This is a genomic window from Nonomuraea sp. MTCD27 (assembly GCF_041950495.1).
Taxonomy (GTDB): domain Bacteria; phylum Actinomycetota; class Actinomycetes; order Streptosporangiales; family Streptosporangiaceae; genus Nonomuraea.
In genome coordinates this window covers 55552-170113 of sequence record NZ_JBGNUW010000020.1, presented here as the reverse complement: position 1 = coordinate 170113, position 114562 = coordinate 55552, and the positions used below count along the sequence as shown (strand labels likewise).

General features: G+C 71.3%; 101 protein-coding genes (1 of these 101 cut by a window edge). 40 read left to right on the top strand and 61 right to left on the bottom strand.

Annotated elements, in window-relative coordinates; translation table 11 throughout:
• Positions 1-25 precede the first annotated feature (25 nt).
• The 3 genes from ACBJ59_RS45735 (at position 26) to ACBJ59_RS45725 (ending at position 4015) form a co-directional block, all read left to right on the top strand.
• Entirely contained in the window at positions 26-1585 is a 1560-nt protein-coding gene (locus ACBJ59_RS45735; RefSeq protein ID WP_375116353.1) for an LCP family protein, read from the top strand.
• A gap of 175 nt (positions 1586-1760) precedes the next feature.
• On the top strand, positions 1761-2996 hold the full coding sequence (locus tag ACBJ59_RS45730) for an acyltransferase family protein (RefSeq protein WP_375116352.1): 1236 nt from the start codon (positions 1761-1763) through the stop codon (positions 2994-2996).
• Positions 2997-3052: 56 nt separating this feature from the next.
• Positions 3053-4015 carry a glycosyltransferase gene (locus tag ACBJ59_RS45725; protein WP_375116351.1) on the top strand — a complete coding sequence of 321 codons (963 nt, stop codon included), beginning with the start codon at positions 3053-3055 and terminating at the stop codon, positions 4013-4015.
• On the opposite strand, the gene ACBJ59_RS45720 is transcribed toward ACBJ59_RS45725, so the two are convergent.
• Together ACBJ59_RS45720 and ACBJ59_RS45715 are read right to left on the bottom strand one after the other, a co-directional pair.
• Entirely contained in the window at positions 4012-4899 is an 888-nt protein-coding gene (locus ACBJ59_RS45720) for a hypothetical protein (RefSeq protein WP_375116350.1), read from the bottom strand. The two genes, ACBJ59_RS45725 and ACBJ59_RS45720, sit on opposite strands and share 4 nt — an antisense overlap.
• A gap of 13 nt (positions 4900-4912) precedes the next feature.
• Positions 4913-5359: an RNA polymerase sigma factor gene (locus ACBJ59_RS45715; protein ID WP_375116406.1), complete on the bottom strand. Its 447-nt coding sequence runs from the start codon at positions 5357-5359 to the stop codon at positions 4913-4915.
• Between the two features lie 105 nt (positions 5360-5464).
• On the opposite strand from ACBJ59_RS45715, the gene ACBJ59_RS45710 reads away from it, so the two are divergent.
• The gene (locus tag ACBJ59_RS45710; protein ID WP_375116349.1) at positions 5465-6178 is read left to right on the top strand and encodes an acetoacetate decarboxylase family protein; all 714 of its coding nucleotides are present in this window, start codon (positions 5465-5467) and stop codon (positions 6176-6178) included.
• 42 nt (positions 6179-6220) lie between these two features.
• Here the strand turns inward: ACBJ59_RS45710 and ACBJ59_RS45705 are convergent, their stop codons facing one another.
• From ACBJ59_RS45705 to ACBJ59_RS45680, 6 genes are all read right to left on the bottom strand, one after another.
• Positions 6221-7105, bottom strand: a complete 885-nt coding sequence (locus ACBJ59_RS45705; RefSeq protein WP_364127730.1) for a glycosyltransferase — start codon at positions 7103-7105, stop codon at positions 6221-6223.
• A 183-nt stretch (positions 7106-7288) separates the two neighbouring features.
• Positions 7289-8056 carry a CDP-alcohol phosphatidyltransferase family protein gene (locus tag ACBJ59_RS45700; RefSeq protein ID WP_375116348.1) on the bottom strand — a complete coding sequence of 256 codons (768 nt, stop codon included), beginning with the start codon at positions 8054-8056 and terminating at the stop codon, positions 7289-7291.
• A complete protein-coding gene (locus tag ACBJ59_RS45695; protein ID WP_364127913.1) occupies positions 8034-9074 on the bottom strand; it encodes an iron-containing alcohol dehydrogenase family protein in 1041 nt (346 codons plus the stop codon). Before ACBJ59_RS45695 ends, ACBJ59_RS45700 begins: the two co-directional genes overlap by 23 nt.
• A gap of 28 nt (positions 9075-9102) precedes the next feature.
• Positions 9103-9837, bottom strand: coding sequence for a sugar phosphate nucleotidyltransferase (locus ACBJ59_RS45690; RefSeq protein ID WP_375116347.1), 735 nt, complete (start codon positions 9835-9837; stop codon positions 9103-9105).
• A gap of 77 nt (positions 9838-9914) precedes the next feature.
• Positions 9915-10523, bottom strand: a complete 609-nt coding sequence (locus tag ACBJ59_RS45685; RefSeq protein ID WP_375116346.1) for a DUF5941 domain-containing protein — start codon at positions 10521-10523, stop codon at positions 9915-9917.
• A gap of 11 nt (positions 10524-10534) precedes the next feature.
• A complete protein-coding gene (locus ACBJ59_RS45680) occupies positions 10535-11953 on the bottom strand; it encodes a CDP-alcohol phosphatidyltransferase family protein (protein ID WP_375116345.1) in 1419 nt (472 codons plus the stop codon).
• A 224-nt stretch (positions 11954-12177) separates the two neighbouring features.
• On the opposite strand from ACBJ59_RS45680, the gene ACBJ59_RS45675 reads away from it, so the two are divergent.
• Entirely contained in the window at positions 12178-13452 is a 1275-nt protein-coding gene (locus ACBJ59_RS45675) for an SDR family oxidoreductase (protein ID WP_375116344.1), read from the top strand.
• 26 nt (positions 13453-13478) lie between these two features.
• A complete protein-coding gene (locus tag ACBJ59_RS45670; protein ID WP_375116343.1) occupies positions 13479-15215 on the top strand; it encodes a CDP-glycerol glycerophosphotransferase family protein in 1737 nt (578 codons plus the stop codon).
• Here the strand turns inward: ACBJ59_RS45670 and ACBJ59_RS45665 are convergent.
• Positions 15212-16228 (bottom strand): glycosyltransferase family 2 protein, encoded by a 1017-nt coding sequence (locus ACBJ59_RS45665; RefSeq protein ID WP_364127751.1) that lies wholly within the window; start codon positions 16226-16228, stop codon positions 15212-15214. The two genes, ACBJ59_RS45670 and ACBJ59_RS45665, sit on opposite strands and share 4 nt — an antisense overlap.
• Positions 16229-16309: 81 nt before the next feature.
• Here ACBJ59_RS45665 and ACBJ59_RS45660 point away from each other — a divergent pair, with 81 nt between their 5' ends.
• The 5 genes from ACBJ59_RS45660 (at position 16310) to ACBJ59_RS45640 (ending at position 20868) form a co-directional block, all read left to right on the top strand.
• Positions 16310-17746, top strand: coding sequence for an LCP family protein (locus ACBJ59_RS45660; RefSeq protein ID WP_375116342.1), 1437 nt, complete (start codon positions 16310-16312; stop codon positions 17744-17746).
• 34 nt (positions 17747-17780) lie between these two features.
• A complete protein-coding gene (locus ACBJ59_RS45655; RefSeq protein WP_375116341.1) occupies positions 17781-18131 on the top strand; it encodes an STAS domain-containing protein in 351 nt (116 codons plus the stop codon).
• A gap of 223 nt (positions 18132-18354) precedes the next feature.
• Positions 18355-19200, top strand: coding sequence for a GNAT family N-acetyltransferase (locus tag ACBJ59_RS45650; RefSeq protein ID WP_375116340.1), 846 nt, complete (start codon positions 18355-18357; stop codon positions 19198-19200).
• A complete protein-coding gene (locus tag ACBJ59_RS45645) occupies positions 19197-20036 on the top strand; it encodes an LLM class flavin-dependent oxidoreductase (RefSeq protein ID WP_375116339.1) in 840 nt (279 codons plus the stop codon). Before ACBJ59_RS45650 ends, ACBJ59_RS45645 begins: the two co-directional genes overlap by 4 nt.
• A gap of 103 nt (positions 20037-20139) precedes the next feature.
• Positions 20140-20868 (top strand): DUF4097 family beta strand repeat-containing protein, encoded by a 729-nt coding sequence (locus ACBJ59_RS45640; protein ID WP_375116338.1) that lies wholly within the window; start codon positions 20140-20142, stop codon positions 20866-20868.
• 57 nt (positions 20869-20925) lie between these two features.
• Here the strand turns inward: ACBJ59_RS45640 and ACBJ59_RS45635 are convergent, their stop codons facing one another.
• The 6 genes from ACBJ59_RS45635 to ACBJ59_RS45610 form a co-directional block, all read right to left on the bottom strand.
• Positions 20926-21714, bottom strand: a complete 789-nt coding sequence (locus ACBJ59_RS45635; protein ID WP_375116337.1) for a hypothetical protein — start codon at positions 21712-21714, stop codon at positions 20926-20928.
• Between the two features lie 120 nt (positions 21715-21834).
• Positions 21835-22962: a hypothetical protein gene (locus ACBJ59_RS45630; RefSeq protein ID WP_375116336.1), complete on the bottom strand. Its 1128-nt coding sequence runs from the start codon at positions 22960-22962 to the stop codon at positions 21835-21837.
• A gap of 104 nt (positions 22963-23066) precedes the next feature.
• On the bottom strand, positions 23067-26378 hold the full coding sequence (locus tag ACBJ59_RS45625) for a hypothetical protein (RefSeq protein ID WP_375116335.1): 3312 nt from the start codon (positions 26376-26378) through the stop codon (positions 23067-23069).
• Positions 26379-26422: 44 nt separating this feature from the next.
• On the bottom strand, positions 26423-27955 hold the full coding sequence (locus ACBJ59_RS45620) for a hypothetical protein (protein ID WP_375116334.1): 1533 nt from the start codon (positions 27953-27955) through the stop codon (positions 26423-26425).
• A 94-nt stretch (positions 27956-28049) separates the two neighbouring features.
• Positions 28050-28457, bottom strand: a complete 408-nt coding sequence (locus ACBJ59_RS45615; RefSeq protein ID WP_375116333.1) for a VOC family protein — start codon at positions 28455-28457, stop codon at positions 28050-28052.
• A gap of 37 nt (positions 28458-28494) precedes the next feature.
• The gene (locus ACBJ59_RS45610; RefSeq protein WP_375116332.1) at positions 28495-29448 is read right to left on the bottom strand and encodes an NADP-dependent oxidoreductase; all 954 of its coding nucleotides are present in this window, start codon (positions 29446-29448) and stop codon (positions 28495-28497) included.
• Between the two features lie 49 nt (positions 29449-29497).
• On the opposite strand from ACBJ59_RS45610, the gene ACBJ59_RS45605 reads away from it, so the two are divergent.
• Positions 29498-30127: a TetR/AcrR family transcriptional regulator gene (locus ACBJ59_RS45605; protein WP_375116331.1), complete on the top strand. Its 630-nt coding sequence runs from the start codon at positions 29498-29500 to the stop codon at positions 30125-30127.
• Between the two features lie 235 nt (positions 30128-30362).
• On the opposite strand, the gene ACBJ59_RS45600 is transcribed toward ACBJ59_RS45605, so the two are convergent.
• Positions 30363-31328 carry a LysR family transcriptional regulator gene (locus tag ACBJ59_RS45600; RefSeq protein WP_375116330.1) on the bottom strand — a complete coding sequence of 322 codons (966 nt, stop codon included), beginning with the start codon at positions 31326-31328 and terminating at the stop codon, positions 30363-30365.
• Positions 31329-31420: 92 nt separating this feature from the next.
• Between ACBJ59_RS45600 and ACBJ59_RS45595 the strand changes: the two genes are divergently transcribed.
• The 3 genes from ACBJ59_RS45595 (at position 31421) to ACBJ59_RS45585 (ending at position 36418) form a co-directional block, all read left to right on the top strand.
• On the top strand, positions 31421-32701 hold the full coding sequence (locus tag ACBJ59_RS45595; protein ID WP_375116329.1) for an MFS transporter: 1281 nt from the start codon (positions 31421-31423) through the stop codon (positions 32699-32701).
• Entirely contained in the window at positions 32698-33510 is an 813-nt protein-coding gene (locus ACBJ59_RS45590; protein WP_375116328.1) for an alpha/beta fold hydrolase, read from the top strand. The genes ACBJ59_RS45595 and ACBJ59_RS45590 overlap by 4 nt, the downstream gene beginning before the upstream one ends.
• A 298-nt stretch (positions 33511-33808) precedes the next feature.
• Positions 33809-36418 carry an FxsB family cyclophane-forming radical SAM/SPASM peptide maturase gene (locus ACBJ59_RS45585; protein ID WP_375116327.1) on the top strand — a complete coding sequence of 870 codons (2610 nt, stop codon included), beginning with the start codon at positions 33809-33811 and terminating at the stop codon, positions 36416-36418.
• A gap of 19 nt (positions 36419-36437) precedes the next feature.
• Here the strand turns inward: ACBJ59_RS45585 and fxsT are convergent, their stop codons facing one another.
• On the bottom strand, positions 36438-38984 hold the full coding sequence (gene fxsT, locus ACBJ59_RS45580) for an FxSxx-COOH system tetratricopeptide repeat protein (protein WP_375116326.1): 2547 nt from the start codon (positions 38982-38984) through the stop codon (positions 36438-36440).
• A 280-nt stretch (positions 38985-39264) separates the two neighbouring features.
• Between fxsT and ACBJ59_RS45575 the strand changes: the two genes are divergently transcribed.
• Positions 39265-39453, top strand: a complete 189-nt coding sequence (locus tag ACBJ59_RS45575; RefSeq protein WP_375116325.1) for an FXSXX-COOH protein — start codon at positions 39265-39267, stop codon at positions 39451-39453.
• A gap of 52 nt (positions 39454-39505) precedes the next feature.
• Here ACBJ59_RS45575 and ACBJ59_RS45570 read toward each other — a convergent pair whose 3' ends face one another.
• Positions 39506-41455: a tetratricopeptide repeat protein gene (locus ACBJ59_RS45570; RefSeq protein WP_375116324.1), complete on the bottom strand. Its 1950-nt coding sequence runs from the start codon at positions 41453-41455 to the stop codon at positions 39506-39508.
• A 305-nt stretch (positions 41456-41760) separates the two neighbouring features.
• Here ACBJ59_RS45570 and ACBJ59_RS45565 point away from each other — a divergent pair, with 305 nt between their 5' ends.
• A complete protein-coding gene (locus ACBJ59_RS45565) occupies positions 41761-43860 on the top strand; it encodes a P-loop NTPase fold protein (protein WP_375116323.1) in 2100 nt (699 codons plus the stop codon).
• A 204-nt stretch (positions 43861-44064) separates the two neighbouring features.
• Entirely contained in the window at positions 44065-45711 is a 1647-nt protein-coding gene (locus tag ACBJ59_RS45560) for an FG-GAP-like repeat-containing protein (RefSeq protein ID WP_375116322.1), read from the top strand.
• A 99-nt stretch (positions 45712-45810) separates the two neighbouring features.
• Here ACBJ59_RS45560 and ACBJ59_RS45555 read toward each other — a convergent pair whose 3' ends face one another.
• Entirely contained in the window at positions 45811-46974 is a 1164-nt protein-coding gene (locus ACBJ59_RS45555) for an acyl-CoA dehydrogenase family protein (RefSeq protein WP_375116321.1), read from the bottom strand.
• A gap of 125 nt (positions 46975-47099) precedes the next feature.
• On the opposite strand from ACBJ59_RS45555, the gene ACBJ59_RS45550 reads away from it, so the two are divergent.
• Together ACBJ59_RS45550 and ACBJ59_RS45545 are read left to right on the top strand one after the other, a co-directional pair.
• Positions 47100-48413 (top strand): UDP-glucose/GDP-mannose dehydrogenase family protein, encoded by a 1314-nt coding sequence (locus ACBJ59_RS45550; protein ID WP_364127809.1) that lies wholly within the window; start codon positions 47100-47102, stop codon positions 48411-48413.
• Positions 48414-48481: 68 nt separating this feature from the next.
• Positions 48482-49024, top strand: a complete 543-nt coding sequence (locus tag ACBJ59_RS45545) for a hypothetical protein (RefSeq protein WP_375116320.1) — start codon at positions 48482-48484, stop codon at positions 49022-49024.
• On the opposite strand, the gene ACBJ59_RS45540 is transcribed toward ACBJ59_RS45545, so the two are convergent.
• Genes ACBJ59_RS45540 through ACBJ59_RS45530 form a run of 3 tightly spaced genes read right to left on the bottom strand, consistent with a single transcriptional unit; the run spans position 49021 to position 51643 of the window.
• Positions 49021-49905 (bottom strand): GNAT family N-acetyltransferase, encoded by an 885-nt coding sequence (locus ACBJ59_RS45540; RefSeq protein WP_375116319.1) that lies wholly within the window; start codon positions 49903-49905, stop codon positions 49021-49023. The two genes, ACBJ59_RS45545 and ACBJ59_RS45540, sit on opposite strands and share 4 nt — an antisense overlap.
• A 42-nt stretch (positions 49906-49947) precedes the next feature.
• Positions 49948-50442, bottom strand: a complete 495-nt coding sequence (gene purE / locus ACBJ59_RS45535; RefSeq protein ID WP_375116318.1) for a 5-(carboxyamino)imidazole ribonucleotide mutase — start codon at positions 50440-50442, stop codon at positions 49948-49950.
• Positions 50443-50494: 52 nt separating this feature from the next.
• Positions 50495-51643 carry a 5-(carboxyamino)imidazole ribonucleotide synthase gene (locus ACBJ59_RS45530; RefSeq protein ID WP_375116317.1) on the bottom strand — a complete coding sequence of 383 codons (1149 nt, stop codon included), beginning with the start codon at positions 51641-51643 and terminating at the stop codon, positions 50495-50497.
• Between the two features lie 295 nt (positions 51644-51938).
• Between ACBJ59_RS45530 and ACBJ59_RS45525 the strand changes: the two genes are divergently transcribed.
• Positions 51939-52421 (top strand): GtrA family protein, encoded by a 483-nt coding sequence (locus tag ACBJ59_RS45525; protein WP_375116316.1) that lies wholly within the window; start codon positions 51939-51941, stop codon positions 52419-52421.
• Here the strand turns inward: ACBJ59_RS45525 and ACBJ59_RS45520 are convergent.
• Positions 52405-53682 carry an ATP-binding protein gene (locus ACBJ59_RS45520; RefSeq protein ID WP_364127824.1) on the bottom strand — a complete coding sequence of 426 codons (1278 nt, stop codon included), beginning with the start codon at positions 53680-53682 and terminating at the stop codon, positions 52405-52407. The two genes, ACBJ59_RS45525 and ACBJ59_RS45520, sit on opposite strands and share 17 nt — an antisense overlap.
• A gap of 3 nt (positions 53683-53685) precedes the next feature.
• Positions 53686-54354, bottom strand: coding sequence for a response regulator transcription factor (locus ACBJ59_RS45515; RefSeq protein WP_043620820.1), 669 nt, complete (start codon positions 54352-54354; stop codon positions 53686-53688).
• Positions 54355-54667: 313 nt separating this feature from the next.
• Between ACBJ59_RS45515 and ACBJ59_RS45510 the strand changes: the two genes are divergently transcribed.
• The gene (locus ACBJ59_RS45510; RefSeq protein WP_375116315.1) at positions 54668-55300 is read left to right on the top strand and encodes a GNAT family N-acetyltransferase; all 633 of its coding nucleotides are present in this window, start codon (positions 54668-54670) and stop codon (positions 55298-55300) included.
• Here ACBJ59_RS45510 and ACBJ59_RS45505 read toward each other — a convergent pair.
• The 8 genes from ACBJ59_RS45505 to ACBJ59_RS45470 form a co-directional block, all read right to left on the bottom strand.
• The gene (locus tag ACBJ59_RS45505) at positions 55278-55520 is read right to left on the bottom strand and encodes a hypothetical protein (RefSeq protein WP_375116314.1); all 243 of its coding nucleotides are present in this window, start codon (positions 55518-55520) and stop codon (positions 55278-55280) included. The two genes, ACBJ59_RS45510 and ACBJ59_RS45505, sit on opposite strands and share 23 nt — an antisense overlap.
• 33 nt (positions 55521-55553) lie before the next feature.
• The gene (gene bfr, locus ACBJ59_RS45500; RefSeq protein ID WP_375116313.1) at positions 55554-56039 is read right to left on the bottom strand and encodes a bacterioferritin; all 486 of its coding nucleotides are present in this window, start codon (positions 56037-56039) and stop codon (positions 55554-55556) included.
• A 26-nt stretch (positions 56040-56065) separates the two neighbouring features.
• Positions 56066-56242 (bottom strand): bacterioferritin-associated ferredoxin, encoded by a 177-nt coding sequence (locus ACBJ59_RS45495; protein WP_127939836.1) that lies wholly within the window; start codon positions 56240-56242, stop codon positions 56066-56068.
• A gap of 116 nt (positions 56243-56358) precedes the next feature.
• Positions 56359-56979, bottom strand: coding sequence for an MBL fold metallo-hydrolase (locus tag ACBJ59_RS45490; protein WP_375116312.1), 621 nt, complete (start codon positions 56977-56979; stop codon positions 56359-56361).
• The gene (locus tag ACBJ59_RS45485; RefSeq protein ID WP_375116311.1) at positions 56976-58064 is read right to left on the bottom strand and encodes an S-(hydroxymethyl)mycothiol dehydrogenase; all 1089 of its coding nucleotides are present in this window, start codon (positions 58062-58064) and stop codon (positions 56976-56978) included. The genes ACBJ59_RS45490 and ACBJ59_RS45485 overlap by 4 nt, the downstream gene beginning before the upstream one ends.
• Before the next feature lie 15 nt (positions 58065-58079).
• Entirely contained in the window at positions 58080-59045 is a 966-nt protein-coding gene (locus ACBJ59_RS45480; protein WP_375116310.1) for an adenylate/guanylate cyclase domain-containing protein, read from the bottom strand.
• 15 nt (positions 59046-59060) lie between these two features.
• Complete coding sequence (locus ACBJ59_RS45475) at positions 59061-59573, bottom strand: PH domain-containing protein (RefSeq protein WP_375116309.1); 513 nt, start codon at positions 59571-59573, stop codon at positions 59061-59063.
• A gap of 57 nt (positions 59574-59630) precedes the next feature.
• A complete protein-coding gene (locus ACBJ59_RS45470) occupies positions 59631-60452 on the bottom strand; it encodes a biotin--[acetyl-CoA-carboxylase] ligase (RefSeq protein ID WP_375116308.1) in 822 nt (273 codons plus the stop codon).
• A gap of 84 nt (positions 60453-60536) precedes the next feature.
• Here ACBJ59_RS45470 and fdhD point away from each other — a divergent pair, with 84 nt between their 5' ends.
• Both fdhD and ACBJ59_RS45460 read left to right on the top strand, forming a co-directional pair.
• Positions 60537-61376: a formate dehydrogenase accessory sulfurtransferase FdhD gene (gene fdhD, locus ACBJ59_RS45465; RefSeq protein WP_375116307.1), complete on the top strand. Its 840-nt coding sequence runs from the start codon at positions 60537-60539 to the stop codon at positions 61374-61376.
• 80 nt (positions 61377-61456) lie between these two features.
• A complete protein-coding gene (locus ACBJ59_RS45460) occupies positions 61457-62530 on the top strand; it encodes an epoxide hydrolase family protein (protein ID WP_375116306.1) in 1074 nt (357 codons plus the stop codon).
• Positions 62531-62583: 53 nt separating this feature from the next.
• On the opposite strand, the gene ACBJ59_RS45455 is transcribed toward ACBJ59_RS45460, so the two are convergent.
• The 3 genes from ACBJ59_RS45455 to ACBJ59_RS45445 form a co-directional block, all read right to left on the bottom strand.
• Positions 62584-65205, bottom strand: a complete 2622-nt coding sequence (locus tag ACBJ59_RS45455; protein WP_375116305.1) for a phosphoenolpyruvate carboxylase — start codon at positions 65203-65205, stop codon at positions 62584-62586.
• A 68-nt stretch (positions 65206-65273) separates the two neighbouring features.
• Positions 65274-66833, bottom strand: a complete 1560-nt coding sequence (locus tag ACBJ59_RS45450; RefSeq protein WP_375116304.1) for a hypothetical protein — start codon at positions 66831-66833, stop codon at positions 65274-65276.
• A complete protein-coding gene (locus ACBJ59_RS45445; RefSeq protein ID WP_375116303.1) occupies positions 66830-67696 on the bottom strand; it encodes an ABC transporter ATP-binding protein in 867 nt (288 codons plus the stop codon). Before ACBJ59_RS45445 ends, ACBJ59_RS45450 begins: the two co-directional genes overlap by 4 nt.
• A gap of 36 nt (positions 67697-67732) precedes the next feature.
• Here ACBJ59_RS45445 and ACBJ59_RS45440 point away from each other — a divergent pair, with 36 nt between their 5' ends.
• From ACBJ59_RS45440 to ACBJ59_RS45420, 5 genes are all read left to right on the top strand, one after another.
• Entirely contained in the window at positions 67733-69322 is a 1590-nt protein-coding gene (locus ACBJ59_RS45440; RefSeq protein WP_375116302.1) for an acyl-CoA carboxylase subunit beta, read from the top strand.
• On the top strand, positions 69319-69528 hold the full coding sequence (locus ACBJ59_RS45435; protein WP_375116301.1) for an acyl-CoA carboxylase subunit epsilon: 210 nt from the start codon (positions 69319-69321) through the stop codon (positions 69526-69528). Before ACBJ59_RS45440 ends, ACBJ59_RS45435 begins: the two co-directional genes overlap by 4 nt.
• Positions 69529-69635: 107 nt before the next feature.
• Complete coding sequence (locus ACBJ59_RS45430) at positions 69636-70577, top strand: NYN domain-containing protein (protein WP_125632505.1); 942 nt, start codon at positions 69636-69638, stop codon at positions 70575-70577.
• Positions 70578-70674: 97 nt separating this feature from the next.
• Positions 70675-72084, top strand: coding sequence for an AlkA N-terminal domain-containing protein (locus ACBJ59_RS45425; RefSeq protein ID WP_375116300.1), 1410 nt, complete (start codon positions 70675-70677; stop codon positions 72082-72084).
• On the top strand, positions 72081-72593 hold the full coding sequence (locus ACBJ59_RS45420; RefSeq protein ID WP_375116299.1) for a methylated-DNA--[protein]-cysteine S-methyltransferase: 513 nt from the start codon (positions 72081-72083) through the stop codon (positions 72591-72593). The genes ACBJ59_RS45425 and ACBJ59_RS45420 overlap by 4 nt, the downstream gene beginning before the upstream one ends.
• 637 nt (positions 72594-73230) lie before the next feature.
• Here ACBJ59_RS45420 and ACBJ59_RS45415 read toward each other — a convergent pair.
• From ACBJ59_RS45415 to ACBJ59_RS45360, 12 genes are all read right to left on the bottom strand, one after another.
• Positions 73231-74160: a hypothetical protein gene (locus ACBJ59_RS45415; RefSeq protein WP_375116298.1), complete on the bottom strand. Its 930-nt coding sequence runs from the start codon at positions 74158-74160 to the stop codon at positions 73231-73233.
• Positions 74160-74828, bottom strand: coding sequence for a hypothetical protein (locus ACBJ59_RS45410; protein WP_375116297.1), 669 nt, complete (start codon positions 74826-74828; stop codon positions 74160-74162). The genes ACBJ59_RS45415 and ACBJ59_RS45410 overlap by 1 nt, the downstream gene beginning before the upstream one ends.
• On the bottom strand, positions 74825-77563 hold the full coding sequence (locus ACBJ59_RS45405; protein WP_375116296.1) for a BTAD domain-containing putative transcriptional regulator: 2739 nt from the start codon (positions 77561-77563) through the stop codon (positions 74825-74827). The genes ACBJ59_RS45410 and ACBJ59_RS45405 overlap by 4 nt, the downstream gene beginning before the upstream one ends.
• A gap of 97 nt (positions 77564-77660) precedes the next feature.
• The gene (locus ACBJ59_RS45400) at positions 77661-78077 is read right to left on the bottom strand and encodes a flp pilus-assembly TadE/G-like family protein (RefSeq protein WP_375116295.1); all 417 of its coding nucleotides are present in this window, start codon (positions 78075-78077) and stop codon (positions 77661-77663) included.
• Positions 78074-78460, bottom strand: a complete 387-nt coding sequence (locus ACBJ59_RS45395; protein WP_375116294.1) for a TadE/TadG family type IV pilus assembly protein — start codon at positions 78458-78460, stop codon at positions 78074-78076. The genes ACBJ59_RS45400 and ACBJ59_RS45395 overlap by 4 nt, the downstream gene beginning before the upstream one ends.
• A complete protein-coding gene (locus tag ACBJ59_RS45390) occupies positions 78457-78888 on the bottom strand; it encodes a TadE/TadG family type IV pilus assembly protein (protein WP_375116293.1) in 432 nt (143 codons plus the stop codon). Before ACBJ59_RS45390 ends, ACBJ59_RS45395 begins: the two co-directional genes overlap by 4 nt.
• Positions 78885-79136: a hypothetical protein gene (locus ACBJ59_RS45385; RefSeq protein WP_375116292.1), complete on the bottom strand. Its 252-nt coding sequence runs from the start codon at positions 79134-79136 to the stop codon at positions 78885-78887. Before ACBJ59_RS45385 ends, ACBJ59_RS45390 begins: the two co-directional genes overlap by 4 nt.
• The gene (locus ACBJ59_RS45380; protein WP_375116291.1) at positions 79136-80056 is read right to left on the bottom strand and encodes a type II secretion system F family protein; all 921 of its coding nucleotides are present in this window, start codon (positions 80054-80056) and stop codon (positions 79136-79138) included. The genes ACBJ59_RS45385 and ACBJ59_RS45380 overlap by 1 nt, the downstream gene beginning before the upstream one ends.
• Before the next feature lie 32 nt (positions 80057-80088).
• Positions 80089-80940 carry a type II secretion system F family protein gene (locus ACBJ59_RS45375; RefSeq protein ID WP_375116290.1) on the bottom strand — a complete coding sequence of 284 codons (852 nt, stop codon included), beginning with the start codon at positions 80938-80940 and terminating at the stop codon, positions 80089-80091.
• 2 nt (positions 80941-80942) lie between these two features.
• The gene (locus ACBJ59_RS45370; protein WP_375116289.1) at positions 80943-82238 is read right to left on the bottom strand and encodes a CpaF family protein; all 1296 of its coding nucleotides are present in this window, start codon (positions 82236-82238) and stop codon (positions 80943-80945) included.
• Entirely contained in the window at positions 82235-82951 is a 717-nt protein-coding gene (locus ACBJ59_RS45365) for a hypothetical protein (protein WP_364127899.1), read from the bottom strand. Before ACBJ59_RS45365 ends, ACBJ59_RS45370 begins: the two co-directional genes overlap by 4 nt.
• 1 nt (position 82952) lies before the next feature.
• Complete coding sequence (locus ACBJ59_RS45360) at positions 82953-83621, bottom strand: hypothetical protein (protein ID WP_375116288.1); 669 nt, start codon at positions 83619-83621, stop codon at positions 82953-82955.
• Positions 83622-83949: 328 nt separating this feature from the next.
• Here ACBJ59_RS45360 and ACBJ59_RS45355 point away from each other — a divergent pair, with 328 nt between their 5' ends.
• Positions 83950-88695, top strand: a complete 4746-nt coding sequence (locus tag ACBJ59_RS45355) for an FtsK/SpoIIIE domain-containing protein (RefSeq protein WP_375116287.1) — start codon at positions 83950-83952, stop codon at positions 88693-88695.
• Positions 88696-88802: 107 nt separating this feature from the next.
• Here ACBJ59_RS45355 and ACBJ59_RS45350 read toward each other — a convergent pair whose 3' ends face one another.
• Both ACBJ59_RS45350 and ACBJ59_RS45345 read right to left on the bottom strand, forming a co-directional pair.
• Positions 88803-90131 carry a WXG100 family type VII secretion target gene (locus tag ACBJ59_RS45350; protein WP_375116286.1) on the bottom strand — a complete coding sequence of 443 codons (1329 nt, stop codon included), beginning with the start codon at positions 90129-90131 and terminating at the stop codon, positions 88803-88805.
• Positions 90132-90136: 5 nt separating this feature from the next.
• Positions 90137-90523, bottom strand: coding sequence for a hypothetical protein (locus ACBJ59_RS45345; RefSeq protein WP_375116285.1), 387 nt, complete (start codon positions 90521-90523; stop codon positions 90137-90139).
• A gap of 93 nt (positions 90524-90616) precedes the next feature.
• On the opposite strand from ACBJ59_RS45345, the gene eccB reads away from it, so the two are divergent.
• The gene (eccB, locus tag ACBJ59_RS45340) at positions 90617-92044 is read left to right on the top strand and encodes a type VII secretion protein EccB (protein WP_375116284.1); all 1428 of its coding nucleotides are present in this window, start codon (positions 90617-90619) and stop codon (positions 92042-92044) included.
• Positions 92045-92050: 6 nt separating this feature from the next.
• Here eccB and ACBJ59_RS45335 read toward each other — a convergent pair whose 3' ends face one another.
• The 8 genes from ACBJ59_RS45335 to eccD all read right to left on the bottom strand — a co-directional run bounded on the left by ACBJ59_RS45335 (position 92051) and on the right by eccD (position 98377).
• Positions 92051-92797, bottom strand: a complete 747-nt coding sequence (locus tag ACBJ59_RS45335) for a WXG100 family type VII secretion target (RefSeq protein ID WP_375116283.1) — start codon at positions 92795-92797, stop codon at positions 92051-92053.
• Positions 92794-93849, bottom strand: a complete 1056-nt coding sequence (locus ACBJ59_RS45330) for a hypothetical protein (protein WP_375116282.1) — start codon at positions 93847-93849, stop codon at positions 92794-92796. The genes ACBJ59_RS45335 and ACBJ59_RS45330 overlap by 4 nt, the downstream gene beginning before the upstream one ends.
• Positions 93846-95177: a hypothetical protein gene (locus tag ACBJ59_RS45325; RefSeq protein WP_375116281.1), complete on the bottom strand. Its 1332-nt coding sequence runs from the start codon at positions 95175-95177 to the stop codon at positions 93846-93848. Before ACBJ59_RS45325 ends, ACBJ59_RS45330 begins: the two co-directional genes overlap by 4 nt.
• Entirely contained in the window at positions 95177-95566 is a 390-nt protein-coding gene (locus tag ACBJ59_RS45320) for a hypothetical protein (protein ID WP_375116280.1), read from the bottom strand. Before ACBJ59_RS45320 ends, ACBJ59_RS45325 begins: the two co-directional genes overlap by 1 nt.
• Positions 95567-95638: 72 nt before the next feature.
• Entirely contained in the window at positions 95639-95944 is a 306-nt protein-coding gene (locus ACBJ59_RS45315) for a WXG100 family type VII secretion target (protein ID WP_375116279.1), read from the bottom strand.
• A gap of 17 nt (positions 95945-95961) precedes the next feature.
• Positions 95962-96279: a WXG100 family type VII secretion target gene (locus tag ACBJ59_RS45310; RefSeq protein ID WP_375116278.1), complete on the bottom strand. Its 318-nt coding sequence runs from the start codon at positions 96277-96279 to the stop codon at positions 95962-95964.
• Positions 96280-96541: 262 nt separating this feature from the next.
• The gene (locus tag ACBJ59_RS45305) at positions 96542-96985 is read right to left on the bottom strand and encodes a YbaB/EbfC family nucleoid-associated protein (RefSeq protein ID WP_375116277.1); all 444 of its coding nucleotides are present in this window, start codon (positions 96983-96985) and stop codon (positions 96542-96544) included.
• Between the two features lie 21 nt (positions 96986-97006).
• A complete protein-coding gene (gene eccD / locus ACBJ59_RS45300) occupies positions 97007-98377 on the bottom strand; it encodes a type VII secretion integral membrane protein EccD (RefSeq protein ID WP_375116276.1) in 1371 nt (456 codons plus the stop codon).
• A 213-nt stretch (positions 98378-98590) separates the two neighbouring features.
• On the opposite strand from eccD, the gene eccCa reads away from it, so the two are divergent.
• From eccCa to ACBJ59_RS45265, 7 genes are all read left to right on the top strand, one after another.
• Positions 98591-102571: a type VII secretion protein EccCa gene (gene eccCa / locus ACBJ59_RS45295; protein WP_375116275.1), complete on the top strand. Its 3981-nt coding sequence runs from the start codon at positions 98591-98593 to the stop codon at positions 102569-102571.
• A 61-nt stretch (positions 102572-102632) separates the two neighbouring features.
• Positions 102633-102941 (top strand): hypothetical protein, encoded by a 309-nt coding sequence (locus ACBJ59_RS45290; RefSeq protein ID WP_375116274.1) that lies wholly within the window; start codon positions 102633-102635, stop codon positions 102939-102941.
• The gene (locus ACBJ59_RS45285; RefSeq protein WP_375116273.1) at positions 102938-104077 is read left to right on the top strand and encodes a WXG100 family type VII secretion target; all 1140 of its coding nucleotides are present in this window, start codon (positions 102938-102940) and stop codon (positions 104075-104077) included. Before ACBJ59_RS45290 ends, ACBJ59_RS45285 begins: the two co-directional genes overlap by 4 nt.
• A gap of 266 nt (positions 104078-104343) precedes the next feature.
• Positions 104344-104835 carry a hypothetical protein gene (locus tag ACBJ59_RS45280; protein WP_375116272.1) on the top strand — a complete coding sequence of 164 codons (492 nt, stop codon included), beginning with the start codon at positions 104344-104346 and terminating at the stop codon, positions 104833-104835.
• Positions 104836-104844: 9 nt separating this feature from the next.
• Positions 104845-105699, top strand: a complete 855-nt coding sequence (locus ACBJ59_RS45275; protein WP_375116271.1) for a hypothetical protein — start codon at positions 104845-104847, stop codon at positions 105697-105699.
• Positions 105696-106085, top strand: a complete 390-nt coding sequence (locus ACBJ59_RS45270) for a YbaB/EbfC family nucleoid-associated protein (protein ID WP_375116270.1) — start codon at positions 105696-105698, stop codon at positions 106083-106085. The genes ACBJ59_RS45275 and ACBJ59_RS45270 overlap by 4 nt, the downstream gene beginning before the upstream one ends.
• Positions 106086-106097: 12 nt before the next feature.
• Positions 106098-106385, top strand: coding sequence for a YbaB/EbfC family nucleoid-associated protein (locus tag ACBJ59_RS45265; RefSeq protein WP_375116405.1), 288 nt, complete (start codon positions 106098-106100; stop codon positions 106383-106385).
• Positions 106386-106456: 71 nt separating this feature from the next.
• Here the strand turns inward: ACBJ59_RS45265 and ACBJ59_RS45260 are convergent, their stop codons facing one another.
• From ACBJ59_RS45260 to ACBJ59_RS45245, 4 genes are all read right to left on the bottom strand, one after another.
• Positions 106457-108817, bottom strand: a complete 2361-nt coding sequence (locus tag ACBJ59_RS45260) for a serine/threonine protein kinase (protein ID WP_375116269.1) — start codon at positions 108815-108817, stop codon at positions 106457-106459.
• A gap of 108 nt (positions 108818-108925) precedes the next feature.
• On the bottom strand, positions 108926-110068 hold the full coding sequence (locus tag ACBJ59_RS45255; RefSeq protein ID WP_375116268.1) for a S8 family serine peptidase: 1143 nt from the start codon (positions 110066-110068) through the stop codon (positions 108926-108928).
• A gap of 22 nt (positions 110069-110090) precedes the next feature.
• Positions 110091-112319: a protein kinase gene (locus tag ACBJ59_RS45250; RefSeq protein ID WP_375116267.1), complete on the bottom strand. Its 2229-nt coding sequence runs from the start codon at positions 112317-112319 to the stop codon at positions 110091-110093.
• A 228-nt stretch (positions 112320-112547) separates the two neighbouring features.
• Positions 112548-112820 (bottom strand): WXG100 family type VII secretion target, encoded by a 273-nt coding sequence (locus tag ACBJ59_RS45245; RefSeq protein WP_364112490.1) that lies wholly within the window; start codon positions 112818-112820, stop codon positions 112548-112550.
• A 127-nt stretch (positions 112821-112947) separates the two neighbouring features.
• Between ACBJ59_RS45245 and ACBJ59_RS45240 the strand changes: the two genes are divergently transcribed.
• Complete coding sequence (locus ACBJ59_RS45240) at positions 112948-113667, top strand: SDR family NAD(P)-dependent oxidoreductase (protein ID WP_375116266.1); 720 nt, start codon at positions 112948-112950, stop codon at positions 113665-113667.
• Between the two features lie 37 nt (positions 113668-113704).
• Positions 113705-114562, top strand: partial view of a biotin carboxylase N-terminal domain-containing protein gene (locus tag ACBJ59_RS45235; protein ID WP_375116265.1) — the 5' end (the start) only. Its footprint extends 891 nt past the window's final position; 858 of the gene's 1749 nt are visible here — the first part of the coding sequence; its start codon is at positions 113705-113707; its stop codon lies off the right edge, out of view.

Sequence of the window (114562 nt, the reverse complement as noted above, 5' to 3'; positions counted from 1 at the left end):
GGCCCCCACGCAGCCGGGCAGCAGGATGGCGCGCAGAGCGGCCGCCGCGGCCGCGCCGCCACCGCCGCCCGACGACCGGCCCCCGCGCGGTCACCGCTCGGGCGGCCAGGGCGGCGGCCAGGCCAAGATGCGCGTGCTGGCCTGGGTCAGCATCGGCGTCACCACGGTGATGGTGGCGGGCGCGCTGACCGGTTACACGATCTACCGCGACACCTTCGGCAACATCAACGAGAAGAGTGTCAAGGAAGACATCATCAACCCGCGTCCCCCGGACACGGGCGCGCTCAACGTGCTGCTCGTCGGCTCCGACACGCGTGCCGGCCAGGGCAACGCCAGATACGGCCAGCAGCTCGCCCGGCAGGCCGACGCGGGCGGCAAGCGCACCGACACCATCATCCTCATGCACATCTCCCCCAACCGGGACAAGGCCCGCCTGATCAGCTTCCCGCGGGACTCCATGGTGCAGATCCCCAGGTGCAAGAACGAGGCCACCAAGCAGGAGATGGCCCCGCGCCGGGACATGATCAACTCGGCGTACAACTCCGGCGGCATCGCCTGCACGATCTCCACGATCGAGACCCTCACCGGCATCCGCGTCAACCACTTCGTCGAGGTGGACTTCAGCGGCTTCAAGAACATCGTGGACGCGCTCGGCGGCATCGAGATCTGCCTGAAGTCGGGCGTCAACGACAAGGCCTCCAAGCTGGTGCTGCCGCCCGGCAAGAGCCTGCTCAACGGCGAGAAGGCGCTGGGCTACGTACGCCTGCGCAAATACGGCGACGGCAGCGACATCCAGCGCATCAAGCGCCAGCAGATCTTCCTGAGCAAGGTCGTCTCCAAGGCCACCAGCAGCGAGCTGCTCACCGACGTGGGCCGGCTCAGAGACTTCATCGCGGCCGCGGCCAGCTCGGTCACCATGGACCCCGAGCTGGCCAACGACACCGAGCAGCTCATCCAGATCGCCACGAGCGCCAAGGAGATGACCGCCAACGGCGTCAAGTTCACCACGGTGCCGTGGGGCCCCGATCCGGCCGACCCCAACCGGGTGGTCTGGAAGGAGCCCGACGCCACCGAGTTGTTCACCTCGATCAAGACCGACACCGAGGTCACGACGCCGGAGCCGAGCGCCAGCGCCAAGCCCAAGGTCACCATCAAGCCGGAGCAGGTACGGGTCCAGGTGCTCAACGGCACCAAGACCATCGGCAAGGCCCGCGAGGTGGCCGACGAGCTGGCCAAGCAGGGCTTCAACATCGTGGGGCTGGGCAACTACGAGGCGCCCGGCGGCGCGAGCCTGGCGAAGAGCGAGATCCACTACGCCAAGACGATCGAGGCGGCCGCGGACCACGCCATCACGCTGGGGGGTTCGGTCCTGCCCAAGCCGCAGGCGGCGTCGGGCAAGGTGCCGGCGACGAACGCGCAGCCGTACACGACGACCGCCACCACGGCGGGAGCCGCGCCGAAGGGCACGCCGATCATCCAGCTCGTGGTCGGCGAGGACTTCGACTCGGTCAAGGTCACCAAGCTGCCCGACAGCGTCAACAACAGCACGATCACCGCGTCCGAGCAGAAGAACGTCTGCACCTAGAGGCTCCAAGTTCCCTGTGTAACCGGGCATTCTGGGCCTCTCCGAGAGACAGGACCGCGAGGGCGGGATAGTCTGTTGCGGGTCGGCGACGCGGCGCGACACGAAGCCGAAAGGTTTCGGATCGTGCTGTCGTCCGTGTTCCCGGGCCCCGAGCGAAGCTGAGCGACTTCCCCCTGTGTCTGACACCAGATCCTCCCGACCGGCCACGACCCCGCGAAGCCCGGACGAGGACGGGCCCGCCAACACGGGAGCCCGATGGCCGCTGCCGGAGGAGACCTTCTGGAGTGAGGCCACCGATCCGCACGGGGCGGCCCCCGGCGAGGAGGCCCGGCCCCAGACGGCGGTGGCCCAGGCCCCGGCGTCCGGAGAGCGGCGCGAGGAGCGGCCCGAGCCGCAGCGGCAGCCGGAGCAGCCCCGGCGCAGGCGCGACCCGTACCTCGACAACGTCAAGTTCGTCCTGATCGCGCTCGTGGTGGTCGGCCACTCGCTGGTGCCCACGCTGTCGGCCGACTCCTCCAGGGCCCTCTACATCTTCGTCTACACCTTCCACATGCCGCTGTTCGTGCTGATCAGCGGCTACCTGTCCAGGAATTTCTGGAACTCCAACGCCAAGACCAACAAGCTGGTCGACACGTTCCTGGTGCCCTACGTCATCGTCGAGGTCGGCTACGCCGCGCTCCGCTTCGGGCTGGGCCAGAAGTGGAGCCTGACGATCATCGATCCGGCGTGGCTCAACTGGTACCTCCTGGCGCTGCTGTTCTGGCGGTTGTCCACACCGGTGTGGAAGCGGATGAAATATCCGGTCCCGGTGGCCATCGCGATCTACCTGTTCGCCGGGTTCTCCCAGATCGAGGGCGACTTCAGCATGGACCGCTTCTTCGGTCTCATGCCGTTCTTCGTGATCGGCCTGGTGATGCAGCCCGAGCACTTCGAGATGCTCAACCGGCGCTGGATCAAGATCGTCTCAGTGATCACGGTCCTCGGCGCGGCGGCCGTGGCCATCTACATCGCGCCCAGGGCGCCGCTGGGCCCGTTCTACTACAAGAACAGCTTCCAGGACCTCGACATGTCCTGGTGGATGGGGCTGGGGGTGCGCGCCGGGCTGCTGGTGTGCGCGCTGGCGATGTGCTTCGCCGTGCTGGCCCTGATCCCCAGAGGCGAGACGTGGTATTCGGATCTGGGCACCCGCACGCTCTACTGCTACCTGCTGCACGGCATCCCGGTCCTGATCGCCAAGGACCAGGGCTGGCTGGAGCTCCCGTGGCTGCACGGGCCGCTCGGCGTGCTGGCGATCAGTTCGAGCTGCTTCGCGCTGGCCATCGTGCTGTGCCTGCCCGAAACCCGGACGGTCTTCAAGTGGGTGCTCGAGCCTCGCCTGGTCTGGCTCTATCGCCGGCCCTCCCGAAGTTAAGCAGCCGTTCCACCCGCATTAACGCCTTTGACCTGGTAAGCGCGGAGCATCGACACATGCGCGCATGTGTCGCCACCACCGTCCATCATCCCGAGGACGCCCGGATCATGCACAGGCAGATCCGGGCGCTGCTCGACGCGGGCCACGAGGTGACCTACGTCGCGCCGTTCACCTACTTCAACGTGACCCCCGCCATGGGGCTCGCCGCCGTGGACGTGGCCCGCAACGCCACCTACGGCAGGGCCCGCGCGGCGCTCAGACGCGGTCTGCGGGGCGCCGACCTGTTGATCGTGCACGACCATCGATTGCTGCGCGCGCTGCCCTACCGGCGCCCTCCGGTCGTCTGGGACGTACGCGAAGAGGTCACCCCCAGGCAGCTCGCCCGGGCCGAGCGGCGTCACCAGCTGGTCACGCCCGCCGTGGTCCCGGAAGCGACCCTGGTGTCGTCCAGCCCGCCTCCTCCCGGCGACACCAGGGTCGTGCACATCGGCCGCCTGTCCGCCGAGCGCGGCGTGACGGAGCTGATCGGGCTGGCCGAGCGCCTGGTCCCGCACGGCATCAGGCTGGACCTGATCGGCGCCGCGGCCCGCGACGTGCGCCCGCTGCTGCGGGACGCGCAGCGGGTGGGCCTGCTCGACTGGTTCGGCTACGTGCCCAACCGGCACGCCCTGCGCATGGCCGAGGGCGCGCTGGCCGGCCTGTCGCTGGCCGATGACACGGTGCGGACGGTGCCCACGAAGATCATGGACTACATGGGCCGCGGGCTGCCGGTGATCACGACTCCCCAGGGCGGCTCGCTGGTCGAGGGGGCGGGGTGCGGGCTCGTGGTGCCCCTCGACGTGGACGCGGTGCTGAACGCCGTACTGGACCTGAAGGAGGACCCGGTGCGGCGGCTGAAGCTGGGCGGGCTCGGGCACGCGGAGGCGCGTCTGCGCCACCACTGGCCGGACCACGCCGCGGCCTTCGTGCGCCGCGCCGAGTCGTGGGCGGGCCTGGCCACGCACGCGCTGGCCGTCTAGGGGCGATCGAGGTCGAGGGTGGCGTCGGCCAACCGGATCGTGCGCACGCGCGGGTCCTCGATGAGCTCGCGCAGTTCCTCGACCGAGGCGAGCTGATCCACGTAGGCGTAGGCGAGGCCGTCGCCGGCCGCCTTGCGCAGCCGGGCCAGGGTCAGATCGAAGCGGCGCAAATTCGCGTCGTCGTGCTCGCGCAGCAGGCCGGCCCAGGAGCGGAAGTTGTCCAGGCCGACCCCGCACCCCTGCTTCCCCTCGGCGGACTCACCGCGATCCCAGGTGATCTCACCCCAGGTGATGGGCAGCGAGCCCGTCCTGCGCTCGTAGACGACCCGGTCGGCGCACGACTTGTTCCGGTCGAGGAACGCCTTCAGCTCGTTCTCCTTGAGCGGCGCCGCGAACTCCACCACCGCCAGCGCGTTGAGCCCGTCCGGCAGCCTGGCCAGCACCTTGCGGACCTCCTCCTTGGCGGCCAGGTCGCCGCCGACGTCGTACAGGGCGAAGGAGAGCCTGGTGTTGGCGGTGCTGCCCAGCGGCAGGTGGCCCACGCGGCCGAAGAAGTCCTGGCTGATCGTGTACGTGTCGCCCCCGGCGGGCCAGAATCCACCCACGGCCCGCAGCGGGGACGCGGTCACCTCGAACGACATCGACACCGGCGTGGTCTCGCAGCAGGCGCCCACGGTCACCTCGTACGCCGGGTTGTAGAGCTTGAAGGCGGTGCCGAGCACGTCCGTCATGCGCCGCTCCCGGTCGCCGCGCTCCTGGACGAGGGTCGAGCCGACCGTGGCCACCAGCGCGAGCGCCAGCAGGACCGCCAGGACGTTGGTGGTCGTCCTGAGCAGGCCCCGGCGGACCGCCCGCCTGGTCAGCTTGGGATCAAAGTCCGGCATTTCCGGAAAGTCATCAGGCATGGGGAGCTCCGTAGATGTCGGCGAAGGCGTTCCTGGCCCGCCAGAGGGCGGTCTTGATCGAGGCGTGCTTCCTGCCGGTCATCGCGGCCACCTCCACCAGCGAGAAACCCTCGAAGTAGACCAGCCTGAGCAGCCTGCGGTGCTGCTCGGGGAGCCGGTCGAGGGCATCGCGCACGTCGAGTGCGGCCACGTGGAGCGGCGGCACGCCCAGCTCGCCGGCGTCGGGCAGGGGCAGCTCGCGGCGCGTCCGGCGGACGTGGTCGACGAGGACGTTGCGCGCGATCGTGAGCAGCCACGCGGCCGGGTTCTCGCCACGCCAGCCGAGCAGGGCCCTGGTCGCCTTGACGAACGTCTCCTGGGCCAGGTCCTCCGCGAGATGGGGGTCACGGGTCCTGCGCAGGAGGAACCCGCACACGAGCGGCCAGTGCTCGCGATACAGCTCCTCGATGATGACGCCCCCCGAGTTCTTCCGAAAGTCACATCACACCTAGACGCAACCGGGGCGGGAATGGTCACACGGCTTGCCGGTTGATGTACTTGTCCCATGGCATCGCATCAGATCCAGGGCCGGAGGGTGGGCATGCCCGTGCGGGTGCGGGACGCCGAGGTGTGCAGCGCCCTCTACCCCGTGCGCGCCGACGCCGCGCGGGCGGTGATCGCCTACTCCGGTCTCGACGTGGCCGAAATCCTGCCCGGCAAGGCCGTCTGCGTGCTGCTGTTCGTGGACTACCGCGACGGCGACCTCGACACCTACCACGAGTTCGGCATGGCCTTCCTGGTGCGCCCTCCGGGCTCGTCCGGCTCCACGCGGGCGGCGGACCTCCGGCAGGCCGGGGTGTTCGTGCACTGGCTGCCGGTCGACCAGCGGTTCACGCTGGAGGCGGGGCGGACGTTGTGGGGGTTCCCCAAGGAACTGGCCGACATCGAGCTGCGGCTGGCGTCACCGTACAAGAGGTGTGTCCTGCGCAAGGACGGCCGGCTCGTGCTCGACATGCTGATCAAGCCGGGCGTGCCGGTGCCGGGCGCCACCGCGGTGGCGCCCCTCGACGCCTACACGCACCGCGACGGGGTCACCCGGCGGGTCCCCTGGTCCGTACGCGCGCGCGGCGCCAGGATCCGCCCCAGCGGCGCGCTGATCCGCCTGGGCAACCACCCCATCGCCAAGGAGCTGAGCGAGCTGGGGCTGCCCAAGCGGGCCATGTTCAGCACGACGATCGCGCACGCGGCGATGACCTTCGGCGAGGCGGCCCGGCTCTGACCCAGGGGCGGCGGTCTCAGACGATCGGCGGGCGCGGCGGTCTCAGACGATCGGCGGGCGGCCGAGCTTGACCATCCGCCAGGCCGTGCGCCACGCCATGGGGCGACGCTCGCCCGCCGGGCTGCGCAGGCCCTCGAGGAAGCCGGAGAACCACGCCTTGAGCGCGCCCGACGAGCCGCGCTCGCGCAGCAGGGTGAGCACGACCCAGTTGGTGAGGTAGAGGGCCGCCAGCGGCCACGGCAGGTTGCGCCGGGCCAGCCAGACCCGGTTGCGGGCGTTGAGCCGGTAGAACTCGGCGTGGCGGGTCGGCGGCACCTGCGGGTGGTACATCACCGTCTCGGCGTCGTATTCGATCCGGTAGCCCTCGCCCAGCAGCCGCCAGGCCAGGTCGGTCTCCTCGTGGGCGTAGAAGAACTTCTCCGGAAGCCCGCCCACCTGGAGGAACGCCGAGCGCCTGATCGCCGAGGCGCCGCCCAGGAACGTGGTGACCGGGGAGGAGCGCTGCGGGTCGCCGGCGCGCAGGCGGGGCACGTGGCGCCGCTGACCGATGCCCCCGTCGGGGTCCATGACCCGGAAGGAGATCACCGCGAGGTCGGGCTCGGTGGCGAAGCGGTCGCGTACGTGCGCGACGACCTTCTGGCTGGCATACCAGCCGTCGTCGTCGAGAAAGAGCACGACGTCTCCCGAGCACTCCTCGACGCCGCGATTGCGGCCGGCGGGGATGCCCGTGTTCTGGTCGAGCCGGATCGCTTTCACGACCGCGGCCGACCCTTCGGGTGGCGTCGCCGACACCTCGGGCACGTCGGCGCCGTTGCCTACGATCACCACCTCGACGTCGCCGTCGACCTGGTTGAGCGCTGACTCGACCGCCCGGTTCAGCTCCGCGACCCGGTTGCCCATGGTGAGGATGACGCACGAGATCTTCAACGAATCATCGTCCTGACGCGTTGAGAACACGGGCGGAGCATTCTTTCATGATCACCGAGTCTGCTGGTCTGCATGGTCTGGATGGTGAAGCTAAGCGTATCGGAACCGACAGTGAACCCCCACCGAACGGCGGACGTCCGATCAATACGACGGACGACGCCCACCTTCGGTTCCGACCTGAGGTCAAGCAAGTCGCCTCGATGCCATGATGCTGATCAGGTGCAGCACGGTCTGCACGGCGGCGGCGAGCAAACAGGCCACGACGAGCACCCTGGTGGCCGTCATGTTCCCGGCCACCGCGTCGATCACCGCGGTGCCCAGCGCGAGCAGCGAGAGCTCGATCGGCTGCACGATCCGGTGGAACTTCGTCGCCGCCAGCACCCGCCGGCCCAGGCCCAGCAGCCCGGACCTGAACTGCACGGCCGACGCCTCGGTCGCGGCCCCCAGCCCGCCCTTCGCCCGGGCCACCTCGACCAGGTCGCTCTCCGCCTTGATGAGGATGGCGCCGAGCGCGGCGGCGAACCCGAACACGGTGTACCAGTCGGGCAGCACCTCCGAGGCGCGCCAGCCCAGCCCGGCCAGCACGGCGGCCTCGGCGAAGTAGGCGCCCACCCGGTCGAGGTAGACGCCGGCCAGCGACGTCTTGCCGGTCCAGCGGGCCAGCTCGCCGTCGGAGCAGTCGAGCAGCAGGTAGACCTGGATGAGCAGAGCGGCCAGCACCGCCGCCCAGAGCCCCGGCAGGGCCAGCACGAACCCGGCCGCGACGCCCACCACCGTCATCACCCAGGTGAGCTGGTTGGGCGTGACGGGCGTCTTGGTCATCAACCAGGTGACGTAGATGGACAGGCGGCGCATGTAGAGCACGCCCGCCCAGTGCTCGCCGTTCCTGCGCTCCAGGTGGCCCGGCGGCTGGGCCACCTGCCGCAGCTCAGCTACCGAAGGCGCGGACATAGTCCCCCACCCGATCGCGGATCTCGGAATCCTGCATGCGCAGGTGCTCCAGGATCGTGTAACGGCCGGGACGGGTGGCCGGGGCCAGCGCGACGACCTCGGCGAACTGCTCGGGGCTCAGCCCGATGTCGGCGGGGACGACGGGCAGCTCGTGCCTGCGCAGGCAGTTGACGACCTGTTTGACGCGGGCGTCGTCCTCCCTGAGGAAGAAGCAGAAGGCGGCGCCGATGCCGGCGAGCTCGCCGTGGTTGGAGGTGCCGGGGAAGAGCTGATCCACGGCATGAAGGATCTCATGGTCTCCACCGCTGGCGGGCCGGGACGAGCCGGCGACGACCATCGACATGCCGGACAGGATCAGCGACTCGGCCAGCACGGTCAGGAACGCGTCGGACTCGATGGAGTCGGTGCGCCCGATGAGCGCCTCGGCGGCGGTGCGGGACATCGAGCAGGCCAGCCCGTCGATGGGCTCGCCGCGCTCGACGTTGCCGAGCTGCCAGTCCTCGATGGCCGACAGGTTGCTGACCACGTCGCCCACGCCCGCCCGGACCAGCGACTCCGGCGCGTTGTGCACGAAGTCGAGGTCGACCAGGATGGCCAGCGGCATCGGCACCCCGAACGAGCCCTTGCCGCCCTCGTAGACCAGGGAGGCCGTGGGCGAGCAGATGCCGTCGTGGGAGAGGTTGGTGGCCACCGCGACCATCGGGATGCCGGCCAGCGAGGCGGCGTATTTGGTCACGTCGATCGTCTTGCCGCCGCCGACGCCCACGACCACCTCATAGGCCGCCTTGCGCAGGTCGGCGCCGAGGGAGACGGCCGCGTCGACCGTCCCGTCGGCCACCCTGAACACCTCGGCCTCGCCCAGCGTGGGCGCGATGAGGCTCTCGATGTGGTCGCCCTGGCCGGGGCCGACGGCCACCGCGACCCTGCCGGAGGTCGCCACGCGGCTGTCGGCCAGCAGGGCGCCGAGCTGGGCCACCGCGCCACGCCTGACGTCCATGGTCAGCGGCGCCGGCAACATCCTCGCTAGAAGCGGCATCCGCGCCCCCTCAGTAGTGAACGGCTATGGCGCGGGCCTTGGCCAGGTCGTCGTGGTTGTCCACCTCGACCCAGTCGACCTCTCCGATGGGCGCGGCGTGGATCAGCTCGCCGCGGTCGACCATCTCCTGGTAACCGTCCTCGTAGTAGAGCTGCGGGTCGCGTTCGAACGTCGTCCGCAGCGCGTCGGCCAGCCCCTCGGCCGCGCCCGGCCGGATGAGGGTGGCCCCGATGTACTCGCCGTACGCCTCCGCCGGGTCCATGAGCTTGGTGATGCGGCGCAGCGACCCCTCGGGCGAGAGCGTGACCTTCATCTCCTCGTCGGCCAGCTGCTTCACGTTGTCGACGGCCAGCAGGATGTCGCTCGTCTCCGGGGCGGCCAGCAACGTCTTCTCGACCGAGACCGGGTGCACGGTGTCGCCGTTGACCAGCAGCACGCCCTGGGAGAAGTAGTCGCGGGCGCACCACAGGGAGTAGGCGTTGTTCCACTCCTCGGCCTTGTCGTTGTGCACGAGGGTGAGCTTGACGCCGTGACGCCTCTCGAGGTCGTCCTTGCGATCGTGTACGGCCTGCGCCGCGTAACCGACGACGACCACGACCTCCCGCAGGTCCACCTCGGCGAGGTTACGCAGCGAGATGTCCATGATCGTGGTTTCGCCGTCGACCGGCACGAGCGCCTTGGGCAGCGTGTCGGTATACGGCCGCAGGCGTCGTCCGGCCCCAGCGGCCAGAACCATTCCCAGCAACGTGCACTCCTCAGTCGAGCATGACTCCGTTGGCCCAAAGAGTATTCGTCTTTGGACCCCGTGCGGGTAATCCGGCGTTAGTCTTGCGTTCCCATATCGGTCGCTTCCACCCCGGATCGGGGCGCGGCCAGCCAGCAGGTCAGACTCTCCCAGCCGAACAGCCCCCACAGGTAGGCGGCGAGCACGACGTAGCCGCCGGTCAGCCATCCCGACAGGGCGGCCAGCGAGACCACCATCATCCGGCCGTCCCAGCCGAGCCCCGCCGTGGCGAGCCACGGCGGCGGGTAGACGCGCTGGCGCAACCGGTAGACCAGATCGTAATGGTGGAAGCCTAGCGCGCCGAGGAGCAAGAAGATCAACACGGGGTGCACCTGATGGGCGAACCCCACCGCCGCGATGAAGGTGTACTCGATGAGCCGCAGGATCGGCGGCACGAGCCAGTCGAACCGGCCGTCGTGCGGATGGGTGCTGCCCGGCCCGGCCAGCAGCAGCGTCACGGCGGGCGCGAACACGGCCAGGCCGTCGGACCCGGCCACCCCGATCATCAGCAGCACGCCCGTCACGAACGTGCCGGCGATCACCGGGGGCAGCGGCGGGAGCTGCCCGGCCACGAGCAGGCCCATGGCCCGCGAGAGCGGCCCGTCGTCGCGGTAGGCCACGACCGTGCTGTTGGGGACGGGTGTCATGTGGACCGAAATCACCTTGCCGACCTCGCGATCCGTCCGGCGAGCTGGTAGAGGGCCGCCACGCCGCCCCAGCAGAGCAGGGCGAGGAACGTGACCCGGGCGTTCCAGCCGGCGGCGGTGACCGCGATCAGGGCCGTGCGCTCGCCGATGGGCAGCACGACGATCTTCTTCAGCCAGCGCGCGATCGTGTCGCGTTCGAGCCGCTGGGCGAACCGGAGCACGCCGCCGTGGTCGCGGCGGGCGTCCCTGGACTCCAGCAGGGAGCGCGCGGGCCGGCCCCACATGGCCCCGACGCGGGCGGCGTCGGCCTGGGCCCCCGCGTACGTGTAGTCGATGGCGTGCCTGACGACCTGGAGGATCATCGCGGCCACGGCGAGGTACCAGATGTCGGTGCCGCCGAAGCCGAAGGCCAGGCCGATGTAGACGGCGTATTCCTTGAGCCGGTCGGACATGCCGTCGGCCCAGGCGCCCAGCGGCGAGAACGCGCGCGTGTAGCGGGCCAGCTGCCCGTCGAGGCAGTCGAGCGCGAACGACAGGTAGAGCAGCACGGCCCCGGCCAGCCGCCCGCCCTGGGTGCCGGCCGAGAACCAGACCGCCGCCAGCAGCGCCAGCCCGGCCGAGACGCCGGTGACGGTGTTGGGCGCGATCTTGAGCCGCACGGCGGGCTTGATCAGGTGGCGGGTCCAGGTGGAGACGAAGAAGGTGGTGAAGAAGCCGTCGTCCGCCTTGACCGAGGTGTCGAGCCGGACCCTGGCCTCGTCGACCTCGGCCAGCCGGGTGACGGCGGCGTCGGCGGCGTTCTGGCCGGTCACCCGGTCGGCGTGCAGCGGCCCGATCGCGGCCGCCCGCACGGTCACGCCCGACCTGACGAGCCCGACCAGCAGCAGGTCCACCGCCTCGACCGGCGTGACGGGGCCGAGCTTGCCCGTGTCGGCCAGCTCGGCCAGCTCCTCCGCGATGTCGGCCAGCGAGGCCAGGTCGGCCTCCCCCGTCTGCAGCACGCCCCTGAACGTGGCGTTCGCCTCGGGGACGAGGTGGAAGGAGCTGCCCGCCGCGACTATCCGGCCGCCCTCGACGCGTACGGGCGGACGCATGGGCGTGGCGGCGGCGTCGTGGGCGATCAGCGCGGCGGTGTCGCGCGCGGGATGCTCCAGCAGCAGCGCGAGCGCCTCCGTGTGGGCCACCAGGTCGGCGGGCAGCACGGCCACGGCGCCCGTCGTCGTACGCGCGATCTTGGCGACGCCGCGCAGGTCGGCCCCGAGGCCGCCGCCGGCGTTCAGCACCAGCACCTCACGGACGGGCAGCGAGGTGATCTGGTCGTGGAGCCGGTCGAGCAGCGTGCCGTCGCCGCTGTGGAGCCGGCAGGCCGGTGTGGTGGCGAGCAGCACGACCGACGTGGTCGTGCTTTCGCGGGTCAGTGAGTCGGGCAAAGCGCCGGTCTCCTCCCGGTCGGGGTGGAGCACGTGGACTTGGGGGGTACGTAGACACAGCGTAGCGACAGGTCAACGCGATATCACGGAGCAGCACCGTTACGCTGCCGGCAAGTCTGCCCGGTGTGCCCGGACCGCCCCGATCGCCGGACTCCGCGCAGGGGCCGGGCTCCGTGAGCCCGGGAGCATCCGGTTGAGCAGGGGCTTTCCATTACGCTGCCGGTATGGACGCACGGCTGCGGTCGGTTGGGGTGCTCCTCGCGGGTGGCGTGGGGCAGCGGGTCGGGCTTGGCACGCCCAAGCAGCTCATCGAGGTGGCGGGGCGGACGATCATCGAGCATTCGCTGGCCGTGTTCGAGGGCGCGCCGGAGATCGACGAGATCGTGGTGCTGATGACGCCCGGATACGCCGACCGGGTGCGCGAGATCGTGGCCAGGGGCGGATATCGCAAGGTCAGCCAGGTCGTGGACGGCGGCGCGAGCCGTACGGAGAGCACGTGGCGGGCGCTGGGCGCGCTCGGGACCGAGGAGTGCAACGTGCTGTTGCACGACGCCGTACGCCCCCTCCTGGAGCCCCGGATCATCACGGAGTGTGTCAGGGCCCTGGAGATCCACGAGGCCGTCAACGTGGCGATCCCGAGCTCCGACACGGTCCTGGTGGCGGCCCCGGAAGCGGGCGGCGAGGTGATCGGCGAGGTGCTGGACCGGTCGCGGCTGCGGCGCAGCCAGACCCCGCAGTGCTTCCGGCTCTCGGTGATCCGCCAGGCGTACGAGCGGGCCATGGCCGACCCCGGCTTCGCCGGACTCCCGGCCACCGACGACTGCGGGGTGGTGCTGCGCTACCTGCCCGAGGTGCCGATCCACCTGGTCCAGGGCAGCGAGCACAACATCAAGGTCACCCATCCGGGCGACCTGCACATCGCGGAGCTGCTCCTCCGGCTCCCCGTCCCCGTGCCGCCCGGCGACGCGAGCACGCTGGCCGGGCAGGTCGTCGTGGTGCTCGGCGACTCGGAGATCGCCGGGGTCGCGGCCGGTCACGGCGCCAGGGTGCACGTCCTGACCAGGGCCGACGGCGTGCGGGTGGAGGACTTCGACTCGGTGGCCAAGGCGCTGGACGACGTGGGCGGGGCCGACCACGTGGTGGTCGCGGCGGGCGCGGGCCACACGGCCGGCCTGGCGGAGGCGAGCGGCGAGACGGTCGCCGACGTGGTCGGCGCCGGCCACCTCGGCGCGCTCAACGTGGCCCGCGCCGCCCGCCCGCACCTGCGCGGGAGCCTGCTGCTGCAGGTCCCGCCCGGCTCGGGCGCCCTGCACGCCTCCGGCGCGGCGGCGGTGGCCGCGCTGGCCCGGGCGCTGGCCGTCGAATGGGCCGCCGACGGCATCCGGGTCAACTGCATCAATACCGGCGCGTCTCCGCTCCGGGTCGCGCAGACCTCGCTGGACATCCTCATCTCCGACCTATCAGGGCAAGTCATAGACGTGCGCGTTGACGGCGCTTGACCTGGGGGTTGTTACCGTGCGATCGCATGAGGAGACTCATCGTGATCGCGGCACTGCTCGGCTGCTACCCGTTGCTGCTGGTGGCGGCGCTCTGGCCGGCGCCGTTGCTGTTCGGGGTGGCCGCCGTGGCCTCGTACGCCATCGAGTGCGTGGCCCCGCACGCCGCCCGGCCGCTCCCCGAGCTGCTCGGCAAGGTACATCTGGGCACCACGCTGCGCTTCGCGGCCCGGGAGACCATGGCGCTGCTGCTGGTGGCGCGCACGGCGGGGGCCGACTCGCCGTGGTTCGTGGCGCTGGCGGCCGGGGTGCTCGCGATCCACGCGGTGCGGGCCCTGCACACCGGGCTGGCCATGCGGCTGCGGCAGATGCTCAGCATGATGCCGGTGACGACCCGCAACCTCGACGTCTCCGCGCTGCGCATCCCCAAGATGCCGCCCCCGCCGCTGCGTGACGCCCGCAGCCTGCCCTTCCTCTTCGTGGACGTGCTGCCGGTGCTCGGCGCGGTCCTCGGCCCCGTCGCGGCCACGCTCGGCGCGGGACTGGCGCTCGTGGCGGGCCTGGCGGGGGCGCTCGCGCTCATCCCGTACGTACGGCGCGCCGCCCCGCTCACCGACACGGCCAGGGTCCTGGAGGTCGTGGGCGAGCAGGTCGAGAGGTACAAGCCCGAGGTCATCCTGTACTTCTCCGGCGCCACCGCGGCCGCCTACCAGGCCAGGATGTGGCTGCCCACGCTGGAGCGCATCAACCGCCGCGCGATCGTCGTCCTGCGCGAGCGCGGCATGGCCAGGCACCTGGAGTCCACCAGGCTGCCGATGTTGTGCATCCCGTCGTCGGCCGACCTGATGAGCTTCCGCGCGCTGGCCAACGCCCGGCTCTGCCTGTACGTCTCCAACGTCGGCAGGAACGTCCACATGCTGCGCATCCCGACCCTGCGCAGCGCGTTCCTCAACCACGGCGACAGCGACAAGGAGGCGTCGTTCAACCCGTTCTCCCGGGTCTACGACGAGGTGTGGGTGGCCGGGCCGGCGGGGCGCGACCGGTACCGCCGGGCCAAGGTGGGGGTGCGGGACGAGAACATCCACGAGGTCGGGCGGCCGCAGCTGGAGGGCATCTCGACGGAGGGGCCGGGGCTGCCGTACCGGACCGTGCTGTACGCCCCCACCTGGGAGGGCTGGAACGACGACCTGTTCCACACCTCGCTGATCACCATGGGCCCGCGCCTCGTGCGGGCGCTGCTGGACCACCGGCCGCCGCTGCGGGTGATCTACAAGCCGCACCCGCTCACCGGCCACCGTGCCAAGAGCGCCCTCCGGGCGCACCGGAAGATCGTGGCCATGATCGAGGCGGCGGAGCTGGCCAAGTCGAAGGCCCGCCACCCGTCGCGCGCGGAGGGGACGGAGCCGCGGATCAGGCACCTGATCGTGACCGGGCCGGAGCCGCACCTCTACGACTGCTTCAACGAGTGCGACCTGCTGATCAGCGACATCTCCAGCGTGGTGGCCGACTTCCTGGCCAGCGAGAAGCCGTACGCGGTGACGAACGTCTCGGGCCTGCCCGAGCGGGCCTTCTACGAGCGTTACCCGAGCACCGAGGCGGGGGTGTTGCTCGGCGAGGACTTGTCGGGCCTCGCCGAGTTCTTGGACGGGGAGGACACCCTGGCCAGGGCCAGGGTCAAGCTGCGGAGCTATCTGTTCGGGCCGGAGTATCCGGACGCGCTGACCCGCTTCGACGCCGCCGTCGAGCGGGTCTTCTCGGGCTCCTAACCGGGTGGCCTGGCCAGCTTCTTCGGGCTGGTGAGGAAGCCCCAGCCCCAGGAGCAGTGCATCGTCGCGTACACGAGCGGCAGCCGCAGCTTCGCGCTCATGGGCAGCCCGCCGCCGGTCAGCGCCGAGCCCGCCACGATGGCCAGCGCGTAGCCGCCGGGCACGATCAGGCCGAGCGGGAAGAACGGCGAGACGACCAGCCCGAGCAGCATCGCCAGCACGGCGGCGGGCGGCGCGAGGTAGCGCAGGTTGATCGTGCCCTCGTGGGTGCGCGAGACCACGCGGCGCCAGCGGCCGTAGTGGAAGTACTGCTTGGCCAGCGCCTTCACGTTGGGCCGGGGCCGGTAGGAGACCCGCATGCGCGGCTGGAACCACACCAGGCCGCCGCTCTGGCGGATGCGGTGGTTCATCTCCCAGTCCTGGGCCCGCTGGAAGTGCTCGTCGTAGCCGCCGACCCGGTCGAGCGCCGAGCGGCGGAAGACGCCGAGGTAGACGGTGTCGGCGGGACCGGCGGTGCCGCCCACGTGGAAGGCGGCGGCGCCCACACCGATCTTGGACGTCATGGCGCAGGCGACCGCCTGCTCGAAGGGCGTGATCCCTTCGGCCGCCATGATGCCGCCCACGTTGTCGGCACCGGTCTCCGCCAGCGTCTCGACCGCGACGCGCAGGTAGTCGGAGGGCAGCATGGCGTGCCCGTCCACCCTGGCGATGATGCCGTTGCGCGAGGCGGCGATGGCAGCGTTGAGGGCGTTGGGGGTGCGGCCTGTCGGGTTGGGCACGACCGTCACCCGGCGGTCGGCCGCCGCGATGGCGTCGGCGACCTCCTGGGTGCGGTCCTGGGACGGACCCACGGCGAGAACGACCTCGATCTCACCGGGGTAGCTCTGGGCGAGGACCTGGTCGACGGCCTCGCGGAGGTGCCGCTCCTCGTTGAGGACCGGCATGACGACGGAGATGGGGGGCCAGCCGCGCGTCTCCGCGGGCGCGTGCGGCGAGTCGGGGAACTGCTTCATGGCGGGGCTCACGCTACTGTACGACCAGGGGAGGAGGGCAATCGAAAGCTTGATCCTCCGGGGTGACAAAAGGGGGACGGGATGCGCGACCCGGCCGAGGAGGACGGCGGTGTGCTCGTGGGCGGCGACGCCTACGGTGGCGTCAAGCTCGCACCCGCCCGCACCCGCAAGCCGCGCAGGAGCGCCAGGGCCCGCCGCCGCAACGTGCTGGTGGCCGGCTTCCTGTCCACCGGGGTGCTGGTCACGACGGGCGTGGTGTGGGCGACCCCGCGCCAGATCGGCACCGTCGACGCCGGCGTGACCGCCTCGTCCAAGGGCGCCGAGAACATCCTGCTGGTCGGCGTCGACAAGCGCGACGACCTCACCCGCCAGCAGCAGAACCGGCTCAAGCTGGGCCGCGAGTCCGGCCAGCGCACCGACACGATGATGGTCATCCACCTGTCGGAGGACCACAAGAAGGTCACCGTGGTGAGCCTGCCGCGCGACACCTGGACGACGATCCCGGGCAAGGGCGACCACAAGATCAACTCCGCGTATCAGTTCGGCGGGCCCAAGCTCGCCAAGCAGACCGTGGAGGCGGCCACCGGGCTGCAGATCAACCGCTACATCGAGGTCAACATCCTGGGCTTCATCGACGTCGTCGACTCCCTCGGCGGGGTCACCGTCTGCACGCCCGTGCCGATCAACGACACCAAGATCGCGCTCAACCTGCCCGCCGGCACCCACCAGCTCGACGGCGTGCGCGCGCTCGGCTACGCCCGCACGCGCGCCACCGGCCGCGCCGACCTCGACCGCATCGACCGGCAGCAGCAGGTCATCTCGGCCCTGCTCAACCGGGCGCTCAGCGCCGACACGCTGGCCAACCCGGGCAAGCTGGCCTCGTTCGTCAACTCGACGCTCAGCACGGTCAAGGTCGACCCCGACGACGGGCTGATCGGGCTGGCCACGCAGTTGCGGGACGTCTCGCTCGGCGACGTGAAGTTCGCCGAGGTGCCGCTGTCCGACGTGGACTTCAAGACGCCCACCGGCGAGTCGGCGGTCCTGTGGGACAAGCAGGCGGCGCGCGACCTGTTCGCGAAGATCAACGCGGACCAGGACCCGGCCAAGCCCACCCCGACCGCCTCCGCCACGCCGTCGAACAAGCCGTCCCCGATCGCGCCCGGCCAGATCTCGCTCAAGGTGAAGAACGGCACCCTGATCACCGGCCTGGCCGCGCGGGCCAAGACGGCGCTGGTCGAATCAGGGTTCAAGGTGCCCGGCGAGCCGGGGAACACCAGCAAGAAGGACTACAGGAAGACCATCATCCGCTACGGCGAGGGCCTGGAGGCTTCGGCGAAGGTCGTCGCCACCGCCATTCCCGGGGCGGAGCTTCGAAAGGTGGACATCAAGGGCATCGAGGTGATCCTCGGCAGCGACCAGCCGAAAATCGGGAAACAATCGGCGACAACCACCCCATCCGCCAAGCCCAGCGTTACACCAACGACCAAAACGGCAATGCAGAACATATGTAAGAAATAGGTATAACTATCTGGGTATCGGGCAGGTGAGGCCCATGGTGGTCAGGTGTTGGCGGGAGGACCCCTGTACAGTGCTGCACGTCGTGGGCGATCTCGACGTTGCCGGCGCTCCGAGACTGCGGGCGGAGTTGGAACAGGCTCTGGCCGCCGCCGACCCGCTCAACGTGGTGGTGGACCTGACCGAGGTGCCGTTCTGCGATTCCGTCGGGCTCGGGGTGCTCGTGGCCACGCTGAACCACGTCCAGCACATGAACGGCCGCATGATCCTGGTGCTCGCGCCCGGCATGATCCGCCATCTGCTGACGATCACGAACCTCGACCGGCATTTCGAGACGAGCGGTTCCCTGAACGAGGCGCGCGCGGCCCTCGGCGACGCCGCCGCCTGAGTCGGGAAGGGCCCGCCCGAATCCCGGCTGAATGCCGTCCGAGTACGGCCTGAGTGCCGTCCGAGTGCCGTCGTGGTGGCTGCCGGAATGCCGCTTGAGTACCGTCTGAATGCCGTCTGAATCGAGCGGCGCAAAAGGCCGGAGGTGTGCGAGAACATGGTCGTGTCATCGCGGGCACACCTCCCCACGACCCTCTGAAAGTCGCGGGAGAGCCCCCTCACGTGTGGAGGCTTTCACGTTGTTCGAGCAGTTCCCCGAGCCCGCGCGCTCTCAGCTCAGGTCCGCCTTCGACGAGGGCAGGAGCCGGCCTGAGTGGTGTTTCGCGGAAGGGCCGGCCCGGCTCGCGTACTGGGCGCCCTTCGCCGGCTCGGAGCCGGTGATCGTCTGGCAGTTCGACCCGGGCCCCGACCCCGTCGCCGCCGCCGGACTGCTGCGCCGCAGCCTGGACGAGATGGGGCTGACCAAGATAATCCACGACATCTCGCTCCCGCCCGGGCTCGCCCCTGTCGTCGACCGCGCCGTCGAGCACGAGGCCCTCATCGGGGCCGGGTTCACGATGGAGGTGGAGCGGCTGCTGCTCGAATGGGTGGCCGGCAGCGACATCCCCGACGATCCGGGCAGGCTGACCTACCGGCCCGCGCGCCGCATGGACCCCTCCGAGGTGATCGACATCCTCGTACGCATCTCCGAGGGCTCCCTCGACCACGACACCCGGGTCGAGGTGGCGACGACGGGCGCCGAGAAGGAGGCCCGGTGGATGTACGACGACCTGATGAACCGCAAGGCCAAGCCCGACTGGTTCGTCATCGGCCATCTCGATGACTCCCCCGTGGGCCTGGTGGCCCCCGACGACCACTCCATCGCCTACATCGGCGTCATGCCCGAGCACCGCGGCCGCGGCTACGTCAACGACCTCCTGGCCCGGGGCACCCGCACGCTCGCCGAGGCCGGCGTGCAGCGCATCGTGGCCGCCACCGACCTCGCCAACGTCCCGACCGCCGACGCGTTCCGGCGTGCTGGATACTCGGAGACCGGCCGGCTGTTCCGCTATTACTGGAGGGCATCGTGAGACTGGGAGTCATGTTCGACCGGGGGCTGCCGCCCGAGCAGCTCGTCCCGTTCGCGAAGGCGCTCGACGAGACGACCGTCGGGGACCTGTGGGTCGTGGAGGATCTGGGCTGGACCGGTGGCATCTCGGCGGCGGCCCTGGCGCTGGCCGCCACCTCGCGGCTGCGCGTCGGCATCGGCATCACGCCGGCGCCCCTGCGCAACCCGATGTTGCTGGCGATGGAGCTGGCGAACCTGGAGCGCGTGCATCCCGGGCGGCTGGCGGCCGGGATCGGGCACGGCGTGCAGGAGTGGATGCGCCAGGTGGGCGCCGCCGTGCCGTCGCCGCTCGCCCTCCTGGAGGAGACGATCACGTCCGTACGCGCCCTGCTGCGCGGCGAGACGGTCACCCTGCACGGCCGGGCGGTCCACCTGGACGGCGTGTCGCTGGTGCACCCGCCGGCGGTGGCGCCGCCGGTGCTGGCCGGGGTGAAGAGCCCGCGCTCGCTGGCGCTGTCGGGCCGCGTGGCCCAGGGCACGATCGTGCCCGAGGGCGTCGGGCCCGCCGACCTGCCCGGGATCATCGAGCGGATCGGCGGGGGCGAGGACCACGAGCTGGTGGTCTTCACCTACCTGCACACCGGGCCGGACACCGGCGAGGTCACCCGGTCGATGGTGGAGGGGCAGGCGGGCTTCCTGGGGGTCGCGCCGGAGGACGTGGTCATGGCGACCGGGACTCCGGAGGAGGCGGCGGCGCAGGTCAAGAGCCTTTGGGCGGCGGGGGCCGACACCGTGGCGGTGCGGCCGCTCGGCACCGACCCGCTCCGGCACGTGGAGGCGCTGCTCTCGGCCCTGTGACCCGGGGCGCCGGGGAATCCCGGGAGGATCCGGCCGAACGGCCGATGGCGGGTCGGCCGGATGACCGATGGCCGCCGGGCCGCGCTCGGCCACGATCGTGGGCATGAGGCAATTCGCGGCATCAGCGGCATGCGCGGCGCTCCTGGCAGTGGCGACCGGCGGTTGCGGCGTGGACCTGACGGCCGAAGAGGTCCACGCCGCCCAGTCGTTCCCCTTCACCGGGACAGCCCTGACGATCAGCTCCTCGCTCGGCGGCGTACGCGTCGTGCCCGGCACCGGCGGCACCGTACAGGTGGAACGCTGGCTGAAGGGCAAGGCCGTCACCGACGATCCGGCCTGGTCGCTGCGCGACGGCACCCTGAGGCTCAGCGCGGACTGCAACATGGTCCTCGGTGACTGCGGTGCCCGCTACCACGTCAAGGTCCCGCCAGGAGTGCGGCTGTCGGTCGACGCGGCGGACGGCGTCATCCTGAACGGCCTCACCCAGGACGTGGACGTCTCCAGCCGGGACCGCATCCAGGTGACGGGCGCGTCGGGCCGGCTGCGGCTGCGCAGCGAAGGCCCGATCACGGGCGAGGGCCTGAAGTCCGCCTACGTCAGGTGCCGCACCTCGGACGGCGCGATCGACGTGTCGTTCGCCGGCCGGCCCGCCACCCTCGACCTGCAGTCCCGCGACGGGAGGGTGACAGCGCGGGTGCCCTCCGGCACGTACGCGGTGACGGCGAGCAGCAAGGAGGGCAGCGAGCGCACCGAGGTCCGGCACGACGCCGGAAGCGCCGGCACGATCACCGCCCGCAGCACGTCGGGCGACGTGCGGATCCTGCGGAGATGACGGAGATGACGGAGGGTGCGGGGCCGGTCAGCGGCCCGCCGCACCCACCCGCCCGCCCTACTGCCAGATCGCGGTGTACTTACCGTTCTCCGCGTTGACCTGCACCGGCCGGAGCCCCTTGGCCTTGAGGTCGTCGAACCTCTTCTGGTAGCCGGAGGAGCTCATGTCCACGTAGTGGGCCCAGGACTTGAGCCCGTCCTTGCGCCACACCGCCGTGTACGTGCCGTCGGGTGCCACGGCCACCCTGACCGGCCGGTAGCCCTTGTCCTTGCGGGCGTAGAACTCCGCCTCGTGCTGCTGCCTGCTCTTGCCGTAGGTGTAGTACCAGGCGCCGCCGGTGTTGGCGCTCCACACGCCGACGTACCGGATGTCGCCCGGGGTGCCGTACGCGTCCACGGAGGTCAGCGCGAGCCCCTTGGCGGTGGCCTCCTTGTTGACGGCGGCGAAGCGGTCGGGCGTGAGGCCCGACCTGGCGAGGAAGGCGCCGCTCCTCTTCTCGAAGACGGCGGTGAACACCGGCGAGTCGGCCGGGCCGGTGGCGGAGACCGAGATCGGCTGGGCCCCTTCCTTCACCCCGGCGTCGAACCGCTTCTGGAAGCCGCCGGCCGACATGCCCTGCCAGATGCCCCACTCGGTGGACGAGCCGTCCTTGACCCACACGGCCGCGTACCGCTCGCCGTCGGAAACGTTTACCGTGATCGGCCGGAAACCCTGGTCCTTCAGCCGGCGCACCCGCTCGACGCTCTGCTCGGCGCTCACCCCGTGGTAGGCGACCCAAGCCGGCGCCGCCTGCGCACCGGCCGCCGGCGCCACCCCCGCCACCGGGGCGGCTACCCCGGCTAGCACGGACGTGATGATCGCGATCTTCCTTGAGGTCCGCATGACCCTCCGATGCAGGCTTCTTTACTCGTTCCAGGTAAGGGACGACCCTAACAGCCATTACTGGCCAGCCGCTGGCGGCCGGATTCAGCCGACGCGCTCGAAGGGGGTCGGCGACTGGCCGGTCCAGCGGTAGAGCTGCGCGTGCCCGGTGTGCTTGGAGACGCCGTCCTCGGTGACCTTGCCGGCCTTGGCCACGTAGTAGCGGCCCCCGCCCAGCGAGATCAGGCCGTACTCGCCCGTGAACTGCCACCCCCGCACGCCCGTGGCGTCGTCCTGGAGACCGCCCGGCGCCAGCGTGAGGAGCTTGCCGCGCTCGGCCTGGGGCTGGCCGGCGATCTCGCCCGTCCTGGGCGGCGCGCCGCCGTCCACCATGAAGAAGGTGTAGTTGGGGAACTGCGGCTTGGCGCCCTTGTACACGGCCATCATCCAGTTGCCGGTGTGCTCGTCGTACTCGAGGTTCTGCACGCCGTACGTGGTGTTGCCGGTGTAGGCGAAGTACTTGCCGTCCACCCGCTCGGGGCCGCTCTTGTGCGGGGCGCTCTCGGTGAGCGGCTGCTCGTACTTCTTCCACTGCTGGATGTCGTACTGGAGGAGGACCTGGTGGTCGTTGTCCTGGCGGCCCACGTTCGAGTAGACGCCGTAGGCCACCGTGAGCCTCTGCCTGCCGTGCTTGCTGCCGAACTCGGGGCCGAAGGAGACGCCGTCGATGCCGCTGCAGCCGTAGCGGTGGTCGGGGGTGTCGGCGACGTTGCCGTCGAACTTGCCGTCCCCGTTCATGTCCGCGGCGTAGTCGGCCACGACCTCCTTGAGGTAGACCGTCCTCATCACGTCGGCAGGGTTCATGTCCGGGGCGGTGATGCGGTCCACGTCGAAGATCGCGATGTAGAACGACTCCTGCTCCTTGTACTCCAGCGACCCGTACACGCGGCCGTCCTGGGGGTTGAGGTCCAGGTCGCCGAGGTGACCCGTGAAACCGGCCACCGAGCCGACGAGCCTGCCCCGCAGGTCGGTCTTGACGAGGAGGTTGGTGAAGGAGAAGTACATGAACCCCTTGCGCCGGTCGATGGCCATGCCCTGGACGTGGCCGGCCGTCCAGGCGCCGCCGTAGATCTCCGCCGGGAGCCCTCCTGGACGGTCGGCGGCCGTGGCCGGGGCGGTCAGGAGGGCGAGGGTGGAGGTGGCGGCCAGGGTGAGCGTCAGGACCTTGCGCATGTAACCGTCCTTCGATAGTCAGTGATCACACCGAAACGAGACGGTATCCCGGCTTTGCGGAGATGTCTGACAATTTCCTGAACTGTCGGTTAAGCGGCGCCGAACTACTCCTCCGCCGTCCTGACCCGCAGGGCCTGGTGTGCGGCCTCGGGGAAGCCGCTCGCGCGGACGCCCCGCAGCAGCTCCCGCCACGGCGCCGCCCACCCCGACCGGGGCCCGCAGGTCGCCGCCAGTGCCGTGGCGAGCAGCGCTCCCACCTGCCCCTCGGCGGCCAGCCACGCGGCGTGCGGCAGCACCAGCTCGGCCGGTACGTGCTCGGCCGACTCCCCGAGCGCCTCGCCGGTCTCGACGGCCGCCAGCACTCCCGGGACCGTCCGCACCAGCCGCTCCAGCACGTCGCGGGGAGCGTCGTCCCAGTCGACGGTCGCGGCCAGGAGCTCGGCCACCAGGTCCGGCGGGAGCTCGCCCGCCACCTCCCGCACGACCGCCCCCATCGGCTCACGCTCCACCCGGCGCCACAGGCGCAGGTACGCCACGACGGCCGCGAGCCGCTGGTAGGCCGGGCGGTCGCGGTCGGGACCGGCGTCGGGCTCGCCGGGCGCGGCGGCGAGCGTGCGCACGGCCTCCCGCAGCTCCCCCAGCCCGACCCCGGAACACGCCCCGCTCACCAGCCCGCTCGTCGCCTGCCGCCAGTCCGCGGTCTCGCCGAGGTCGCAGACGATCTCGGCCAGCCGCTCCACGGCGCCCGGCGCGTAGGCGATCCAGCGGGGCAGCGTCTGGACCGCGGGCAGCCGGGTACGCAGGTCGGGCGAGCGGGAGGCGGTGACGACCAGCTCCCCGTACGCTTCCCGCCACCGCTCCGGCACCGCCAGGGGCTGCGTGCCGAGCACGGGACCCACCAGCTCCGCCGCCTCCGTCCCCCGGTCGGCCGCCACCGCGGCGCGGAGCACCTCCCAGGCCCCCGGTTCGGCGAGCAGGCCCAGCACCGCCGACACGATCGCCACCCGGACGTCCTTGTGCTCCCCGTCGGCGTCCCAGAGCTCCCGCAGCACCCGCATCGCGTCGGGCGCGCGGTGCCGGGCGAGCAGCCGGACCGCCTCCTTGCGGGCGGTGACCTTGCCGCCGGCCAGCACCGGTGCCAGGGCCGCCGCCAGCTCGGCGGGCCGCACGAAACGCGCCGCCCGCGTCGCCGCGTACACCGCCACGTGCGCGTCGCCCCCGCCCGCGTGCGCGAGCAGGTCGGCCAGCACCTCCTGCGGGCGCGCCGTCCACGGCAGCGCGGTCAGCGCCGCCCGCCGCAGCGGAGCCTCCCCCGAGTCCAGGTACGGCCGCAGCCGCGCGGCCTCGATCGCGGGCACCTCGCCCAACCGCCGCACGGCCTGCTCACGCTCGTGCATGGGCACCCGGCCGTCGTTCGCCACCCGCTCCATCAGCCGCCGGTACGCCTCGCGCTGCCGCGCCGTCCACCGCTGGACGGCCTGGCGCGGGGCGGACCGCACCTGCCGCACACCGCTGCCGGCGAACCGCCCCACCGGGTTCCGCCGCCCCAGCACGGCCTCCAGCAGGTCGGTACGCTGCCACACCAGCACGTCGAACACCGGCCCGAGCACCACCACGGACGGATCCGCGGCCAGCAGCGCCGCCACCCGCTCGCCCCTGGTGCGCGGCGGCTCCAGCCACAGGCCGATCGCCCGGGCCGCGACCGTCTGGCTGGTGGCGTGCACCGCGCGTTCGAGCGCCCGCTGCAACTCCGGCAGGTCATGCCCGCGCCGGCCGAGCGCCGCGGCGAGCAGGAAGGCCAGCTCGTGCCGGTCGCGGTCGGCCCCCGCCGCCAGGAACGGAGCCAGCCTGCGCACCAGCACGGCCTCCTGGCCGCGCCTGAGCACCCGCGTCAGCTCTCCGAGCGAGACCGTTCCCACGTGACCGGCCAGCCGCTCGGAGACGCGCAGGGCGTAGTCCAGCAGGGCCGCGTCGTCCTGCCGCGCGCCCTGCTCGAACACCTGGGCGGCCAGGCGGGCCAGGGCCAGCCGCGTCGGGTGGGAGCAGTCGCGGGCGGCGAGCGCGTCCTCGACCAGCCGGTCCAGGAACGGCACGTGGGCGGCCAGGAAGAGCTGGGACGGGAGCCGCCCCAGCGCCTGGGCGGCGGCGAGGCGGACCGGGTCCTGCTCGTTGCGCAGCCGGCCCAGCGCGTCGGCCAGGCGGGTGACGATCTCGGGGTCGCGGCCGCGCCCGGCGCAGGCGACCAGGTGGACGTAGCCGTTGGCCCGGTCGAACCCCTCGGATCGGCGGGTCGCCGCCCGCAGGACGGGCTCCGCCTCGTCGTACGGGAGGAAGGCGGCGAGCTCCAGGCTGCGGTACGGATCCTCGGCGATGACCCGCAGCCCCAGCATGCGGCGGGCCTCCGCGACCCGGCGGCGCAGCGGCAGGACGTTCAGCAGGTCCTCGGAGAGCAGCGCCTGGGAGAGGTCGACGCCTTCCATCGTCGCGGTGAACACGGTGTCCCGGCGGCTGGGCGGCACCGACCGCAGGAGGTCGATCAGCGCGTCCTCGTCGTCGCGCACCGCCCGGCCCAGCTCGGCCAGCCGGGCGTCCGGGAGCGCGGCCAGCCGGTCGCGTACCGGCCGCCGCCTGAGCAGCCCGGCGAGCTCCGGCCGCCGCCCCGGGGCCAGGTAGAGGGCCAGCGTACGCACCGGATCCGCGTCCAGCAGCCGCCCGGCGCACCGCCAGCTCCGGCCGGCCCAGTGGTGCTCCAGCAGCTCGATCACCCGCTCGGGCGCGTGCTCGGCGGCGGCCTCGATCCCCGGGCCGAGCGCGAACCACCACGCCCGCCGCAGCTGGCGCGGCAGCTCGGGCAGCACCGACGCGGCGTGGTCGAGCACGGTGAGCGGATGCCGCTTGGCCAGGGCGCCCCAGTTCGGCACCGCGTGCGCGAGGCCGGCCAGCCGGGCCGCGACCACCTCCGCCGGGCACATCACCAGCAGGCCGGCGGCCTCGCGGTCGCCCCATCGCCCGCGTACCTCGTCGATCAGCAGCTCGGCCAGGTCGCTGCGGCCGTTGCGCCTGATGGCCTGGTAGACGGCCACGCGGTGGGTGGCGGGGGCGGTGCGGGCGATCTCCAGGACGGCGTCGTCGGGGGCGCCGAGCCTGACGGCGTGGCTGATCGCGTACCGGGATATGTCCATGTCCGGGTCGGTCATCGCACGAGTGACGTGCGCGACCTCCCGCGCCATCGCGGCCAGCCGCACGCCGAGGAAGCGCTCGTACTGGCCGTGCCCGGCCAGCCCGTCCAGGAGCGCGCGCAGGGCTTCCGGCCGGCCGGAAAGATCCCGCGCGTACTCGGCCAGGCGGCGGCACCGCTGCCCGTGGGACAGCGGCTCCACCTCGTTGAGCAGTTCATCTGCGGAAATGTCAGGCATGGCCGCCTCGCCTCCGTTCGTCATCGTGCGTCATCGTGCGTCGCTCATCGTCGGGTGCCGGCGAGGAAGGCGCGCATGTCGCCGCGCAGCTCCTCGTCCGGCTCCACCTCGTACGCCGCGCGCACCCACGCGACGGCCTCCCCCGGCACGTCCGGCCACGCCGCCAGCACCCGCACCGCGCTCCGCCGGAGCCTGACCACCCTGTTGCGCAGCGCCACCCGGAGCAGGGACAGCCCCGTGCCCGGACTCGACCCCAGCTTCTCGACCACCGGCTCCAGCGCGCGCTCGTGACCGTCCCCGAAGATCCGGTCCCCGGGCCCGTTGGCCAGGCTGTCCATCGGCAGCAGCTCCTCGGCCAGCTCGACCAGCACGGTCGGCTCGGCCAGGCGGGTCACCTCGTACCAGGCGAAACTGTCGCGGGGGTCGACCCGCAGCCGGGCCATGACCTGCGGGAGCACCGGCAGTCCGAGCCTGGTCGCGCAGTGCAGCGCGGAGCCGAAGTCCTCCGCCGCCGGGTCCGCCACACCGGCCAGCGCCAGCTCGGACCAGCGCCGCTGCCCGACGACCTCCTCGTAACGCCGGCGCAGCGCGGCCAGGTCGCCGTCGCGCCAGCCGTACCCGTCCGAGGGCGGCCGGCGCAGGCCCTCCAGGATGGTCAGCAGGCCGCCTAGACGGCGCAGCGTGGCGGTGCGGGTCTCGGCGAGGCCGGCGTAGCGGTCCAGGGCGGGCACGGCGTCGTCGTAGGCGCTGATCCCGGAGACGGGGCCGCCCTCGCCCGTGACGAGCGCGGCCAGGATGCCGCCCGCGCCGTCCACCAGCGCCTCGTCCGGCTCGGGGTCGAGGAGCGCGGAGTAGAGGTCGCCGGTGGTGGCGGCGAGCGGGGCCAGGTAGGCGTTCATGATGTCGTTGCGGAAGCCCTCCCGCAGCAGCCAGGCCCTGACCTCCGGGTCGTCGCAGCCTTCGAGCCGCTCGACGGCGTGGATTCGGCCCCAGCCCGTCACGCGCCTGGCCAGCTCGTACACGGCTCGCTGCCGGTCCGGCTGGGTGCGCAGGAGGGCGACGGCGGCGTACAGGGTGAACTCCTCCAGCGTTCCGAGCAGGAGCAGCAGCTCCCGGTCCGGCTCGCCGCCGCAGGCGCCGACGAGCACGATGCCGATCTTGGTGGCCTCGCGGTGGGTGCCGTGCTCGGCCAGCCACCGGCCTGCCTCGTAGGCCCTGCTCACGGGCACCTTCCGGCTTGCCAGCTCGCGTATGAGGTCGTCGCAGATCGCCAGCGCCGAGCCCTGCGACAGCCGCTCGTGCAACGCGGCGAACGGCGCACCGGACTGCAGCAGGCCGGCGACCTCGGTGACGGCGCCCGCCGGCTCCGACTGGGCGGAGAGGTGGTGGGTCCTGATGCCGTCCATGACGGTGGTGGAGATGTACGGCCTGCCGTCGTCCGGGCGAGGGGGCTCGTCCGGCAACTCCTGGGCATGCTGCGGCCAGGGGCCGGGGCCGTACAGGGAGGACATGGAGATCGCGTGTGCCAGGAAGGTGAGCCGGTCGTCGTCGCTCAGCTTCCTCGTGCCGGGGTTCACCGGCTGGGGCGGTGGCCGCCCTTCCCATAGATCATGGGCGCCATGATGCCGCAGTCGTCCGGGTTCGCGCCAGCGGTTTCCGGGGCGGCCAAGGTCATCGCGCCGCGACCAGTTCCACCTCGAACCCGTCCGCGTCCTCCAGGTAGGCGGCATAGTGCCGCTCCCCGCCCGCGTAGGGGTGCCGTTCGGGGAACATCAACGTCCACCCGTACGCCGCCGCGCGCTCGGCGAGGGCGTCGACCCGCTCCCGGCTCTCCACGTGAAAGGCCAGGTGGTTCAGCCCCGGCCGGAGGCGATCGTGCCGGTCGGCGCTGAGCGCGGGCGACTGCTCGAACACCAGGTACGTTGCCCCCAACCGCCAGCTACGGCCCCCCTCCCAGTCCTGGTGAAGCGTGTAACCGAGCGCTTCGAGCAACCACTGCCACCCGACCAGGGCCTGCCGCAGGTCGGGGACCCAGATCTCGACATGGTGCAACGAACCGGAGGCGGGCTCATCCGTCATGGTCGGACTCTACGGCTGGCCGCTGACGTGCGGTCGCTCAGCCCACCAGGACGATCTTCCCGCGGGCGTGGCGGGTTTGGCTCAGCTCGTGCGCGGCCGCGGCCTCGGCGAGCGGGAACGCCGCCGCGACCGGCACCCGCAGCCGCCCCTCGCCAGCCAGCCTGACCGCGATCTCCAGGCTGTGGAAGGCCAGCGGATCGGCGTGGGCCCCCACGGCCGCGCCCGTCTCGTCGGCCGGCGCGCCGTGCGACATGTGCACGCCGTGGGCCGCCGCGGTGAAGTCGGGCGCGATCGTCACCACGCGCGCCGGGTCCCCGGCGATGGCCACCAGATCGGCCACCGCCCCTCCGGCGCAGTCGAACACGGCGTCCACCCCGCCCGGCGCGAGTGCTCGGACCCGTTCGACGAGCCCCGGCCCGTACGTCGTCGGCTCGGCGCCGAGGGAGCGCAGGAAGTCGTGGTTGTGCGCGCTCGCCGTACCGATGACGGTGGCACCGCGGGCGACGGCCATCTGGACGGCGACGGCGCCCACCCCACCGGCCGCCCCCTGGACGAGCACGGTGTGCCCGGGGCCGACCTCGAGCCGGTCGAGGACCCGGGTGGCCGTCTCGACGCTGCCCGCGGCGCCGCCCGCCTCCTCCCAGCTCCACACCTCCGGCTTGGGCGCCCAGGCGGCCAGGACCGCGAAGTCGGCGTTGGCGCCGCGCGCGGCCATGGTGGTCATGCCGAACACCTCGTCGCCGATGCCCACGCCCGTGACGCCGTCGCCGACCTCGTCCACCACACCCGCGGCGTCGAACCCGGTCCGGTACGGGAACGTCGTGGGCACCACGTCGCGCAGCGCCCCGGACCGGATCGCCACCTCCCCGGGCGAGAGCCCGGAGGCCCGTACGGAGATGCGGATCTCACCCGGTCCGGCGTGCGGCTCCGCCACCTCGGCGACGTGCACGACGCCGGGCGGGCCGTACTCGGTGATCTGAACTGCTCTCATGCGGCCGACCGTAACGGGACACCCCGTCCGTTTGGCTAAAGTGAGAGCGGTGACGGCCGAAGTGATAACGGGTCTCCGCTCGGACGCCCGCGACAACCGCGCACGCATCCTCGCGGTCGCTCGCGCGGCCTTCGCCGCCGAGGGCCTCGACGTGCCGATCCGGGAGATCGCCCGGCGCGCCGACGTCGGCGTCGCGACCGTCTACAGGCACTTCCAGACCAAGGAGTCCCTGCTGACCGAGGCCTTCTCCGAGCAGCTGGCCTTCTGCTCGGAGGTCGTGGCGAAGGGCCTGGCGGCGGACGACCCGTGGCGCGGGTTCTGCCTGGTGATCGAGAAGCTCATGGAGATGCACGCCCTCGACCGGGGCTTCGCCCGCGCGTTCACCTCCCGCCTCCCCAAGGCGGTCGACTTCACCGCCGAACGCGACCGCGCGCTGCGCCTGCTGCTCGAACTGGTGCGGCGCGCGAAGGAGGCGGGCTCCTTGCGGCAGGATTTCGTGCTGGAGGACATCAGCCTGGCGCTGATGGCGAACGAAGGCATCCGCGCCGAGTCACCCCGGATGAGGGTGGCGGCGTCGCGCCGCTTCGCGGCCCTGATGATCCAGTCGTTCCGGGCCGACCCCGTCCCGGCGCCGCTCCCGCCGCCCGTCCGGCTGCCTCTTCAGTTGGACCAGGTGTAACCGTTGGTGGAAACCTGGCCTCCGGTGGGCGGCTCGTCCACGGCGTGAGCCGGGCTCGCGAGCGCGACACCCGCGGCGACGACTGCCGCGGTGATGAGTATTTTCGCGGCCCAGTTCCTTGACACCACGGTTTACCTCCGATTTTGAAATCCCAGATACGGAAGTGATCGTACATATGCCATTGAACCCCGACAAGGGCGCAATTTAGGCATATCCAATTAAGCGAATTACGGCTTTAGTGAATGCCGGTGGACGGCGGGTGGGGCAGACTCGCTTCGGGCTCGGGGAGCCAGGCGTCGCGGGGGGCGGCGAGCCAGTCGTGGGCGGCGGACAGCTCGTCCACGGCCGCGTGCAGGGCGCGCAGGCCCGGGTGGTCGCCGTCGGCGCGCCAGACCATCATCCAGGGGAAAACCGCGACCGGGTCCACGAGCGGCCGCAGGACCGCGCCGGCGATGGCGGGTTGCGTGGTCATGGCGAGAATGGGCGCGTCGCGGTCGCGGATGTGCTGCGCGAGCTCGTCACCGCCGCGCACGTGCGGGTGGGCCATGGCGGGGTCGACACCGAAAGGGGCCAGCAACTGCAGCACCGCGTGCTCCCACCCGGGCGTCGCATGGTCGCCGGCACGGATGCACGGGCTCGTGCCGCGCAGCGACTCCAGGGGCACGGCCCGCAGCCGGGCGAGCGGGTGACGCTCGGGCACCAGCACGGCGATGCGCTCATGGCGTACGGCCCGCTGCCGTACGCCGTCGAGGACGCCCGGGCTGCGGCCGAAGGTGACGTCCAGCCGCCCGTCCAGGAGCAGGGGCGACGCCGCCTCGGTGCCGCTGTGGAAGCGGGCGAAGAACTCCACTCCCGGTGCGCGCTCGCGGGCCGCGGCCAGCACCAGCGCAGGGGTGAGGCCGGAGCCGACGACGTCGACGGTCAGCGACCGGGGCTCACCGCGTAACTCCAGCATGGTCGCGTCGTACAGCCCGAGGATCTCCCGCGCCCGCGCCAGCAGCAGCTGTCCCTCCGGCGTGAGCGTGACCCTGCGGGTCGTGCGCTCCAGCAACCGGCGACCCACCCGGTCCTCCAGCCTCCGGACGTCGCGGCTGAGCGCCTGCTGCGCCACGAACAGGCGCTGGGCGGCCCGGCTGAAGTGCAACTCCTCGGCGACGGCGACGTAGTGGCGCAGCAGGCGGATCTCCACGTCGTCAGGCATCCCTCCTTCCTACCCGATTAACGCATCTGGCGAGTGAATCGCCTTCGAACAGGTGTTGGATCCGGAAAGGTCGCCACCGCCACGATCGAGGCATGGCCGGACGAGGAACGATCACGCTGTGCTACGGGCTGACGGGCGTCATGAACGCGCTGTGGGGCGCCACGCTCCCGGCCACCGACGCGCGCCTGGAGCTCGGGCCCGGCCGGCTCGGCGGGCTGCTGATGGCACTGGCCGCCGGCGCCCTCGTGGCCATGCCGGTGGCCGGACGGCTGGCCGACCGGTGGACCGGACGGCGCCTGCTGCGGGCCTGCGCCCCGGCGGCGGCGCTCGCGCTGACCGGCCCGGCCCTGGCGACCCGCGTCGAGACGCTGATGATCTCGGCTGTCGTGCTCGGGATGCTGTTCGGGCTGCTTAACGTGGCCCTGAGCGTGCAGGCGGTGGCCGTCGAGCGTACGCTCGGCCGCCCGATCATGGCCACGGTGCACGGCACGTGGACGCTCGGCGCGGTCGCGGGCGGCGCGATCATCACCACGGCCCTGCGCGCCGGCGCCGACGTGCGGGCGCTGATGGCCGCGGGCGCGATCACCCTGGCCACCGCCCTGGCCACCGCCCTGGCCACCGCCCTGGCCACCGTCAAGGGCCCTCCGGACGCACCCGCCCGCCCTGCCGGGGGCGCTCGGGACGCACCCGCCCGCTCCGACCGGGGGGCTCCGGACGCACGCGCCCGCTCCGACCGGGCCGCGCGGCGGGCGGCTCCGCTCCGACCGGGACTCTTGGCCCTGCTGGGCGTGATCGGCGCGGCCGCCTTCGTCACCGAGGGCGCCGCCACCGACTGGGCCGGCGTGCACGCGACCCGTGTCCTGGGCGCGGACCCCGCCACCGGGTCGCTCGTGTACACCGTCTTCTTCGTCGCGATGACGCTTGTCCGCTTCGTCGGCGACGCCCTGCGCACGCGGCTCGGCGTCGTCCGCACGACCCGGCTGGCCGGCGCGACCGCCACGGCCGGCTACGGCCTGGTCCTGCTCGCGGGCGTCCTGCCCGCGAGCGCGCGAGTGGGCTGCGCCATGGCCGGCTGGGCACTGGCCGGCGCCGGCATGGCCGTGGTCTGGCCGATCGTGGCCAGCCTCCTCGGCACCGCCGACGGTGCCGCCCGCCGGCTGTCCGCGGTCACCACCATCAGCTACGGCGGGGGCCTGATCGGCCCCGCCCTCATCGGGTACGTCGCGACGACGGCGACGCTGCCCCTCGCCCTGGTGATCCCGGCGGCCCTGGCGCTGCTCGTGGCCACCGCCGCACCACCGTTGCTGCACACGGTCGTCAGGACCGTGGCCGCAGCCGACCACCCCATCGCAGCATCCAGGAGGACCCCATGAACAAGACCGTCTCCACGCTCGCCGTCCCGGGCGCCCGCCTGCACTTCGAGGTACGCGGCCAGGGCCCGCTCGTCGCGCTCGTCGGCGCCCCGATGGACGCCGATTCCTTCGCCGCGCTGGCCGACCTGCTCGCCACCGACCACACGGTGCTCACCACCGACCCCCGCGGCGTCGGGCGCAGCCCGCTCGACGATCCCGCCCAGGACTCCACGCCGGAGCTGCGCGCCGACGACCTGTCCCGCCTGCTGACCCACGTGGACGCCGGACCCGCCACGGTGTTCGGCTCCAGCGGCGGCGCCGTCACCGCCCTCGCCCACGCCCAGAGCCATCCCGAGCAACTGCGCGCCGTCATCGCCCACGAACCCCCGCTGCTCGATCTCCTGGAGGACCGCGACCAGCAGCACGCCAAGACCGACGACCTCATCGCCACCTACCTCGGCGGCGACGCCATCGGCGCCTGGGCGAAGTTCATGGCCCAGGCCGGCATCGCGCTGCCCGAGGGGGCGCTGGAGATGATGTTCGGCGGTGAACGCGACCCGCGGCACGTCGCCGACGAGCGCCACTGGTTCGCCCACGAGCTGCAGGGCACCACCCGCTGGCGGCCCGACCTGGACCGGCTGCGCTCGGCGCCCGGCCTCGTGATCGGCATCGGCGAGGAGTCGGCCGGGCAGCTGTGCGACCGCACCTCCCGAGCGCTGGGGCTCGCCCTCGGCCTCGACCCCGTCCCGTTCCCCGGCGACCACACCGGCTTCGCCGACGACCCTGACAGGTTCGCCCCCGGCCTGCGCGCCCTCCTGACCCGGACCTGACCCGGCCGGGCATCTCGCATCCCGGACCCGGAGGGCGGCGGCATCGCGGACCTCCCTCGACGCACTCAGATCCGGAGTCGCGAAGGATAGTCGGCATCCGCGGGTTATCCGATCGAAACACGATCGCCACCTCGCGGCTGCGTCAATGCGCCTTCGTACACCGGCGAATCGGCGATAAGATCGCGGCGGGTCGCAAGGGTGACATTGGTCGAACATGAATGCCCTCTATTCATTCAGAAGTAGCCGATGAACGGATTTTCGTGCCGTGGTGCTCGAATCTCCTTAGGGGTTGGTGGGCGTGAGTGCGGATTTCGGAGAGGCCACGCCGCGCCTCGAATGGCCCATGGATCTGGACATCAACGCCCTGCTGGAGGGCGGCTGGCGGCCCACACCCTTCCAGCAGTTCGTCCTCAAGATTCACAGCAGATGCAATCTCGCCTGCACCTACTGCTACATGTACGAGATGGCCGACCAGGGCTGGCGCCGCCAGCCCCGGCGGATGTCGCAGTCGACGATCGACTCCGTCGCGGCACGCATCGCCGAGCACGCGCGGCTGAACCGCCTGTCCGAAGTGGACGTGATCCTCCACGGCGGCGAGCCCCTGCTCGCCGGCGCCGACCACATCCGCTACGCGGTGAACGCCGTACGCACCGCGGTCGACCCCGGCGTGACGGTGAACGTCCAGGTGCAGACCAACGGGGTGCTCCTCGACCCCGTCTTCCTCGACCTGTTCGACGAACTCGGCGTCCTCGTCGCGGTCAGCCTCGACGGCGACCGCGAGGCCAACGACCGCCACCGCCGCGGACCGGCGGGGCAGGGCAGCTACGACCGGGTCCACGCCGGGCTGACCAACCTCACCTCCCCCGCCTTCCGGCACCTGTTCAACGGGCTGCTGTGCACGATCGACCTGCGGAATGACCCCGTCGGCACGTACGAGGCGCTCCTGGCGTACGGTCCGCCGACGATGGACTTCCTGCTGCCGCACGGCACCTGGGAGACCCCTCCGCCGGGCCTCCGGCCGGACGGTACGGACGCCCCGTACGGCGACTGGCTCATCGCCGTCTTCGACCGCTGGTACCACGCGCCGGAGCGCGAGACCCGGCTCCGCCTGTTCGACGAGATCATTCGTCTCGTGCTCGGACGCCCCTCGCGCAGCGAGGCCGTCGGGCTATCCGCGGTCGCCGTCGTCGTCGTCGAGACCGACGGCGGCATCGAACAGGTGGACAGCCTCAAATCGGCCTACGACGGAGCCACCCGTACGCCGCTGCACGTCGGCGCCCACGCTTTCGACGAGGCCCTCATGCTGCCCTCGATCGCCGCCCGGCAGATCGGCGAGCGCGCGCTGTCACCGGAATGCCAGGCGTGCGAAATACGGCGTGTCTGCGGCGCGGGGCTCTATCCCCATCGCTATCGCCCGGGCACCGGATTCGCCAATCCCAGCGTTTACTGCCGCGACCTCTTCCGGCTCATCAAACATGTCCAGCACGCGGTTAACGACGACATCGCCGCCGTGCGCGACCGCAGCCGGCGTCGTCGCGCTTCCGCACAGACCACCGATCCGCAGAGAGGCAACCTCACGCCCATGCCGTTGACACCGCATTCCCTGCCGAAAGAGGTGTTCCTCGAACTCGCCGCGGGCGGCGGCGGCCGCGACGCCGTCGAGCGCCTGTGGACGGCGCAGGACAGCAAACGCCTGCTGCTCCTGCGCGGCGTCCGCGACCTCGCCGAGGAAGATGCCCCGCGGGTCCGGCACGCCTACGAGCTGCTCGCCGACATCCAGGAGGCCGCACCCGAGGTGACCAGGGCGGTGCTCCGCTATCCGACCGTCGGCTCCTGGGGGCTGCGCACGCTCCACGCGCTCAGCGGCGGGACACCGCCGGCTCCTTGGGAGACTCCGAGCGCCATGGCGTCGCTGGCGGCGGTCGCGGCGATCCGGTCCGGGCGCAGCGAGACGATCGAGGTGCCCGTGATGGACGGCGCGGTCGTGCTCCCGTCGCTGGGCCGGGCGATCGTCCCCGGCGCAGGCCGGTTCGCCGTCGTGCGTACCGGGGACGGCGAGGCGGAGATCAGCGCCGGCGGGGTCACCGTACGCGTCGGGGCGGATCCCTCATGGGAAGGCCTGCGGCGCATCCGGGCCTCGCATCGCGGCGTGGCGGTCGAGTTCGTCGTCGACGACCTCGACCCGAACCGGATGCCGGGCGCGCGGCGGACCGAGGGCCGGCTGGGCGAGGCGGAGCTGCACGGGTGGGAGTCGACGCTCCAGCCGGCCTGGGAGATCCTCATCGACCGGCACCGCCAGGTCGCCGAGGAGACCACTGCCGTGGTCACGGTGCTGACGCCGCTGATCGGGCCGGAGAACGGCACCTCCAGCGCCACCTCCAAACTGGCCTTCGGCAACATCGGGCTCTCCACGCCGCCCGATCCGCACTCGTTCGCGGTGACCCTGGCGCACGAGTCCCAGCACGCGAAGCTGAGCGGCCTGCTGGATCTCATCCCCCTGACGCAGCCGGACGACGGCAGCCGCTACTACGCGCCGTGGCGTGACGACCCGCGCCCGCTGGGCGGCCTGCTCCAGGGCGCGTACGCGCACATGGGCATCGCGGCGTTCTGGAGGGTGGAACGCCAGGAGCCGCATCCGGCGGACCTGCTGCTCCGCGCGCACACGGAGTTCGCCCAGTGGCGCGACGGCACCGAGGCGGCGATCCGGGCGCTGCGGACAAGTGGCCGGCTCACCGCCGAAGGCGATCTGTTCACCGCCGAGATGGCCGGCACGATGGCCGAGATGTGTGCCGAGGACGTACCGGCCGAGGCCACCCGCCGCGCCCGCGTCTCGATCGGCCGGCACCTGGCCGGCTGGCGCCAACGCAACGGCGAACCACCGGCCGGCCAGTTGCCCTCACTCGCCTGAGGCCCGGAGACCTCGGTCGTCAGATCGGCGGCGGGTCGAAGTCGAGGTCCAGGTGCCGTTCCTCCATGAAGGCGATGGCGTCGGGATGCTCCAGGTTGAGCCTCTGCGCGTACCGGTCGCGGGTGGCCTCGCGGAGAGTGGCCGCCTCCTCGACGGCCTCGGGCGTGCCGAGGCGCTTGAGGTCGGCCGAAAGGTTGGCGGCGCAGGCGAGGCTCATCGGATGGTTCTGGCTGACGAGCTCCGTCAGCCGGCCATAGGTGTCGCGGCCGCGCTCCACGGCCAGGTCGTACAACCCCAGCGCCGCCAGGTCGCTCGCCAGGTTGGTCGCCACGGTCAGGTAGTAGTGGTGGTTGCGCCCGAGACGCCGCTCGAGCTTCTCCAGCGTCTCCTCGTTCAGCGCGCGGGCCTTCTCCGGGTCCTGGCAGGTGCGGTGCAGCAGCGCCAGGTTGCCCGTGCAGGCCAGACAGTACGGATGGTCGGCGCCGTAGACGTGCGGATAGCGCTTCACGGTGTCGGCCGCCAGTTCCAGTCCTTCCTGCTCCTGACCGTTGTTGCGCTGCACGTTGGCCAGGGACATGGCCGCGGCCAGCGTGTCGGGGTGGTCGAGGCCGTACCTTCGGACATAGCGGCCGTGCACGTCGGTGCACATCTCCAGTGCCCTGTCGAGCTCGCCGAGCCTCCGCCAGGCGATGGAGAGGTCCTTGGCGGTCCAGAGGTAGGTGGGGTGATCGCCGCCCAGATACTCCAGACCGTAGGCGAGAGCCTCCTCGCCCAGGTCGCTGGCCTCAGCGTAGTCACCGGACAGGCGGACCGCACGTGCGAGCGCGTTCCAGTGAACCAGCACGGTCGCCGCGCCCGCCTGCGCGTCCTGCAGCCCGATGTAGGCGATCTCGTGCAGTTCCCGAGCCCGATGGAAACGACTGGTGAGACTGTAGTCCAGGGCCAGGTTGTTCTTCGCGCGCAGGGTTCGCTGATCCTCGGGGCCGAAGGCCGCCTCGTGCCGGCGTACCGAGTCCTCGTCATGGCTCAGGGCCGCGGCGAAGTCGCCTCGCGCCCGCAGGTCGGCGCCGATGCCGCTGACCAGGAGCAGCAGCTCGTCGTCGGGCGTGCCCACCCGGCGCATCTTGCCGAGGGTCCGCTGGTTGAGCTCGTAGACCTCGTTGTACTTGCCCAGCTGGCGCAGGATGTTGCCCTGCTCGCGATAGGCCTTGAGCACGTGGGGATCGTCGGGGCCGGAGTCCTTCTCCCACTGGTCGATGAAGAGGTTGACGAACTCCTGCGCGAACCCGTCGCCGGACATGTACAGATAACGCGCCAGGTTCAGCGCGAAGTCGCGCACTTTCAGGTCTCGGCTTTCCTGGACCCGGGCGGGCACGACATGCCCCAGGATGCCGCCGTAACGGCCCCAGTTAACTGACTCTTCGGGATTGCCCAGTTGCAGGCCGGTCAGCAGACGGTGGACGTCCGCGAGATGCCCGGCCTTCTCCTCGGGGTCGAGCTCGTCGCGTACGAGCGCCTGGATCAGCCGGTGCACCTGGATGGTCCGGCTGCTCGGGTCGATGCGCGCCAGGGCGAAGCGGCCCAGCTCGCCCACCGACCGGCTCAGCTTGATCGGATTGGCGAGCAGCTCGTTCAGCTGAGGGCTCAGGCCGGTGACGCGCTGGCTGAACACATCGCGCGGGATCGGCTCCGGGCCGAAGAAGGCACAGCAGCGCAGCAGGTCGATGGCCTCCGGGCGCCGCTCGCTCAGCCGGCTGACCGAGAGGTTCCAGGCCGCCGTCATCGAGATCGGGTATTCGGTCGGCTTGCCCTCGTCGAGGAGCTGGCTGGCGTGCTCGTTCAGCAGCTCGATGTACTCGTCGACGGGCATGCCCGTCTCGGCCTGGAGCGCACCGGCCTGCTCCAGCGCCAGGGGAAGGTCTCCCAGCTGGTCGGCGAGCCGGTCGGCGTCCTCGGGAGCGATCGCCCTGCGGACCCGCTTGCTGAGGAACGCGATGCTCTCCGCCCGGGTGAAGACGTCGACCGGGACGGCCTCGACGACGTCCTCCCACCGGTGGTTGCGTGAAGTGATCAGGACATGGCCCGGCCCGTCGGGGATCACGTCCCGGATCTCCTCCGGCTCGTCCGCGTTGTCGAAGATGAGCAGCCAGCGGTTGTACGGCTTGCCGCGCCGCAGCGCGTCCAGCGCGGCGTTGGCCGCGTCCTCGACGCCGATCGCCGCCGCCGACGGGAGGTCCAGATAAGGAGCCAGCGACGCCAGCGACGAGCGGATGAGCACCCGCTGGTCGGCGGAGATCCACCAGACGAGGTCGTACTCGTTGCCGTATCTGTAGGCGTACTCGACCGCCATCTGCGTCTTCCCGACACCGCCCAGACCGTGCAGGGCATGCGGAAGAACCCGCGGGAGGACCACCGTGACCTGACCGCTGGTCCCGGCGGTCATCCCCGAGCGCAGTTTCTCGAGGAGCACTTCTCTACCGGTGAAGTTCTTGTTCCTGGGCGGAATCTTGCCCCAAACCTCGGGCGCCGCTGACCGTCTTACTTCGCTCGGCTGTGTACCGGTCACAGGGCCACCTCCGAATCGTAGACTCCAGTCTCAACGTTGAACAACGCTTCGATACGGTCAATGGCACGCCGGAAACCGGCCATGTCACACCCAAGCGCCAACGCAAGAATAAAGAACTCGAGCAAGGCACCTCAGAGTAAACGGATTGATCGGCCAATCATGTATCGTGTCGATAACCTTTCCAAGTATCTTCGCGGCGCCGTCCCCGTACCAGAGGTGTCACCCAGCTTGTATGCTGTCCCGGACACTGGACCGTGATGCATCAGGCTGGGAGTTGGTCATGGAGCAACAGGAGAACGAACTGGCAGGTCAGCTGCCTAACTGTTCCGATCTGTCCCTCCGCGACCTCGACGAACTCGACGGCTCGGCCTTCGCCTACGCGATGAGGAGCCTGATGGCGCCCGATCGGCGCGACACCGAAGCCATCGCCGGGTTCAGTAACTCCGTTGGCCATTTCGACCGCGATTAAGACACAACGCCACAATCGGGCAGAAGTCAGCCCCTTTAGCGTTTCCCGTACGTTACTGCCTTCGCACGATTTTCTCGGCCTGCGTTCGATGATGGCGTGACAGGCGTGGATTCGTCGCCCGGAGGGCCTCGGTGGCGAGTTCCGCGGCAAGGTCCCGATATCCATGCCTGCGCATCGACCGGGCGAGGTACAGCAGGACCAGGCCATGTGTCCGCCCCTCCTCGCGAAGCTCCTCCACCTCCCTCCGCGAGACGGGGGCATTGCGGCTCGCCGCCAGGATGTACGCCGCGCGGGCCGACAGCGGGGCCGCGATGGCGACACTGCCCAGGTCGTCCAGGGCTTCCTGCCACTTGTCCCAGTCCGCGTAGATCTCTCCGCGAATGCGGCGGGCCTCGGCATGCTCTGGATCCCGCTCCAGCACGGCGTTCAACTCCTTGACCGCCGTCTGGTACCGGCTCGTGTGCCAGAGAGCCTGCCCGAGCTCCAGCAAGGTGATCGTCTCACCCGCCGTGATGAGCCGAGCGGCCCGCGCGCTGCCGAGCGCGTTCTCCGTATCCCCCTGGAGGAGGTGGACGCGCGCTATCGCGGCGAACAGGTACGCGACGGCGGGGGACCTGGAGTCCGTCATCGCCTCGATCGCCAGCGCCTGGTCGTAGGCGTGCCGTGCGGCGTCGTGGTCCGCCCGCGCGAAGGCGATGTCGCCCAGGATGATCCAGGCGGAGATATGGATCTGGCCGTGCTCCCTTTCGGTCTTGGCCAGCACCGCTCGCGCGTACTTCTCGGCGAGCTTCGGATTGCCCACGGACATCGCCTGCTCCGCCTCACGCAGGAGGTCGCCCGCGGTGGGCTCCGGCCACGTCGCCGGTGCCTCTCGGAGCCGCTGGAGCGCGCTCGCCAGTCGCGGATGCTGGAGCTGGAAGCCGTCCCCGCCGGCCAGCCGGCAGAACTTGAGCAGATGCCGGTCCTCCACGGCGCGGACAACGGTGTCCGTGATCTCTTTCGGACGGTCGCCCTGGGGCGCGGGTGCCGCCTCGTGAGGCGACGTCCCCTCAGATGACCTGGTGAACGTCCGGCGCATCCAGCCGCCGATCTCGCAGGTGGGCAGGCCGTGGTCGCTGGTCAGCCTGAACAGCGTGCGGGAGCAGAAGTCGGCCAGCGTTCCGTCCACGTCGTTGAGCACCTTCTCGACGACGACGGACAACGTCCCGCCGCCGCGCACGCCTTCCAAGAGTTCGGCGCACAGCATCTGCAGCAGGACCGGCTCCACGAGCGCGGCACCCGACGTGCCGTGCTCGACCGTCAGCGTGTCCACGAGTCGCGCCGGCATGCCGTGGTCGAACTGCAGCTGGGTGCCCCGCAGCGGCCCCGTCAACGCTTCGATCGCGGACTGCCGGTCCAGCGGCGGCAGCTCGTACTCCGCCGGAGTCTCGCCCAGCGCCCCGCAGAGGCTGCGCGCCTCCTCGACGCAGTCCGGCCGGATCGACAGCAGCAGGTGGACGTCCGGAAAGGCCCGCAGGGCGGCTTCCAGTTCCTCGCGGAAGAGACGGTGTTCCGGCTTCGCCGCGACAGAACTGCGGATCACCCTCTCGGCGCCGTCGATCGCCACCAGAATCGACGTGCCAGGTGGTGCCTGCCGCCGGAGGAACGCCGAGATCGTCAGGCCGACGCAGCGGGCGGGGTCCTCCGTGGGCTGCCACGACGACAGGAGCGCGAAGAGGGTGCGACCTCGGGCCGTGATCACCGGAGCCGGCAGGGTCCTGCGGTAGCTCGGGTCACCGACGGGCACCACGTGCGCTCCGCTGTTGGCCAGGTACGGAGCCACCCCGGCGTGGAGCAGGGACGTCTTTCCGACACCCGAGTCCCCGATCAGCAGGGTCAGCCGGTTTCGCTGCCAGAGCTCGGCCACCTCGCGGGTCTCGATGTTGCGGCCGAAGAACCTGGCCTCGTCATCCCTGCCGAACGGCCGGAGGCCGACCCACGGGTCGGCATCGTACGCGGTCACGAAGAGGCTCCTGCCGACACCGCAACCTGTCGCATCATGATCTCCCGTACCCATTGCCGCGGACAAGAACGGATGCCTGGTCGCGCACACATTCTGCCTGCCGCATACGCATGACCGTCCATGCCGGGGCTCCCAAATGATGGCGACCTGGCTTGATATCCGGCGTAAGTAATGCCGCAATCATCCAAGAAAGTCTTCTATCATGCTATGTCTAGCGTCAAAAGCCCCTCCCGGATAAAATTCCTGGACACAAGAAACTGCTTTTTCCTCCTGACCCACAGCTGCATTTTTGGTGACCTAAATCGGTGTCACAGATCGCGCCGGCGGGGGTGGTGATGCGCGGCATGGCCGATCGCCTGCGCCCTGCGGAGTTGGCGCAGATCGCACGCGAGCTGCTGGAGAACGAGCCCGAACTGAAGTGCGAAGCCGAGCTTCACGCGGAAATAGTCGACGACATCCGGCAGCGGGCCGATGAGCTCTCCAATCTGCTGGGTGAGGACATCGCGGCGGTCGGCAAGGCTCGCCGTGCATGGCGCCGGCCCTGGGCCATCGCCACCCTGGCACTTCTCGTGGCGTCCCTCCTCGTCCTCGGGGCCACGCTCTTGAGCACCGGGATCCCCTTCCGTTCAAGGGCGGCCAACGCCGCGTTCTCGATCGGCCTGGTGGCGCTGGGGATGCTCGCCGTGGTGAAGCTGTGGAAAACGATCCGGCAGCAGAGTGTGCTCGCTTCCCGAGAGCTCCGGAAAGCCCTGTTGCCGCCGCTGCGCGCTCTGATCCGCCTCGCCATCAGCGAGTTGCAGGGCGAGGAGGTGCGCTGGTCCGGCACGCTGCGCACCTCCCAGGCTCCCGCGCTGGTGGAGCTCAACCTTCAGGACACCATTCCGTCCCGCACGTACGAGCGGCTCCGAGCCTTCATCGGCGAGCACGAGTCCTCGGCGACCGGGCTGGCCGGCGCCCGCGGCTCGGGCAAGACCACCCTGATGCGGCGACTGCGGCAGGACGAGTCCTTCGACTGCCATGTCGCCCTGGTCAGCGCGCCGGTGCAGTACTCCGCCGTGGAGTTCACCCGCCTCATCCACGGCGAGCTGGCACAGGTCTGCCTCAATCCCGGCGAGGCGAACCTCATCCGCGACCGCATGGCGGCGCCGGCCCTGCGAGTGGTGCTGCGGACGCTCCTGGCGGCGGTGGCGGTGTCCCTCCTGATCACCTTGTGGATCTACGACAAGAACCGTCCCGTGCCGAATCCGGTCAACCTCGGGTGGACGGGCATCACGGCCGTCGTGCTGGGCGGCCTGGTCATCGGGTTCGTGGTCAGCCGGTGGTGGGCCCTCTTCCAGGGCCAGACGAGACTGATGGTCTCGCCGCAGACGACACGTGAGCTCTGCCTGCAACAGCTGGAGTTCCTGCGCTGGTCCACGACGGTCGAGCGGAGCGCGACCACCGCGGCGAAGGTCGGCGGATCCGGCTTCGAAGGCGGCAGCAAGCTGTCCCGTACCGAGCGCGAGGTCACCCACGCCGAGTCGGTCCAGGCGCTCCGGCAGTTCATCGACCAGCTGCTCGCGCTCAGCAACAAACCCGTCGTCATCTGCGTGGACGAGCTGGACAAGCTGGCGGACCCGGCCGAGGCCGTCGACGCGATCAACGGCCTCAAGGACCTGTTCCACGTCGCCAAGGCACACTTCGTCCTCTCCGTGTCCACCGACGCCATGCACAGCTTCGCCGCGCGGGGAGTGCCGGTGCGGGACGTGTTCGACTCGGCGTTCGACACCATCATCCCGGTCGGTCCGCTGTCGTTGGAGGAGTCACAGACGCTCATCTCGCGGCGGGCGCGCGACTTCTCCAAGGTGTTCGTGCTGTTCTGCTACGCGTGGTCCGGCGGCCACGCGCGCGACCTCATCCGTACCGCACGGTCGTGCGTGGACCTCAAGCACGAGCTCAAGGACGGCGAGGAGGCCACCATCGCCCTGCTGTCCCGGCGCGTGCTGCGGAACGACCTGCGCGAGGTCGTGGACGCGGCCGTCGAGAAGCTGCGCGGCGAGAGCGACGACCTCGCGCAGGCGATGCTGGACCGGGTCCTGGCGTTCCAGGAGTCGCTCGAGGACGAGCCCGCGAACCTGTACGACCTGGTCGAGGCGACCGAGTTCCCCCCGGTCACGGGGACGGTGGCCGCGGAGGCCCAGCTGGCGGCCACCCTGGCCCCGTACGCCCGGCTCGCCGCACTCTGCGAGCGCCTGTTCTCGGGCACGCCCCAGCCGGCGCCATGGCGGACCGAGGCGATGAGCAAGGCGGTCACCGCGCTGGCGGAGGCCCGCTCCTGCCTCGGACGGCACCCGCGAGAGATCGAGCGGAGGCTGAAACGCGCCGTCGACGCCTGCGCGGCGGTGGAGGCGCGAACCGGCCCTTGAACGGTGCGCTGATCAGGAGGCACGCCTACGGCGTGGGTCGGATCCGACCGAGCGTGGGAACGGAAGCCGTACCGAGCGCGAGCCGTGTGCCTGCGGCGGGGTCCCGATCACCGTGCACGGACCGGACATACCACCGCTATACCGCCGTCTCCTAGCTTTTGTGCGTTGGAGCACAGGACCCAGGAAGGGCGAGGCACCCAAGTCATGCGGAGACGGCTCAGCAAGGCACACCGGCGCGCCCTCGTGGTGGGAATGAGCGCCGTGCTGGTGGCGGCGATCGCGAACGTCCACGCGCCCATGGCGGCGACCGCGAACGCCCAGGGATCCGCGGCGGCCCAGCCGGGAGGGCTGAGCGCGTACGACAAGCTGGTGCTGTCGCACCGGCCGGCCTCCTACTGGCGGCTGTCACACCCGTCCTACGGTACGGAGACCGACCGGACCGGCAATGGGTACAAGGGCACCTTCCACAATGTCACCAGCTCGGTCCAGCTTCCCAACCGGGACGGCGCCTCGGTCTTCAACGGATCATCCGGATACTTCGAGGTGCCCAACGCCGACAGGTTCCACATCTCCACGACCGGCAAGTTCACCGTGGAGGCCTGGATCAGGCCGCACACCCTGCAGTTCCCCGACGAGGAGCAGAGCGGCTACGTCTACTTCCTGGGGAAGGGCACGAAGTCGGGCAGCGGCGGCGACCAGGAGTGGGCGGGCCGGATGTACTCGAAGGTGAACGACGAGGACCGCCCCAACCGGATCTCCGGATACGCCTGGAACCTCGACGGCGGCTTCGGCGCCGGGGCGGGCATCCAGCAGACCGTGCGGGTCAACGAGTGGATCCACATCGCGTTCACCTTCGACACCTCGGAAGGCGAGTACGGCAAGGTGCGGAGCTACCGCAACGGCGTGCTCGTGAGCTCGTCGAACCTGGTCTTCCGCCCCGGCCAGCCGGACGAGGTCATCGTGCGGCCCAAGCCCGGACCGGCCCCCGTCCGGGTCGGGACCCGCAGCAAGGCGTCCTGGTTCAAGGGTGCCATCGGGAAGTTCGCGATCTACAACCACGCGCTCACGAACAAGGAGCTCGCGACGCACTATGCCGCCATGACCGCGGCGAACACGCCGGACTTCAACGCTGACGGCGTGGGCGACCTCTTCTCGGCCAAGACCGGATCGCTGAACCTCTGGACCGGCAGGGGTGCCAACGACTTCTGGGGCAGAACCCGCGTCGGAGACGGCTGGGACGCCTTCACCCGGCCGATCGCGGGCGACTTCGACGACGACGGGCGCACCGACCTGGTCGCCGCCGAAAAGAGCACCGGCCTGCTGCACGTCTGGAACGGCCAGGGCGGCAACGAGTTCAGCACCCCGGAGAAGCTCGGTCCCGGCTGGACACCGTACGCGGACACTCTGACGTCCGTGGGCGACATCAACCAGGACGGCCACAACGACATCGCGGCCACCCTCAACGGCACCCTCTACGCCTGGAACGGCCAGGGCGGCAACAAGTTCTCCGGCAGGACCACCATCGGCGCCGGCTGGAACAACTACACCCGGCCGATCGGCGGCGACTTCAACGGTGACGCCATCGGCGATCTGGCCGCGGTGGAGAAGGCCACCGGCGACCTCTACATCTGGAACGGCGAAGGCGGCAACGAGTTCACCACCAGGACGAGGACCGGGCCAGGCTGGACACCGTACGCGAACACGCTGATGTCCCTCGGCGACGTCGACCGGGACGGCCACACCGACATCGCGGCCGTCCACAACGACACGCTGTACCTCTGGAACGGCCGGGGTGGCAACCAGTTCGCAAGCGCGAAGACCGTCGGTCCCGGCTGGGCACCGTACTTCTGACCCGTTCCCGGCTCCGCGCCGCCGGGCCCTCCCGTCCCGATCACGAGACAGCGAACCCCGCCTCTGCCGATCGGCAGGCGGGGTTTCCGCATGCCAGAGCTACCTGAGGAGTTGGCGGGCCATGACCATTCTCTGGATCTGGTTGGTGCCCTCGTAGATCTGGGTGATCTTGGCGTCGCGCATCATGCGCTCCACCGGGAAGTCCTTCGTGTAGCCGTACCCGCCCAGCAGCTGCACCGCGTCCGTCGTGATCTCCATGGCCGCGTCCGAGGCCGCGCACTTCGCCGCGCTCGACAGGAACGTGAGGTCCTTCTGGGGGTCGCCGTGCATCGCCCGCTCCGACTTCGCCGCCGCGTGGTACGTGAGCTGACGCGCCGCCTCGAGCTTCATGGCCATGTCGGCGAGCATGAACTGCACGCCCTGGAAGTCGGCCACCGGCCGGCCGAACTGCTTGCGTTCCTTGACGTAGCCGATCGCGAAGTCCAGCGCTCCCTGGGCGATGCCGAGGGCCTGGGCGGCGATGGTGATGCGGGTGTGGTCCAGGGTGGCCAGGGCCGTCTTGAAGCCGGTGCCGGGCGCGCCGATCATGCGGTCCGCCGGGATGCGGACGTTGTCCAGGATGACCTGGCGGGTGGGCGAGCCCTTGATGCCGAGCTTCTTCTCCTTGGGGCCGAAAGAGACGCCCTCGTCCGACTTCTCCACGACGAAGGCGGAGATGCCGCGCGGGCCGGCCGAGGGGTCGGTGACCGCCATCAGCGTGTAGTACTCGGAGACTCCGGCGTTGGTGATCCACATCTTGGTGCCGTTCAGCACGTACGAGTCCCCGTCCGCCACCGCCCGCGTCTTCATGGCCGCCGCGTCCGAGCCCGCCTCCGGCTCCGACAGCGCGTACGAGAACATCCCCTCCCCCCGGGCCACCGGCGCCAGGTAGCGGGTCTTGAGCTCCTCCGACGCCGAGAGCAGCAGCGGCACCGTGCCGAGCTTGTTGACGGCGGGGATCAGGGAGGACGACGCGCAGGCGCGGGCCACCTCCTCGATGACGATCACGGTGGCCAGAGCGTCGGCCCCCGCGCCCCCGTACTGCTCAGGGACGTGCACGGCGTGCAGGTCCGATGCCACGAGCGCCTTGTAGACGTCCCAGGAGAACTCCTCGGTCTCGTCGATCTCGGCGGCGTGCGGCGCGATCTTCTCGTCGGCCAGGGCCCTTACCGTCTCCCTGAGCATGTCGTGCTCTTCGGCGGGTGCGTATAGCGGGAAGCTCATGCATCGAATACTAGGACGTCCGACCATCTTGTTACCAGCCGGTACGGTTTGCGAAGAGGTGCAGGTGGCACGTAGGAGGTAGCGAGGGCCGGTAGCATGCCTGCGCGATCGAAAGGAGCTCACTCGTGCCATATCGCCTCACGGTGATCGGGACCGGATACCTGGGGATCACGCATGCAGCCTGCATGGCCGATCTCGGATTCGACGTCCTGGGCCTCGACATCGACGCTGACAAGATCCGTCGACTGAACGCGGGCGAGCTCCCGATCCACGAACCCGGCCTCGAACCGGTCCTCCGCCGCGGTCTCGACTCCGGCCGGCTCCGCTTCACCACCTCGTACGAGGAGATCGCCGCCTTCGGCGACGTGCACTTCATCTGCGTGGGCACTCCGCAGAAACGCGGCGAGTACGCCGCGGACGTTACTTACATGGACAACGCCCTCGAATCCCTCGCCCCGCTCCTCGATCGCGAGTGCCTGGTCGTCGGCAAGTCCACCGTGCCCGTGGGCACCGCGGGGCGGCTGGCCGAGAAGCTGGCCCGGCTCGCTCCCGCCGGCGGGCAGACCGAGCTGGCGTGGAACCCCGAGTTCCTGCGCGAGGGGTTCGCCGTCCAGGACACCCTGAACCCCGATCGCATCGTCCTGGGCGTGCGCAGCGAACGTGCGGAGAAGATGCTGCGCGAGGTGTACGAGCCGCTGGGCGAGATTCCCGTCGTGGTGACCGATTTCGCCACCGCTGAGCTGGTCAAGACGGCCGCCAACGCCTTCCTGGCCACCAAGATCTCCTTCATCAACGCCATGGCCGAGGTCTGCGAGGCCGCGCACGCCGACGTCGAGCTGCTGTCCGAGGCGCTGTCGTACGACGACCGCATCGGCGGCCGCTACCTCAACGCCGGGCTCGGGTTCGGCGGCGGCTGCCTGCCCAAGGACATCAGGGCCTTCATGGCGCGGGCCGGCGAGCTGGGGGCGGACCAGGCGCTGACGTTCCTGCGCGAGGTGGACGCCATCAACATGCGGCGCCGCGCCCGCATGGTGGACCTGGCCAGGGAGCTGGCCGGCGGCTCCTTCCACGGGTGCACCGTGGGCGTGCTGGGAGCCGCGTTCAAGCCGAACTCCGACGACATCCGCGACTCCCCCGCGCTCGACGTCGCCGTGACGATCGGGCACCAGGGCGGACAGGTCACCGTGTACGACCCGATCGCGCTCGACAACGCCCGTAAGGCACATCCCGAGCTCAACTACGGTGAGTCGGCCGTCGAGGCGGTTCGCGGGGCGCATGTGGTGTTGCTTCTCACCGAGTGGCAGGAGTTCCTGCAGCTCGACCCGGTGGAGCTGGGTGCGGTGGTCGCCACCCGGCGCATCGTGGACGGCCGCAACGCCCTCAACTCCGAGATGTGGCGGTCGGCCGGCTGGCACTACCGCGCCCTGGGCCGCCCCTAGCCCACCAGCGCCGGGTCCCCATCGCCCCCAAGCCCCCCTTGGCCCCCGGGTCATCCGTGAGGAGCCGTATGGACAGGACGGCCAGGCTCTTGTCCGGTGCCGCCATCCTGGTGTGCCTGTTGTCGCTGCGGCCGGAGGCCCGGCCCGCCGTGGCCGCCCAGGCCGAGGGCGAGCTGCTGGCGATCGCGCGGACCTACCTCGACGACCGGGCGGCGCGGCTGACGACCGACGCGCCGGAGGGGGAGCTCACCCGCGCCCCGGTCACCGATGCCCTCCGGCGGCGCCTGGCCGCCGATGCCCTGGCGATCGACCGCCGCCGGGAGCTGCTCCGCTCCGTGAACGGCGGCCACGACCGGGCCGAGGTGACCGTCCAGGACGCGCGCTTCGACCACGACCACAGCCACGAGGGCGAGGGCGGAGCCCCGGCCCTCTACCTCACCGAACGCACCAAGCTCTTCCCCGCAGGCACCCTCCCGGACGCACCCCAGGCCGAGCAATACCAGCTCAGGCACCGTTTCACGTTCGAGAAGACGGCCGACGGGCGGTGGCGGCTGGCCTCGGCGGTTCCCGAGCTGGCCGAGGGCGGCCTCCCGCCGGACACGCACCCTTAGACCAGGTGCCGGACCCACTGGGTGACCAGCGGACGATAGCCGCGGCGGGCCCAGAACGGGGTGGACACCGGGTTCGGCAGCGCGTGGTGCAGCACCATGGACGAGACCCCGCCGGCCGCCGCGTGGTCGTGGGCCGCCTCGGTGAGCGCCGCGCCCACGCCCCGCCCCCGCGCCGACGGCTCGACGTACATGACCCCCAGGTACGCCACCGGCGAGTCGTTCACCGACCGCGCGATCCATCCCGACCGTCCGGGCGGCTGGACGATGACGCAGCCCACCGGCTCACCGCCCATCTCCGCCAGCCAGCACCACTCCAGCGGCAGCACCTCGGTCACCACCGACTCCCTGATGCGCTCCCTGGTGGACGCGCGCACGGTCACCCAGCCGAACTGCGCGTCGTAGGCCACCAGCCGCTCGTACATCCGCGCCACCGCCTCCAGGTCGCCGAGGCCGGCCCGGCGGACGGCGGCCACGGCATGCGCGGCGCGCGGGCGGATGCGGCAGACGGCGGCCGCGGCGATGGGGGCGAACCCGCGTACGGCCAGGGCCCTGGCGGGGACGGTGTCGCGGCTCGGCCACGACACGGTCAGCGCCTGCCCGGGCTCGGCCCGGCGGGGCGCGGCCAGCCACCGGTCGAGCAGCGCGCCGAACGCGGCCTCCGGGTCGGGGCCGGCGACCCTGGCCTGGAGGCGGTGTACGACCAGGGGGGACCAGGAGGCCCGGAGCTCACCTGGATCGATCCGGTCCACCGACACCACGCCGACGGCGTCGGATGTTTCGAGCAGCTCGTCGCGCTGGCGTAAGGGCAGCTCGTCCTCGCCGGCGAGGAGCGGGTCCGCGGCGCGCACACGAGCCGCGTGACCTTTGATCAGATCGTCCATCCCGGCACCCTAGCCGCCGGAAAGCCCAGGATAAAAGGGCTATCAGAGCTCGGCCGCCTCCGCGCGCAGCTTCTCGCCCTTGGCGTACGCCTGCTCCTTCAACCGCTCCTGGAACTCCTCCATCCGCTTCCGCAGCCCCTCGTCGGAGGCGGCCAGGATGCGTACGGCCAGCAGCCCCGCGTTGCGGGCCCCGCCCACCGCCACCGTGGCGACCGGCACCCCGGCCGGCATCTGGACGATCGACAGCAGGGAGTCCATCCCGTCGAGATATTTCAGCGGCACCGGCACCCCGATCACCGGCAGCGGCGTGACGGAGGCCAGCATGCCGGGCAGGTGGGCGGCCCCGCCGGCGCCGGCGATGATCACCCGGAGGCCGCGGGAGGCCGCCTGGCGGCCGTAGTCGATCATCTCGACCGGCATGCGGTGCGCCGACACGACGTCGGCCTCGAACGGCACCCCGAACTCGGCGACCGCCTCCGCGGCGGCCTTCATGACCGGCCAGTCGGAGTCGCTCCCCATGACAATGCCGATCTTCACTGCGCCTCCTTCGTCAGCACCGGGAAATCGGGAGTTCGCTCGCTGCTCTCTCTCACGTGTACTCCCCGGTCATGAGGTAGACGGCGGCGTGGCGGGCGCGGGCGCGCACCTCGTCGAGGTTGGAGCCGAGGGCCGTCACGTGGCCGATCTTGCGGCCCGGACGCACCTCCTTGCCGTAGAAGTGCAGCTTGATGCCGGGGTCGTGGGCCAGCACGTGCTCGTAGCGCTTGAACAGGTCGGGGTCGTCGCCGCCGAGCAGGTTGGCCATGACGACGACCTGGGCGGTCATCTTGGGCGTGCCCAGCGGCAGGTCCAGGACGGCCCGCAGGTGCTGCTCGAACTGCGACGTCGTCGAGCCCTCGATCGTCCAGTGGCCGCTGTTGTGCGGGCGCATGGCCAGCTCGTTGACCACCAGGCCACGGGCGGTCTGGAACAGCTCCACCGCCAGCAGCCCGGTCACCCCGAGCTCGTCGGCGATCTTCAGGCCGATGCGCTGGGCCTGCGCGGCCTGCTCCGGGTCGAGCCCGGGAGCGGGGGCGAGCACCTCGACGCAGATGCCGTCCTGCTGCACGGTCTCCACGACCGGATAGCTCACGCCCTGCCCGTGCGGCGAGCGGGCGACCAGCACCGCGAGCTCCCGCTCGAACGGGACGAACGCCTCGGCCATGAGCTCGACCCCGGTCGCGAACGCCTCCGTGACCTCCACCGCGCTGCGGCACACCCACACGCCGCGCCCGTCGTAGCCGCCGCGCACCGCCTTCAGCACCACCGGCCAGCCGTGCTCCTCGCCGAAGCGAATGGCGTCCTCGGCGGACGGCACCCGCGCCCAGGCCGGGCAGGGCACGCCGATCTCGGACAGCCGCTCGCGCATGACGGCCTTGTCCTGGGCGTGCACGAGGGCGTCGGCGCCCGGGTGCACGACGTAGCCGTTGGCGGCCAGGGCCCGGATGTGCTCGGTGGGCACGTGCTCGTGGTCGAACGTGATCGCGTCGCAGCCCTTGGCGAAGTCGCGGAGATCGCCAAGATCGCGGTAGTCTCCGATGCGCGTGTCGACGATGACCCGGGCCGCGCTCTCCTCAGGACTGTTGGCCAGCACCCGCAGCTCGACGCCCAGCGCGATGGCGGGCGGCTGCGACATCCTGGCCAGCTGGCCCGCGCCGACGATGCCGACGACCGGTCCGATGGGGCTGTATGAACTCACGCCAGGTGAGCTTACCGGGACGCAACGACTTTCCCTGACCCAACCCGGCACCGCCTGTCGCAGTCAGGGGCTGGGCGGCCGTTCCGGGTTGCCCTGTGGGCACGGCCGCCCAGCGCTCGCGTGCCCTCGATCTGTCATCGCAGCGTAATGCCCATGTAAGGGGTATGCCGGTCATAGGACGATATTTCTAAAGACGTTCTTTGCGCGGTATGTTGCTGGGTCTGACATCCCGCCCTACATCACGGCCGGTACGCTGGGGATGTCAGCTCTGACTAGGAAGGGACCGAGCAGAGACGTGGACTTCACCAAACGCCTCTACCAGCGGTTCTCCTCCCTCCTGCACGAGCTGGCCAAGTTCGGCAGCATCGGCGCCATCGCCTTCCTCATCGACCTGGGGCTGCTCAACCTGTGCAGCGTGGTGTTCGACCTGGGGCCGCTGACGTCCAAGGTCGTGGCGACGTCGATCTCCACGACGTTCGCGTACGCGGGCAACCGGCTGTGGACCTTCCGGCACCGCGAGCAGAACGGGCTGGGGCGCGAATATTTCCTGTTCTTCCTGCTCAACGGCATCGCACTGCTGTTCGGCATGCTGACGATCGGCTTCACCACCTACACCCTCAACCTGCACGACACGCTCAGCCTCAACATCGCCAACATCGTCGGCGTGGGGCTCGGCACCCTGTTCCGCTACTGGTCGTACAAGAAGTGGGTGTTCCTGGAGGCCACCGAGCCGATCCCGGTGGAGCTGCCCGAGGGCGGCGTCAGGCAGGACCGCTGACCACCCGGTTCCGGCCGTCGTCCTCGGCGGGGCGCAGGAAGATGGCGAACGTCGCCGGGCGCCGGCGCACCAGCTCCAGCCGGCCGCCGTCGGCCGCCGCCAGCGCGCGGGCCAGCGTCAGGCCGAGCCCGGTGCCTCCGCCGCCGCTGACGTTCCGGTCGAAGATCTTGGGGGCGATCTCGTCGGCGATGCCGGGGCCCTCGTCCGCGACCTCGATCACCACGTAGTTGTCGCCGCAGGTGGTGGTGACGGTGACGGCGCCGCCGCCGTGACGCAGGGAGTTCTCCAGCAGCGAGGCGATCACCTGGCCGAACCCGCCCGTCGTGGCCATCGCCTTCAGGCCGCGGGAGCCGTCGAGCTGCAGCGCACGGTGCGCGTCCCGGAAGACCGGCTCCCATTCGGTGATCTGCTGGACGAGCACCTCGTCGATCGCGACCGGCTCGGCCTGGGCGTGGCGCTGGCGGCGGGCCGCGGCCAGCAACTCGTCGATCACGGCGGTGAGCCGCTCGGCCTGGACGATCGCCGCCTCGCCCTCCTCGCGCACGACGTCCGGCTCGTCGGAGGCGGCCACGATCTCCTCCAGGCGCATGGTGAGCCCGGTCAAGGGGGTGCGGAGCTGGTGGGAGGCGTCGGTGGCGAACTCGCGCTCGCGGGTGAGCAGGTCGGAGATGCGGGTGGCGCTGCGGTCGAGCACCTGGGCGACCCGGTCGAGCTCGGGGATGCCGTATCGGTGCTTGCTCGGCCGCGCGTCCCCGGAACCCAGCCGGTCGGCGATCTTCGCCAGGTCCTGCAGGGGCAGCGTCAACCGGCGGGACTGCACGACGGCCAGGCTCACGGCCACCGCCAGGGCGGCGACGGCCAGGGCCACGATGAGCAGCAGGCGGGCCCGTACGTCCTGCTCGACCTGATCGCGGTCGCGGCTGATGCGTACGTAGACACCGGTGTTGGTCTGGGCGTCCTCAGTCATCAGGTGACCGGACGGCGGGGGCTCGCCGACGACGGTCACCCTGAGGGGGGTTCCACGTTCCCAGATCTGGATGAACCTACCCGGGTACTTTTGCTCCAGTTGCTGGGGGTCGAGCGGCGTCTCCTGGACACGGGCGTACTCCACCTCTCCCACGAGACGCTTGGCTTCCGCCCCAAGCTCCTGAGCCGCCTCATCGACGATCAGGCGGCTGACGACGACGCCCAGGGGGACCCCCAGCAGCAGGACCGCGATTACCGCGACGACCAGGGTGGAGGAGAGCAGTCGGCGGCGCATCTCCTACTCGCGCTCGAACCGGAAGCCGACTCCCCTGACGGTCGTGATGTAACGCGGCTTGGCCGCGTCGTCACCGAGCTTGCGGCGCAGCCAGGAGATGTGCATGTCGAGCGTCTTGGTGGAGCCCCACCAGTTGGTGTCCCACACCTCGCGCATGATCTGCTCGCGGGTGACGACCTTGCCCGCGTCGCGGACCAGGACGCGCAGCAGGTCGAACTCCTTGGTGGTCAGGTGCAGCTCCTTCTCCCCCATCCAGGCGCGGCGCGAGTCGGCGTCGATGCGCACCCCCTGGACGACCGGGGTCTCGGAGGTGCCGCGGCGCAGCAGTGCGCGCACTCTGGCGAGCAGCTCCGCCAGCCTGAACGGTTTCGTCACGTAGTCGTCGGCGCCGGCGTCGAGGCCGACAACGGTGTCCACCTCGTCGACGCGGGCGGTGAGTATCAGAACCGGAGTGCCGTGGCCTTCGGCCCGGATCCGGCGGGCGACCTCGAGACCGTCCATTTCTGGCAGGCCAAGGTCAAGAACGATGAGATCGATGCCGCCCGACAGGGCCCTCTCCAGGGCCTGCGGGCCGTCGGGACTCACCTCAACCTGATAGCCCTCGCGGCGCAGCGCACGCGCGAGTGGCTCGGATATCGAGGTGTCATCCTCGGCGAGAAGTACGCAGGTCATGAAGCGATCGTAGGACCTTAGGCGATCGTTTCCCGGGCACAGCGCGCGGTTTGACTCGTCGTTGACCTATCCATTGACCTGGGCAAACACAGCTAAAATACGGTACGTCGTGATTAAAGCACCGCCGTTTTCCGCCCGAGAATCATCGGACGATCATGCCCGGTCGAGAGAGGATCAACCCCGCCACGCCAAGGGCAGGCCCTGAACATTCGACTGCGATCATGGGGAAATGTCGTTGAATGCCGTGAATCGCGCTCGCGAAATGTGGGCCCGGCTCGCCCGGGTCCCCGTCACGTTCCCGGGCCGGGGAGGCGTGAGCGTGGCGGTCTCGCCGGAGTCCTGGATGTGCCCGCCCGGATGGTCCGGCATCGTGACGCTGGACGGGGCGATCCTGGCCGTCGTGCCCCGGCCGGGCCTGGTGGAGCCGGTGCGGGAGCGGCTGCTCGCCCACCTCGGGTCGGGCGCCGGGCTGGCGGCGCTCACCGATCTCGCGGGGCCCTCGGCCGGCGACGTCCTGGGGCCGGCGGCGCTCGCCTATCTCGACGAGGCGGACTTCGTGCCCGCCCCCGCGCAGGCGGAGAGCCTGCCTCCGGGGCACGGCGACGTGCTGGCGCTGGTGGCCTCGGTGCCGGAGGAGGACGCGCAGGAGAGCGGTCTCGACGAGACCACGTCGGCCGCGTACGTGGTCCGCGACGGGCGGGAGGTCGTCGCGGCGGCGGCGTACCGGCCGTGGCTCGACACGGCGGCGCACGTCTCCGTGCTGACCGCCACCACGCACCGGGGGCGCGGGCTGGCCCGCGCGGTCGCCTCGGCCGCCGTCGCGGACGCGCTGGCGAACGGGCTGCTGCCGCAGTGGCGGGCCCGGGTCGAGGCGTCGCGCCGGGTGGCCCGGGCACTCGGGTTCCGGGAGCACGGCGAGCAGATCAGCCTCCGCCCCGGCGGCTGAAGGCGCCGCTGATCGCGTTGCCGGCCGTGGCGGCGGCACCCCCGGTGACCTGACGCAGGCGTTGCCCGTCGGGGGCGTGCGCGGGGGACGTGGCGGTGGGAGTCTCGTGGCGTGACGGCCTGGTGGCGCAGGTCACGCCGCACGCGGGCGTACCGGTGAGCTCACGGTACGGCCGGCGGGCGAGGCGGGTCGTGGCCGCCGAGGCCGGGCGGTCGTACACGATGGCCGCCCCGGCCTGCGCGCTGCCCGGCGGTCAGTCGTCCGACGAGTGCGGCTTGGCGTAACGGGCCAGGTAGAGCTGCTCCCCGAGGCTGCGGATCAGGCCCAGCTCCGTCTCCAGGTAGTCGATGTGCTCTTCCTCGTCCTCGAGGATCTCCTCGAAGATGCGGGCAGAGGTGACGTCGCCTTTCTCGCGCATGAGCTGGATCGCCGGGCGCAGCCGCTGCACCACCGACATCTCCACCTCAAGGTCGGCCTTGAGCTGCTCCTCGACGGTCTGGCCGATGTGCAGCGTGCCCAGGCGCTGGTAGTTGGGCAGGCCCTCCAGGAAGAGGATGCGATCGGTGAGGCGCTCGGCGTGGCGCATCTCGTCGATCGACTCTTCGCGGGTGTGCTCGGCGAGCTTCGTGTATCCCCAGTTCTCCTGCATCTTGGCGTGCAGGAAATACTGGTTGATCGCGGTGAGCTCCGCGGTCAGCTGTTCGTTGAGCAACTCGATGATCTGCTTGTCGCCCTGCATGAAACGGGCTCCTCGTCGCTATCCGGCTATGCGGTCGTGAGTTCTTCAGACCGTTTCAGGATCGCACAGATCTTCCGTACACAACGGGCACAGTCCCCACCAGCACCGGTGGTGTCGCGGATCTGCTTCGCGCTCGTCGCCCCGGAGGCGATGCAGTCGTGGACCTCGTTCTCGGTCACGGCACGACAAATGCACACGTACATCCAGGGACTAGCCTCTCGTGAAGGAACGGGCGCCTTTAGGTTAGGCACACCTAAGGTAACCCACTTTGGTAAGGCTTGCCTACGTTGGGTGGGTCACAGTCGCCTATCCCCGCCTGTCAGTGCCCCCTGGCGATCCACTCCTCCAGGTGCGGGGCCTCCCCGCCGATCGCGGTGGAGTCGCCGTGCCCCGTGTGCACGACGGTCTCGGGCGGCAGGGTGAGAAGCCGGTCGCGGATCGAGTCGATGATCGTCTCGAACGAGCTGTGGGAACGGCCGGTCGCCCCCGGGCCGCCCTTGAACAGGGTGTCGCCGCTGAACAGCGCCCCCAGGTCGGGCGCGTGGGCGCAGACGGCTCCGGGCGAGTGGCCGGGGGTGTGCAAAATCTGCAGGGCGACCCCGCCGACCACGAGCTTCTCGCCGTCGGCCAGCGGTTCGTACGTCACCTCCGGCCCGTACACCTGCTCCCACAGCACCTGGTCGGCCGGATGCAGCCGGATCGGCGCACCGGTCAGCCCGGCGAGCTCCTTCGCCGCGTTGATGTGGTCGTTGTGCGCGTGGGTGCAGACGATGGCCCTGACCGTACGCCCGCCCACCCGCTCGGCGATCGCCGCGGCGTCGTGGGCGGCGTCGATGACCACGACCTCGCGGGCGTCCCCGACCAGCCAGACGTTGTTGTCGACGTCCCACGTGCCGCCGTCGAGCGAGAACGTGCCCGAGGTGATGACCCGGTCGATCATGAGAAGACCACCACCGAGCGCAGCACCTCGCCGCGGTGCATCTTCGCGAACGCCTCCTCGACCCCGTCCACGGAGATGGTCTCCGACACGAACTTGTCCAGGGGCAGGCGGTTCTGCAGGAACAGGTCGATCAGCATGGGGAAGTCGCGGCTGGGCAGGCAGTCGCCGTACCAGGAGGACTTCAGCGCGCCGCCGCGGCCGAACACGTCGAGGAGGGGCAGGTCGATGCGCATCTCCGGGGTCGGCACGCCGACCAGCACGACCGTGCCGGCCAGGTCGCGGGCGTAGAACGCCTGCTCGTACGTCTCCGGCCGGCCCACCGCCTCGACCACCACGTCCGCGCCGTTGCCGCCCGTCAGGTCGCGGATCGCCTCGACCGGGTCGTTCTCCCGCGAGTTGACCGTGTGGGTGGCGCCGAACCCGCGGGCCCACTCCAGCTTGCGGTTGTCCACGTCCACCGCGATGATCTTCGAGGCGCCGGCCAGCGAGGAGCCCAGGATCGCCGCGTCCCCGACCCCGCCGCAGCCGATCACCGCCACGCTGTCGCCGCGCGTCACCCCGCCGGTGTTGATCGCCGCGCCGATCCCGGCCATCACGCCGCAGCCCAGCAGGCCGGCGACCTGCGCCGGAGCCTCGGCGGAGACCTTCGTGCACTGCCCGGCCGCCACGAGCGTCTTGTCGAGGAACGCCCCGATGCCGAGCGCGGGCGACAGCTCGGTGCCGTCCTTGAGCGTCATCTTCTGCCTGGCGTTGTGGGTGGCGAAGCAGTACCAGGGCCGGCCGCGCAGGCAGGCGCGGCACTGGCCGCACACCGCGCGCCAGTTGAGGATCACGAAATCGCCGGGCTCCACCTCGGTGACCCCGGGGCCGACCGCCTCGACCACGCCCGCCGCCTCATGGCCCAGCAGGAACGGATAGTCGTCGCTGATCCCGCCCTCGCGGTAATGCAGGTCGGTGTGGCAGACCCCGCAGGCCTGCACCTCCACCACCACCTCGCCCGGACCCGGATCCGGGACGATCACCGTCTCGAGCGAAACTTCCTGGCCCTTGCCCCGGGCGATGACGCCCTGCACTTCGTACGGCATGCCAGCCATCTTGTGTCAGGAGGATGATCTCCGCAAGACATACGGCTGGACCACGCCGAGTCCTCTCGCGGGACGCCGCCTGATCTTGTGCAGTTCGTAGCCGTCCAGCCCTTCGGCCAGCTCCGCGTCGACCAGGATGGTGCCGGGGCGGGCGATGGCGGTGAGCCGGGCGGCCAGGTTGACGGTGGTGCCGAAGACGTCGCCCATCGAGGACACGACCGGGCCGTACGCCATGCCGATGCGCAGCTCGTCGGCCCCGACCAGGTCGAGCGCGACGGCCGCGGCCCCCTCCCGGGTCGGGGCGGTGAACAGCACCTCGTCCCCCAGCGTCTTGACCAGCCGGGCGCCGTGGGAGGCCACCACGTCGGAGGCCCGCGACTCGAACCCCTCGACCAGCCGGGCCAGCTCCTTCTCGTCGAGCTCGCGGCTGCGCCTGGTGAACGACACCAGATCCGCGAACCCCACCGCCATCGGCACCCGCGTCGGCACCAGCTCGTCGTTGACGTCGGCGATGGCCAGCAGCCGGGTGCCGGCGGCGGCGAGCTGGGCCCGCCAGACGTGGGTCAGGACGTGCTCGAAGTCGGGCATCAGGCCCTGCGCCGTGTCGAGCACCGTGGCCAGGTCGTCCGCGGAGGGCTCGTCCGGCAGCAGGGTGCCGATCATGATCTCGGCCTGCCACTGCGCCAGCCTGGCCGTGGTCTGGCCGAGCGCGCGGGCCATGCGGATGACCGTCTGCTCGTCGAGCAGGCCGCTGTCGAGCATGCTCCGGACCCGGCGCAGCGCGTCGACGTCGGCCTCGGTGAACGCCACGGCGTCGTCGGCCCGCTGCGCGAAGCCGAGCGCGCGCCAGATGCGCTCAGCCAGCTCCTGCGGCACGCCGCTCTTGGCGGCGACCTCCGACCGCGTGAAGCGCGGCGGCAGGCCGATGAGCAACCGCTCGATCTCCTCGGCGGTCGGGCGGCCCGGGCGGGATTCGCTCACGCGATGGAGGCTACGTCAGCGGCCGTCGAGCTCGCCGTCCGACGCGTCCTCGACGAGCCTGAACAGGTCGGTGCGGACGTCCTGGATCTTCGGGATGTCCTTCAGCACGATCTCGCCCCGGTCGCCGGCGGACTCCACCGTCAGCGTGCCGCAGCCGAACAGGCGCTCCGCGAACGTCTGGTCGGAGCTCACCGTGTTGACCTTGGTGATCGGGATCTCGTCGGTCGACTTGTTGAGCACGCCGGTGCTGATCGTGAAGCGGTGCGTGGTGAGCACGTAGCCGGTGTTCTTCCACCGCAGGTACGGCACGAACGACCAGATCGTCAGCAGGATGAGACCGATGACGACGACCGCGATCCTGGCGTAGGAGGCGTAGGCGAAGTCACCCGGGATGAAGTACAGCGCCGCACCCGAGGCCGCGGCGATGAGAAGAAGCGCGATGAAGGGGACGACCAGCCGCTTCCAGTGAGGGTGGAAGGATCGGACGCGCCGCTCACCCTGCGTCAGATGATGGTCGGGAAGGGTCATGGGCAAATGGTGCCACCATCCCCGCCCGGCTGCCACGCCGACGACGGAACGCGGCCACTAGTCCGCGGGGCGGACGTGCACGACGTCGCCGGCGCTCAGGGTGTATTTCTCGCCCGCCGCCTCCACCTGCAGGTGCCCGAAGTGGTCCACCCCGGTCGCCTGCCCCGTCAGCGACTGCTGCCCCGGCAGCTCCACCCTGACCTGCCGCCCGACGGTGGCGCTGGTGGCGAGGTAGGCCGAGCGCAGCCCGGACGCCTCCACATCGCCCTTGGCCTCCGTCCACTCGCGGTAGTGGACCTCGATCTCCCTGAGCACGGCGCGCAGCAGCGGGTCGCGGTCGACGCAGGCCGCCTCCTCGATGGCCAGCGACGTGGCGGTCTCGACCGGGAGCTCCTCCGGCCTGAGCGTCACGTTCAGGCCCATGCCGATGACGACGGCGTCGTCCACCCGCTCGGCCAGCACCCCGGCCAGCTTGCGCTCGCCGATCAGCAGGTCGTTGGGCCACTTGAGGCGCACGTCGACCTCGGCCAGGCGGCGCACGGCCGAGGCGGCGGCGACGCCGTACAGGAGCGACAGCCAGCCCTGCCCCGCGAGCGGCACGGTCGGCCTGAGCAGGATCGAGAACGTCAGCCCCGAGCGCGGCGGCGCCGACCAGGCGCGGCCCAGCCGGCCGCGGCCGGCCTCCTGCGCCTCCGCCACCAGCACCGTCCCCTCCGGCGCCCCCTCCTGGGCGGCCCGCGCCAGGTCGGCGTTGGTGGAGCCGGTGCTGTCGACCACCTTGACGCCGGTCCACAGCGAGCCGGGGCGGACCAGGGCACGGTTGAGCGCCGCCTCGGAGAGGGGAGGCCGGTCGAGGTCGGAGTAGCGCGAGTCGGGCATCCTTCTATCTTGGCAGGGGGATGATGAAGGGGTGAGCACGCGTCCGCAGCCCGCGCGCCGGGCTTGTTCGCGGTCGCGGGCGCTGTGAAGGCGCGCCCGGGGCCGAGCACCCGCATCCGGATCAGGGAGCTGTCCGGCTCCACGGCCAGGGATCGCCGCGACGACCTGGCCACGGAGGAGCCGCTGGAGATCCGCCTGACGGCGGCCGACGGCACGCGCAGGACGGTGGCGATCACCATGCGCACGCCGGGGCACGACTTCGAGCTGGCCGCCGGGTTCCTGCGGGGCGAGGGGCTGGTGGGCGCCGGGGACATCGCCGCGATCGCGTACTGCACCGACGAGGACCTCCCGCCGGAGGCCCGCTACAACACGGTGACCGTGCACCTGCACGGCCCCGTCCCCGATCTGCCCGCCCTCGACCGGCACTTCCTCACCTCCAGCGCGTGCGGCGTCTGCGGCTCGGCCGGGCTCGAAGCGCTGCGCGACCGGTGCGAGCCGGTCCCCCGCGGCCTGCTGGAGCTGTCCCCTGAGCTCCTGTACACGCTGCCTGACGCGCTGCGGGCGGCTCAGGGGGTGTTCGGCAAGACGGGCGGGTTGCACGCCGCAGGGCTGTTCACGGCCGCGGGGAGGCTGGTGGCGGTGCGCGAGGACGTGGGCCGGCACAACGCGGTGGACAAGCTGGTCGGGTGGGCGGCGCTGAGCGAGCGGCTGCCGCTGTCCGAGCACGTGCTCATGGTGAGCGGGCGGACCAGCTACGAGATCATGCAGAAGGCGCTGGCGGCCGGCCTGCCGGTGGTGTGCGCGGTGTCGGCGCCGTCGTCGCTGGCGGTGGAGCTGGCCAGGGACTTCGGCCTGACGCTGGTGGGCTTCCTGCGGGGGGAGCGCTGCAACGTGTACGCGGGCGCGGAGCGCATCTCCGCCTGAATCAGGTGTGGAATAAAGCATTCCGTTCTGCTAGTCTGAGAACAGAACAAAGCGATCCGTTCCAGTTCTGGAGGACCCCCATGAACCCCTTCCGCATCGACATCCCGCAGGCCGACCTCGACGACCTCCAGGCCCGCCTCGCCCTGACCCGCTTCGCCGACGAGATCCCCGGAGCCGACCAGGGCGTCGGCGTCGACCGGGTCAAGCGCCTGATCGGCCACTGGCGCGACGGGTTCGACTGGCGGGCGCAGGAGGCCAGGCTCAACGCGTACCCGCAGTTCACCACGGAGATCGACGGGCAGAACATCCACTTCGTCCACGTACGCTCCGACAACCCCGACGCGCTCGCCCTGATCCTCACCCACGGCTGGCCCGGCTCCATCGCCGAATACCTCAACGCCATCGAGCCCCTGTCCCGCCACTTCCACCTGGTCATCCCCTCCCTGCCGGGCTACGGCTTCTCCGGGCCGACGCGGGAGCTGGGCTGGAACAACCAGCGCATCGCCCGGGCATGGGCCGAGCTGATGGCCCGGCTCGGCTACGAGCGCTACGGCGCGGTCGGCAACGACGGCGGCTCGATGATCTCCCCGGAGGTCGGCCGGATCGACCCGGAGCACGTCGTGGGGGTGCACGTCACGCAGCTGTTCTCGTTCCCGTCGGGCGACCCGGCCGAGTTCGCCGACCTGAGCGAGGAGGAGCAGGCGGGGCTGGCCGTGCTCGACTGGTTCTGGAAGGAGAAGGGCGCCTTCAACGTGCTGCAGTCACAGCAGCCGCAGACGCTGGCGCACGCCATCGTCGACTCCCCCGCCGGGCTCGTCGGCTGGCTGGCCCAGCTCTTCGACGAGGACCTGGACGACGACTTCGTGCTGACGAACGCGGCCATCCACTGGTTCACCGGGACGGCGGGCTCGGCGCTGCGCCTCTACTGGGAGAACGCCCGGGCCGAGCAGCCGAAGGGACCGACGACGGTGCCGACGGCGCTGGCCATGGCGGAGGGCGACTTCGCGTCCATCCGCCGCTTCGCCGAGCGCGACCACGCGAACATCGTCTCCTGGAAGACCCTCCCGGCCCCGGCCCACGGCCACTACACGGCACACTCCGCCACGGAAGCGCTCACCTCGGACGTCATCGCCTTCTTCGAGAGCCTGCGCTGACCCGGGCCGGGGCAAGGGGGACGCGGGTGACGTCCCCCTTGCGCGGGGCGGGGTCAGCCGGTGTTCTGCAGGCCGGCGGCCACCCCGTTGACCGACAGGAGCAGGAGGGTGGACAGGCGGTCGCGCTCCTGCTCCGACAGGCTCTCCGTGCGGAGCGCGCGCAGGGCCCTGAGCTGGAGGTGCGACAGGGCGTCCACGTACGGGTCGCGGAGCTGGACGGCGCGCGAGAGCACCTTGCGGTTCTCCAGCAGCCTGGTGTGGCCCGTGACGCGCAGGACCAGGTCGCGGGTCCGGTCGTACTCCTCCATGACCTGCCGGGCGAAGTCCTCCCGGCCGCCCAGCGCCAGGTAGCGCTTGGCGATCGAGCGGTCGGTCTTGGCCAGCGACATCTCCGCGTTGTCCAGCATCACGTTGAACAGCGGCCACTCCGCGTACGCCGCCCGCAGCTCGTCCAGGGAGCCGACCGCGGCCAGGCCGGTGCCCAGGCCGTACCAGCCGGGGAGGTTGACCCGGGTCTGGGCCCAGGCGAACACCCACGGGATCGCGCGCAGGTCGTCGAGGGAGCGGGGGGCGCCCAGGCCGCGGCGGGCCGGGCGGGAGCCCAGGCGCAGCGTGCCGATCTCCTCCAGCGGGCTGACCAGGCCGAACCACTCGGGGAAGCCCGGCGCCTCGGTCAGCGCGCGGTATGCCTGCTCCGAGGCCGTGGCCACCTGCTCGGCCAGGCCGCGGAAGCGCTCGGCGGCGGCCGCGGTGCGGGCCCCGACGGTGGGCGAGGAGGCCAGCAGCACGGCGTTGGCCACCTGCTCCAGGTGGCGGCGGGCGATGGCGATGTGGCCGTAGCGGGCGAAGATGACCTCGCCCTGCTCGGTCACCTTGAAGCGGCCCGCGACCGAGCCGGGGGCCTGGGCCAGCACCGCGCGGTTGGCCGGGCCGCCGCCGCGCCCGAGGGCGCCGCCGCGGCCGTGGAACATGCGCAGGTTCACGTCGTGCTCGGCGGCCCAGGCGGTCAGCTCCTCCTGGGCCTCGTAGAGCCGGAGCGTGGCGGCCGCGGGGCCGAGCTCCTTGGCCGAGTCGGAGTAGCCGAGCATGATCTCCATGCGCCGGCCGGTGTCCGCCAGGCGCCGCTGGATCTGCGGGATCTCCAGCATGCCGGTCAGCACGCGCGGCGAGTTGGCCAGGTCCTGGCCCGACTCGAACAGCGGCACCACGTCGAGCACCGGCGCGCGGTCGCCGAGCGCGTGCGAGGCCAGCTCGTAGACGGCCGCGATGTCCTCGGCGGTGCGGGTGAAGGAGACCACGTAGCGGGAGCAGGCCGTGACGCCGAAGCGCTCCTGGATCCAGCCGATCACCCGGATCGTGGCCAGGACCTCCTCGGTGCGCTCCGACAGCTCGCCGCCGGCCCGCAGCTCCTCCAGGGCCGCCGCGTGCACCTGGGAGTGCTGGCGCACCTCCAGCTCGGCCAGGTGGAAGCCGAACGTCTCCACCTGCCAGATGAGGTGCTGCAACTCGCCGTACGCCTGCCGCGGCGCGGAGGCGGCCAGCGACTCCTGGGCCAGCCGCAGGTCGGCCAGCAGCTCGGACGGCGAGCGGTAGGCCAGGTCGAGGTCGCGGCGGCGGGTGGCGGCGATGCGGCCGGCCACGAACAGCAGCCACTGCCGGTGCGGCTCGCGCGGCGAGCGGGTGGCCAGCTCGGAGACCACGTCGGGGTGGGCGTCCACGGCCGCCGCCAGCGCCGACTTCAGCGCGGGCGAGCAGGGCGCGAACTGCGCCGAGGCGGTGAGCGTGCGGGCGATGCGGGTGCAGGCGGTCTCCAGGGCCGTCAGCACGTGCTCGGACTGGATCTGGATGGCCTCGCGGGTGACCTTGGCGGTGACGTTCGGGTTGCCGTCGCGGTCGCCGCCGATCCAGCTCCCGTAGCGGATGAAGGGCCTGGCCTGCGGTGGCCGGGTGCCGGTGCCCTCGTCGAGTGCCGCGTCCAGCGCGCGGTAGACCTGCGGCACCGTGCGGAACAGGGTCTCGTCGAAGGCGGCCATGGCCGTGCGTACCTCGTCGAGCGGGTCGAGCTTGGTCGAGCGGAGCTGGGCCGTACGCCACAGCAGGTCGATCTCCTCCAGCATGCGCCGCTTGCTCTCGGCGCGCTCGGAGGCCCCGCGGCCGGGCGTGTTGTACTCGGTGAGCTGGCCGCTGACCCGCTGGATGGCGGTGACGACGGCGCGCCTGCGCGCCTCGGTGGGGTGCGCGGTGAGCACCGGGTGCAGCTCCAGGCCCGCCAGCAGCTCGGTGACGCGCTCGTGGCCCAGCTCGTGTACGGCCTGTGCCAGCGACTCGCGCTGCACCCTGCCCTCGGCGTCCCGCTCGCGCAGCGTGCGGATGCGGTAATGCTCCTCGGCCAGATTGGCGAGGTGGAAGTAGCAGGTGAACGCGCGGGCGACGGCCACGGCCCGCTCGATCTCCCATCCGGCGACCATTTCGGTGATCACGTCGGCCGAGATCTCGCCCCTGCGCGCCGCGATGACGGCCTTGCGCAACCGTTCGACATCGGCCAGCAGGTCCTCGCCGCCTTGCTCGGCCAGCACCTGGCCGAGCAGTTTGCCGAGCAGACGCACATCGTGACGTAGCTCGTCCGGCATCTCGGTTACGGCGACACTGCGACGCTCGAGCCCCTGGTCAATCATGTTTCGAAGGGTATCGAGTCGTCTCGGGACACCGTAGACCGGTCTCAGCAATTGGACTAGACCACTGCTCAGGTGGGCTTTGACACCGCCAGGAGCAGCTCGGGGGTGCGGGCGAAGCCGATCCTGGCGGCCAGCCGGCGGCCGAGCACCTCTGCCAGCAGGCCGTAGAACGGCGCCAGGACGCACACCCACAAGAGCCCGAACACGAGCGGCAGCACGAACGGCAGCGCGAGCAGCGCGATCCCCACCGTGGCCCCCATCGCGGAGGCGAACGCCAGCCCGCCCTGGCCGGGGGCGGCGCCGCTGAAAGCGTTCATGCGCTCGGGCACGGTGTACGGCAGCACCACGCTCGTCACGGAGCCGACGCCGAGCCCCACCCCGAGCGCGCCCCAGCCGGCCAGCATGCCGGGCAGGATCGCGGCCGGCTGGCCGGCGAGCAGGCCGGTCGCGACGGCGATCATGGCGATCAGCGGCACGGCGATCAGGGCGTTGGCCAGGTGCCGCCCGGCCAGGTCGGTGGCCAGGCCGCGCTCGGAGCCGAAGGTGACGGCGTTCATCCAGAGCGAGCGGCCGTCGATGCCGAAAGCGTTGATCGACTGCAACGCGATCATCAGGGCGCCCGCGCAGGCCAGGGTGACCGGCATGCCGGCGGCGGCCTCGGCCGTCCTGGTCAGGGAGAACGACAGCACGACCGTCACCAGGACCGAGCTGAACCAGCCCACGCGATAGCGGGGGTCGCGCCTGATGTACTTCAGCTCCTTCGTCACCACCGCCGCCAGCGGCCCGTCCGGCAGGAAGCGGTCGATCAGCCCGCTCTCCCTGCGTACGGAGGCCGCCTGCGTTGAGACGTCGGGCGTGACCAGCGCCCGGCTCAGCGCCTTGATCCAGAGCCAGGCCAGCACCACCACGAGCAGCGCCCCGAGCACCACCTCGGCCAGCCCCACCAGGCCGCCGTCGATGACGGCGTGGGCCATCATGCCGGGCGGGGTCCACCTCAGCACGGCGGCCATCTGGTGCAGCATGGCCGTCGGGTCGCCGAAGCCGGAGTTCATCACCAGGTTGGGCAGCTGCGCCAGCAGCACCACGAGCAGCGCCGCCACGGCCAGCACGTCACGGCCGCGCCGGGTGCGCAGCGCGCTGGACAGCGAGGTGGTGATCAGCCGGGACGTCACCACGCAGAGCGCGAACTGCACCAGCACGGCGAGCACCCCGAGCAGCCACCCGCCGGCGCTGGACGCCAGCCCGACCAGGGCGCCGAACGTGACGACCAGCATCGCCGCCGGCCAGACGCCGGTCACGGACGCGGTGAACAGGCCGATCGCGAGCCGGCGCGTGCGCAGCGGGAACAGCGACAGCTTGGCCGGGTCGAGCGTGTCGTCCAGGCCGAACGCGAGCAGCGGCACGACCATCCAGCCGACGAGGAAGGCGGAGAACGCCACGGTCACGAGGGACGCGGCGATGTCGGCGGGGACCAGCCGCAGCAGGCTCATGAGGAAGAAGCCGAGCGCGGCCAGGCCGGCGGCGGCCACGAGGGTGAAGATGAAGCCGAGCTTGCGCTGCAGGTCACCGCGCAGGTTGCCGGCCAGCAGCCGCAGTTTGAGCTGCGCGAACAGCGCGACCGTGCTCACGGGTTCGTCCGGTGTCCGGTGCCCTGCTCGGCTTGGGAGCCGGCGGGTCCGGCGGGTCGGGCGGGTCCGGCGGGTGCGGCCCCGTCGGGCCTGGTGCCCTCGGGTCTGGCGCCGAGCCAGCTCAGGCCGGTCTCGCCGCCGCCCGGGCTGCCGCCGACCAGTTCGAGGAACGCCTGGTTGAGGGGGCGCCCGCCGCGTACGTCCGCTAACGGACCCTGCGCCACGATATGACCCGCACTCATCACCGACACCCAGTCGCACAGCCGCTCGACCAGGTCCATCACGTGACTGGAGAAGATGACGGTCGAGCCGGAGGCGGTGAAGCGGCGCAGCACCTCGGTCAGCGTGTTCGCGCTGACCGGGTCGACGCCCTCGAACGGCTCGTCGAGGAAGAGCACCGACGGGTTGTGCAGCAGCGCGGCGGCCAGGCCGATCTTCTTGCGCATGCCGGTGGAGTAGTCGACGACGAGCTTGTCGGCGGCGTCGGCCAGGTCCATCACGGACAGCAGCTCGCCCGCGCGCTGCTCGACGTCGGCCTTGGGGATGCCGCGCAGGCGGCCGTTGTAGAGCAGCAGCTCGCGGCCCGACAGCCGCTCGAACAGCCGCAGCCCCTCGGGCAGCACGCCGATGCGCGCCTTGACCTCGACGGGATCGCGCCACACGTGGAACCCGTCCACCTCGGCCGCGCCGCCGTCGGGCCGGAGCAGCCCGGTGATCATGCTCAGCGTGGTCGTCTTGCCCGCGCCGTTGGGGCCGACCAGCCCGGCGAAGCTCCCGGCGGGGACGACGAGATCGACCCCCGCGACGGCGATTTGCTGCCCGTATCGCTTGAACAGGCCATGGGTGCGAACCGCATCCGTCATGGATCCACTCTAGGAGGAGCGACTAGCCTTGCGCGCATGAGCGCTGCCGCGGAATCGATACCGGAAAAGCCCGATATCCACACCACCGCCGGGAAAATCGCCGATCTGGAACGGCGGCTGGACGAGGCCGTGCACGCCGGGTCCGCCGCGGCCGTGGAGAAGCAGCGCGCCAGGGGCAAGATGACCGCTCGCGAGCGGGTGCTGGCGCTGCTGGACGAGGGCTCGTTCGTGGAGTTCGACGAGTTCGCCAGGCACCGGTCCACGATGTTCGGGCTGGAGAAGCGCAGGCCGTACGGCGACGGCGTCATCACCGGCCACGGCACGGTCGACGGCCGGCAGGTGTGCGTGTTCTCGCAGGACGTGACGGTGTTCGGCGGCTCGCTCGGCGAGGTGTACGGCGAGAAGATCGTCAAAGTCCTGGACCTGGCGATCAAGACCGGCTGCCCGATCATCGGCATCAACGAGGGCGGCGGCGCGCGCATCCAGGAGGGCGTGGTCGCGCTCGGCCTGTACGCGGAGATCTTCAAGCGCAACGTGCACGCCTCCGGGGTGATCCCGCAGATCTCGCTCATCATGGGCGCCGCGGCCGGCGGACACGTCTACTCCCCCGCGCTGACCGACTTCGTGGTGATGGTGGACCAGACATCGCAGATGTTCATCACCGGGCCCGACGTGATCAAGACGGTGACCGGCGAGGAGGTCACGTTCGAGGAGCTCGGCGGGGCCCACACGCACAACACGAAGTCGGGTGTGGCCCACTACCAGGCCGCCGACGAGGAGGACGCGCTCGACTACGTCAAGGCGCTGCTGTCGTACCTGCCGTCGAACAACCTGGACGAGGCGCCGGTCTTCGAGGCCGCCGCGGACCTGGAGCCGGATCCCGACCTCGACGCGCTGATCCCCGACTCGGCCAACCAGCCGTACGACATGCACCAGGTGATCGAGCACGTGCTGGACGACGGGGAGTTCCTGGAGGTCCACGCGCTGTTCGCGCCGAACATCGTGGTCGGGTACGGCCGCCTGGACGGCCAGCCGGTGGGGATCGTGGCCAACCAGCCCATGCATTTCGCCGGATGTCTGGATATCAACGCATCCGAGAAGGCCGCCAGATTTATTCGAACATGTGATGCGTTTAATATTCCTATCCTGACTTTTGTAGATGTGCCGGGTTTCCTTCCAGGCACCGATCAGGAATGGAACGGAATCATCCGCCGGGGCGCCAAGCTCCTGTACGCCTACGCCGAGGCGACCGTCCCGCTGATCACGGTGATCACCCGCAAGGCGTACGGCGGCGCGTACGACGTCATGGGCTCCAAGCACCTCGGCGCGGACGTCAACCTGGCCTGGCCCACAGCCCAGATCGCGGTCATGGGCGCACAGGGCGCGGTCAACATCCTCTACCGGCGCGAGCTGGCCGCCTCCGACGACCCGGAGGGCGAGCGGGCCAGGCTCGTCACCGAGTACGAGGACACACTGGCCAACCCGTACATCGCGGCGGAGCGCGGCTACGTGGACGCCGTGATCCGGCCGTCCGAAACGCGGCCCCAGGTCGTCCGGGCGCTGCGGGCCCTGCGGAACAAGCGGGCGACGCTCCCCCCGAAGAAGCATGGGAACATCCCGCTATGACGGCAGACCTGCGTATTGTCCGGGGCGACGCCACGCCCGAGGAGATCGCCGCGTTGGTGGTCGTGTTCGCGATCCGCCGGAGCCCGCCGGCCGAACCGGAGACCCCTCGCACCCCCCGACGGCAAACATGGCGAAACCCGGCTAGAGGTATGCGTAAGCCTGTCTCCCCAGGGAAGTCGGCATGGCGGATGAGCGCACTACCCTAGATAGATCCTGCGAATCGGGTGTCAAGTTCCCCGGGAGTTGGGACTATCTAGAGAAAGTAGGCGTATATAGTCGGCCGATCAACTAACACCGCGGCCTGGAGGACGACATGGCCATCCCAGACCTCATGCCGCATCCTGTGGCAGCCAAGTACGCCGTCCTAGTGGATGTCGGTTATCTGTACGCTGCGGCAGGTGAAGTGCTGCTCGGCGCGAAGGAGCGCAAGGAATATCGGGTGGCCGCCGATGAGCTCATCCAGAGTCTACAGAAACATGCAGAGGAACGTATTTCCGGCGAACTTCTGCGGATCTATTGGTATGACGCAGCCCGTGACCGCGTGCCGACCGTCGACCAGCGTGTGATCGCCCAGCTTCCGTGGGTCAAGGTGCGACTTGGCAACCTGAACGCCCGTGGCCAGCAGAAGGGCGTGGACGCGCAGATCCGGAGCGATCTGGAGGCCCTGGCCAGGCATCATGCGGTCACTGACACGATCCTGCTGGCGGGCGACGAGGACATGGTCCCGGCGGTCGAGGCGGCGCAGGCGTACGGCGTCCGCATCCACCTTTGGGGCGTCGAGCCTCCTTACGGCACCAACCAGGCCGAACGCCTGGTGTGGGAGTCCGACACCGTCGAAGTGATCTCCGCTGATTTCCTAAGGCCCTTTTTCAGCCGCGCACCCCAGCCCGTCCCGGTCACTCCACCAGCCGCCGCCCCCTCGCCCGCCCAGGTCTTCGCCGGGCGCGCACCCGTCAAACCGCACGCCAAGCCCGGACAGGTCGCCAAACTCGGGCCGAGCCGGCCGCGCGTCGAGGACGTGGGCGAGCACGTGGCGCAGAAGTGGATACTCACCCGTGGCCGCGACAACATCCGCGACCTGCTGCCGGGGCCGATCCTGCCCACCGTGATCGACACCGAGCTGCTGATCGAGGCGGAGAAGGAGCTCGGGCACTCGCTGCGGCCCTACCCGGAGGCGCGGGTCTGGCTGCGTGACGGGTTCTGGGCGCGGGTCTACCGGGAGTTCGACCTGGGGGTCGGGGTCTCGTCGAAATAGCGGCCGCCGTACGGGCTCCACCGGGGTCCGTACGGCGTCACGTTGACGTCCGATTTCCGCCAGTCGTCACCCTTGGGGAGCGCATACTGTCGGAGGCATGTCACCACTAGAGCTGGACTTCGACTCCTGCTACCGGGCCGTCTCCGCCAGGGACTCCCGGTTCGACGGTCGTTTCTACACCGCGGTGACGACGACCCGTATCTACTGCCGTCCGATCTGCCCGGCCCGTACGCCCGCGTCCCGCAACGTGCGCTTCTACCGGCACGCGGCGTCGGCCGAGGCGGCCGGGTTCCGGCCGTGCAAGCGCTGCCGCCCCGAGCTGTCGCCCGGCGATCCCGGCTGGGACGTGCGGGGCGACCTCGTCGGGCGGGCGCTGCGGCTCATCGACGACGGGGCGGCCGACGAGCGGGGCGTCGCCGGGCTGGCCACGCGGCTGCACATCACCGAGCGCCACCTGCACCGGTTGTTCGTGGCCGAGCTTGGCGTGGGACCGCTGGCGGTGGCCCGGACGAAGCGGCTGCTGCTGGCCAAGCAGCTCCTGACCGAGACGGGGCTGCCGGTGACGGAGGTGGCGTTCGCGGCGGGGTTCGGGAGCGTGCGGCAGTTCAACGCGACGATGCGGGAGACGTACGGCTTCACGCCCAGCGAGCTGCGCGCCACGGCGGGGCCGCGAACGCGCCAGGCCCCCGAGGTGACGGCCGGGCCCGCGACGCTGCGGTTGCGGCTGCACCGGCGCGAGCCGTACGACGTGGACGGGGTGTTCGCGTTCCTCGCCTCTCGCGCGATTCCCGGGCTGGAGGTGGCGGACCGGGCATCGTACGCCAGAGCCGTACCGGGCGGGACGATCACGCTCACACCGCAACGGGACCACATAGCCCTGGACGTGGCGGTCGAAGACACCCGGCAGCTCGCCCGCGTCGTGGCCCGCTGCCGCCGCCTCCTCGACCTCGACGCCGACCCGGAGGCCATCTCCGAGATCCTCGGCCAGACCTCGCTCGGCCCGCTGATCGCGGCGCGGCCCGGGCTGCGGGTGCCGGGGACGTTCGACGGGTTCGAGCTGGCCGTGCGCGCGGTCGTGGGCCAGCAGATCTCGGTGGCCGGGGCCCGTACGCTGCTCGGCCGCATCGTCGCCAGGGCCGCCGCGCCCGGCGGCCTCTTCCCCACCGCCGCCCACCTCGCGGAGACCGACCTGACCGGGCTCGGCCTGACCAACCGCAGGATCGACACGCTCGAGGACCTGGCCGTCCGCCTGGCCGAGGGCCGGCTCGACCTGGACGGCGGGCAGGACCCGGCGGAGGCGGTGGCCGGGCTGCTGGAGGTGCCCGGCATCGGGCCGTGGACGGCCAGCTACATCGCGCTGCGCGCGCTGCGCGACCCCGACGCCTGGCCCACGGGCGACCTCGTGCTCAACAAGCGCATGGCCGCCCTGGGCATCCCCCAAGACCACATCGAGCGGTGGCGCCCGTGGCGGGCGTACGCCGCCTTGCACCTCTGGAGCTCCTCATGATCGCTGCCCAGCTCGTACCGACGCCGGTGGGCCCGCTCGCCCTGCTGACCCGCGAAGGGGTGCTGGTCGCCGCCGGTTTCACCGCCGATCCCACGGAGATGTTCGTCCGGCTCACCCCGGCCCTGCAGTCGGAGGGCCTGGAGGTCGTGACCGACCCCGGGCCGGTCACGGAGGCCGTACGCGCCTACCTCGACGGCGACCTCGACGCCCTGGACGCCATCCCGGTCTCGCAGCCCGGCACCCCTACCCGCAAGCGGCTCCACGCGGCGTTGCGGGAGGTCAAGCCCGGTACGACGGTGTCGTACGCGGAGCTGGCCGAGCGGGCGGGCCTTCCCAAGACGGCGGCGCGGGCGGCGGGGTCGGCCTGCGCCCAGAACCTGATCGCACCGTTCGTGCCGTGCCATCGGGTGCTGCCCAGCTCTGGGGGGTATGGCGGGTATTACTACGGCGTACCGGTGAAAGAGTGGCTCCTTGCCCACGAATCCGGAGCTATCGTCAACCCCAGGTAATGACTCGACTGCTTTCGGTAATTTGTTCGGCACGCCGACGCGGCAACACGAGTACCTCATCGAGAGATGGGCATCAGCGTGCCGAGCTTCGACCGTAGGCGTCGAGGACCTCATGCACCTCCCGTTCGGGGGCAAGGCGGAAGTCGAGGCGAAGGCCATCGTCATGGTTCTCAACGCGCGCGGGGCGTGCCCGTCCCGCAGGAGGCCCGGGAACGGATCCTCGCCTGCACCGACCACGAGACCCTCGAGACCTGGATCACCAAGGCCACCACCGCCACCAGCATCGACGAGCTGTTCGGCTGAGCCGCAGACCCGCCGGGCCGGCGCGGCATCCCGCCGGGCCGGCCCTGGTGGTCAGGCGGGGAGCGGCGGGCCTGGAGGCCGGCCGCTCCCGCGACCCCCAGCCCCACCAGCCCCATGAGGGCGGCGGTCCAGCCGGGGGCCGTGCAGCCCAAGCCGGCGTCGATGGTCAGGCCGGATCCCGGCCCTGCGGAACGTGGCCGGACCCCGCAGCAGGCCGCCCCCGTCGGGGCGAGGCCGGAGGGTACGAGGGCACGGCCTGAGCGTGAGCGGATACACCGTGCTCGACGTGCTGGCCCGGCAGGTCGGAGCTGGCCCCGCTCGCCGCGGTCATCGCCTAGCTGGGCTTGACGTTGCTCTGGATCTCGCCGACCGGCACGTCCCGCGTGGTCTCCAGCTGGACGGGCGCGAACTGGAACGGCACCACGTCACCCGCCACCTCGACCGGCCACACGGTCGTGACGGTCAGCGTGTACGTCTCGCGCGGCTGGTCGATCGAGGACCGCAGGTAACGCACCCCGCACGCGAACGCACCGCCCTTGACGTACGGCTTGCCCGACGTCCCGCAGCCCTCCTCGTGCACCTCGGCCCGGTCCTTGGAGGTGCCCGGGTCGATCTTGATCTCCTCCAGCGTGGCCACCACGGTCGCGCTCATGACGCCGGGGATCGTCGCGGTCACCGACCTGCGCGGCTGGCCGATGCCGTCGAGCCAGACCCAGGTCGGCAGGTTCACGTAGCTCTTGGCGTCGGGGTTCAGCTTGACGGTCGGCTCGGGCACGGTCAGCGCGGCCCGGGCGATCTCGGCCAGCTCCTGGATCGTGATCCCGGACGGCGGCGTGGTGCCGGGCGGGACGAAGACGAAGGGGTCGAGGCTGGAGAAGCAGGCCTCGCCCTTGGGATCGGAGGCGTTGTACGCCGGCCCCCACCAGCGCCCATCCTTGCCGATCTTGTCCTGGAACTGCTTGAGGAACGCCTTGAACTTCTCCTCGGTGGGGTTCGGGGTGAACCTGAACCAGTACGCCCGCAGCGACTCCTGCGACTTGAGCATCTCGCTCGCGTCCAGGCCGGGCTCGTACCAGCAGGGACGCTTGAGCACGTAGCCGTCGGCCTTGCCGCCCCGCGCGCCGTCGCCGGAGATGACGATCTTGGAGTTGAAGAGCTCGACGCCTTTCGTCCTGCCCTCGTCGATGGGGGCGCCGCTCGGCGGTTCCGGTGCGGCGCCGGCCAGCAACGTGCCCGCGACGACCATCGATATCAGGCCCTTCATCAGGTGCACCCCTTCAAGTCGTAGCGAAATCCCCTGATCCGCCAGACACCGTCGTCACCGCGGTGCGCGAGCAGGACCTGGAGGTACGGAGCGCGCACCCACAAGGGCTGGGGCGCGACCGCCTTGCCGGTACGTGTGGAGACCACGCGCGCGCCTGTCTCGTCCACACATGCGTTGACCTGCGCGCCCTTGTCCATCACCGCGGCTACCCGCAGGTCGTAGAGCCGGGTCGCGCCTTTCACCGTCTTCTCCTTCTCGGTGTAGCCGTGCACCCAGTCGTACGCTTCGCGGACGCCGGTCAGTTCGAGATCCAGACCTTTCAGGTATCGATCGCTTCCCGAGACGAGCGCCTTCCTGGAGGCCACGTAGTAGTCCGCCATGAGATCGATGAGCGGGTCCCGGCCGGCGGGCCAGTCGATGTCCACCCGGAGCTTGCCGCCGCCGATCGAGATCGTCTCGGGGCCCGGCGTGCGGGCCGGCTCGTTCCCGGTCTCGGTGCCGGTCTCGCTCCCGGTCTCAGTCCGGGGCGCGCTCGTGGTCCCGGACGGGGAGGGGGCCGTGGTGACGCCCTCCTGCGGCCGGTACGGCCGTTCGGGCGGCGCGCAACCCGTCATGAGCAGCCCCGTCATGGGGAGCAGGGTCAGCGCCACCATCGCCGCACGTCTCATGCCGACGACTCCCTCACCACATGGATGCGCCACGTAGGCAGCAGCTCCTCGATCAACGCCTCGGTCTCGGGGGCCATCCCGCCCCCGTACGGGTGCGAGGCCGCCCGGCGGGTCAGCCCCTCGACGACGGCACGCAGGCGCACGATGTCCTCGGTGGCGTGCGTGGCCCGTAGCAGGTCGCGCCAGAGTCCCTCGTCGTCGGGCGCCAGCAGCAGCGCCGCGCGCACGGCGGCCACGGCGGCGTCCGGCTGGCCGTTCGCGAGCCGGAGCTCGCAGAGCTGGTGCGCGGCGTCGGCCACGGCGGCGGTGACGTCGTACTCCAGGTCGTCGGCCGCCAGCCAGGCGTACCGGCCGGGGCGGCGGGCGGCCAGCAGCGGGCCGCGTACGAGGCCGAGTGCCTTCTCCAGCAGGACGGCCCTGGCCGTGGGGTCGCCGTGGGAGCGGCGGACGAGCTCGCGGAACAGCGCCCAGTCCGTACGCACGTCGGGCCCCAGCCGCAGCCGGCCGGCCTCGTCGGTGAGCAGGTGCTCGGGCCCCAGCCACTCGGCGACCCTGGCGATGGTGGCGTCCCTGACCATGTCCTGCACGCCGCGCGGCCACAGCACGCCCCCGAGCACCACGGGATGGACGCCGCCCACGTGCGTGGACAGGTAGACCAGCAGCTCGGTGGCCAGCTCCATCCGCCCCTCCTCCAGGGCGGGCAGGCCGACGATCTCGACCGGGCCGAGGATCCTGATCTCCACGGCGGGCGGGTGCAGCCCGGCCAGCGGCTCGGCCTCCGGGATGACCTCGCCTTCGAGGCGGTCGGCCGTGCGGAAGAGGTCGATCAGCGCGCGGTAGTGGCGGCGCGGCAGGAGCTGGGCCTCCACCTCGAAGCCCAGCTCGGCGAGCCTGGCCTTGCCGTCCTCGCTGATCTCCAGGGTCCAGGTGGCGTGCGGGACCTCGCCCGCCAGCACGTATCCGGCGGTGTCGTGGCGGGCCAGCAGCGCCAGGCGGCGGGCCTCCTCGTGCGTGGGCGCGACCGAGGACAGCAGGTAGTGGGCGCCGCGCGGGCTGCCGGTGATGCGGCCGGTCAGCACCTCCCGGCGCGGCGCGGCGCTCGCCTCCAGCTCGGGCAGCACCTCGGCCAGGCTGCCGACCGCCCTGATCCGGCCGGGCGCGATCGCGGTCAGCTCCTCGCCGAAGCCGACGAGCGTGATGCGCATGCGGTCGGACCAGCGGTTCGTGGCCAGCTCGACGGCGAGGGCGGCCAGCGCGGCGGTGGTCTGCGGGCCGCGCACGTTGATCAGGCCCTGCGCCGCCTCCAGGTCGATCAGCACGCGCCCGCCGGCGTCGGTGCCGATGGAGACCAGCCCCGGGTACGGTGCCCCGCCCTGCTGTCCGTGGTCCGGGAGCAGGCGGCCCTCGTGGGCGGGCAGCCGCCAGATCTGGCCGCCGTCGGCCGCCGTCCAGGGGGCCGGCGGGTCCGCGTCCGGCGGGTGGATCCACAGGTCGAGGGTGCGCGCGGACAGATGTGCCCCGTACACGGTGGGCGGCGTGCGGCGCTGGGCGGCGAGCTCGGCGCCGAGCACGCGCAGCCCGACGTCCAGCACGCGGGCCCCGGGCGCGTCGCCGCCCAGCCGGAGCGCGACCTCGGCCTGGGCGGCGTCGTCGCGGGGGGGGACGATCCGGCGGCCGAACATCCGCCGCCAGAGCTGCTCGCGGCGCCGCCTGGCCAGCACGAGCAGCAACCCCGCGGCGGCCAGGGAGGCGGCGGCGAGGTAGCCGGTCAGGTCGCTGTCCTGGCTCTCGCGGATGACGGTCTCCTGGTCGCGCGGGTCCTGGCGCTCCTGGCGCTCCTGGCGGTCGGCCCGGGTGTCACCCTGCTGGTCCGGCTGGCGGTGCTTGCCCTCGCCTCTCTCGGGAGTCTGCCGCTTCTCGGTGTCGGCCTTGGAGTCGCGGTCCACGTGTGCCCGGCCCGGGTGCTCGCGCAGGGTCTGCTGGCGGGGCTGGTCGGCGGGGACGATGTGCACGTTCCTGGCGTCGTCCGGCATGTCGAGCACCCAGCCGGGCCTGATCAGGTCGGCCATCCTGAGCCGGCTGCCGTCCGGCTGTTCCTTCGCCTGATTGAGCCGGTAAATTTCGGGATATCGGCGGCCGTCTCCCAGGCACTTCTCGGCGATCTCCCACAGGCTCTCGTGGTGGCGCCCGTGCGGCGGCTGCACCACGTACACCTTCTTGGTCTTCTGCGTCTCCAGCGTCTGCTCGACGAGCGGCGCCGAGTACGCGACCGCCGTCACCGGCGGGGCGGCCGGCGTGGGCGCCAGCCTCGCGATCGGCGCCCCCATCGCCCCGGCCGTGAACAGCAGCAGCGCGGCCGAGACGAGCTTGTTGGCCAGGAACTGCATGCCGCCGGACATCGGCACGCGGGCGGGCATGCCCACCCGGCGGACCCCGGCGTACACCTCGACCAGCACGCACACGAAGAGCTGGAACCAGGCGATCCACACCAGCAGCACGAGCACGGCGATCATCGTGCTCGGGCCGACGTTGCTGGTCAGCACGTCGAGGTCGAGCAGCTCGGGCGCGAGCGGCGGCCCGACGAAGGTGAGCAGCGCGTACGGCACGCCGCCCACGAGCGCCACCAGCACGACCAGCGCCCCGATCCCGGCCAGCACGTCGCCGGCGCTGCGCCTGGCCGGCACGCGCACGGGAACGTGACGTCCGTGTGGACGCGCGGGCTCTCGCGTCGGCATCGCCTCTCCTTTCCCCGGTCCAGCGTCGTGGCTCGTGTGTCCCGCATCCATCGAGTGGCGGGATTCGGTCTATCTCGGTTCGGCCATCCCGGTTCGGCTATCTCGCTTCGGGGACGGCGCTGGCCTCGCCGGTCATCTCGGACCCGGGGAAACCGATCGCGCTCAGGAAGAACGCCTCCCACCGCACCGACACGGTGACCGTCACCTGCGCCTGGCCCTGGCCGACCGAGCACTCGCCGGGCGACACGTCGTCGCCGCCCTGGGCCGCGACGATCTCGTCGGCCCTGGCGCACACCTGCTCCTCGCCGAGCAGCCGCGTCTGCCCCGTCTGGCGGAGGTGGTCGACGTCGAGCTGGTCGGCGCCGGCCCGGGCGGCCTGCTCGGCCACGTCGGCGGCGCGCAGCCGGGCGTTGATCGCCGACCCGCCGTCCACCAGCAACCCGGCCAGCAGGAACACGACCACGGAGAACAGCACGGTGAACACCGACATGGACCCCCGCTCGCCGGTCCTCATTCGATCCTCCTGAACTGCTCCAGCGGCACCACGGCCGTCCCCATGAGCTGCTTGGTGCCGCCGAATCCGAGGAAGGACAGGTCCAGCTCGCACGTCACCTCGGCCTGGACCTGGCCGCCCTGCTCCCATTCGGACCCGTCCAGGGAGACGGAGGAGGACCGGCAGGGCTCCTTGAGCACGCCCGTGGCGATCGCCTCGGCGGCGGCCTCGGCCTCGTCGAGCGAGCGCTGCACGGACGCGGCCCGGGCGGCGTCGCGCGCCGCCCCGTTGACCCGTCCCTGCGACTCCACCAGCACCCCGGCCCCGGCCAGGAACATGAGGAACAGCAGGAAGACAGGGGCCAGCATGACCGTCTCCACCGCCATCGAGCCCCGCTCGTTCATACGCAGTCCTCGCCGCCGTTGTCGGGGCGGAAGCACTCGACGGGGCCGCCCGTGGTGGCGGTGATCGTGAAGGCCAGGTCGGGCAGCAGCGGGATGACCTGTACGGCGCTGCCGGTCACCGTGACGAAACGCTCGTCGGGCTCCTTCTCGGACGTCGTGGCGGTGGCCTCCCGCAGCAGCCGGGGGCCGATGGTACGGACGATCTCGGTGGCCTTCCCGGCGGCCGCGCCCTCCCAGTCGCCCGAGTCGAACGGGGCGGCCCTGGCCACGCGGGCGCCCTCCCTGGCCGCCGCCTCCGCGACCTGCCGGGCATGGAACCAGAGGGCGACCTGCACGATGAGCAGCACGGTCGCGAGGATGACCGGCATGAGCAGGGCCAGCTCGATCACCGTCACGCCGCGCTCGTCCCGTCGCGGCCGGACTCTCACGGAGTGCCACCACCGCCGTCGCCGCCACCGCCACCGCCACCGCCACCCCCGAAGGTGTCCTGGAGGTTGCTCTGCTGCTGCTCGACCAGGGTTTTGATCAAGGTGGCCAGACCCAGGGCGACACCGGCGATGATGGCGGTGATGATCACCCATTCGACGGCGGAGGCGCCCCGGGTGGGTGCCGTGCGGGCACGGTGCACGCGGTCGCCCAGGTACGCGGTGAGGTAAACGATCCAGGGATGGTTCATCAGACCCCCAACATCTTCATAGCGGCGGGAAAACTGAGAAAAATCACGAAACCGGCGCAGAGCAGGAGCTGGGCCACCAGCATCGACTGGGAACGCTCGCCCGCCCGGCCCTCGATCTCGGCCAGCTCGCGGCGGCGCAGCGTGGCGGCCCTGGCGGTGAGCGAGGCGCGTACCTTCGCGCCGTCGTCCGCCACCAGGCCGAGCGCGGCGGACAGGTCGCGCAACTCGTCGACGTTGATCTCCTCGCCGAGCTGGCCGAGCGCCTGCCACGGCGTGATGCCGACGATCCGGGCGCCTCTCAGGGCGTCGCGGATGCGGCCCATCGCCCAGTTGGGCTGCTCGCCGCTGACCGAGACGGCCATCATCAGGGCCTCGGGCACGCCCCGGCCGCCGGCCAGGTTCATGGAGACCAGGTCGAGGAAGGCGCCGACGACGTGGCGGAAGTCGCGCCGCTTGGCCGCGGCGTCCTTCTTCACCTGCAGGTCCGGCAGGAAGAAGAAGACGATGGCCACGAGCACGGCGGCCCAGAACGGGATGGCCAGGGAGGTGCCCCACTCCATGAGCACCAGCCAGGCGAGCAGCAGCGGGAAGGCGAGCAGGCCGCTGGCCGCCAGCAGCACCTTGGTGGCCAGGAACGCCTCGAACGAGCGGCCGACCAGGGCCAGGTCCGCCTTGACCGACCTGGCCTCCCAGCCGCGGGCGCCGTACAGGCGGGCCAGCCGGGCGCCGAGACCGCGGCGGAACGCGCTGACCTCCTCGTCGGGCAGCACGAGCTGGATGCGGGGGGCGCCCGCGTCCTCGCGTACGGCGTCGAGCGCGAGCAGCCGCGCCACCAGCCCGGGGCGCGCCGGGAAGAGCGCCCGCAGCAGTACGAACAGGCCGAGCCCGAGCACGGCGCCGGCCAGCGCGCCCTCAACCATCGCCGCGTCCTCTCGCCGGGACCGGCACGACCTCAGCCATTGCCGCCGCCTCCTCCCATGAGCAGCCGCGTGGGCTTGTCGAACCTGGCCAGCCGCCGCATCCAGGCGAACCCGGCCCCGAACAGCCCCGCCACGACCACCAGCACGGCCTGGCCGAGGAAGCCCTCGTACTCGGCGACGTAGGAGGGGTTGAACAGCACGAGGATCCCGGCGAAGACGAGCGCGGTGATCACCACGATCTGCACGCTGCGCCTGGTGGAGCGGCGCTCGGCCTCGACGCGGCGGCGCATGTCGAGCTCCTCGCGGGCCGAGACGGCCAGCGCGCCCAGCACGTCGCGCAGGCCGGGGCCGCGCAGCTTGGAGTTGAGGATGAGCGCGGCCACCACGAGGTCGGCCGAGGGGTCGTCGAGCTCGTCGGCGAAGCGGGCGAGCGCCTCCGGCAGTGCCATCCTGGTGTGCAGCCGGTCGATCATGGCCCGCAGGTGCGGCCTGAGCGTGGGCGCGGCGGCCCTGATCGACGACGGGATGGCCTGTTCGAGCCCGGCGGCGCCGGCGATCGTGTCGCGCAGCGACTCCGTCCAGGCGGCCAGCCCTTCCAGGCGGTGCATGGCGGCGCGCTCCTCGGCGGCGCCGCCCGCCAGGCCGCGCCAGGCGAACACGAGCAGCACCGTGCCGACCGCCACGACCGGCCAGCCGGTGATGATCAGGACCATGGTGGCGGCCACGGCGGCCACCGCGGCGCGGGTGGTCAGCATCTTGATCAGGTGGCGTCTGGGCCGGGTCGGGCGGGGGCGCAGGCCGTACAGGGAGAGGACGAGCAGGAACAGGCCGCCCCCCGCCACCGCGCCGGACAGCAGCGCCAGCGGGTCGAACGTGAACGGCATCGCTACCAGCCCCCCGGGGTGTAGCCGTGGGCGGCGAGCTCCTCCAGGCAGGAGACCGGCGCGTGCGGGAGGGCGGTGCCGTCGGGACCGGGCACGAACACCTCGCTGGACAGGACGCGGCCGTCGCAGCCGTTGACCTCGCGGATGCTGGAGACGTAGCGGCGCAGGGTGCCGCCGACGTGATAGTCGTTGCGCTTCTCGATGAAGACCACGAAGTCGATGGCGCCCGCGATGAGCATGTGGGTGGCGTCGATGGGCAGGCGCTCGCTGGCCTGCAGGGCGTAGGTGGCGATGCGGTTGAAGACCTCCATGCTGGAGTTGGCGTGGATGGTCGACAGGGAGCCGTCGTTGCCCTGCGTCATCGCGTTGAGCATGGTGACGATCTCGTCGCCGAGGACCTCGCCGACGATGACGCGGCTGGGGTTCATCCGGAGCGAGCGCCTGACGAGCTCGGCCATGGAGATCTCGCCCTGGCCCTCGGAGTTGGGCAGCCGCTGCTCGAAGGCGACCACGTTGGGGTGGAGCTCGGGGAACTGGTCGAGGCCGAGCTCCAGCGCGCGCTCGACGGTGATGAGGCGCTCGTTGGGCGGGATCTCGTTGGCCAGGGCGCGCAGCAGGGTGGTCTTCCCGGCGTTGGTGGAGCCGGCGATCATGATGTTCTTGCGGGCGGCGACGGCGGCGGCCAGGAAGCGCCCGACGTCCGGACTTATCGTGCCGTTGCCTACGAGATCGGACATGAACACCTTGCCCAGGCGGGCGCGGCGGATCGAGACGGCCGGCCGGACCGTGACGTCCATGACCGCGCTCAGCCGGGAGCCGTCCGGCAGGCGCAGGTCGAGCTGGGGGTTGGCGGTGTCGAACGGCCTGCTCGACAACCCCGAGTACGCGGCCAGGATCTGGATCAGCTCGATCAGCTCGTCGTCGGAGTCGGCGACCGGGTCCTGCATGAGCTCCTGGCCGTCGGCGTAGCTGACGAACACCTTGTCGCAGCCGTTGATGTCGATGTTCTCGACCTGGGCGTCGTCGAGCAGCGGCTGCAGCCGGCCCACCCCGAACAGCGCCGCGTGGATGCCCGCCGCGAGCGCCTCCTCCTCCTCCACGGTGGGCGGGGTGCGGCCGAGGCCGATCTCGCTGCGGGCGTGCTCCTCCAGCACCTGGGAGATCAGCGCCCTGGCGAACTGGCGCTCGTCCTCCCCGCTCATCGGGGGCAGGCCGTTGGCCTGGTCGAGCCGGCGCTGATGGGCCAGGCGGTCGCCGACCTCCTGGCGGAAGCGCTTGACGAGAGAGTGGTCGATCATCGGTGGCTCACCAGCCTCGCCGCCAGGTCCCTGGCCGTACGGATGAGGAGCGATCGGTCGAGGCGGCCGCCCCACTGGCCGCGCAGGAGCTCGGCGCCCTTGGGGTCGTACGCCAGGCCGTGCACGAACTGGACGCTAGGGCCGACGATCCTGCGTACGTCCTCGATCGAGCCCCGGTAGTTGCGCGGGTCGGCGATCACGACCACGCCGTGTGCCTTGGTGATCTGCAGGCGCTCGCGCAGGTGGGCCACGTGGTCGAGGGTGGCCCTGGTGAGCAGCACGACCTGCTCGGCCTCGGCGATCAGGTCACCGATCTGCGGGTGTGCGCCCAGGCGGCCGCAGTCGGCGATCACGTCGGCGTTCGGGATGGCGGCCAGCACCCTGCCCAGCGGGCCCCACATCCAGGTGAGCCCGGCCGCCTGCTCGCCGTGCGTGAGCCCGGCCAGCACGTCGAGGCCGCCGATGATCTTCTGCGTGTGCTGGTGGATCTGCGCCGGTTCGAGCCCGCGGCGCGCGGTGGCGCCCAGCGTGAGCAGGCCGCGGCCGGGGTTCAGCACCCCGCCGCCGGCCGCGGGCAGCCGGTAGGCGAGGTCGCCGCCCGCCGGGTCGCATTCGGCCAGCAGCACCGGACGCGGCCAGACCGCCGCCAGGGCCGTGGCGGCGGTGGTCACCCCCGGCGCGCCCTTGTCGGCGGCCAGGACGATCAGCGCCACGTCAGCGTTCCCCCGGCAGCTCGGCCACCGCGATCTCCCCGCTGGAAGCGGAGGCCACTATTTCCGGCGCCGCCGCCGAATCGACGACCACGGTGATCTGGCCGGAATTTCCCGTTCTCGACCTGTCACCCACGGCGAAGACCAGCGCTTTCGCGGCGAGTACGCGGCTTTCTCCCTGACTCGACCGGCTCGGTACGAATATCACCTGCACCCGGTCGCCCTCCTGCACGCCCGCCGGCATTTGCCCCGGCTTGAGCGCGAGCCCGACCGTGGCCTTTCCCGGCCCCAGCTCGCTGCTGGCCCGCACGCCCATCTGGTTGGTCAGGAGGGTGCCGGGGAGGAGGGTGACGGTTGCGAAGCTTTCGAGCACCTGCGCCCGCTGCGACCAGGAGACGAACTCGACGCCCGTGTCGGCGATCTTCACTTCCTCGATCGCCTGCTGGGTGAACTTCTGACCTGCGCCGATCTGCTGGGTGACGCGGATCGCGGAGATGCGGTCGCCGCTGCGCAGGACGAGCAGGGTCGTGGCCAGCGCGCCGCCGAGGATGAGCAGGACGGCCAGCGCGGCCAGCGCGGGCTTGCGTTCCCTGGGTGGCACGGGGAGCTTGCGCGAGGCCGGGCCGGACAACCCCGCCGCCGCGTTGGCGGCAGGCTTTTCACTGGTCCTCATGGGTGGGGGGCTCCCGAAGTGAATTGCGGAATTCACGCCATTATGTGGCGCTCGGTCCGAGCCTGTAGGCGGAATTCGGGGACCCATGCTTGTTTCGCAGGTGACATGATGTCAAGCCGAAATAATCGATGCCTATTGTTTCTATCAAGTTGACGAGTGATGATTTTTCGGGCTAGTCGCCACTTCAATAACTTCAGGCACTCCAATCACATTCTTTGGGGAATCTGCCCCCTTCATCCCGTCGGCCATGCCATTGCCGTCAACCGGCGCGCCAGGCCACGTTCCGGACGCTACCTTTGCGCCCGAAGTCGACCGAGGAGACGGCACCATGCGGATCATGCTCACCGTGATCGGCGGGCAGGGCGATCGTGACGTCGTGATCGACGGCGACGACGGCGCCACGGTGGCGAGGCTGAGCGAGGCGCTCAGCGATCAGGGGCCACTGGCGGAGGTGGTCCGGCTGCCCAAGGCCCGGGCGCCCTACGGCATGACGGCGTCCGGCGGCGTCGGCGCGCACGTCCCCAGGCCACGCCGGCCGGAGCGCTCCGACATGGGGCCGCCGGTCCTGTGGCGGGACGGCCGGCCGCTCGACCCGCGCGCCCTGGCCGCCGCCGTGCTGCGCGACGGCGACAAGGTCACGCTCGACCCCCACCTCGCCCGCGCCACCGTCGTCGAGGAGCCCGGCGGGGTCGCCGAGGTGCGCGTGGTGGGCGGGCCGGCGGCCGGGGCGGTGCACCGGCTGGGGCTGGGCGTGCACGTCATCGGCTCCGACCCGATGTGCGCGATGGCGGCCGACGACCCGGCGCTGGCTCCGGAGGCGGTGACCGTACGCGTGACGCCGGAGGCGATCACCGTTGAGCGGGCGTGGCGCCCGCGCGGCGAGGCGCCCAGGATCAAGCTCAAGGGGCGCTGGGCCGAGGAGGTGGCCGAGCTCACCGCGCGTACGGCCGAGCGCGAGGCCGCCGAGCACGCGGCCGGCTACGACGAGGTGCCCGAGCTCGACGGGCGACCGCTCACCGAGCCGGTGGAATGGCCCGACCAGGCCGTGCTGACCTGCGGGTCCTCGGTGTTCGTGCTGACCTCCATCGAGCCGAGGGACGCGCACCTGGCACCGCGGACCGAGGGCGGCGTCGCCTACAACCGCCCGCCCCGGCTGCTGCGGCCCGAGCCCCAGCGCAAGTTCGTCAAGCCCAAGGAGCCGGGCCGGAACGAGGGGTTGCGCCTGCAACTGCTGGCCGCCTGCCTGCCGGCCGTGCTCGGGCTGACCCTGGCGATCGCCCTCAAGCAGTGGTACTACCTGCTCGTCGCCCTCATGACGCCGGTCATCATGATCGGCCAGTGGTGGAGCGACCGGCGGCACGGCAAGAAGCAGCACAAGAAGGCGCTCAAGGAGTACGAGGAGCAGGTCAGGGCGTACGACGAGGCCGTGGAGCGGGCCCGGGCCGCCGACGAGGCCGCCCGCAGGTCCGACGCGCCCGACCCGGCGCAGGTGCTGCTGACGGCCACGGGGCCGCGCAGGCGGCTGTGGGAGCGCCGGATCCACGACTCCGACGCGCTCAGGCTGCGCGTCGGGCTCGCCGACCTGCCCGCCGACCTGGACCTGTCGGAGGAGCAGGGCGGGCCCATCGACCCGCCGATCTGCCGCTCGGTGCCGGTGGCGCTGCCCATGCGGCGGCTGGGGGTGGCCGGCGTGACGGGGCCGCGCTCATCCGCGACCAGCCTGGCCGGCTGGCTGGTCGCCCAGGCCGCCACCCTGCACAGCCCGCGTGACCTGGCCATCGTGGTGGTGTCCGCGCACGCCGATGCCGAGCGGCGCTGGGGCTGGCTGCGCTGGTTGCCGCACTGCGCGCCCCGGGCGGGCGAGGAGTGCGTGGCGCTGGTGGGCACCGACCCCGACTCGGCCGCCCGCCGGGTCGCGGAGCTGGCCGCCCTCATCGACGAGCGCCAGAACACCGCCATCCCCGAGCTGGGCAAGATCCCCACCGGCTGGGACGACCTCGGCGGGCCGGAGAAGCCCACGTTCTCCTCCTACGACGTGCGCCCCTACGACGTGCTGGTGATCCTCGACGGCGCCCAGGTCCTGCGCGGCCTGCCCAACATGCCTCAGGTGCTGCGCCAGGGCCCGCGCTCCGGCGTGTACACGCTGGCCATCGACGACGACCAGCGCCTGCTGCCCGAGGAGTGCCAGACCGTGGCCGCGTGCGGCACCGACGGCCTCGTCCGCCTGCGCGGCGGCGGCCTCGACGTCATCGGCCCGGTCCTGGCCGACCTCGTGTCCGCCCCCTGGTGCGACCGCCTGGCCCGGGCGCTGTCCCCGATCCGCGACGTGAGCAGGGACGACCCCGGCGGCAACCTCCCCGACGCGGTACGCCTCCTCGACCTGATGGGCATGCCCGTCCCCTCCGGCAAGGAGCTGGCCGCCCAGTGGGGCGACCAGGGCAGCACCAAGGCGCTCATCGGCGTCGGCCCGGACGGCCCGTTCTCGGTGGACCTCAGGCTCGACGGCCCCCACGGGCTCGTCGCCGGCACCACCGGCGCGGGCAAGTCGGAGCTGCTGCAGACGCTGATCTGCTCGCTGGCGGTGGCCAACCGGCCCGACCAGCTCACGTTCGTGCTGATCGACTACAAGGGCGGCGCCGCGTTCAAGGAGTGCGTACGCCTGCCGCACACGGTCGGCATGGTCAGCGACCTGGACGGCCACCTGACGCAGCGGGCCCTCGACTCGCTGGCGGCCGAGATCCGGCGGCGGGAGCGGCTGCTGGCGGCGGCCGGGGCCAAGGACATCGAGGACTACGCGGGGCCGGGGCTGCCGCGCCTGGTGCTGATCATCGACGAGTTCGCCGCCCTGGTGGCCGAGCTGCCGGACTTCGTGACCGGGCTGGTGGACATCGCGCGCAGGGGCCGGTCGCTGGGGATCCATCTGATCCTGGCGACGCAGCGGCCCGCCGGCGTGGTGACGGCCGACATCCAGGCCAACACCTCGCTGCGGATCGCGCTGCGGGTGACCGAGCCCGCCGAGTCGGCCGACGTCATCGACCTGCCGGACGCCGCGCACATCTCCAAGTCCACGCCCGGCCGCTGTTACGTGCGCTCGGGGGTGGGGGCCGCGGTGGCCGTCCAGACGGCCAGGGTCGGCGGCCGCAGCCCCGCCGCGTCCGGTGTCGCCTCCGTGCCGGGCGGTGAGGTACGGGTGCTGGACGTGGACTGGCGCGCCCTCGGGAAGGCGCTGCCACCGCCCCCGCGGCCCGAGGAGGAGGACTCCACGACCACGGACCTCACCCTCGCCGCCGACGCCCTGATCGAGGCCGCCCGCCTGGCCGGGGTGCCCGTCCAGCCCAGCCCGTGGCTGGACCCCCTGCCCACCCGCCTCGTCCTGGACCTCCCCGGCGGGGGGAACGGGCCCTCGGACAGCCGCGGGGCCGCAGGTGTGCTCGCCGCACCCCACTCACTCAACGGCGCGGACGCGGGCGGCGGGGCGGAGGCGTTCGCCGAGGTGCCACCGCTGCAGTTCGGGATCACCGACCGGCCGTGGGCGCAGGACCGGCACCCGCTGGCGCTCGACGTGGCCCACGGCGGGCACCTGCTGATCGCCGGGGCCGCGCGCAGCGGCAGGTCGACGGCGCTGCGCACGATCGCGGGCGCCATCGCCGCGTACGCCTCCCCCGATGACGTGCACCTGCACGCGGTCGACTGCGGCTCGGGCGCGCTGCTGCCGCTGGTGGCCATGCCGCACTGCGGCGCCGTGGTCACCCGCGACCAGCTCGACCGGGTGGAGCGGCTGCTGACGCGGCTGCGCGCCGAGGTGGGCCGCCGCCAGCAACTCCTGGCCGAGGCCGGGCACGCGTCGCTGGCCGAATACCGGCAGGCGGGCCATCGGCTGCCCTGGATGGTGTTCATGCTCGACCGCTGGGAGGGCTTCGTGGCCGCGTTCGAGGGCTACGACTACGGGCGGCTGATCGAGGCGCTGCTCCAGCTGCTGCGGGAGGGCGCGGCGGTCGGGTTCAGGGCCGTGGTCACCGGCGACCGGTCCGGGCTGCTCGGCCAGGTCTCGACGGTCTTCGACGACCGCCTGCTCCTGCGCCTGTCCGACTCCTCCGACTACGGCCTGGCGGGCTTCCCGCTCAAGGGCCTGCCCTCCGTCATGCCGCCCGGCCGGGCCCTGTCGATGGGCGAGCACGGCATCGTGGAGCACCACATCGCGCTGCTGGCCGACGACCCGGCCGGCCCGGCGCAGGTGGCGGCGCTCCAGGCCCTGGCCCGCGCCGCCACGGCACCCGCGTCCGAACCCGCTCGCGGCTCCCGTGCCGGAGGCGGTCCGGGTGGGCGGTCCGGGCCCGCGCACGCCGCGGGGACGGGAAACGGCGCCCGGCGCCGGGCGGGGGCGCCGCCGCTGCGGGTGGACGCGCTGCCCATGCGCATCACCACGTCCCAGACGCTGGCCCTCGACCCGGACTTCAGCCCGCCGTCGCCGCTGTGGGCGCTGGTCGGCGCGGGCGGCGACGCGCTCGCCCCGCTCGGGCTCGACCTGCAGGCCCACGGTCCGGGCGCGGTGATCGCCGGGCCGTCCCGCTCCGGCCGCTCGTCGGTGCTGATGACGGCCGCCCAGTCGCTGATCACCCGGGGTACGCCGGTCATCGCCGTCACCCCCCGGCGCAGCCCGCTGCGGGATCTCGACGGGCTGCTGGCCGTGCTGGACGCCGACGCCGCGAACCTGCCGGAGCTGGTGGCGGACCTGCACCACTACGTCGTGCTGGTGGACGACGCCGAGCTGGTCAACCCCGACGGGCCGCTGGGGACCGCGCTGGAGGAGGTGCTCCGGTCGGGCCGCGACGGCGACCACGGGCTGCTCGTCGCGGGCGCGACGGGAGACCTGGCCGTGGCCTACCGCGGGTTCGTGGCGGAGGCGCGCAAGGCCCGTACCGGGCTGCTGCTCGCGGTGCAGGGGCAGACGGACGGCGACCTCTTCACGATCCGGCTCCCGCGCGGGACCGTGGGCGGGCCGGCCGGGCGCGGCTTCCTCGTGACGACCGGCACCATCACGCCCGTCCAGGCCGCCCTGCCCGACAGCGGCTGAGGAGCCCGGCACACGGCCAGGAACCTCAGGACGGTTCCTGGCCGTGGTCGAGCAGCACGCGGTCGGGCAGCGCGGTCGGGCAACACGCGAACGGACGGCACGGCGTGTCAGCCGATCCGGTCGTTCACCACCGAGTCCGAGTCGCCGCCCCACACGTCGTCGTCCTCGTGGAGCCAGGTGCTCGATTCCCGGTCCTGGGATTCCTGGCCCGCTCCGGCGCCGCCCATCCCGCCCATCGGCAGGAAGGGCATGCCCGTGCCGCCGGCGCGCGTGGCGCCGACGCCCGGCGCGCCTCCGGCCGGCATCACTCCGCCCCCGCCGCCGTACACGCCCCCGGACGTGCCGGGCCCGTACGACGAGGTGGGGCTGCCGTAGCTGTTCGTGGTGGGGACGGTCCCGGTGGGAACCGTGGATGCCGTCGTGGGCCGGTAGTCCTGCAAGTTGGTGTTCGTTCCCGAGCCGGGATTCTGGCCGTTCGGGTACTGGCCGTTCGGGTACTGGCCGTTCGGGTACTGACCGCCGGGATTCTGGCCGTTCGGATTCTGGCCATCCGGGTTCTGGCCGTTCGAGTCAGGCCCGGTCGGGGAGTCGGTCGGGGGGTAGCCGGGCGGATTCGTCCCGGGATAGCCGGGAGTGTTCGGTGTCGAGGGATCGGTCGACGGATCCAGGGCGCCGAAGGTGGGTCCTCCGGTGCCCGGACCTCCGGTCGGCATTCCGGACATATCGGTGTTTCCGTACGAGGCGGGGGTCAGGCCGCCCGTGTCACGGTTGCCGAACTGGGAGTAGTCGATCGGGTCGGGGTCTTCTTGCGGCATCTGCGGGGGGCGGATGTCCCGGAGCACCTTCTCCACCGTGTCCGGGATCATGATGTGGACGTGCGAGAGGTCGTCGCCGAACGTCTTCAGGTGGAGCCCCGCCAGCTCGTCCTGGGACCCCCAGTCCCCGGTGGCGCTGTCGCCCCCGTAGACGCCGGTGTAGACGCTGTAGAGGTCCGCGATGCTGTCGTTCCAGCTGCCGCCGGTCAGTCCACCCTGGTTGGCCCAGGTGGGCATGATCCCCTTCCAGCCGTCATTGACGAACGACTTGTGCTTGCTCACCACCGTCGCGAGGGCCGAGATGGGTTCGGCCATCTTCTTCAGCTTGTCGGCCAGCTCGCCCAGCGTCACATAGAGGATCCCGAGCGCTTGCTGGGCCTCGACCGAGGCAGGGCCCTCCCAGACCTCGGCGAGCTTGCGGGCCTGCGCCTCCAGCCCGTTCTTGGCGGTGGTGACCGCCGTGTGGGCGTCGTTGTAGGCGGTGGCCGCCTGCTCGATGCGCGTCTCGTCGAAGCCGTTGATGAAGGTGACGACCTCCTCGACGCTCCGGCCGCTCGTCTCGACGGTCCAGGGCATGCAGGCGGGCTTCAGCAGGTGGATCTCGCGCTTGTTCTCTCCCACGCCGATCAGACCTCGCCCTCGTTGGCGGCGTTGGTCACCTGATAGGTGCCGGCCCCGGCTTCCACCAGGGTGATCGCGGTGGCGAAGTTCTCCAGGACGTCCTCGTAGACGGTGATGAACTCCTGGTAGCTCTGTACCAGCGTGGCGGCGAAGGCGGCGCCACCCTGCCAGTTGTCGATGCTCAGCAGGTGGCGACGCACGTCGGAGAGGTCGCCGTAAACGCTGAGGTCGTTGATCGAGCCCTGGCGCTGGGTACGGCCCTCACCGCTGATGGGCTTCATCACCTCGCGCAGCTCTCCGGCGATGTTCGAGATCTTCTGGGCGTCGTACGTCACGCCGTCGCGTTCGGGTTCAAGCCCTGGCCAGTCGCCGGGCGGTTGTGTCTCTCCCACGAGCCTCCCCCTTGGCACTCGATCAAGCAGCTTACTCGGATGTTTCTTTGCCGTACAGAAAACACATAGTCAACATGCGTAACATTAGGCAATATGCAGACCCAGAAGGACCTTTATCAGGCACAGCGCTTGATGGCGCAGCGCCTGGGGATGGCTCTGGTGCAGGGGGAGCCGGATGTGCCGGAATCCCCCATGCGACGGCAGAACGTGGCGACGTTCGCGGGCCTGCTGATCGCGATCCTGATCGTCGCCGGGTTCGGGATCTGGGGGCTGCTCAGCCCGGGGAACGCCACCAAGCTGACCGCGGCCGGTCAACTGCTCATCGAGGAGGAGACCGGGGCCTCGTACGTCTACAACCAGCAGACCGGCCAGCTCCAGCCGGTGGCGAACTACGTTTCCGCACGCCTGATGCTCGACAGCGCCGACATCCAGGTCAGAACGGTGTCCGCGGAGTCGCTGGCCGGCTTCGCCCGTGGCCGGAAGGTGGGCATCCAGGGGGCGCCGGACTCGTTGCCCAAGCGGGATCGGCTGGTCAAGGCCCCGTGGTCGGCGTGCGTGACCGAGGGGGCCGATGCCTCCGGCCTGCCCAAGCCGTTCGTGACCCTCGTGGCCGGGACCGAGATCGGCGGGACGCCCGTGGGCGGCGAGGCGCTGCTCGTCAGCGACGGGCAGCAGAGCTGGGTGCTCTGGGCCAACCAGCGCCTCCGGGCGGCGAACGTGAGCCGGCTCAGCGACCAGACGCCACGTCGCGTGCCCACCTCGTGGATCAACGCCATCCCCGCGGGCGTCGACTTCGCGGCTCCCAAGGTCCCGCAGCACGGCAGGAAGGCGGCCGGCCCCGGCGGGAAGGCGGCCAGGGTCGGGCACGTGTACAAGGTGGCGTCCGTGGCGGGCTCGAACGAGCGCTGGTACGTCCTGCTGGCCGACGGCCTGGCGCCGATCAGCCACACCCAGGCGATGCTCCTGCTCCAGGACCCGGCCAGCAAGGCGGCCTACGGCAGGAGCCCGGTCCGCGAGACGCCGATCGACGCGGCGAGCGCCAACGCGATGAAGGCGTCCGCGCGCACCATGCTGAACAACGGCCTGCCGGCCACCATGCCGCGTTTCCGCGCGCCCGGCGTGTCGGCCCCGCTCTGCGCGGTGTACGCGAACACCGGGAAGGGCTCGACCAGGGCCGTGCTGACCACCGGCAGCAAGATCCGCATCCCGGCGCCGACGGTGCGCGCCGGCGCGGACAAGGTCGACCAGGTCCTGCTCCCGCCGGGCAGCGCGGTGCTGGCCGGCACCCTGCCGGGCGACGGGCAACTGTCGGCGGTGCAGCAGTTCTCGCTCATCACGGACCAGGGCAGGAGGTTCCGGCTGACCTCGGCGGACGCGATAGGCAAGCTGGGGTACGAGGCGACGGACGTCGCACCGGTGCCCGCCCACCTGCTGCGGCTGATCCCTGACGGCCCCGCTCTGGACCCGGCGGCCGCCAGGACACCCGTGCAGGAGGTCCAGGCGATCCAGCCGGCGCAGTGACGCCGCCTAGATCTGGAAGCCGCCGCCCTGCGTCATGGTTTCGTCGATCTGCGGGGTGAGGGTGGCCATGTCCTCGTCGTAGGTCATGCCGTCGTTGGTGAACGGGGTCGAGCCGCCGTTCTGCATGGTGGACATCTGGGTCGGCATCGCCTCGAGCGTGGGGAAGATCTTGCCGGTCATCTTGGACTGCTGCACGACGACGGCCAGGACCGCGGCCATGCCGCCGGCCACCATGAGGTGCCTCTTGGCCACAGTTCTGATCGTGGAGGTGGCGGCATTGCCCACGGCGGCGTCCGTGGTCTCCGCGGCGACAGCGGTGGCCGGGTTGAACCTCATGGCCATCTTCGCGATCCCCCACCCCAGCATGGCGAGGGCGACGGCCGAGCAGACGATGGCGCCGACACGGTAGAAGCCGGCCGCCGAGTCGACCGCCTGGCCGGTGTCGTCCCTGGCCGCATTGAGATCGTCGATCGAGTTCTTGAAGCTCGTATGGACGCTCTCGAAGGCGTCGAACGCGCTTCCTTCCCACGTCCCCTGATCCTTGAGCTGGGTCTTCAGCGCGTCGAGCTGCGCGCCCAGCGTCACGAGCTCTTCCGTCCGCCAGCCCGCAGCCGATTCCGTCATGCCCTCGGGATCGGAGATCATGGTGCCGATGGTGGCGGCGACGTAGAAGCCCCACGGTCTCCAGATCATGCCGGCCGCGACCAAGGCCGTGCTCGCGGCCGCCATGTAGGTTTCCTTGTAGATGCTCACAGGTCCTCCTGTCCGATCACCTGGGGTGCGATGTCCTCATCGCCGCCCCAGACGCCCTCGTCCTCGGAGAGCCCGACGGTCTTGTCCCGGTCGCGTTCCTGGTCGCCCGCTCCGCCCGCACCGCCCATCGGCATCATCGGCATCATCGGCACGCCCGGCGTGCCCGCCCCGCGCAGCCCCGCGCCGACGCCCGCGATGCCGGCGTTCGGGCCGATCCCCGCTCCCAGCCCGGCGCCGGATCCCCCGATGGAGCCAGGTCCCGTACGGGTGCCCAGGCCGGAGGGGTCCGCGGACGGCAGGTTGCCCGGCAGCTGCGGCGTCGTGGGCTGGTAGGACGACAGGTCGGTCTTGGCCGGGTTGAGCGCCGAGTCGATGCTGGGGACTCTCATGTCCGCTGGATCGGTGGTCGGCAGGTTCTGCTGGGGCAGGTCGGTGCCGGGCAGGTTCCCCGCCCCCGGGAGCTCGCCGCCGGGCAGCGTGCCGTCCGGCAGCGTCCCGTCGGGAAGGGTGCCGTCGGGGAGCGTGCCGTCAGGCAGCGTGCCGTCGGGGGGCCCGGGCAGGTCGGTGTCCGGCATGTCGGGCATGTCGCCCGCGCCGGTGGGCAGGTCCGGCTTCAGGCCGCCGAGATCCCCGGCACCGCCGAGGTTCCCCATGCCGCCGAGATCGCCCGCGCCACCGAGATCGCCTGCGCCACCGAGGTCGCCCAGCCCGTCACCGCTGTCGTCGTCGGCCTGCTGGTAGTTGCGATCGGCCGCCGTGAGGGCCGGCATCCAGGTCTCCAGCGCCCGGCGAGCCCTGGCCAGCGCCTCTTTCTGCTGGTTGATCGCGTCCCCGTGGACGCTCTGGATCCCCATGCCGATCACGCCGAAGTGCGGCCAGGGCACGCCCAGGCCGCCGGTCTGCCTCTCCAGAGCATCGACGCGGTCGACCTCCGGGCTGATCTTGCCGGCGCCGGCATCCAGCTCCTCCTTGGTGAAGGAGATGCCCGACGACATCTGGAATCCCTGGCTGCCGAAGTCCGGCACGTAGGGATTCGACCTGTTGTTCGTCATCCGATCACGGGGTCCGTTGTCTCGCAGCCGACTGTCCAGGCGCTCTTGTCTTCCGGCATGTACGTGCTCCGTTCCAGGTCACCGTGCTCGCCTCCGGCCCCGCCGCCCATGAACGGCAGGAAGGGCGCGCCGGCCGACGTCCCGCCGGCACCGCGGGAGCCGGACGAGGTCAGTGCGGTTTGGCCGGTGCCGATACCCGGCGAGCCGATCACCGCGGGGGTGCCCGGCGAACCGCCCACGGGCGCGGGGGCGTAACCGTACGACGGGCTGATCGTGGTGGTGGGAGGCGTGGCCGGAGAGGCGATCGTGGCGGTGGTCGGCTGGTAGCTCGCCATGTCCGTCTGGCGGGGATCCGTGCCGTTCGCGCCGTCGATGGTCGTCTTGTCGTCAGTGCCGATGACCGGCGGCACGGTGTCGTCGTCGCCGGTTCCCGTGACAGGGTTCTGCGCCTGCCCGGGATCCTCGGTCGTGGGCGCGTCCGGCGCCGGATCGACCGGGGCATCCGGGTTCTGCGGGTTCTCCGGGTTGTTCGAGCCGGGCGTGTCGGGGTCGGAGCCGCCCGGGTGGGTACCACCCGGGTTGGAGCCACCGGGATCGGATCCCCCAGGGTTGGAGCCGCCGGGAAGCGAACCGGTGCTGCCGCCGCCGGTGTTCGTCGTGCCGAATCCTCCCGAGCCACCGCCGTTGGAGCCGCCGCTGATCTCGCTCAGGGGCGTGCGGAAGGTGGGGCCCTGCGTCCCGGAGCCCGTGGGGTACTTCGGGTCCTGCGTGTCCACCGGGGCGGCGGGCAGGCTGACCGCGGGGAGCTCGTAGGAGACGCTGTGCGGCACCTCGATGTCGTAGATGCTGACGATCTTCTGGTTGAGCTCATAGAGCGCGCGCTGGGCCTTGGTGTTCTCCAGGCCCTCCCTGACGAGCTCCTCCTCGGAGGAGGTCATGGACCCGGCGGCCGGGACCGTCACCTCTTCGTCGACCTTGCCCTGCGTCTCCCTGAGGTGGGCCGCGTACGTCTGCAGCGCCCCGCCCATCATGGACAGCTTGGTGGACAGCTCGTTGCCGGAGGCGTGCAGCATCTCGAGCGCGTGGCGGGCCCGGGAGGCGTCCGGACCCTGCCAGACCTCGGCGATCTTGGGCGCGTGCTCCTCCAGAGCGGTGACGGCCTGCTCGATCTTGGTCGCCGCGTTCTGGTAGGTCTGCCCGGTGCCCTCGATGTAGAAGGGGTCGGTGTTCTGGAGCAGCGCCTTGATCTCGCTCTTGGTCTTCGTGACCCAGGTGCCCTCCGGCAGGTTGCCGAAGGACAGGATGGTGACGACCTCCCGCTCACCCATCAGACATCACCCTCGTTGGCCCGGCGAGCCCGGTCGTGGTTGTCCGCGCTGGCCTCCACGGCCTCGACCACGCTCTGGTAAGCCTCGATGAACTTCTGGTAGACCTCGGCGAACTTCCTGCCCGCGTTGCTCGATCCGACGGTCGAGGCAAGGGCCTGCGCGTCGTCCCACTGGCCGATCTGGGCGGCCGAGAGCTCGCCGTCCGTCGAGATCTGATTGACGTTCCCGTTGGGCCGCTCGCCGCCGCCGAGCATGGCGTCGAGGTTGATCCTCAATTCCTGTGCGATGGCCCGTATGCCGACCGGTGAGTTCTCGCGGCCGTCACCGAACAGGTTCGGATCGACAGACAGCGGATCGGTGCCCCCGTCCGTCGCATCCCTGCTTGTCATACCTCACCTCTAGCAGCAGAACTCTCGGCCACCGCGTCCGGCGATGACCGAGAGGGGATCAACGAGCCCGTGTCAGTCCGTCCAGATGCTGATGTTGCGCCGTTCGGCGCTCTCGTAGTTGCCCTTGGCGACGTTGACCGCCGACGCGGCCTGGAACAGCTGCTGGCCCATCGCCTTCTCGTGCTCGTTCCACCGGCGGCGCTTGTCCTCGAAGAAGGTCTCGGCCTCGCCCTCCCAGCTCGCGCCGAGCTCCTTCTTGATGTCGGCGTAGAGGTCGTCGGTGGCCCGGTCGAGCTCGGTGACGATCTTCTGGAGCTGCTCGTAGGCCTGCTCCATCGAGCCGAACCGGACGTAGGTGTAGTCGTCGGGCATCGTCATGGCGTTCTCCGTCCTGCTCAGCGGTTGGCGTTGATGAGGGAGTCGATACGACCGGCCTCGCCGGCCCCGACGAAGCCGCCGGCGATGTCCATGTTCTGGTCGGCGGCGTTCCGGTAGACGCCGGCGCCCATGTTCAGCCGGTCGTAGATGTCCTCGAGGATCTGGATGACTCCCCTGAACTCGCCGTCCCACTGCGTGAGGGCCGTGGCGAACTTCTGGGACGCGCCGCCCTTCCAGCCCTGAGTGGTGAGGTCGGCCTTGATCTGCTCGACCCGCTGCCGCATGCCCTCGATGTACTGGGCGGTCTCCTGGCAGTAGCCTGCCGCGTTCGTCAACTGAGTAGGGCTGGCCCCGTACAGTGCCACCTGGACCTCCAAGTCGGTATGGCGTTGCTGCTCCGGCGGGCGGTCACCCCTGAGTGGAACCGACTACCCCCGCGATCAACCTCAAATTGCATGTTAGCCACCAATAGCCCCGTAATTCCCAGTAATCACAGATTACGGATCAGTCGCGCCCCGGCGACTTTTGGATGAACGCCCTGCTGGACGGCCTACCATGCCCTGACAGGTGGCGAACCGCGGCGGTGGACGGACCACGTCAGAGGTCCATCCGGCGGCGGATCTGATTGAGCTGGCCCATGACGTCCGTGAACGCCTGCTCGTGGAGCGACTCCGCCTCCTTGAGCTTGCTGAGCGCGGCGTCGGGGTCGTTGACGTACTTCATCGGATCCTCGTCGTCGCCGAACAGCTCCCGCATGCCGGCGCTGAACTGCTTCTGGAAGTCCGCCGAGGCGTCCGCGATGGCCGTCTTGATCAGGTCGGCCAGCTCGCCCGAGGCCAGGCGCATCGCCTTGGGATGCAGCTCCAGCTCCCGTACGCCCTGGTGGTCGTACTCCACGGTGACCATGCCGTTCTCGTCCTGGGCGTGGCCGACGTACGAGCCCACGTCCCGCTGGAACCGCTCCAAGAGCCCGATCTGCTCGTCGGCGCCCTTCAGCAACTTGTCGATGTCGATGTTCGCGAAGTCGCCGAACTCCTGCATCCCACTACCTCTCTGAACAGATCAACCGGACAGCCCGCGCACCCACGTGTAGACCTCGAGCACGCCCAGCGCGAGCGGGAAAAGCTGCACGATCAGCACGACGTCCAGGATGTCGGCCGCGCGGCCCCAGAACGGCGAGGGTTTCCCCGTCGCCAGCCAGAGCCCGATGCCCACGCTCGTCAGCGCCAGCCACAGCACCCCGATGGCCACGGCCAGCGACCCGACGAGCTCACCGGAGCCGACCAGGGACAGCGCGAGCATGGCGAAGCCCGCCAGGCCCGAACCGATGAGCCAGATCCGCTGGCCGAGCCCGCGGAAGACCCGGGCCCGCATGATGAGCGTGAGCGACAGCGACACCATCATGACGACCGGGACCCAGCCGTCGGCGAACACCAGCAGCAGCTGCGCGACCAGCGCGGACAGGCCGATCGCCGCGATCATGCCGGTGGCGTAGCGCTGTGCGCCCCTGGTGCGCTCCTGGATGGCCGCGGCGTCCAGGCGCTGGTTGTCGCTGCGGAGTTCCTCCGCGGTCGTCGGCATGGCCGGCAGCGGCACCTTGGCGAGCTTGAACGCCAAGGTGGGTATCAGCGGGCTGAACGCCAGCAACACCGCGATGGCCACCGCCGCCACTCCGGCGGGCGGCAACGGCCACACCATCACGACCGCGGAGCAGATCCCCGCGACCGTGGCGGCGACGGCCGTGCCGAGGAAGCCGGCGACGCCGTCGGAGATCAGCGCCCCGGCGACCGCCGCCACCAGCGCCGTGCAGGCCAGCGCCGCCAGCAGGTGCGGCACGCCGAACCCGAGCGGGGTCCCGCCTGGGGCGAACAGGCCTGCGACGAACCCGTACGGCAGTGCCGCGTGCCCGATCAGGGCCCCGGCCATCGAGTCGCCGACCGCCCTGGACAGCAGCGTGCCGGTGACGACCAGCAGCAGTGCCAGCAGCCCGGCCACGATCGTGACGATAAGACCTGACATGCCGGACATGGCCAGGCCGAACCCGCCCAGGACGAGCAGTCCGACCGCGCCGCCGGCGCCCACGATCCTGGTGTGCTTGGCCGACCAGACGCCGCCCTCGCGCACCCCGCCGGCGACCACGTCCGCCACGTCGTCATAGTGCGCGGGCGGCATGATCGCCTCGCGGGGCCTGAGGTAGAGGATCTCGCCGTCGAGCACGCCCAGCGCGCCGAGGCTCTGCCCCAGATCGAGCGGCGCCCCGCCCAGCCGCTGCAGCGCCCACCCGGGAGCGGCCGCCGCCTCGCCGCCCACCTCTCCCAGCGCGCGCAGCAGGCCGGGAAGCACGTTCGGCAGCGGGACGTCGGCGGGCAGCGCCAGGTCGGCCCTGCGCCGCGGGCCGACGATCGTCACGTGGCACTGGGTCGGCAGCGGCATGGGAACCTGCGCCAGGGCACCCTGCTGGAACGGCCCTTGAGGCGGCGGACCAGGGGGTCCGGGATACCCGGGCGGCGGGCCCTGCCTCATCGGCGGACCCGGCGGACCGAGTGGAGGCCCCTGAACGATTTGTCCCATCTCAACTCTCCGGTCCCACCAGTGGTTCACGGACAACAGAGAACATATCTGGTCTTTTCTGATAAGAACGTCTCGATGAGCATCGTCGTCGTACGTCGCCCAGAACGCCGCCCCGGCCCCAAGCCCCCGCGTGGCGAAATTCTGATCGAGTCGCCTCCCGAAATCCCCGAAGTCCAGGGCCAGGGCTTCGCGCTGGTCCTCACCTACCTCCCCATGGGAGCGGGGGCGGCCGCGATGGCCTTGATGTTCACCTCCTTCGGCAACGCCAACCCGATCATGTACGTGGCCAGCGGCCTGTTCGCGCTGTCCATGATCGGCATGACGCTGGGCCAGATGGGCCGCCAGTCGGGCGAGCGGAAATACCGGCTCAACGGCGCCCGCCGCGACTACTTCCGATACCTGAGCCAGATCCGCAAGCGGACCAGGCGCGCGGCCCGCCAGCAACGCGAGGCCCTGGAGTGGAGTGGTCCCGAGCCCGACGCCCTGTGGTGGATCGCCATGAGCCCCCGGCTGTGGGAACGGCGCCCCCGCGACGAGGACTTCGCGACCGTACGCCTGGGCACCGGCGTCCAGAAGCTGGCCGTCCAGCTCATCCCGCCGGACTCCAAGCCCGTCGAGGACCTGGACGCGCTGTCGGCCGGCGCGCTGCGCAGGTTCATCCGGGCCCATTCGACGGTCGCCGAGCTGCCCGTCGCCGTGGCGCTCGGCTCGTTCGCCCGGATCCGGGTGAACGGCGACCCGGTCGCCGTGCGCGACCTGCTACGCGCGATGATCGCCCAGCTGACCGTGTTCCACTCGCCCGACGACATGCGCATCATGGTGTGCGCCGGGGCGGAGTGGATGCCCCACTGGGAATGGGTCAAGTGGCTGCCGCACGCGCTGCATCCCGAGGAGGTGGACGCGGCCGGGCAGGTGCGGCTGATGGCGGAGAATCTGGCCGAGCTGGACCGGCTGGTCGGGGGCGAGCTCAAGGAACGCGCCCGGTTCCGGCCGGGAGCGGCGGCGGACACGTTGCCGTACCACGTGCTCATCGTGGACGGCGGGCACGTGCCGCACGACTCCCAGCTCGGCGGCGACGCCATCCAGGGCGTGACGGTGATCGACCTGTCCGGCTCGACCTCCGACGTGGCGGAGCAGTTCACGTTGCGCCTGGACGTCCACCCCGACGGGTTCCACATGGTGAAGATCGACCATGCGGGCAAGGAGCACCGGACCCGGTTCGGCGACCCCGACAGCCTCGACTACATGCGGGCGGAGGGCCTGGCCAGACAGCTCGCGCCGCTGCGGGCCTCGGCGGCCTCCGGCGGCGAGGCCGAAGACGTGCTGGCGGTCAACACCACGCTGACCGAGCTCCTGGGCGTCGGCGACCCGGCCCTCCTGGACCCGACGGTCACCTGGCGCCCGCGAGCCGGCCGCAACAGACTGCGCGTGCCGCTCGGGCTCGGGGCCGACGGCCGGGTGGTGGAGCTGGACATCAAGGAGTCGGCGCAGGGCGGCATGGGCCCGCACGGGCTGGTGATCGGGGCCACCGGCTCCGGCAAGAGCGAGCTGCTGCGCACGCTGGTGCTGGGGCTGGCCGTCACGCATTCCCCGGAGATCCTCAACTTCGTCCTGGTCGACTTCAAGGGCGGCGCGACCTTCCTGGGCCTGGACTCGCTCGCCCACGTCTCCGCGGTCATCACCAACCTGGAGGACGAGCTGCCGCTGGTCGACCGCATGCACGACGCGCTGCACGGCGAGATGGTGCGCAGGCAGGAGCTGCTGCGCGCGGCGGGCAACTTCGCCTCGTTGCGCGACTACGAGCGGGCCAGGGAGCAGGGGGCGGAGCTGGCGCCGCTGCCGACGCTGTTCGTGGTGCTCGACGAGTTCAGCGAGCTGCTGACGGCCAAGCCGGAGTTCATCGACCTGTTCGTGATGATCGGCCGCCTGGGCCGCTCGCTCGGCGTGCACCTGCTGCTGGCCTCGCAACGGCTGGAGGAGGGGCGGCTGCGCGGCCTGGACACGCACCTGTCGTACCGGATCGGCCTGCGCACGTTCTCCGCGATGGAGAGCCGGGTCGTGCTGGGCGTGGCCGACGCGTACGAGCTGCCCTCGGCGCCCGGCAACGCCTACCTCAAGTACGACACCTCGGGCATGACCAGGTTCAAGGCCGCCTACGTCTCGGGCCCCTACCAGGGCGACGGCCGCCGCGGCGGCGCCGACGACGGCCACACCATCCTGCGCCAGGTCGTCGAGTACGGCTCGGCCTACATGCCGCTGCCCGTCGTGCCGCAGCCGCCTAAAGAGACCCCGTCCGTGGAGATGGACGAGCGCGGCCAGCAGGACAGCCTGCTCGACATCGTCGTCCAGCGGCTGGCCGGACACGGCCCGGCGGCCCATCGCATCTGGCTGCCCCCGCTCGACCAGTCGCCCACGCTCACCCACCTGCTGCCGCCGCTGTCGGTCACGCCGGAGCTCGGCCTGTCCACGCCCGGCTGGGACGGCAGGGGCAAGCTGCACGCCGTCATCGGGATCATCGACCGGCCGTTCGAGCAGCGGCGGGATCCGTACTGGCTGGATCTGTCCGGGGCGGCCGGGCACATCGGCGTGGCCGGCGGGCCGCAGAGCGGCAAGACCAACGTGCTGCGCACGCTGATCGCCGGCATGGCGCTCACCCACACACCGCGCGAGGTGCAGTTCTACTGCCTGGACTTCGGCGGCGGCGGCCTGGCGGCGCTGGAGGGGCTGCCGCACGTGGGCGGCGTCACCAGCAGGCTGGACGCCGACCGGGTACGCAGGACCGTCGCCGAGGTCTCCGGGATCCTGCGGCAGCGGGAGCGGGGCTTCGCCGAGGCCGGCATCGAGTCCATGGCCACCTACCGGCGGATGGTCGCCGACGGCAGCATCCAGAGCGACGGCTGGGGCGACGTGTTCCTGGTCATCGACGGGTGGCTGACGATCAGGCAGGACTTCGAGAGCCTGGAGGCCGTGATCACCGATCTGGCGGCGCGCGGGCTCGGCTACGGCATCCACGTCGTCACCACGACGAACAAGTGGTCGGAGTTCCGGCCGGCCATCAGGGACCTGTTCGGCACCAGGATCGAGTTCAAGCTGGGCGACGCGTACGAGTCGGAGATCAGCAGGAAGGCGTCGCTCGCGGTGCCGGAAGGGGCGCCAGGGCGCGGCTTGACCAGGGACGGCATGCATTTCCTCACGACGCTGCCGCGGATCGACGGCCAGCGCACCTCCGAGGACGTCTCCGAGGGGCTGCGGTCGCTGGTGGAGATCGTACGAGAGTCCTGGCAGGGACCCTCGGCGCCGCCGGTGCGCCTGCTGCCCGCGCTGCTGCCCGCGGCATCCCTGCCGGGACAGGACCAGACGGGCCCGCAGCGCATCGCGATCGGCATCGACGAGGACTCCCTCTCACCCGTCATGATCGACTTCGACGCCGACCCGCACTTCATCGTGTTCGGCGACAACGAGTGCGGCAAGTCCAACGTGCTCAAGCTCATCATGGAGGGGGTGGTCCGGAGGAAGACGCCGCGCGAGGCCATGATGATCGTGATCGACTACCGGCGCTCGCTGCTGGACACGGCGGTGACCGAGCACCGCATCGGCTACGCCGCCTCCAGCACCGCGGCCGCCGAGCTCATCCAGGACGCCCGCTCGGCCCTGCTCAAGCGCCTGCCCCCGGCCGACCTCACGCCGGAGCAGCTGCGCAGCCGGAGCTGGTGGCAGGGCTCGGACCTGTACATCGTCGTGGACGACTACGACCTCGTGGCCACCTCGAACAACCCGCTGGCGCCGCTGACCGAGCTGCTGCCGCAGGCCCGCGACATCGGCCTGCACCTCGTGCTGGCCAGGCAGAGCGGTGGCGCCAGCCGCGCCATGTACGACCAGGCCGTCCAGCGCATGAAGGAGATGGCCGGCCCGGCGCTGATCATGTCGGGCAACAGGGACGAGGGTCAGCTCTTCGGCAACATACGCCCGCAGCAGCTGCCCGTGGGGCGCGGCTTCTACGTCGACAGGAAGTACGGCGCGCGTCTGATCCAGACCGCTTACCTGGAACAGCCGTAGCATCCGTGAAGGTGTCAATCATGATCGCGTTTCGCGTTCTCACAGACGGTCGGGGAGCCCCATGAGCTACGTGGACGTGCACGTCCAAGCACTCGAGGAATGCGGGCGGCAGGCCCACAGGGTGAAGAACATGCTCGACTTCGACGACGCGTTCGTGAACACCGACGTCACCCCGCCACGGGGCGACACCGGGACCGCCATCTTCGGGGAGCTCGAAGGCGCCACCGAACTGGCCGCCAAGATCGACGCGGTCTGGGAATCGGTCAGGGCCGAGCTCGGTGAGGGGCGCAACCGCATGGCGAACGTCGAGCGCGCGCTCGGCCAGGTCGCCGCCAACTTCCGCGGCGCCGAAACGGGATCCGGCGCATGAGCGTCGTCGAGAGCCTGGCGGCGCTGAAGACCCAGGTCGACGGCGACCCGGCGGCGATCAGGAACATCGCCGCCGGCCTGCGGTCGATCGGCGGGCACGTCTCCACCTCCACGAACCAGCTCGCCAGGAGCGTCACCGAGGTGGGCAAGGCCTGGCAGGGCGACTCGGCCGTCGCCTTCGCCGACCACATGGCGGCCTACCCCCGGGCCGGCCAGGACCTGAACGGGGCCCTCTCCTCCTGCGCCACCGCGCTCGACACCGCCGCCACCAAGCTGGAATCGGCCTACACCACGGTCAGCGGGCTGCATGACGCCGCGGTCTCGGCGCAGAACGAGTACAAGCGCGACCACCGCGACGCCACGCAGGCCGAGATCGACGACTACGTCAAGGACAAGCTCGGCGACCCGGTCACCACCGCCGGCCAGGCCGTCACCGAAGCCGGGAACGCCCTGTCCACCGCCACGACGGCGCTCAGCGGTCAGCTCGGCGAGGAAGGGTTCGGCTTCTTCAGGGGCATCCGGCAGCCCGGCGGCGCCGACTTCCTGCCGGGGGACCACAAGGTGGACTGGCAGAAGATCACCGGCTATTCCCCCACCAGGCTCGCCTCGGCGGACGGCCCCGGCGGCCTCCACCCCGACCTTGCGGGAGGCGGAGGCGGCGGCGGAGGTGGGGGCGGCGGTGGTGGCGGGGGTGCCGGCGCGCCGTCGTCGTACGGCAACGCCCCGGCGCCCAAGGGCCAGGTGGTCGACTGGATCAAGCAGGCTCTCACGATCATCAAGTCGCCCGAGATGGCCGCGATCATGAGGCGGCGGGGCCTGGACGTGAGCGACCTGGACCCGAACGACCCCAAGGACATCCAGCGCATCTGGACGGTCATCTACCACGAGTCCGGCGGCAACCCCAACGCGATCAACAACTGGGACATCAACGCCAAGAACGGCGTGCCGTCCCAGGGTCTGATGCAGACCATCCCGCCCACCTTCAACGCGCACGCCCTGCCCGGTTACGGCCAGATCCGGGAGCCGGTGGACAACATCATCGCCGGCGTCCTGTACACCTACAGCCGCTACGGCGATCTCGGCGGCCATCCGGGCATCTCATCCCTGGAAAGGGGAGGCGGCTACCGGCCCTACTGAAGCCAGGAAAGATCAGGTTACGCATGCATTAATTCTGATCTTATATTGCGTACTACCTGGTTAAAGGCCCATTTGGTGGGATTGTGCCGGTGTACAAAGATCGAGTGTCGACTCCATATTCGCCGAGCGCCTCGACGACACCCGAACCGACTCCGTCGGCGTCACCGTCCCCATCGGGAACCCCCACCCCGACGGTAACCACCACCCCGTCCCCATCGGGAACCCCCACCCCGTCGCCATCGGGGACCCCCACCCCGTCGCCATCGGTGACCCCCACCACGAGCCCGTCCGGAACAGCCACGCCGAGCCCGTCGCTGGTCAGCCCGTGCCCCCACTCTCCGAAGTGCCCGCCGCCCGTGTGCCTGCCGCCCTCGTTGCGGCCCACCACGGCGCCCACGAACGCCAACGAGCCCGCCAACACCTCCAGAGAGCGTGAGAACCCCGGCGGCTCGTCGGACCTTCCCGGGTACGAGACCCAGGCCGGCTACCTCGACGCGTTCGCCGGGGCCATGAGCGCCACGGCTCAGGGCGTCGGCCTCGTCAGGGACCGGACCCCCCGCTTCGAGGGCTGGAACCTGGCCCCCCTCGCCGGTGTCCCCATCGTCGGCCTGGCGTTCGTCGGCCGGTTCAACCGCATCTCCGACACCTGGGGGGACAGCGCGGGGATCCTGCACGGCGTCCTCGCCGCCGACAGCGGCAAGATCACCAGGTCGGCACAGAACTACCGGAACGCGGAAAACCCCGGCGGAGACAACTGAGAAGGACGCATGTCGACTCCATCGAACCAGCCGCCGAGGCTGATCATCCCCGGTCAGGGCACCGCCCCGCAGGCCACGCAGCAGCTCCACATAGCCAACTCCAACGGCACCGTCGCGAGGACCGTCCAGGTGCCGCCCGCCGCCGCGCGTACCGACCCGGGCTTCTACAAACGCCTGGTCACCCAGCTGAACCCGCTCCGGCAGAGCACCCGGGGGGCCATGCTGATGTCCGGGCTGGGCGTGGCGGCGCTCGGCCTGGACGTCGCGGCCACGCTCAATCTCGGCAACCCGTTCCTGTTCTACGACAGGCGGGAGACCTGGAAGGAGATGTCCGGCTCGCTGGAGGGCAACAGGTCGAACCTGTGGCGCGGCTACTTCGACAACGTCTCGCCGCACTGGAAGGGCCATGCGTCCGAGATGCTCCAGCAGTACATCAGGTTCAACGTCAACGGCCTGTTCGGCCAGCTCGGCAAGGTCAGCGACGACATGAGCAGCACCATGCACAGCCAGTTCAAGGAGGTGCTCGAGTACGACCTGTCGGTCTTCGGCCTGTACGCCGCCTCGGCACCGGTCCTCAGAACCCTGACCTCCTTGAGCGCGCACCCCGTGGGACGGGCCGCCCTCATGACCCAGGTCGGCGTCTTCATGGGTGCGCTCGGCAACCTGGTCAAGCAGTTCGGCGACATCTACCTCGCCAACGAAGGCAGCCTCAACAGCCTGGAGCTGCGGCTCAACGACCTGAGGGGCGCCTTCTACCAGTCCGGCAACCCGGACCTGGGGCCGCGCGACCTCAACCTCGCCTCCACCATCGACGACCCGGACAGGGTGCAGGACCTCTGGGTCCCGGCCACGGAGAACGAATGAAAGAGATCAACGCCTTCGCCGAAGGCAGGGAAGGCGACCTCGCGGGCCTGCTGCGGGAGATCAACGACTGGACCGGCACGCTCGCGAGCAGGATGGACGACCTGGCCCGGGAGCACCTGGAGGGCGCCGACGCCGGCGGGGTCGTACGCGCCCGGGTCTCCGGCGCCGGCCGCCTGCTCGGGCTGAGCATCGACGGGCGCGGCCTGCGCGACCTCGACCACGTCCAGCTCGCCGAGGCCGTCAAGGAGGCGATCGGCGCGGCCCACGCCGCCATGGGCGAGCGTCTGACGGAGCTGACGGCCGAGCTCTCCGGCCTGGAGGCGTCCGGGCGAGCGGCACAGGACCCGCTGGCGCCGCACGTCCAGCGAGTGATGCGGGAGGGATGAGCCGTGCGGGAGATGCTGGAGGCGATGGCACGCCTGGACAAGCTGGCCGCGGCCGCCAGGCGGGCCGAGGAACTGGCGGCCGAGTGGGGCACGCGCCGGTTCGTCGGCCGCGCCGACGAGGGCCGGATCGTGGCCACGACCGACGCTCTCGGCGCCCTGGTCGAGCTGGAGATCCATCCCCTGAGCAGGAAACGGCTGGACGCCCGCCGCCTCGGCGACGAGATCCTGGCCGCCGTCGTCCGGGCGGAGGCGGCCGCGGCGGCCGCCAAGGACGAGCTGATGGACGACCTGCGTCCCTGACCGTGAGGTACTGAACGAGAACCCCCTCCGGAAGTATCCGGAGGGGGTTCTCGCGCGGTGCCGTGGTGCGGTCAGCCGCAGTTGGACCAGTTCGCGTCGGTGCCGGAGGACCCGACGCTGCCCGAGAAGCGCACGCACTTGCCCTTGGCGGGCAGCTTGACGGGGCCGGCGTAGAAGTCGTAGTTGCCGCTCTGAGTGCTGCCGGGACCGCCCTGAACCTCGAGCGTGGCGCTCACCCGGGTCGGCTTGCCGACGTCCGTGGTCTTCATCGTGACCACGCAGTTCTCACCGGTGCCGGAGTTGTAGAGCTGGAACGTCTCGCCGCCGGGGAAGGCCTTGCTGCGCTGCACGAAGAAGCCCGCCCCGCAGACCTGCACCGGCGAGTACGGGTTGCGCATCGGCGGCGGTGGGCTGGCCGTGGTGGGCTTCGGCCCGATCGTGGTGGGCCTGGGCCCGGCCGTGCTCCTCGTCGGCGCGGGCGTCGAAGTCGGCGGCCTGGTCGTCGGCTTGACGGTGGTCGTCGGCTTCGCGGTGGTCGTGGGCTTGGCGGTGGTCGTGGGCTTGGCGGTGGTCGTCACCGTCGGCCTGGTCGTCGGCTTCGCGGTGGTCGTCACCGTCGGCGTCGGCGTCACGGTGACCGTGACGGTCGGCGCGGGAGTCTGAGCCGAGGACGGCGTCGGGGTCGGGGTGGCGGTCGTCTCCGGATCGGTGATGAGCGCGTTCGACGGCGTCGGACTCTGGGTCGGCGACGGCGTCGGGGTCTGCGTCACGGTCACCGTGGGCGCGGCCGACGCGGGCGCGGAGGTCGTCGGAGCGGCCGACGTGGGCGCGGCCGACGCCGTCGGTTGCGTGACCGGCTGGGTGTTGACCGGCACCGGTGTCGGTACGGTGCTGAGCTCGGGCGGCGTGGGCGCCTGCGACGTCCATTCCGTCGGGAGCACCAGCGGGCCCACGTCGTTCGGGTCGGTGGCCGACTTGTCCGCCCAGGGCACGGTCACCTCGGCCTGCCCCGGCTGGTCCTGTCCCGTCTGGCCCTGCCCCGGCTGGTCCTGCCCCGGCTGCTGCGGCTGGCCCTGCTGCGGGACGTCCTGCGACCCGTCAGCCGCCTGGGCGTTCGCCGACGGGGTGCCCACGGCCGCGGCCACGGGCTCGAAACGCTGCGTCGACGCGTACCGGTTGGCGCTCCACAGCCCCACGGCGGACAGCAGCGCCAGCGCGGTCACCGCGGCGGCGAGTCCCAGAGGGAAGCGGCGAGGGGGACGGGAGGACACCGTCTCCCCGGCAACGGTCGCCTGCCGCTCGGAGCGCGGCGGCTCCCACATCGGGCCGGGAGGCGGCACCGGCACACCCTCCATCGGCGGCGGACCGCCATGGGCGTGCTCCTGCGGCACGGGCGGCGGCCCCCACGTCTGCTGCGGCAGCATGGGCGCTCCGGCCTGCGGCGGCATCCCCTCCGCCGGCATGCCGGAGGGCACGGGGCCGCCCTGCACGGGCACGCCATGAAGGGGCGCGCCCGGCACACCCTGTAAAGGCACGCCATGAACGAGCGTGCCCGGCACACCCTGCACAGGGACGCCATGGACGGGCGCGCCGGGCACACCCTGCCCCGGCACGCCGCTGACGGGCACGCCTTCGATCGGGGCGCCCGGCTGAGACGGCGGCTTCTGCGCCAGGGCGGCGGCGCCGCCCTTCTTGTCCCCGAGGAGCCGCAGCAGCGCCATGTACGTGGTCGGGCGCGGCGTGACGTCCTTGGCCAGCGCGGACAGCACTACCTGGCGCAGCGGCTCGCCCAGGTTCCCCACTTCGGGTTGCCCGTTCAGCACCGCCTCGGCGTCGTGCCCGAACGGCGGCTTCCCGGTCGCGGCGAACACCACCGTCGCGGCCCAGGCGAATATGTCGGCGTACGGCCCGTACCTCAATCCCCTGAGCTGCTCAGGAGCCCGGTACCCCACCTCGCCGGCGGGTTCTCCGAGGTCGACGTCCGTCACCCGGGGGCCGTCGGCGCCGATGATCACGTTGTGCGGGGTGAGCCCGCGGTGCGTGATGCCGGCCAGGTGCACCGCGGTCAGCGCGGTCAGCACACCCACGGCCACCCGCTCGAGCGCGTCGGCGTCGAGCGGACCGTCCTCCGCCACGATCTCGGCGAGGCTGCGCCCCTCGACGTACTCGCGCACGACGTAGGGCAGGTCACCGTGCTGACCGGCTTCCAGGGTCCTCGCGATGTACGAGCTGGAGACGCGTTGCACCCCGGTGAGCCGAGCAATGTCGTCGCCGCCCTGTTCAGGGGCGGCGGGCAATAACTTGATCACTCTCAGGGGCGCGTCCTCGGACTCCTTGCCGAGATAGGCCGTACCGTTCGGCCCATCGGGAAGGCGTCCTGAGATGACGTACGCGCCCAGCTTCTCGGGATCGCCCGGCCGCACGGGATGCATCTCTGTCCCTTCAGTTACTGCAAGATCTCAAGGGGACATTCAACCAAATCCGTCACATTCGCATCAGTGGTTTCGTCAGCAAATCGATAATTCACCGAACCGCAACCCTCAGGACGGCCGGCCGGGCCGCCAGCCCCTGCGCCGGCCCAGGGGAACGAGCAGCGCGAGCGCGCCCGCCACCGCGATCGCCAGCACCGCGCCGAATCCCACCGCCATGGAGATGCCGATGGCGGTCTCGTCGCGGGGAGGGACCTTGGCGATGGCGTCCGCCGGCAGCGCGGTGGGCGGCGGCTCGGCCACCACGGGCGCGTTGACGGCTTCGTAGGGCAGCACGGCAGTGAGCGCGAGCACCGGGTTCACCATCCCCGTGCCGGTGCCCACACCGGCGGTGCCGTCGGCGGTGGCGATGATGCGGCGGCGCACCTGCTCCTGGGTGAGCTTCGGGAAGCGGGCCCGCACGAGCGCGGCGGTGCCCGCGACGTAGGGCGTGGCGAAGCTGGTGCCCTGCAGGCCACGCTTGTAGGCGCGACCCGGCCAGGGAGCGGTGATTTCCGTGCCGGGGCCGAGCACGCCGACCGGGGTGGTGGCGTTGGAGGAGTCGGCGCGGCGGCCGTCGGGGGTGGCCGCGCCCACGGCCAGCACGCCCTCGTACGCCGCGGGATAGGCGGGCACGTCCTCGTCGTCGGGGCCTGTGACGTTCCCGGCCGCGGCGACCACCACGATGTCCTGGTCGAGCGCCCGCTGGACGGCGGCGCGCAGCCCGGGGTGGTCGGAGGCGCGCACGGAGACGTTGATCACCTCCGCCTTGGCCGCGACGGCGTCGTTGATGGCGTCGACCAGCTTGTTGATGTCGCCCTCGGGCTTGTTGCTCTGCTTGAGCATCACGATCTCGGCGTCGGGCGCGACGCCGTGGAAGGGCACGCCGGCCAGATAGCGGGCGCCGATGATGCCCGAGACGGCCGTCCCGTGGCCCACGCAGTCGCGGTGGCCGGTGTGCGTCTCGTCAATGATCTTGGAAAGCTGGACCTGCGGGTGGTAGTCGGCGCCGCTGTCGACGACCGCGACCGTCACGCCGGCGCCCCTGGTCAGCCGCCAGGCGTTCTTGATGTCGAGCCGTTTCTGCGCCCACGGCTCGCTGGCCGGCAGCTTCAGCGTGCCTTTCTCCGGGTTGCAGTCCTCGGGCGCGGCGGCCGCCGGAGCGCCGAGGACGTGCAGGGCGATCAGGCTCGCGAAAAGGGCGCGACCAATCATGACGGGCAAGCGTAGACGCAACCTAGCCGCAGTTGGCCCACCCCGCACTCGTGCTCCCTGAACCCGCGCTGCCGGAGTAGCGGACACACTTGCCCTTGGCCGCCAGGATGACCGGGCCGGCGTAATACTCGAAGTTCCCGGCGTCGGTCTTGCTGCCACCGCCCTGCACCTCCAGAGTGGCGCTCACCCGGGTGGACCTGCCGACGTCCGCGCCCGACTTGAGGGTGACCACGCAGTTCTGCCCCGTGCTGTTGTTCCACAGCTGGTACGTGGTGCCGCCGGTGAACGAGCTCGACCGCTGGACGACGAAACCGCCACCGCACACCTGGGCCGCGGTGTAGGGGTTCTTCTTGACGGGCGGCGGGGTCGTCCTGGTCGGAGTCGGCGTCGGCTTCTGCGTCGTCCTGGTCGGCGTCGGCTTCTGGGTCGTCTTCGTGGGAGCCGGCTTCTGGGTCGTCTTCGTGGGAGTCGGCTTCGACTCCTGCGTCGTCCTCGTGGGCGCCGGCCTCGATGTGGTCCTCGTGGGGGTGGGCGCGGGCTCCTGGGTGGTCCGCGTCGGGCTCGGCGTCGGCCTCCTGGAGTGCGGGACCGTCTTGGTGACCGTGGCCTTGGGCTTGGGGCTCTTGGTGGGCTTCGCCGACGGCTGTGGCTGCTGCGTCCCCGTGGGCTGGGCGGTGGGGAGCGGCACCGGCTGCGTCGAGATCGGTCCGGGGGTCGGCACCGTCGTGAGCACCGGGACCGTCGGCGAGCCGGTCGGGTCCTCGGTGGGGAGCGTCATCGGGCCGACGCCGCTCTCGTCCGGGGCGGCCGTGTCCACCCACGGCGCGGTCATCTCGGGCTGCGGCTGCGTGGGCGCGCCCGTCACGGCCCCTTCCCCCTGGTTCAGGGCGGAGAAGGCGCCTCCCCCGGTGGCCTCCCGGGTGGCGGCGGCGATCGGGGCGAACTTGACCTTGCCGGAGTACTGGCTCGCGCCCCACACGCCAAGGCCCGACAGGAGCACGACGGCGGTGAGGCCCGCCACGAGCCCCACGGGGAACGGCCTGCGCTCCCGCCCGTCGCCCTGCCCGGGCACCGCCGGGGGAGCCGGAGGCTGGGGCGGGCCCTGCTGCGCGGGGCCGGGCGGAGGTCCCCACATCTGAGGCTCGTACGCGGGCCCCGCCGTCCCGAGCCCCATCGGCCCCTGGCCCATCGGGGCCTGTCCCGTCGGGGCCTGTCCCGTCGGGGCCTGCGCCATCGGCTCCATCGGGACCGCTCCGATCGGCCCCGGGCCCATGGAACCGGGCTGGACCGGTGCGGGCTGGACCGGGGCGGGCTGGACGGGTGCGGGGTGGACGGGTGCGGGGTGGGCGGGGTGTCGGTCCATGGGGGCTGCGGGCGGCGGCATCAGCGGCGTCTGAGCGCCGTCGACGGGCAGCTGGATGGGCAGGATCGCCGGCGGCGGCACCGGGCTCCCGACAGCGGGCGGCGGCACCGGGCTCCCGGCGGCCGGCGGCGCGGGCACGGGCGTGTTGCGGTCGCCCAGCAGCCGCAGCAACGCCGTGTACGCCGTGGGCCGCCCGTCCGCCTTCTTGGCGAGCGCGGCCAGCACCACCTGCCGCAGCGGCTCGGGCAGCTCCCCGATCTCGGGCTCCCCGTTCAGCACGTTCTCCGGGTCGTGCCCGAAGGGTGCGGACCCGGTGGCGGCGAACACCACGGTGGTGGCCCAGGAGAAGACGTCGGCGTACGGCCCGTACTGCAGCCCGCCGAGCTGCTCGGGCGCCCGGTGGCCGATCTCGCCGGCCGGATCCCCGAGCTCGATGTCGGTGACGCGCGGCCCCTCGACGGTGAGGATCACGTTCGACGGTGTGAGGCCGCGGTGCGCGAACCCGGCCAGGTGGACGGCGGTCAGCGCGGTCAGCGTGCCCACCGCGACCCGCTCCAGCGCGTCCCCGGTCAGCGGCCCGTCCGCCGCGACGGCCTCGGCCAGCGACCGGCCCTCGATGTGCTCCCTGATCACGTACGCCAGCCCGTTGTCGGTGCCGGCGTCGAACGTGCGGGCCACGTACGAGCTGGACACCCGCGTGACGCTCTTCAGCCGGGCCCCGAAACCGGGGTCGGCGTCAGGGGTGACGCTCAGCGTCTTGACAGCCACCTGGGGCGCCTCTTCGGACTCCCGGCCCAGGTAGACGACGCCACGCGGCCCCTCACCCAGGCGGCCGGTGATCTCATGGCCACCTATCCGCTCCGGCTGGGAGGCGTCCTTCTCCGCCATGACCGTCCTTTCGGGATTACGTCATGATCGGAGGACATTTAACCAAATAAGCCCCATAAGCATCAGGGGTTTCGGTCGCGCACTCTGACTGTCAACCGTCAATTGGCGTTCGAGCGGGCGGCCAGGGCTCCGCGCGCCCGTTCAGCCGTCGCGCGCCCGTTCAGCCATCGCGCGCGCCCGTTCAACGGAAAGAAGCCCCAGCTCCCTCGCCAGGGCCCCTCTCGTTGATCATTTCGTGGCGGACTCGATGTTCTGCCGGTAGGTCCCGATGACCCGCGAAGCTTCCGCGAGTTCCTCGGTCATGCGCTGGAACGCGGTGCGGTAGTTCTGCCACGCCTGCTGGAAGCGCTGCGCTCCCGGCCCCGTCCACGCGGTGCCGACCTTGGCGGCCTCGCGGTCGAGCGCGGTCATGGTGGTGCGGACCGCCTCCGACTGCTGCGTGAACTGCGTGGACATCTGCTGCATTTCCGCGGGGTCGCCGCCGAGCATGCTCTGGCTCATGCATACCTCCTGGAACCTGTGAAAGCGCCCTCACACTAAGGAAGGGCCACCGCCCGTCGCCCGCGTTATGCCGAGAGGCTATGGTCTACCCGAGGATTGTTCGGATCGCATCGGGAGCTGTCGGCTCATGCGCGAGATAGTCGTGACCGGCGGCGGGACCGGCATCGGATACGCGATCGCCGAGGCGTTCGTCTCGCTGGGCGACCACGTCACCATCACCGGCCGCCGCGAGCAGGTGCTCAAGGAGGCCGCCGAGCGTCTGGGCGCGGCGTACACGGCGTTCGACGCCACCAGCCCCGGCGAGGTGCGGGAGGCGCTGCGCAGGCTGCCGGAGCGGGTCGACGTGCTGGTCAACAACGCCGGCGGCAACACCAACCTCGGCCGCAGGTGGTCCGACGAGCTGATGGACGTGGCCCAGGCGTGGTGGGCCAACCTCAACGCCAACCTCATGTCCGCCGTGCTCGTCACCACCGCGCTGACCGCGCGGATGGGCGACGGCGGCCGGATCGTCTCGATCGGCTCGATCGCCGCCAGGGGCACCGGCTCCGGCTCGTACGGCGCCGCCAAGGCCGCCATGGAGTCCTGGACCGCAGACCTGGCCGCCGAGCTGGGCCCCAAGGGCATCACCGCGAACGTCGTCTCCCCCGGCCTCGTCCTGGACACCGAGTTCTTCCGCGGCCGGCTGACCGAGGACGGCATCAGGGCCCGCGTGGAGAACACCCGCAACGGCCGTCCTGGCAGCCCCGCCGACGTGGCCGATACCGTTCTGTTCCTGGCCTCCGCGGGAGCCAGGCACGTAACGGGGCAGGTGGTCCACGTGAACGGCGGCGCGTACCTGGGCCGCTGAGCACCCAGGAGGCCCCGAGGAGGAAGGACGAAGGCCGGTGCGGAAGGTTCTGATCGCCAACCGGGGCGAGATCGCCGTGCGCGTGGCCCGCGCGTGCGGGGACGCCGGGATCGGCAGCGTCGCGGTCTACGCCGACCAGGACCTCGACGCCCTGCACGCCAGGGTCGCCGACGAGGCGTACGCGCTGGGCGGCCGGTCCCCCGCCGAGACCTACCTCGACATCGCCAAGCTCCTCGACGTCGCGCGCCGCTCCGGCGCCGACGCCGTGCACCCCGGCTACGGCTTCCTGGCCGAGAACGCCTCCTTCGCCGCGGCCGTCATCGACGCCGGCCTGGTCTGGATCGGCCCGCCGCCGGCCGCGATCGCCGCACTCGGCGACAAGGTGCGGGCCAGGCACATCGCGCAGAAGGTCGGCGCGCCGCTGGTCGCGGGCACCAAGGACCCGGTGAGCGGGGTCTCCGAGGTGGTGGCGTTCGCGGAGGAGCACGGGCTGCCGATCGCGATCAAGGCCGCGTACGGCGGGGGCGGGCGCGGCATCAAGGTGGCGCGCAGGCTGGAGGAGGTCGCCGAGCTGTACGAGTCGGCCGTACGCGAGGCGGTCGCCGCGTTCGGGCGCGGCGAGTGCTTCGTCGAGCGCTACCTCGACCGGCCCCGCCACGTCGAGACGCAGTGCCTGGCCGACCGCGACGGCAACGTGGTCGTGGTGAGCACCCGCGACTGCTCGCTCCAGCGCCGCCACCAGAAGCTGGTGGAGGAGGCGCCGGCGCCGTTCCTGACCGGCGAGCAGGTCGAGATCCTCTACGCCAGTTCCAAGGCCATCCTCAAGGAGGCCGGCTACGTCGGGGCCGGGACGTGCGAGTTCCTCGTCGGGCAGGACGGGACGGTGTCCTTCCTG

Coding starts and splice junctions, on each gene's coding strand:
- ACBJ59_RS45735 (WP_375116353.1), top strand. CDS start 26: ATGGCGCGCAGAGCGGCCGCCGCGGCCGCGCCGCCACCGCCGCCCGAC.
- ACBJ59_RS45725 (WP_375116351.1), top strand. CDS start 3,053: ATGCGCGCATGTGTCGCCACCACCGTCCATCATCCCGAGGACGCCCGG.
- ACBJ59_RS45720 (WP_375116350.1), bottom strand. CDS start 4,899: ATGCCGGACTTTGATCCCAAGCTGACCAGGCGGGCGGTCCGCCGGGGC.
- ACBJ59_RS45710 (WP_375116349.1), top strand. CDS start 5,465: ATGGCATCGCATCAGATCCAGGGCCGGAGGGTGGGCATGCCCGTGCGG.
- ACBJ59_RS45700 (WP_375116348.1), bottom strand. CDS start 8,056: ATGTCCGCGCCTTCGGTAGCTGAGCTGCGGCAGGTGGCCCAGCCGCCG.
- ACBJ59_RS45695 (WP_364127913.1), bottom strand. CDS start 9,074: ATGTTGCCGGCGCCGCTGACCATGGACGTCAGGCGTGGCGCGGTGGCC.
- ACBJ59_RS45685 (WP_375116346.1), bottom strand. CDS start 10,523: ATGACACCCGTCCCCAACAGCACGGTCGTGGCCTACCGCGACGACGGG.
- ACBJ59_RS45675 (WP_375116344.1), top strand. CDS start 12,178: ATGGACGCACGGCTGCGGTCGGTTGGGGTGCTCCTCGCGGGTGGCGTG.
- ACBJ59_RS45670 (WP_375116343.1), top strand. CDS start 13,479: ATGAGGAGACTCATCGTGATCGCGGCACTGCTCGGCTGCTACCCGTTG.
- ACBJ59_RS45665 (WP_364127751.1), bottom strand. CDS start 16,228: ATGAAGCAGTTCCCCGACTCGCCGCACGCGCCCGCGGAGACGCGCGGC.
- ACBJ59_RS45660 (WP_375116342.1), top strand. CDS start 16,310: ATGCGCGACCCGGCCGAGGAGGACGGCGGTGTGCTCGTGGGCGGCGAC.
- ACBJ59_RS45655 (WP_375116341.1), top strand. CDS start 17,781: ATGGTGGTCAGGTGTTGGCGGGAGGACCCCTGTACAGTGCTGCACGTC.
- ACBJ59_RS45640 (WP_375116338.1), top strand. CDS start 20,140: ATGAGGCAATTCGCGGCATCAGCGGCATGCGCGGCGCTCCTGGCAGTG.
- ACBJ59_RS45630 (WP_375116336.1), bottom strand. CDS start 22,962: ATGCGCAAGGTCCTGACGCTCACCCTGGCCGCCACCTCCACCCTCGCC.
- ACBJ59_RS45625 (WP_375116335.1), bottom strand. CDS start 26,378: ATGCCTGACATTTCCGCAGATGAACTGCTCAACGAGGTGGAGCCGCTG.
- ACBJ59_RS45615 (WP_375116333.1), bottom strand. CDS start 28,457: ATGACGGATGAGCCCGCCTCCGGTTCGTTGCACCATGTCGAGATCTGG.
- ACBJ59_RS45610 (WP_375116332.1), bottom strand. CDS start 29,448: ATGAGAGCAGTTCAGATCACCGAGTACGGCCCGCCCGGCGTCGTGCAC.
- ACBJ59_RS45600 (WP_375116330.1), bottom strand. CDS start 31,328: ATGCCTGACGACGTGGAGATCCGCCTGCTGCGCCACTACGTCGCCGTC.
- ACBJ59_RS45595 (WP_375116329.1), top strand. CDS start 31,421: ATGGCCGGACGAGGAACGATCACGCTGTGCTACGGGCTGACGGGCGTC.
- ACBJ59_RS45590 (WP_375116328.1), top strand. CDS start 32,698: ATGAACAAGACCGTCTCCACGCTCGCCGTCCCGGGCGCCCGCCTGCAC.
- ACBJ59_RS45575 (WP_375116325.1), top strand. CDS start 39,265: ATGGAGCAACAGGAGAACGAACTGGCAGGTCAGCTGCCTAACTGTTCC.
- ACBJ59_RS45560 (WP_375116322.1), top strand. CDS start 44,065: ATGCGGAGACGGCTCAGCAAGGCACACCGGCGCGCCCTCGTGGTGGGA.
- ACBJ59_RS45555 (WP_375116321.1), bottom strand. CDS start 46,974: ATGAGCTTCCCGCTATACGCACCCGCCGAAGAGCACGACATGCTCAGG.
- ACBJ59_RS45545 (WP_375116320.1), top strand. CDS start 48,482: ATGGACAGGACGGCCAGGCTCTTGTCCGGTGCCGCCATCCTGGTGTGC.
- ACBJ59_RS45540 (WP_375116319.1), bottom strand. CDS start 49,905: ATGGACGATCTGATCAAAGGTCACGCGGCTCGTGTGCGCGCCGCGGAC.
- ACBJ59_RS45520 (WP_364127824.1), bottom strand. CDS start 53,682: ATGCGCCGCCGACTGCTCTCCTCCACCCTGGTCGTCGCGGTAATCGCG.
- ACBJ59_RS45515 (WP_043620820.1), bottom strand. CDS start 54,354: ATGACCTGCGTACTTCTCGCCGAGGATGACACCTCGATATCCGAGCCA.
- bfr (WP_375116313.1), bottom strand. CDS start 56,039: ATGCAGGGCGACAAGCAGATCATCGAGTTGCTCAACGAACAGCTGACC.
- ACBJ59_RS45495 (WP_127939836.1), bottom strand. CDS start 56,242: ATGTACGTGTGCATTTGTCGTGCCGTGACCGAGAACGAGGTCCACGAC.
- ACBJ59_RS45490 (WP_375116312.1), bottom strand. CDS start 56,979: ATGATCGACCGGGTCATCACCTCGGGCACGTTCTCGCTCGACGGCGGC.
- ACBJ59_RS45485 (WP_375116311.1), bottom strand. CDS start 58,064: ATGCCGTACGAAGTGCAGGGCGTCATCGCCCGGGGCAAGGGCCAGGAA.
- ACBJ59_RS45475 (WP_375116309.1), bottom strand. CDS start 59,573: ATGACCCTTCCCGACCATCATCTGACGCAGGGTGAGCGGCGCGTCCGA.
- ACBJ59_RS45470 (WP_375116308.1), bottom strand. CDS start 60,452: ATGCCCGACTCGCGCTACTCCGACCTCGACCGGCCTCCCCTCTCCGAG.
- ACBJ59_RS45460 (WP_375116306.1), top strand. CDS start 61,457: ATGAACCCCTTCCGCATCGACATCCCGCAGGCCGACCTCGACGACCTC.
- ACBJ59_RS45455 (WP_375116305.1), bottom strand. CDS start 65,205: ATGATTGACCAGGGGCTCGAGCGTCGCAGTGTCGCCGTAACCGAGATG.
- ACBJ59_RS45445 (WP_375116303.1), bottom strand. CDS start 67,696: ATGACGGATGCGGTTCGCACCCATGGCCTGTTCAAGCGATACGGGCAG.
- ACBJ59_RS45440 (WP_375116302.1), top strand. CDS start 67,733: ATGAGCGCTGCCGCGGAATCGATACCGGAAAAGCCCGATATCCACACC.
- ACBJ59_RS45435 (WP_375116301.1), top strand. CDS start 69,319: ATGACGGCAGACCTGCGTATTGTCCGGGGCGACGCCACGCCCGAGGAG.
- ACBJ59_RS45430 (WP_125632505.1), top strand. CDS start 69,636: ATGGCCATCCCAGACCTCATGCCGCATCCTGTGGCAGCCAAGTACGCC.
- ACBJ59_RS45425 (WP_375116300.1), top strand. CDS start 70,675: ATGTCACCACTAGAGCTGGACTTCGACTCCTGCTACCGGGCCGTCTCC.
- ACBJ59_RS45420 (WP_375116299.1), top strand. CDS start 72,081: ATGATCGCTGCCCAGCTCGTACCGACGCCGGTGGGCCCGCTCGCCCTG.
- ACBJ59_RS45415 (WP_375116298.1), bottom strand. CDS start 74,160: ATGAAGGGCCTGATATCGATGGTCGTCGCGGGCACGTTGCTGGCCGGC.
- ACBJ59_RS45410 (WP_375116297.1), bottom strand. CDS start 74,828: ATGAGACGTGCGGCGATGGTGGCGCTGACCCTGCTCCCCATGACGGGG.
- ACBJ59_RS45405 (WP_375116296.1), bottom strand. CDS start 77,563: ATGCCGACGCGAGAGCCCGCGCGTCCACACGGACGTCACGTTCCCGTG.
- ACBJ59_RS45400 (WP_375116295.1), bottom strand. CDS start 78,077: ATGAGGACCGGCGAGCGGGGGTCCATGTCGGTGTTCACCGTGCTGTTC.
- ACBJ59_RS45395 (WP_375116294.1), bottom strand. CDS start 78,460: ATGAACGAGCGGGGCTCGATGGCGGTGGAGACGGTCATGCTGGCCCCT.
- ACBJ59_RS45385 (WP_375116292.1), bottom strand. CDS start 79,136: ATGAACCATCCCTGGATCGTTTACCTCACCGCGTACCTGGGCGACCGC.
- ACBJ59_RS45380 (WP_375116291.1), bottom strand. CDS start 80,056: ATGGTTGAGGGCGCGCTGGCCGGCGCCGTGCTCGGGCTCGGCCTGTTC.
- ACBJ59_RS45375 (WP_375116290.1), bottom strand. CDS start 80,940: ATGCCGTTCACGTTCGACCCGCTGGCGCTGCTGTCCGGCGCGGTGGCG.
- ACBJ59_RS45370 (WP_375116289.1), bottom strand. CDS start 82,238: ATGATCGACCACTCTCTCGTCAAGCGCTTCCGCCAGGAGGTCGGCGAC.
- ACBJ59_RS45360 (WP_375116288.1), bottom strand. CDS start 83,621: ATGAGGACCAGTGAAAAGCCTGCCGCCAACGCGGCGGCGGGGTTGTCC.
- ACBJ59_RS45355 (WP_375116287.1), top strand. CDS start 83,950: ATGCGGATCATGCTCACCGTGATCGGCGGGCAGGGCGATCGTGACGTC.
- eccB (WP_375116284.1), top strand. CDS start 90,617: ATGCAGACCCAGAAGGACCTTTATCAGGCACAGCGCTTGATGGCGCAG.
- ACBJ59_RS45330 (WP_375116282.1), bottom strand. CDS start 93,849: ATGACGAACAACAGGTCGAATCCCTACGTGCCGGACTTCGGCAGCCAG.
- ACBJ59_RS45325 (WP_375116281.1), bottom strand. CDS start 95,177: ATGGGTGAGCGGGAGGTCGTCACCATCCTGTCCTTCGGCAACCTGCCG.
- ACBJ59_RS45320 (WP_375116280.1), bottom strand. CDS start 95,566: ATGACAAGCAGGGATGCGACGGACGGGGGCACCGATCCGCTGTCTGTC.
- ACBJ59_RS45315 (WP_375116279.1), bottom strand. CDS start 95,944: ATGACGATGCCCGACGACTACACCTACGTCCGGTTCGGCTCGATGGAG.
- ACBJ59_RS45305 (WP_375116277.1), bottom strand. CDS start 96,985: ATGCAGGAGTTCGGCGACTTCGCGAACATCGACATCGACAAGTTGCTG.
- eccD (WP_375116276.1), bottom strand. CDS start 98,377: ATGCCGCTGCCGACCCAGTGCCACGTGACGATCGTCGGCCCGCGGCGC.
- eccCa (WP_375116275.1), top strand. CDS start 98,591: ATGAGCATCGTCGTCGTACGTCGCCCAGAACGCCGCCCCGGCCCCAAG.
- ACBJ59_RS45290 (WP_375116274.1), top strand. CDS start 102,633: ATGAGCTACGTGGACGTGCACGTCCAAGCACTCGAGGAATGCGGGCGG.
- ACBJ59_RS45285 (WP_375116273.1), top strand. CDS start 102,938: ATGAGCGTCGTCGAGAGCCTGGCGGCGCTGAAGACCCAGGTCGACGGC.
- ACBJ59_RS45275 (WP_375116271.1), top strand. CDS start 104,845: ATGTCGACTCCATCGAACCAGCCGCCGAGGCTGATCATCCCCGGTCAG.
- ACBJ59_RS45270 (WP_375116270.1), top strand. CDS start 105,696: ATGAAAGAGATCAACGCCTTCGCCGAAGGCAGGGAAGGCGACCTCGCG.
- ACBJ59_RS45265 (WP_375116405.1), top strand. CDS start 106,098: ATGCTGGAGGCGATGGCACGCCTGGACAAGCTGGCCGCGGCCGCCAGG.
- ACBJ59_RS45260 (WP_375116269.1), bottom strand. CDS start 108,817: ATGCATCCCGTGCGGCCGGGCGATCCCGAGAAGCTGGGCGCGTACGTC.
- ACBJ59_RS45255 (WP_375116268.1), bottom strand. CDS start 110,068: ATGATTGGTCGCGCCCTTTTCGCGAGCCTGATCGCCCTGCACGTCCTC.
- ACBJ59_RS45250 (WP_375116267.1), bottom strand. CDS start 112,319: ATGGCGGAGAAGGACGCCTCCCAGCCGGAGCGGATAGGTGGCCATGAG.
- ACBJ59_RS45245 (WP_364112490.1), bottom strand. CDS start 112,820: ATGAGCCAGAGCATGCTCGGCGGCGACCCCGCGGAAATGCAGCAGATG.
- ACBJ59_RS45240 (WP_375116266.1), top strand. CDS start 112,948: ATGCGCGAGATAGTCGTGACCGGCGGCGGGACCGGCATCGGATACGCG.